The organism is Enterobacter sp. SA187, assembly GCF_001888805.2.
GTDB lineage: Bacteria > Pseudomonadota > Gammaproteobacteria > Enterobacterales > Enterobacteriaceae > Enterobacter_D.
The window spans coordinates 457686-569692 of sequence record NZ_CP019113.1 but is presented as its reverse complement, the minus strand read 5'-3'; the positions used below and the strand labels follow the sequence as shown (position 1 = coordinate 569692).

General features: G+C 55.1%; 117 protein-coding genes, 1 other RNA gene and 1 pseudogene (1 of these 119 only partly in view). 66 read left to right on the top strand and 53 right to left on the bottom strand.

What is annotated here, in order from left to right; all coding sequences use genetic code 11:
* Window positions 1-824, top strand: the 3' portion of a protein-coding gene (mtr, locus tag BMF08_RS02810) for a tryptophan permease (protein WP_072569599.1). 421 nt of this gene lie to the left of the window's left edge; only the last 824 of its 1245 coding nucleotides appear in the window; its start codon lies beyond the left edge, outside the window; it ends in the stop codon at window positions 822-824.
* Window positions 825-960: 136 nt separating this feature from the next.
* Here mtr and BMF08_RS02805 read toward each other — a convergent pair whose 3' ends face one another.
* From BMF08_RS02805 to ubiU, 3 genes are all read right to left on the bottom strand, one after another.
* Window positions 961-1968 (bottom strand): luciferase-like monooxygenase, encoded by a 1008-nt coding sequence (locus tag BMF08_RS02805; RefSeq protein ID WP_072569600.1) that lies wholly within the window; start codon window positions 1966-1968, stop codon window positions 961-963.
* A gap of 98 nt (window positions 1969-2066) precedes the next feature.
* Window positions 2067-2942, bottom strand: a complete 876-nt coding sequence (locus BMF08_RS02800) for a U32 family peptidase (RefSeq protein ID WP_072569601.1) — start codon at window positions 2940-2942, stop codon at window positions 2067-2069.
* 7 nt (window positions 2943-2949) lie between these two features.
* Window positions 2950-3945 (bottom strand): ubiquinone anaerobic biosynthesis protein UbiU, encoded by a 996-nt coding sequence (ubiU, locus tag BMF08_RS02795; protein ID WP_072569602.1) that lies wholly within the window; start codon window positions 3943-3945, stop codon window positions 2950-2952.
* 241 nt (window positions 3946-4186) lie between these two features.
* Between ubiU and ubiT the strand changes: the two genes are divergently transcribed.
* Window positions 4187-4711 (top strand): ubiquinone anaerobic biosynthesis accessory factor UbiT, encoded by a 525-nt coding sequence (ubiT, locus tag BMF08_RS02790; RefSeq protein ID WP_072570131.1) that lies wholly within the window; start codon window positions 4187-4189, stop codon window positions 4709-4711.
* A complete protein-coding gene (locus BMF08_RS02785) occupies window positions 4705-5208 on the top strand; it encodes a GNAT family N-acetyltransferase (protein WP_072569603.1) in 504 nt (167 codons plus the stop codon). The genes ubiT and BMF08_RS02785 overlap by 7 nt, the downstream gene beginning before the upstream one ends.
* Here BMF08_RS02785 and BMF08_RS02780 read toward each other — a convergent pair.
* Complete coding sequence (locus BMF08_RS02780) at window positions 5195-5536, bottom strand: GIY-YIG nuclease family protein (protein ID WP_321988113.1); 342 nt, start codon at window positions 5534-5536, stop codon at window positions 5195-5197. The genes BMF08_RS02785 and BMF08_RS02780 overlap by 14 nt on opposite strands.
* A gap of 14 nt (window positions 5537-5550) precedes the next feature.
* Between BMF08_RS02780 and BMF08_RS02775 the strand changes: the two genes are divergently transcribed.
* Entirely contained in the window at window positions 5551-5988 is a 438-nt protein-coding gene (locus tag BMF08_RS02775) for a YhbP family protein (protein WP_072569605.1), read from the top strand.
* On the opposite strand, the gene BMF08_RS02770 is transcribed toward BMF08_RS02775, so the two are convergent.
* Window positions 5974-6492 (bottom strand): type 1 glutamine amidotransferase domain-containing protein, encoded by a 519-nt coding sequence (locus tag BMF08_RS02770; protein ID WP_072569606.1) that lies wholly within the window; start codon window positions 6490-6492, stop codon window positions 5974-5976. The two genes, BMF08_RS02775 and BMF08_RS02770, sit on opposite strands and share 15 nt — an antisense overlap.
* 128 nt (window positions 6493-6620) lie before the next feature.
* Here BMF08_RS02770 and BMF08_RS02765 point away from each other — a divergent pair, with 128 nt between their 5' ends.
* Window positions 6621-7268 (top strand): NAD-dependent epimerase/dehydratase family protein, encoded by a 648-nt coding sequence (locus BMF08_RS02765; protein ID WP_072569607.1) that lies wholly within the window; start codon window positions 6621-6623, stop codon window positions 7266-7268.
* 69 nt (window positions 7269-7337) lie between these two features.
* On the top strand, window positions 7338-8375 hold the full coding sequence (locus BMF08_RS02760) for a permease (protein ID WP_072569608.1): 1038 nt from the start codon (window positions 7338-7340) through the stop codon (window positions 8373-8375).
* Between the two features lie 44 nt (window positions 8376-8419).
* Here the strand turns inward: BMF08_RS02760 and dolP are convergent, their stop codons facing one another.
* The 4 genes from dolP to BMF08_RS02740 are packed head-to-tail and all read right to left on the bottom strand — an operon-like array spanning window position 8420 to window position 12053.
* A complete protein-coding gene (gene dolP / locus BMF08_RS02755) occupies window positions 8420-8995 on the bottom strand; it encodes a division/outer membrane stress-associated lipid-binding lipoprotein (RefSeq protein ID WP_072569609.1) in 576 nt (191 codons plus the stop codon).
* 9 nt (window positions 8996-9004) lie between these two features.
* On the bottom strand, window positions 9005-9595 hold the full coding sequence (gene diaA / locus BMF08_RS02750; protein ID WP_072569610.1) for a DnaA initiator-associating protein DiaA: 591 nt from the start codon (window positions 9593-9595) through the stop codon (window positions 9005-9007).
* Between the two features lie 23 nt (window positions 9596-9618).
* Window positions 9619-10014, bottom strand: a complete 396-nt coding sequence (locus BMF08_RS02745; RefSeq protein WP_072569611.1) for a YraN family protein — start codon at window positions 10012-10014, stop codon at window positions 9619-9621.
* On the bottom strand, window positions 9972-12053 hold the full coding sequence (locus tag BMF08_RS02740; protein ID WP_072569612.1) for a penicillin-binding protein activator: 2082 nt from the start codon (window positions 12051-12053) through the stop codon (window positions 9972-9974). The genes BMF08_RS02745 and BMF08_RS02740 overlap by 43 nt, the downstream gene beginning before the upstream one ends.
* Before the next feature lie 62 nt (window positions 12054-12115).
* Between BMF08_RS02740 and rsmI the strand changes: the two genes are divergently transcribed.
* Window positions 12116-12979, top strand: coding sequence for a 16S rRNA (cytidine(1402)-2'-O)-methyltransferase (gene rsmI, locus BMF08_RS02735; protein ID WP_072569613.1), 864 nt, complete (start codon window positions 12116-12118; stop codon window positions 12977-12979).
* 32 nt (window positions 12980-13011) lie between these two features.
* Here rsmI and BMF08_RS02730 read toward each other — a convergent pair whose 3' ends face one another.
* The 9 genes from BMF08_RS02730 to garD form a co-directional block, all read right to left on the bottom strand.
* The gene (locus tag BMF08_RS02730) at window positions 13012-13413 is read right to left on the bottom strand and encodes a hypothetical protein (protein ID WP_072569614.1); all 402 of its coding nucleotides are present in this window, start codon (window positions 13411-13413) and stop codon (window positions 13012-13014) included.
* Window positions 13414-13682: 269 nt separating this feature from the next.
* Window positions 13683-14456, bottom strand: coding sequence for a DeoR/GlpR family DNA-binding transcription regulator (locus tag BMF08_RS02725; RefSeq protein ID WP_072569615.1), 774 nt, complete (start codon window positions 14454-14456; stop codon window positions 13683-13685).
* 110 nt (window positions 14457-14566) lie between these two features.
* The gene (gene gatD / locus BMF08_RS02720) at window positions 14567-15610 is read right to left on the bottom strand and encodes a galactitol-1-phosphate 5-dehydrogenase (RefSeq protein ID WP_072569616.1); all 1044 of its coding nucleotides are present in this window, start codon (window positions 15608-15610) and stop codon (window positions 14567-14569) included.
* A gap of 42 nt (window positions 15611-15652) precedes the next feature.
* Window positions 15653-17026, bottom strand: coding sequence for a galactitol-specific PTS transporter subunit IIC (locus tag BMF08_RS02715; RefSeq protein ID WP_072569617.1), 1374 nt, complete (start codon window positions 17024-17026; stop codon window positions 15653-15655).
* 4 nt (window positions 17027-17030) lie between these two features.
* A complete protein-coding gene (gene gatB, locus BMF08_RS02710) occupies window positions 17031-17315 on the bottom strand; it encodes a PTS galactitol transporter subunit IIB (RefSeq protein WP_072569618.1) in 285 nt (94 codons plus the stop codon).
* A gap of 35 nt (window positions 17316-17350) precedes the next feature.
* Entirely contained in the window at window positions 17351-17809 is a 459-nt protein-coding gene (gene gatA / locus BMF08_RS02705; RefSeq protein ID WP_072569619.1) for a PTS galactitol transporter subunit IIA, read from the bottom strand.
* Window positions 17810-17825: 16 nt separating this feature from the next.
* Window positions 17826-19097, bottom strand: a complete 1272-nt coding sequence (gene gatZ / locus BMF08_RS02700; RefSeq protein WP_072569620.1) for a tagatose-bisphosphate aldolase subunit GatZ — start codon at window positions 19095-19097, stop codon at window positions 17826-17828.
* A gap of 84 nt (window positions 19098-19181) precedes the next feature.
* Window positions 19182-20036, bottom strand: coding sequence for a tagatose bisphosphate family class II aldolase (locus tag BMF08_RS02695; protein WP_072569621.1), 855 nt, complete (start codon window positions 20034-20036; stop codon window positions 19182-19184).
* Between the two features lie 174 nt (window positions 20037-20210).
* Complete coding sequence (gene garD / locus BMF08_RS02690; RefSeq protein ID WP_072569622.1) at window positions 20211-21782, bottom strand: galactarate dehydratase; 1572 nt, start codon at window positions 21780-21782, stop codon at window positions 20211-20213.
* 428 nt (window positions 21783-22210) lie between these two features.
* On the opposite strand from garD, the gene garL reads away from it, so the two are divergent.
* From garL to rnpB, 4 genes are all read left to right on the top strand, one after another.
* Window positions 22211-22981 (top strand): 2-dehydro-3-deoxyglucarate aldolase, encoded by a 771-nt coding sequence (gene garL, locus BMF08_RS02685; RefSeq protein WP_072569623.1) that lies wholly within the window; start codon window positions 22211-22213, stop codon window positions 22979-22981.
* 25 nt (window positions 22982-23006) lie between these two features.
* The gene (gene garR / locus BMF08_RS02680) at window positions 23007-23897 is read left to right on the top strand and encodes a 2-hydroxy-3-oxopropionate reductase (RefSeq protein WP_072569624.1); all 891 of its coding nucleotides are present in this window, start codon (window positions 23007-23009) and stop codon (window positions 23895-23897) included.
* A 90-nt stretch (window positions 23898-23987) separates the two neighbouring features.
* The gene (gene garK, locus BMF08_RS02675) at window positions 23988-25133 is read left to right on the top strand and encodes a glycerate 2-kinase (protein WP_072569625.1); all 1146 of its coding nucleotides are present in this window, start codon (window positions 23988-23990) and stop codon (window positions 25131-25133) included.
* A 32-nt stretch (window positions 25134-25165) separates the two neighbouring features.
* Window positions 25166-25544, top strand: an RNA gene (rnpB, locus tag BMF08_RS02670) — RNase P RNA component class A.
* A 169-nt stretch (window positions 25545-25713) separates the two neighbouring features.
* Here the strand turns inward: rnpB and BMF08_RS02665 are convergent.
* Window positions 25714-26415 carry a pirin family protein gene (locus BMF08_RS02665; protein WP_072569626.1) on the bottom strand — a complete coding sequence of 234 codons (702 nt, stop codon included), beginning with the start codon at window positions 26413-26415 and terminating at the stop codon, window positions 25714-25716.
* A 105-nt stretch (window positions 26416-26520) separates the two neighbouring features.
* On the opposite strand from BMF08_RS02665, the gene BMF08_RS02660 reads away from it, so the two are divergent.
* Window positions 26521-27417, top strand: coding sequence for a LysR family transcriptional regulator (locus BMF08_RS02660; protein ID WP_072569627.1), 897 nt, complete (start codon window positions 26521-26523; stop codon window positions 27415-27417).
* Between the two features lie 31 nt (window positions 27418-27448).
* On the opposite strand, the gene BMF08_RS02655 is transcribed toward BMF08_RS02660, so the two are convergent.
* Both BMF08_RS02655 and BMF08_RS02650 read right to left on the bottom strand, forming a co-directional pair.
* Window positions 27449-27814, bottom strand: coding sequence for a DUF805 domain-containing protein (locus BMF08_RS02655; protein WP_072569628.1), 366 nt, complete (start codon window positions 27812-27814; stop codon window positions 27449-27451).
* A gap of 237 nt (window positions 27815-28051) precedes the next feature.
* Entirely contained in the window at window positions 28052-29692 is a 1641-nt protein-coding gene (locus BMF08_RS02650) for a hypothetical protein (RefSeq protein WP_158684873.1), read from the bottom strand.
* A 90-nt stretch (window positions 29693-29782) separates the two neighbouring features.
* Between BMF08_RS02650 and BMF08_RS02645 the strand changes: the two genes are divergently transcribed.
* Genes BMF08_RS02645 through BMF08_RS02635 form a run of 3 tightly spaced genes read left to right on the top strand, consistent with a single transcriptional unit; the run spans window position 29783 to window position 33071 of the window.
* Window positions 29783-30961, top strand: a complete 1179-nt coding sequence (locus BMF08_RS02645; protein ID WP_072569630.1) for an oligogalacturonate lyase family protein — start codon at window positions 29783-29785, stop codon at window positions 30959-30961.
* 11 nt (window positions 30962-30972) lie between these two features.
* Window positions 30973-32259 carry an ABC transporter substrate-binding protein gene (locus BMF08_RS02640; protein WP_072569631.1) on the top strand — a complete coding sequence of 429 codons (1287 nt, stop codon included), beginning with the start codon at window positions 30973-30975 and terminating at the stop codon, window positions 32257-32259.
* Window positions 32256-33071 (top strand): sugar phosphate isomerase/epimerase family protein, encoded by an 816-nt coding sequence (locus BMF08_RS02635; protein ID WP_072569632.1) that lies wholly within the window; start codon window positions 32256-32258, stop codon window positions 33069-33071. Before BMF08_RS02640 ends, BMF08_RS02635 begins: the two co-directional genes overlap by 4 nt.
* A gap of 23 nt (window positions 33072-33094) precedes the next feature.
* Here the strand turns inward: BMF08_RS02635 and BMF08_RS02630 are convergent, their stop codons facing one another.
* From BMF08_RS02630 to BMF08_RS02585, 10 genes are all read right to left on the bottom strand, one after another.
* Window positions 33095-34096, bottom strand: coding sequence for a glutathione S-transferase family protein (locus tag BMF08_RS02630; protein WP_072569633.1), 1002 nt, complete (start codon window positions 34094-34096; stop codon window positions 33095-33097).
* A gap of 142 nt (window positions 34097-34238) precedes the next feature.
* Window positions 34239-34631 (bottom strand): DoxX family protein, encoded by a 393-nt coding sequence (locus BMF08_RS02625; protein WP_072569634.1) that lies wholly within the window; start codon window positions 34629-34631, stop codon window positions 34239-34241.
* Between the two features lie 208 nt (window positions 34632-34839).
* On the bottom strand, window positions 34840-35136 hold the full coding sequence (locus BMF08_RS02620; protein WP_072570132.1) for a YqjK-like family protein: 297 nt from the start codon (window positions 35134-35136) through the stop codon (window positions 34840-34842).
* Between the two features lies 1 nt (window position 35137).
* Window positions 35138-35530 carry a phage holin family protein gene (locus BMF08_RS02615; RefSeq protein WP_072569635.1) on the bottom strand — a complete coding sequence of 131 codons (393 nt, stop codon included), beginning with the start codon at window positions 35528-35530 and terminating at the stop codon, window positions 35138-35140.
* A 2-nt stretch (window positions 35531-35532) separates the two neighbouring features.
* Entirely contained in the window at window positions 35533-35838 is a 306-nt protein-coding gene (locus tag BMF08_RS02610) for a DUF883 family protein (RefSeq protein ID WP_072569636.1), read from the bottom strand.
* Between the two features lie 32 nt (window positions 35839-35870).
* Window positions 35871-36239 (bottom strand): DUF1090 domain-containing protein, encoded by a 369-nt coding sequence (locus BMF08_RS02605; protein WP_072569637.1) that lies wholly within the window; start codon window positions 36237-36239, stop codon window positions 35871-35873.
* A gap of 151 nt (window positions 36240-36390) precedes the next feature.
* Entirely contained in the window at window positions 36391-36735 is a 345-nt protein-coding gene (gene mzrA / locus BMF08_RS02600; RefSeq protein ID WP_442778380.1) for an EnvZ/OmpR regulon moderator MzrA, read from the bottom strand.
* Between the two features lie 43 nt (window positions 36736-36778).
* Window positions 36779-37441: a DedA family general envelope maintenance protein YqjA gene (gene yqjA, locus BMF08_RS02595; protein WP_072569639.1), complete on the bottom strand. Its 663-nt coding sequence runs from the start codon at window positions 37439-37441 to the stop codon at window positions 36779-36781.
* A gap of 249 nt (window positions 37442-37690) precedes the next feature.
* Window positions 37691-38467 carry a transcriptional regulator ExuR gene (gene exuR, locus BMF08_RS02590; RefSeq protein WP_072569640.1) on the bottom strand — a complete coding sequence of 259 codons (777 nt, stop codon included), beginning with the start codon at window positions 38465-38467 and terminating at the stop codon, window positions 37691-37693.
* 131 nt (window positions 38468-38598) lie between these two features.
* Window positions 38599-39903 (bottom strand): MFS transporter, encoded by a 1305-nt coding sequence (locus tag BMF08_RS02585; protein ID WP_072569641.1) that lies wholly within the window; start codon window positions 39901-39903, stop codon window positions 38599-38601.
* A gap of 468 nt (window positions 39904-40371) precedes the next feature.
* On the opposite strand from BMF08_RS02585, the gene uxaC reads away from it, so the two are divergent.
* Window positions 40372-41784 (top strand): glucuronate isomerase, encoded by a 1413-nt coding sequence (gene uxaC / locus BMF08_RS02580; protein ID WP_072569642.1) that lies wholly within the window; start codon window positions 40372-40374, stop codon window positions 41782-41784.
* A 17-nt stretch (window positions 41785-41801) separates the two neighbouring features.
* Window positions 41802-43289, top strand: a complete 1488-nt coding sequence (locus BMF08_RS02575) for a UxaA family hydrolase (RefSeq protein ID WP_072569643.1) — start codon at window positions 41802-41804, stop codon at window positions 43287-43289.
* Between the two features lie 150 nt (window positions 43290-43439).
* Here BMF08_RS02575 and sstT read toward each other — a convergent pair whose 3' ends face one another.
* The 4 genes from sstT to BMF08_RS02555 all read right to left on the bottom strand — a co-directional run bounded on the left by sstT (window position 43440) and on the right by BMF08_RS02555 (window position 47711).
* The gene (sstT, locus tag BMF08_RS02570; RefSeq protein ID WP_072569644.1) at window positions 43440-44684 is read right to left on the bottom strand and encodes a serine/threonine transporter SstT; all 1245 of its coding nucleotides are present in this window, start codon (window positions 44682-44684) and stop codon (window positions 43440-43442) included.
* Window positions 44685-44913: 229 nt separating this feature from the next.
* Window positions 44914-45882, bottom strand: coding sequence for a TerC family protein (locus BMF08_RS02565; RefSeq protein WP_072569645.1), 969 nt, complete (start codon window positions 45880-45882; stop codon window positions 44914-44916).
* A 240-nt stretch (window positions 45883-46122) separates the two neighbouring features.
* Window positions 46123-47124 (bottom strand): Gfo/Idh/MocA family protein, encoded by a 1002-nt coding sequence (locus BMF08_RS02560; RefSeq protein ID WP_072569646.1) that lies wholly within the window; start codon window positions 47122-47124, stop codon window positions 46123-46125.
* 95 nt (window positions 47125-47219) lie between these two features.
* Window positions 47220-47711: a M48 metallopeptidase family protein gene (locus tag BMF08_RS02555; protein ID WP_072569647.1), complete on the bottom strand. Its 492-nt coding sequence runs from the start codon at window positions 47709-47711 to the stop codon at window positions 47220-47222.
* A gap of 86 nt (window positions 47712-47797) precedes the next feature.
* Between BMF08_RS02555 and rlmG the strand changes: the two genes are divergently transcribed.
* Window positions 47798-48934 (top strand): 23S rRNA (guanine(1835)-N(2))-methyltransferase RlmG, encoded by a 1137-nt coding sequence (gene rlmG, locus BMF08_RS02550; RefSeq protein ID WP_072569648.1) that lies wholly within the window; start codon window positions 47798-47800, stop codon window positions 48932-48934.
* An 87-nt stretch (window positions 48935-49021) separates the two neighbouring features.
* On the opposite strand, the gene BMF08_RS02545 is transcribed toward rlmG, so the two are convergent.
* The 3 genes from BMF08_RS02545 to lsrR all read right to left on the bottom strand — a co-directional run bounded on the left by BMF08_RS02545 (window position 49022) and on the right by lsrR (window position 53841).
* Complete coding sequence (locus BMF08_RS02545) at window positions 49022-51043, bottom strand: FAD-dependent oxidoreductase (RefSeq protein ID WP_072569649.1); 2022 nt, start codon at window positions 51041-51043, stop codon at window positions 49022-49024.
* A gap of 209 nt (window positions 51044-51252) precedes the next feature.
* Window positions 51253-52833, bottom strand: coding sequence for an autoinducer-2 kinase (gene lsrK / locus BMF08_RS02540; RefSeq protein ID WP_072569650.1), 1581 nt, complete (start codon window positions 52831-52833; stop codon window positions 51253-51255).
* 36 nt (window positions 52834-52869) lie between these two features.
* Window positions 52870-53841, bottom strand: a complete 972-nt coding sequence (gene lsrR, locus BMF08_RS02535) for a transcriptional regulator LsrR (RefSeq protein ID WP_072569651.1) — start codon at window positions 53839-53841, stop codon at window positions 52870-52872.
* Window positions 53842-54060: 219 nt separating this feature from the next.
* Between lsrR and lsrA the strand changes: the two genes are divergently transcribed.
* Genes lsrA through lsrG form a run of 6 tightly spaced genes read left to right on the top strand, consistent with a single transcriptional unit; the run spans window position 54061 to window position 59776 of the window.
* Window positions 54061-55548, top strand: coding sequence for an autoinducer 2 ABC transporter ATP-binding protein LsrA (gene lsrA / locus BMF08_RS02530; protein WP_072569652.1), 1488 nt, complete (start codon window positions 54061-54063; stop codon window positions 55546-55548).
* A complete protein-coding gene (gene lsrC / locus BMF08_RS02525) occupies window positions 55545-56579 on the top strand; it encodes an autoinducer 2 ABC transporter permease LsrC (RefSeq protein WP_072569653.1) in 1035 nt (344 codons plus the stop codon). The genes lsrA and lsrC overlap by 4 nt, the downstream gene beginning before the upstream one ends.
* Complete coding sequence (gene lsrD / locus BMF08_RS02520; protein ID WP_072569654.1) at window positions 56580-57572, top strand: autoinducer 2 ABC transporter permease LsrD; 993 nt, start codon at window positions 56580-56582, stop codon at window positions 57570-57572.
* 1 nt (window position 57573) lies between these two features.
* Window positions 57574-58587: an autoinducer 2 ABC transporter substrate-binding protein LsrB gene (lsrB, locus tag BMF08_RS02515; RefSeq protein ID WP_072569655.1), complete on the top strand. Its 1014-nt coding sequence runs from the start codon at window positions 57574-57576 to the stop codon at window positions 58585-58587.
* Window positions 58588-58598: 11 nt separating this feature from the next.
* Window positions 58599-59486 (top strand): 3-hydroxy-5-phosphonooxypentane-2,4-dione thiolase, encoded by an 888-nt coding sequence (gene lsrF, locus BMF08_RS02510; RefSeq protein WP_072569656.1) that lies wholly within the window; start codon window positions 58599-58601, stop codon window positions 59484-59486.
* Window positions 59483-59776: a (4S)-4-hydroxy-5-phosphonooxypentane-2,3-dione isomerase gene (gene lsrG, locus BMF08_RS02505; RefSeq protein WP_072569657.1), complete on the top strand. Its 294-nt coding sequence runs from the start codon at window positions 59483-59485 to the stop codon at window positions 59774-59776. Before lsrF ends, lsrG begins: the two co-directional genes overlap by 4 nt.
* On the opposite strand, the gene BMF08_RS02500 is transcribed toward lsrG, so the two are convergent.
* Window positions 59765-60838 (bottom strand): ABC transporter ATP-binding protein, encoded by a 1074-nt coding sequence (locus BMF08_RS02500; RefSeq protein ID WP_072569658.1) that lies wholly within the window; start codon window positions 60836-60838, stop codon window positions 59765-59767. The genes lsrG and BMF08_RS02500 overlap by 12 nt on opposite strands.
* A gap of 246 nt (window positions 60839-61084) precedes the next feature.
* Here BMF08_RS02500 and BMF08_RS02495 point away from each other — a divergent pair, with 246 nt between their 5' ends.
* Genes BMF08_RS02495 through BMF08_RS02475 form a run of 5 tightly spaced genes read left to right on the top strand, consistent with a single transcriptional unit; the run spans window position 61085 to window position 66617 of the window.
* Complete coding sequence (locus tag BMF08_RS02495) at window positions 61085-62371, top strand: ABC transporter substrate-binding protein (RefSeq protein ID WP_083580955.1); 1287 nt, start codon at window positions 61085-61087, stop codon at window positions 62369-62371.
* 9 nt (window positions 62372-62380) lie between these two features.
* On the top strand, window positions 62381-63247 hold the full coding sequence (locus BMF08_RS02490; protein WP_072569660.1) for a carbohydrate ABC transporter permease: 867 nt from the start codon (window positions 62381-62383) through the stop codon (window positions 63245-63247).
* Window positions 63247-64074: a carbohydrate ABC transporter permease gene (locus BMF08_RS02485; RefSeq protein ID WP_072569661.1), complete on the top strand. Its 828-nt coding sequence runs from the start codon at window positions 63247-63249 to the stop codon at window positions 64072-64074. Before BMF08_RS02490 ends, BMF08_RS02485 begins: the two co-directional genes overlap by 1 nt.
* Window positions 64075-64084: 10 nt before the next feature.
* On the top strand, window positions 64085-65578 hold the full coding sequence (locus tag BMF08_RS02480; RefSeq protein WP_072569662.1) for an alpha-amylase family glycosyl hydrolase: 1494 nt from the start codon (window positions 64085-64087) through the stop codon (window positions 65576-65578).
* Entirely contained in the window at window positions 65562-66617 is a 1056-nt protein-coding gene (locus tag BMF08_RS02475) for a glycoside hydrolase family 130 protein (protein WP_072569663.1), read from the top strand. The genes BMF08_RS02480 and BMF08_RS02475 overlap by 17 nt, the downstream gene beginning before the upstream one ends.
* Before the next feature lie 45 nt (window positions 66618-66662).
* Here BMF08_RS02475 and ygjG read toward each other — a convergent pair whose 3' ends face one another.
* Window positions 66663-68042 carry a putrescine aminotransferase gene (gene ygjG / locus BMF08_RS02470; RefSeq protein ID WP_199775944.1) on the bottom strand — a complete coding sequence of 460 codons (1380 nt, stop codon included), beginning with the start codon at window positions 68040-68042 and terminating at the stop codon, window positions 66663-66665.
* A 435-nt stretch (window positions 68043-68477) separates the two neighbouring features.
* On the opposite strand from ygjG, the gene BMF08_RS02465 reads away from it, so the two are divergent.
* Together BMF08_RS02465 and BMF08_RS02460 are read left to right on the top strand one after the other, a co-directional pair.
* Window positions 68478-69998 (top strand): methyl-accepting chemotaxis protein, encoded by a 1521-nt coding sequence (locus tag BMF08_RS02465; RefSeq protein WP_072569664.1) that lies wholly within the window; start codon window positions 68478-68480, stop codon window positions 69996-69998.
* Window positions 69999-70309: 311 nt separating this feature from the next.
* Window positions 70310-71869, top strand: coding sequence for a methyl-accepting chemotaxis protein (locus BMF08_RS02460; protein WP_072569665.1), 1560 nt, complete (start codon window positions 70310-70312; stop codon window positions 71867-71869).
* On the opposite strand, the gene BMF08_RS02455 is transcribed toward BMF08_RS02460, so the two are convergent.
* Window positions 71866-72372, bottom strand: coding sequence for a PadR family transcriptional regulator (locus BMF08_RS02455; protein ID WP_072569666.1), 507 nt, complete (start codon window positions 72370-72372; stop codon window positions 71866-71868). The two genes, BMF08_RS02460 and BMF08_RS02455, sit on opposite strands and share 4 nt — an antisense overlap.
* Before the next feature lie 118 nt (window positions 72373-72490).
* Between BMF08_RS02455 and BMF08_RS02450 the strand changes: the two genes are divergently transcribed.
* Entirely contained in the window at window positions 72491-73261 is a 771-nt protein-coding gene (locus BMF08_RS02450) for a siderophore-interacting protein (RefSeq protein ID WP_072569667.1), read from the top strand.
* Here BMF08_RS02450 and BMF08_RS02445 read toward each other — a convergent pair whose 3' ends face one another.
* Both BMF08_RS02445 and lysM read right to left on the bottom strand, forming a co-directional pair.
* Window positions 73262-74431, bottom strand: a complete 1170-nt coding sequence (locus BMF08_RS02445; protein ID WP_072569668.1) for a DNA repair protein — start codon at window positions 74429-74431, stop codon at window positions 73262-73264.
* 187 nt (window positions 74432-74618) lie between these two features.
* On the bottom strand, window positions 74619-75062 hold the full coding sequence (gene lysM, locus BMF08_RS02440; protein WP_072569669.1) for a peptidoglycan-binding protein LysM: 444 nt from the start codon (window positions 75060-75062) through the stop codon (window positions 74619-74621).
* Between the two features lie 210 nt (window positions 75063-75272).
* Between lysM and BMF08_RS02435 the strand changes: the two genes are divergently transcribed.
* The 8 genes from BMF08_RS02435 to BMF08_RS02400 all read left to right on the top strand — a co-directional run bounded on the left by BMF08_RS02435 (window position 75273) and on the right by BMF08_RS02400 (window position 84059).
* A complete protein-coding gene (locus BMF08_RS02435) occupies window positions 75273-76136 on the top strand; it encodes a MurR/RpiR family transcriptional regulator (protein WP_072569670.1) in 864 nt (287 codons plus the stop codon).
* A gap of 583 nt (window positions 76137-76719) precedes the next feature.
* The gene (locus tag BMF08_RS02430; RefSeq protein WP_158684872.1) at window positions 76720-77334 is read left to right on the top strand and encodes a fimbrial protein; all 615 of its coding nucleotides are present in this window, start codon (window positions 76720-76722) and stop codon (window positions 77332-77334) included.
* Window positions 77335-77400: 66 nt separating this feature from the next.
* The gene (locus tag BMF08_RS02425) at window positions 77401-78108 is read left to right on the top strand and encodes a fimbria/pilus periplasmic chaperone (protein WP_072569672.1); all 708 of its coding nucleotides are present in this window, start codon (window positions 77401-77403) and stop codon (window positions 78106-78108) included.
* A 35-nt stretch (window positions 78109-78143) separates the two neighbouring features.
* Window positions 78144-80777 (top strand): fimbria/pilus outer membrane usher protein, encoded by a 2634-nt coding sequence (locus BMF08_RS02420; RefSeq protein ID WP_083580956.1) that lies wholly within the window; start codon window positions 78144-78146, stop codon window positions 80775-80777.
* A 23-nt stretch (window positions 80778-80800) separates the two neighbouring features.
* Entirely contained in the window at window positions 80801-81382 is a 582-nt protein-coding gene (locus BMF08_RS02415; RefSeq protein WP_072569674.1) for a hypothetical protein, read from the top strand.
* Between the two features lie 12 nt (window positions 81383-81394).
* Entirely contained in the window at window positions 81395-82021 is a 627-nt protein-coding gene (locus tag BMF08_RS02410) for a fimbrial protein (RefSeq protein ID WP_105310572.1), read from the top strand.
* Between the two features lie 75 nt (window positions 82022-82096).
* Window positions 82097-82675: a fimbrial protein gene (locus tag BMF08_RS02405; protein ID WP_072569676.1), complete on the top strand. Its 579-nt coding sequence runs from the start codon at window positions 82097-82099 to the stop codon at window positions 82673-82675.
* A gap of 64 nt (window positions 82676-82739) precedes the next feature.
* Window positions 82740-84059: a fimbrial protein gene (locus BMF08_RS02400; protein ID WP_158684871.1), complete on the top strand. Its 1320-nt coding sequence runs from the start codon at window positions 82740-82742 to the stop codon at window positions 84057-84059.
* 94 nt (window positions 84060-84153) lie between these two features.
* On the opposite strand, the gene BMF08_RS02395 is transcribed toward BMF08_RS02400, so the two are convergent.
* Window positions 84154-84546, bottom strand: a complete 393-nt coding sequence (locus BMF08_RS02395; RefSeq protein ID WP_072569678.1) for a RidA family protein — start codon at window positions 84544-84546, stop codon at window positions 84154-84156.
* On the bottom strand, window positions 84543-85997 hold the full coding sequence (locus tag BMF08_RS02390) for an N-acyl-D-amino-acid deacylase family protein (protein WP_072569679.1): 1455 nt from the start codon (window positions 85995-85997) through the stop codon (window positions 84543-84545). The genes BMF08_RS02395 and BMF08_RS02390 overlap by 4 nt, the downstream gene beginning before the upstream one ends.
* Before the next feature lie 202 nt (window positions 85998-86199).
* Here BMF08_RS02390 and BMF08_RS02385 point away from each other — a divergent pair, with 202 nt between their 5' ends.
* Complete coding sequence (locus tag BMF08_RS02385; RefSeq protein WP_072569680.1) at window positions 86200-87420, top strand: amino acid deaminase; 1221 nt, start codon at window positions 86200-86202, stop codon at window positions 87418-87420.
* 39 nt (window positions 87421-87459) lie between these two features.
* On the opposite strand, the gene BMF08_RS02380 is transcribed toward BMF08_RS02385, so the two are convergent.
* The 6 genes from BMF08_RS02380 to BMF08_RS02360 all read right to left on the bottom strand — a co-directional run bounded on the left by BMF08_RS02380 (window position 87460) and on the right by BMF08_RS02360 (window position 93412).
* Window positions 87460-88788 carry a PTS sugar transporter subunit IIC gene (locus BMF08_RS02380; protein ID WP_072569681.1) on the bottom strand — a complete coding sequence of 443 codons (1329 nt, stop codon included), beginning with the start codon at window positions 88786-88788 and terminating at the stop codon, window positions 87460-87462.
* Window positions 88775-90178, bottom strand: a complete 1404-nt coding sequence (locus BMF08_RS02375; RefSeq protein ID WP_072569682.1) for a glycoside hydrolase family 1 protein — start codon at window positions 90176-90178, stop codon at window positions 88775-88777. The genes BMF08_RS02380 and BMF08_RS02375 overlap by 14 nt, the downstream gene beginning before the upstream one ends.
* A gap of 9 nt (window positions 90179-90187) precedes the next feature.
* Window positions 90188-90493: a PTS sugar transporter subunit IIB gene (locus BMF08_RS02370; protein ID WP_072569683.1), complete on the bottom strand. Its 306-nt coding sequence runs from the start codon at window positions 90491-90493 to the stop codon at window positions 90188-90190.
* Between the two features lie 424 nt (window positions 90494-90917).
* Window positions 90918-91823 (bottom strand): hypothetical protein, encoded by a 906-nt coding sequence (locus BMF08_RS21120; RefSeq protein WP_158684870.1) that lies wholly within the window; start codon window positions 91821-91823, stop codon window positions 90918-90920.
* Window positions 91824-92834 carry a phage integrase gene (locus tag BMF08_RS02365; RefSeq protein ID WP_072569685.1) on the bottom strand — a complete coding sequence of 337 codons (1011 nt, stop codon included), beginning with the start codon at window positions 92832-92834 and terminating at the stop codon, window positions 91824-91826.
* On the bottom strand, window positions 92834-93412 hold the full coding sequence (locus BMF08_RS02360) for a phage repressor protein CI (RefSeq protein ID WP_072569686.1): 579 nt from the start codon (window positions 93410-93412) through the stop codon (window positions 92834-92836). Before BMF08_RS02360 ends, BMF08_RS02365 begins: the two co-directional genes overlap by 1 nt.
* 129 nt (window positions 93413-93541) lie before the next feature.
* Between BMF08_RS02360 and BMF08_RS02355 the strand changes: the two genes are divergently transcribed.
* The 13 genes and pseudogenes from BMF08_RS02355 (at window position 93542) to BMF08_RS02295 (ending at window position 102381) form a co-directional block, all read left to right on the top strand.
* Complete coding sequence (locus BMF08_RS02355; RefSeq protein WP_001630878.1) at window positions 93542-93805, top strand: hypothetical protein; 264 nt, start codon at window positions 93542-93544, stop codon at window positions 93803-93805.
* 30 nt (window positions 93806-93835) lie between these two features.
* Window positions 93836-94345 carry a phage regulatory CII family protein gene (locus BMF08_RS02350; RefSeq protein ID WP_072569687.1) on the top strand — a complete coding sequence of 170 codons (510 nt, stop codon included), beginning with the start codon at window positions 93836-93838 and terminating at the stop codon, window positions 94343-94345.
* 7 nt (window positions 94346-94352) lie between these two features.
* Window positions 94353-94553, top strand: coding sequence for a phage filamentation protein Fil family protein (locus BMF08_RS02345; protein ID WP_072569688.1), 201 nt, complete (start codon window positions 94353-94355; stop codon window positions 94551-94553).
* Entirely contained in the window at window positions 94517-94855 is a 339-nt protein-coding gene (locus BMF08_RS02340) for a DUF5347 domain-containing protein (protein WP_000963463.1), read from the top strand. The genes BMF08_RS02345 and BMF08_RS02340 overlap by 37 nt, the downstream gene beginning before the upstream one ends.
* Before the next feature lie 67 nt (window positions 94856-94922).
* On the top strand, window positions 94923-95150 hold the full coding sequence (locus BMF08_RS02335; protein WP_072569689.1) for a DUF2732 domain-containing protein: 228 nt from the start codon (window positions 94923-94925) through the stop codon (window positions 95148-95150).
* Window positions 95150-95371 carry a TraR/DksA family transcriptional regulator gene (locus BMF08_RS02330; RefSeq protein ID WP_024523572.1) on the top strand — a complete coding sequence of 74 codons (222 nt, stop codon included), beginning with the start codon at window positions 95150-95152 and terminating at the stop codon, window positions 95369-95371. The genes BMF08_RS02335 and BMF08_RS02330 overlap by 1 nt, the downstream gene beginning before the upstream one ends.
* The gene (locus BMF08_RS02325; RefSeq protein ID WP_072569690.1) at window positions 95372-95644 is read left to right on the top strand and encodes a DUF5405 family protein; all 273 of its coding nucleotides are present in this window, start codon (window positions 95372-95374) and stop codon (window positions 95642-95644) included.
* Entirely contained in the window at window positions 95641-96885 is a 1245-nt protein-coding gene (locus tag BMF08_RS02320) for a phosphoadenosine phosphosulfate reductase family protein (RefSeq protein WP_072569691.1), read from the top strand. The genes BMF08_RS02325 and BMF08_RS02320 overlap by 4 nt, the downstream gene beginning before the upstream one ends.
* Window positions 96882-99101, top strand: a complete 2220-nt coding sequence (locus BMF08_RS02315) for a replication endonuclease (RefSeq protein WP_072569692.1) — start codon at window positions 96882-96884, stop codon at window positions 99099-99101. Before BMF08_RS02320 ends, BMF08_RS02315 begins: the two co-directional genes overlap by 4 nt.
* Window positions 99102-99218: 117 nt before the next feature.
* A pseudogene (locus BMF08_RS02310) lies at window positions 99219-99653 on the top strand (DinI-like family protein).
* Window positions 99654-99902: 249 nt separating this feature from the next.
* Window positions 99903-101039, top strand: coding sequence for an AAA family ATPase (locus BMF08_RS02305; protein ID WP_072569693.1), 1137 nt, complete (start codon window positions 99903-99905; stop codon window positions 101037-101039).
* A complete protein-coding gene (locus BMF08_RS02300) occupies window positions 101036-101746 on the top strand; it encodes a hypothetical protein (RefSeq protein WP_072569694.1) in 711 nt (236 codons plus the stop codon). Before BMF08_RS02305 ends, BMF08_RS02300 begins: the two co-directional genes overlap by 4 nt.
* A gap of 410 nt (window positions 101747-102156) precedes the next feature.
* Complete coding sequence (locus BMF08_RS02295; RefSeq protein ID WP_072569695.1) at window positions 102157-102381, top strand: DUF2188 domain-containing protein; 225 nt, start codon at window positions 102157-102159, stop codon at window positions 102379-102381.
* A gap of 37 nt (window positions 102382-102418) precedes the next feature.
* Here the strand turns inward: BMF08_RS02295 and BMF08_RS02290 are convergent, their stop codons facing one another.
* Both BMF08_RS02290 and BMF08_RS02285 read right to left on the bottom strand, forming a co-directional pair.
* Window positions 102419-103465, bottom strand: coding sequence for a phage portal protein (locus BMF08_RS02290; protein WP_072569696.1), 1047 nt, complete (start codon window positions 103463-103465; stop codon window positions 102419-102421).
* Window positions 103465-105234 (bottom strand): terminase ATPase subunit family protein, encoded by a 1770-nt coding sequence (locus tag BMF08_RS02285; RefSeq protein WP_072569697.1) that lies wholly within the window; start codon window positions 105232-105234, stop codon window positions 103465-103467. Before BMF08_RS02285 ends, BMF08_RS02290 begins: the two co-directional genes overlap by 1 nt.
* Before the next feature lie 165 nt (window positions 105235-105399).
* Here BMF08_RS02285 and BMF08_RS02280 point away from each other — a divergent pair, with 165 nt between their 5' ends.
* The 12 genes from BMF08_RS02280 to BMF08_RS02225 all read left to right on the top strand — a co-directional run bounded on the left by BMF08_RS02280 (window position 105400) and on the right by BMF08_RS02225 (window position 111994).
* Window positions 105400-106254 (top strand): GPO family capsid scaffolding protein, encoded by an 855-nt coding sequence (locus tag BMF08_RS02280; protein WP_072569698.1) that lies wholly within the window; start codon window positions 105400-105402, stop codon window positions 106252-106254.
* Between the two features lie 75 nt (window positions 106255-106329).
* Window positions 106330-107418, top strand: a complete 1089-nt coding sequence (locus BMF08_RS02275; protein ID WP_072569699.1) for a phage major capsid protein, P2 family — start codon at window positions 106330-106332, stop codon at window positions 107416-107418.
* Window positions 107419-107422: 4 nt separating this feature from the next.
* The gene (locus BMF08_RS02270) at window positions 107423-108172 is read left to right on the top strand and encodes a phage terminase small subunit (RefSeq protein WP_072569700.1); all 750 of its coding nucleotides are present in this window, start codon (window positions 107423-107425) and stop codon (window positions 108170-108172) included.
* Window positions 108173-108265: 93 nt separating this feature from the next.
* Window positions 108266-108775: a head completion/stabilization protein gene (locus tag BMF08_RS02265; protein WP_072569701.1), complete on the top strand. Its 510-nt coding sequence runs from the start codon at window positions 108266-108268 to the stop codon at window positions 108773-108775.
* On the top strand, window positions 108775-108978 hold the full coding sequence (locus BMF08_RS02260; protein ID WP_072569702.1) for a tail protein X: 204 nt from the start codon (window positions 108775-108777) through the stop codon (window positions 108976-108978). Before BMF08_RS02265 ends, BMF08_RS02260 begins: the two co-directional genes overlap by 1 nt.
* A complete protein-coding gene (locus tag BMF08_RS02255) occupies window positions 108969-109190 on the top strand; it encodes an HP1 family phage holin (protein WP_052921530.1) in 222 nt (73 codons plus the stop codon). Before BMF08_RS02260 ends, BMF08_RS02255 begins: the two co-directional genes overlap by 10 nt.
* Window positions 109174-109683 carry a lysozyme gene (locus BMF08_RS02250; protein WP_072569703.1) on the top strand — a complete coding sequence of 170 codons (510 nt, stop codon included), beginning with the start codon at window positions 109174-109176 and terminating at the stop codon, window positions 109681-109683. The genes BMF08_RS02255 and BMF08_RS02250 overlap by 17 nt, the downstream gene beginning before the upstream one ends.
* A complete protein-coding gene (lysB, locus tag BMF08_RS02245; RefSeq protein WP_072569704.1) occupies window positions 109680-110093 on the top strand; it encodes an Rz-like lysis system protein LysB in 414 nt (137 codons plus the stop codon). The genes BMF08_RS02250 and lysB overlap by 4 nt, the downstream gene beginning before the upstream one ends.
* A complete protein-coding gene (lysC, locus tag BMF08_RS21305; protein ID WP_234007207.1) occupies window positions 109993-110238 on the top strand; it encodes an Rz1-like lysis system protein LysC in 246 nt (81 codons plus the stop codon). Before lysB ends, lysC begins: the two co-directional genes overlap by 101 nt.
* A complete protein-coding gene (locus BMF08_RS02235; RefSeq protein ID WP_072569705.1) occupies window positions 110201-110668 on the top strand; it encodes a phage tail protein in 468 nt (155 codons plus the stop codon). The genes lysC and BMF08_RS02235 overlap by 38 nt, the downstream gene beginning before the upstream one ends.
* A complete protein-coding gene (locus tag BMF08_RS02230) occupies window positions 110661-111113 on the top strand; it encodes a phage virion morphogenesis protein (RefSeq protein ID WP_072569706.1) in 453 nt (150 codons plus the stop codon). The genes BMF08_RS02235 and BMF08_RS02230 overlap by 8 nt, the downstream gene beginning before the upstream one ends.
* A 5-nt stretch (window positions 111114-111118) precedes the next feature.
* The gene (locus tag BMF08_RS02225) at window positions 111119-111994 is read left to right on the top strand and encodes a DUF2971 domain-containing protein (protein WP_072569707.1); all 876 of its coding nucleotides are present in this window, start codon (window positions 111119-111121) and stop codon (window positions 111992-111994) included.
* Window positions 111995-112007: the final 13 nt, after the last annotated feature.

Genomic DNA, 112007 nt, shown 5'->3' with positions numbered 1-112007 from the left:
TTGTCTGGCTGTCGACCCGCGCGGTCAGCCGTATGACCGCCATTGTGCTGGGCGCCAAAGTCATCACCTTCTTTCTGACCTTCGGCAGCCTGCTGGGGCACGTCCAGCCCGCCACGCTGTTTAATGTGGCCGAAAGCAACGCCTCCTATACGCCTTATCTGCTGATGACGCTGCCGTTTTGCCTCGCCTCTTTTGGCTACCACGGTAACGTCCCCAGCCTGATGAAGTTTTACGGCAAAGATCCGCGCACCATCACCCGTTGTATCGTGCTGGGCTCGTTACTGGCGCTGGGGCTGTACGCGGTCTGGTTGCTGGGGACGATGGGCAATATTCCGCGCCCGGCCTTTATCGCCATTGCCGCGCAGGGCGGAAATATCGATGTGCTGGTGCAGGCGTTAAGCGGCGTGCTGAATAGCCGCAGCCTGGATTTGCTGCTGCTGGTGTTTTCTAACTTTGCCGTTGCCAGCTCGTTCCTGGGCGTAACGCTGGGGCTGTTTGATTATCTCGCGGATCTGTTTGGGTTTGACGACAGCGCGGCAGGGCGGCTTAAAACCGCGGCGCTGACCTTCCTGCCGCCGGTGGTGGGCGGTTTACTGTGGCCGAACGGTTTTCTGTATGCGATTGGCTATGCCGGACTGGCAGCAACGATCTGGGCGGCAATTGTTCCGGCGCTGCTGGCGCGCAAATCCCGCAAACGCTTTGGCAGCCCGCGGTTTCGCGTCTGGGGAGGCAAACCGATGATTGCCCTGATCCTGATTTTCGGCGTCGGCAACGCGGTGGTGCATCTGTTGTCGAGTTTTAATCTGTTGCCGGTGTATCAGTAGTCAATCTCTTGCCGGATGGCGGCTGCGCCTTATCCGGCCTACAAAATTAATGTTGTAGGCCCGGTAAGCGTAGCGCCACCGGGCAAAACCTGGAAATGTAGGCCCGGTAAGCGTAGCGCCACCGGGCAGGCCAGAACTATCCCAACAGCTCTTCTTTCACCTGCATCGCCAGGTCAAAAGAATGCAGCCGCGCCTGATGATCGAAAATCTGGCCGTTCACCATCATCTCATCCGCCTGGGTTTCTCGCAGGATCGACTCCAGCCCGTGGCGGACTTTCGCTTTATCCCCCACCAGCGACATGCTCAGCGCCTGCTGCACACCGTATTTTTCTGACGGCGACCAGAAGTGATCGATGTTATCAATCGGCGGCGGCAGCTGCGAGGTCTCGCCCCGGCGCAGCTTCACAAACGCCTGCTGCATGGAGGTGAACAGGAATTCTGCATCGCGGTTACTGTCGGCGGCCACGATATTGATGCACACCATCGCATACGGCTTCTCAAGGCGCGCCGACGGCTTAAAGTTGCTGCGGTACAGGTGCAGCGCCTGGAACAGCATATCCGGCGCAAAGTGCGACGCGAACGCAAAGGGCAGGCCAAGCTGGGCGGCGAGGTGGGCGCTGTAGAGACTGGAGCCGAGCAGCCAGACGGGAATTTTCTCGCCGTAGCCGGGCACCGGGCGCACATGCGGATTCGGATCGCGGGCGTCAAACCAGTCCACCAGCTCTGCCACATCGCGCAGGAAGTTATCGACATCGCCGCTCATATGACGGCGCAGCGCCATCATGGTGCGCTGATCGCTGCCCGGCGCACGCCCCAGACCCAGATCGATTCGGCCCGGATAGAGCGTATTGAGCGTACCGAACTGCTCGGCGATCACCAGCGGCGAGTGGTTCGGCAGCATCACGCCGCCGGAGCCGAGGTGCAGAGTGTTAGTATTTGCCGCCAGATAACCAATCAGCACGGACGTCGCCGCGCTGGCGATGCCGGTCATATTATGATGTTCAGCCAGCCAGAAGCGATGATAGCCACGTTTTTCAGCGAGACGGGCCAGATCCAGAGAGTGTTCGAAGGCGTCTTTCGCAGAAGCGCCCTGCGGGATCGGTGCGAGATCGAGCACCGAAAAAAGCGGGGATGTATCGGTCATAATGCGCTCACTTTGTTACAGGCTAATTCTTTAATACTGCATTAAAGCGTAGCTAAAGCTGTTAACAAAGTGAGCTATCTGTGTAATTGCGCGGCAGGCTACACCAGTTCCAGACCAGCTACCCGCTTCCAGTAACCATTGCAGTCACTGTGTGCCGCCAGCGGCAGCGGGGCGCCACCGTTAGCGTTGGCGCGAAAGGCCGCCAGCATATCCAGCGTTTCAGCGCCCATCGGCGACAGGCGCACAATGTCCACCAGCCCGTTCATCGAAGTCTGTTCGTTGCCGAGGTTATAGACATAGCCGCTCATCGTCTGAATACCGTTTAACACGAACACCTGCTGGTTTTCCTGCGACAGCACATTGCGCCCCGTCGGGTATTTGATGCAGCAGGTTTCGCACTCATCTTTGGGCCGGTCTTCCGAGCGGGCGGTAAAGCAGCGCGCTGAATAGGCCAGCGGCAGATGACCATAGCTCAGCACTTCCACTTCAAACTGATTGCGGATCCCCAGCTCATCGCACTGGTTCAGCAGATTAACCAGCCAGTCGCGGGACAGCTCCACCGGCATACACCAGCGCACCATGCCCTGTTTGTGCAACAGGCGCAGCGTCACGGCGTTATAGCAGTTCAGCGCATGACCGGCGACGAACGGCAGTTTTCGCTCGGCGCACATATTCACCACGCCGAGATCGCTGGCCTCCAGCATAAACTCGCCGTTCTCCACATAGCGCTTCAGTTCATTAAGTTCAGATGAGGCCTGCACCAGCGCCAGCGTCGACAGCACCACCTGCTTGCCGCTTTGCGCCAGCGCTTTCGCCATATCCAGCCAGTCACCTGATTTGGTGGCGCGGCGCTTGCTGCATACCGCCTCGCCAAGATAAATAATATCGGCTTCGCTTTCAGCGGCCTGCTGATAGAAATTTTCCAGCGTCTCTTTTGACCAGTAGTAGAGCACCGGTCCTAATGCATATTTCATTGGTTTCTCACTGCCATTTACGGTGATAGGCGCCCAGCGTCGTTTGCGTGCCTTCCGACATCGCCCCCAGCGTATCCATCCATGCCGCCTGCGGCGCGTAGGCGTCCGGTGCGGCCATGCATTTATCGATAGCCTGACGCCAGACCTTAGCCACCTGGCTGACGTACGCCGGGCTGCGCTGACGACCTTCAATTTTCACCGAGGCGATATTGGCCGCCAGCAGCTCCGGCAACAGCTCCAGCGTGTTCAGACTGGTCGGCTCTTCCAGCGCGTGATAGCGCTCGCCATCCACCAGATAGCGCCCCTTGCACAGCGTCGGATAACCGGCGTTTTCCCCTTCCTGATAGCGGTCGATCAGCACATCGTTCAGGCGTGATTCCAGCCCCTGCGGCGTCTGTTGCCAGCGCACAAAGCGCGCCGGTGAACAGGCGCCCACGGTATTGGGCGATTCGCCGGTCAGGTAAGAGGATAAATAGCAGCGTCCTTCCGCCATAATGCACAGGCTGCCGAAGGCGAACACCTCCAGCGGAACCGGCGTGGTGCGGGAGAGCTGTTTCACCTGATGGATCGACAGCACGCGCGGCAGCACCACGCGCGCCACGTCAAAATGGCGGTGATAAAAACGAATGGCTTCGTCATTGGTGGCCGAGGCCTGTACCGAGACATGGCGTTCAATATGGGGATAACGTTCCGCGGCGTATTCGAGCATCGCCAGATCGGCGAGGATCAGCGCATCCGCGCCGAGCTGCGCCGCCATGTCCACCGCCCGCTGCCAGCGCTGATAGCCGTCAGGGTGGGCGAAAGTGTTAATGGCGATGTGCAATTTTTTGCCGTGCTGGTGGACATAGCTCACTGCTTCCTGGAGCTTTTTCTCCGTAAAGTTAAGTCCGGCAAAATGGCGGGCGTTAGTATCATCTTTCAGGCCGATATAGACGGCGTCGGCTCCGTTCTCGATGGCCGCCTTTAGCGCCGGAAGATTTCCGGCCGGGCAGAGCAACTCCATAATATATCCTGCGGTTCAACGGGCCAGCCTGACCCGGACGCACCTGAGAGGTGCAAAAATTGTTAACGAACTGGGATTTTAGTTAACCCTTCGGCGACAATTTTTGATTTGAGGCAGTTAATCGCGTATTGATGACACCAATAATGCTGTATTTCTTCGTCGTAATTGTTGATTTGCGCCGCTATGTCGTTTGTATGATGTGGCAGAATAAGCGCACTAATCATTTCAGGGAGTAATGCTTGTGTTGGATAAACTGCGCTCACGTCTCGTTCTCGCGGGTCCGTCTTTACTGAGTGTGCCTGTGAAGCTCGCGCCTTTCGCCCTTAAACGCCAGGTACTGGAACAGGTCCTGCGCTGGCAGTTTCAGCAGGCGCTGGCGGATGGAGAACTTGAGTTTCTCGAAGGACGCTGGTTAAGTATCGAGGTGCGTGACATTGGCCTTCAGTGGTTCACCTCCGTTGAGAACGGTCAGTTAATCGTGCGCCAGTCTGCCAATGCCGACGTCAGCTTCAGCGCGGATGCCAGCGATCTGCTGATGATCGCGGCCCGCAAGCAGGATCCGGATACGCTGTTCTTCCAGCGCCGTCTGGTGATTGAAGGTGATACTGAACTGGGTCTGTACGTCAAAAACCTGATGGACGCCATTGAACCTGAGCAGATGCCGAAGCCGTTACGCGTTCTGCTCATGCAACTGGCGGAATTTGTTGAAGCGGGCCTGAAAACGCCCCCTGAAACTAAACCTCTTTCTGTAGGTGAACCATGCTGATTAGAGTTGAAATCCCCATTGATGCGCCAGGCATTGACGCATTACTTCGTCGCGCTTATCCGGGCGATGGCGAAGCGGGTCTGGTACATGATCTGCGTGAAGATGGTTTGATCACGCTGGGTCTGGTGGCGACAGATGACGAAGGGCAGGTGGTGGGTTATGTCGCCTTCAGCCCGGTCTCTGTGCAGGGTGAGGATTTGCAGTGGGTAGGGCTTGCGCCGCTGGCCATTAACGAAGATTACCGTGGGCAGGGTCTCGCGCGGCAACTGGTGTATGAAGGGCTGGATTCACTCAATGAATTTGGCTATGCCGCCGTGGTAGCCTTAGGAGATGCGGCATTCTATGACCGCCTCGGTTTTGAGCGGGCGGCGCATTACGATCTGCATTGCCGCTGGCCGGGTACGGAAACCGCCTTCCACGTCCATCGGCTGGCGGATGACGCCTTCAACGGCGTAACCGGGCTGGTGGAGTATCACGATCATTTCAATCGCTTTTAAGCGCAGGCATTTGCAGGCTGGCTAACAGCGCTTCAAATGAACCATCCCCGCTGACGAGGCGCTCTTTCTGGCGCTTCGTCAGTTGTTTGATCCGGTATTCGATCCGCAATGCAAGCGAGCGTTCACCAACCTGCGCCGTAAAGGCCAGCCGCAGCTCGCCTTTACCCCGCAGCGCCTTTGCGCCTTTGCCCGACTGATGCTGGCTGAAGCGGCGGGATACGTCCGTGGTAATGCCGGTATAGAGCGAATCATCAGCGGTGCGAATAAGATAAACAGACCAGGGCGTCATTACAGCGTTCACTATGTTAAGGTGAGCGCACCATAGCATGAGGAAGAAGTCAGATGGAATCACTCGCCGCCATTAATCGCTGGCTGGCCAGACAACATGTGCTGAGCTGGTGTGTCACCCGCGACGGGGAACTGTGGTGCGCAAACGCCTTCTATCTCTACGATCCCGTAAAAGTGGCGTTCTACGTGCTGAGTGAAGATCACACCCGCCATGCGCAGATGACCGGGCAAAACGCGCCGGTGGCGGGCACCATAAACGGGCAGCCGAAAACCGTCGCGCTGATCCGCGGCGTGCAGTTCAAAGGGAAGATCCGCCGACTGAGCGAGGAAGAAAGCGACGTACCGCGCGCGCAGTATAATCGCCGCTTTCCGGTGGCCAGAGCGTTATCGGCCCCCGTCTGGGAGATCCTCCCGGACGAGATCAAATTTACCGATAACACCCTGGGCTTCGGGAAAAAACTTCACTGGTTGCGCGACTCAGCTGCCGAGTAAGCGCAGGGCTTCGCGGTTAAAGGCGGGCAGATCGTCCGGGGTACGGCTGGTGACGATCTGGTTATTATCTATGACCACTTCCTGGTCATAGAAATCCGCACCGGCGTTTTTCAGATCGATAACAATAGGTTTCACCGTGGTGAGCTTACGTCCGCGTACCACTTCGGCGCTGATCAGCAGTTGCGGGCCGTGACAGATGGCAAACACGGGTTTACCGGAATCCACAAATTCACGGGTAAAGGTAACAAAGCGATCGTCGCCGCGCAGGGTGTCCGGCGAGTGACCGCCCGGCAGTAACAGCGCATCGAACTCGTCAGGTTTCACTTCATCGATAGCTTTATCGATAGTGATGCTGGCTTCCCCTTTCTTACCTTTGACCGTTTTCCCGGCTTCCATCTCAATGGTGATCACCTCATGGCCGGCTTTACGAAACGCTTCGGCAGGTGACGTAAATTCTGAATCTTCAAACTCGTCGGTTATCAAGACTGCAATCTTCTTGCCCATATTTCCTCCGCTGTTTTGGGTTCAGACAGGTGATTTCGCCATAAATCGTTAATAATGACGAAGAGTACTGTTAAGTCTGGTTCAGTGACGCGACATTGCAAGGCGGACTAATCTGCAAAGGAGATGAGATGACTCAGGTAATGATCACCGGCGCGACCGGCCTGGTAGGGGGACACCTGCTGCGTATGCTCAGGCAGACACCGGAAATCACCGCCATCGCCGCGCCCACGCGCCGCCCGTTAGCGGACGCTTACGACGTGTTTAATCCGCACGATCCGCAGCTCAGCGATGCGCTGGCGCAGGTAAAAGATCCGCTGGATATTGTGTTTTGCTGCCTGGGCACCACGCGCCGCGAGGCGGGCAGCAAAGAAGCCTTCATTCATGCTGATTATACGCTGGTGGTGGACACGGCCATTACCGGCCAGCGCCTGGGGGCGAAACATATGCTGGTGGTCAGCGCCACGGGCGCGAATCCTCATTCCCCCTTTTTCTATAATCGCGTTAAGGGCGAGATGGAAGAAGCGCTGAAGGCGCAGCACTGGCCCCGGCTGACCCTGGCCCGCCCGTCGATGCTGCTCGGCGACCGCAATAAAAAACGCTTCAATGAGTCGCTGATGGCGCCATTATTCCGTCTGCTGCCAGGAAACTGGAAATCCATTGAGGCGCGTGATGTGGCAAAAGCCATGCTGATCACCGCGCTTTCTCCGGCGCAGGAAGGCGTAACGGTACTGGATTCCGCGCAGTTACGGGAAATCGCCCAACGCGCACGGGATTAATCGTTTCCAAAAGCGGTTCGCAGGCGTAGTATTTTCCGGCTTAATAAAACATTACTCCTGGAAAATGCTATGACTGGTCAGTCTTCATCTCAGGCGGTTGCCCCTGTCCAATGGTGGAAACCCGCACTCTTTTTTCTCGTCGTTATTATCGGACTCTGGTATGTGAAATGGCAGCCGTACTACAGTAAAGCCTTCACTGCCGCCGAAACGCACAGCATCGGTAAATCTATTCTCGGCCAGGCGGCCAGCAGCCCGTTACAGGCGGCGCTGGATTACGCCATGGTCTATTTCCTTGCCGTCTGGAAAGCCGCCGTGCTTGGCGTACTGCTCGGTTCCCTGATTCAGGTGCTGATCCCGCGTGACTGGCTGCTGCGCACCCTCGGACAGCCGCGCTTTCGCGGCACGCTCCTCGGCACGCTGTTTTCCCTGCCGGGAATGATGTGCTCCTGCTGTGCTGCGCCAGTGACGGCGGGTATGCGTCGTCAGCAGGTTTCCATGGGCGGGGCGCTGGCATTCTGGATGGGAAACCCGTTACTTAATCCCGCGACCCTGGTATTTATGGGCTTTGTGCTCGGCTGGCACTTTGCGTTGATCCGTCTGGTGGCCGGGCTGGTCACGGTGATCGGGGTGGCGGCCGTGGTGCAGCATCTGGTGAAAGATCGCGCGCAGCCGGTTGAACCGGTGGAAGTGGCGGTCCCGCAGGCGCAGGGCGGTTTTATGACCCGCTGGGGTAAAGCGCTCTGGTCGCTGTTCTGGAGCACCATTCCGGTGTATATCCTTGCCGTGCTGGTGTTGGGAGCGGCGCGCGTCTGGCTGTTTCCTCATGCGGATGGCGCGATCGATAACTCAATACTGTGGATCGTCGCCATGGCGATCGTCGGCTGTCTGTTCGTTATCCCAACGGCTGCCGAGATCCCCATTGTGCAGACCATGATGCTGGCTGGCATGGGCACCGCGCCTGCGCTGGCGCTGCTCATCACCTTGCCGGCGGTCAGTCTGCCGTCGCTGATTATGCTGCGTAAGTCGTTCCCGGCGAAAGCTCTGTGGCTTACCGGTGCGCTGGTGGCATTGTGCGGGATGATTGTCGGCGCGCTCGCGCTGGTGTGAGATTTGACACCCTCTCCCGACGGGAGAGGGTTAACATGAGTGGATTATTTAATAAAGGTGAAGGCCGTTGTCACGTGCTTCACGCCGCTCACCCGGCTGGCGATATCCGCCGCAGCCTGCGCTTCACGTTCGGTCACCAGCCCTAACAGGAACACTTCGCCGTTCTCGGTGGTCACCTTCACGTTCGAAGATTTCACCTGATCGCTGCCTAACAGCTGCGAACGAACTTTGGTGGTGATCCAGGTATCCGATGATGCCGTGCCCAGCCCAATCGGCTGACCCTGACGGATCTCGTTATATACTTCGGTGGTGCCTTCCACGCCCATCGCGATCTGTTTGGCGCGTGCGGAGAGCGAACTGTCCGGAGACTGTCCCACCAGCAGGACTTTGCCCTGATAAGCGGTCACGTTAATGCGGGTGTTTTTCTTAATCTGTTCGTCTTTCGACAGCGCGCTGTTTACGCGTACCTCCAGCGTGCCGTCATCCACTTGCGTACCCACGGTACGCGGATCCGTTGCCGCTTTCGTGCCCACCGCTGCCGTTCCTACGACCGCAGCAGCTACACATCCCTGAAGCAATAATGCGGAAATAAGGACTGCGAGGGGCGAAAATGCCTTCATGTGTACTCCTTAATCATCCTGGTGTGGAAAAAGCGTGTTATCGATCAGATCGCACAGGCAGTTCACCGTCAACATATGCATTTCATGAATACGTGCACTTCGATGCGACGGTATACGAATTTCAACATCCTGAGGCCCCAGAAGCCCGGCCAGTTCCCCGCCGTCGTAGCCTGTCAGCGCGACAATGGTCATATCGCGTGTCACTGCCGCTTCCACCGCTTTCACAATGTCGCGGCTGTTGCCGCGGGTGGAGATAGCCAGCAGCACATCCCCCGCATGGCCCAGCGCCCGCACCTGTTTGGCATAAATTTCTTCATGCCGGCGATCGTTGGCGATCGCAGTTAAGACCACGTTATCGGTATTAAGTGCAATGGCGGGTAAACTGGGGCGGTCTGTTTCGTAACGATTGATCATGCTGGCAGCAAAATGCTGTGCATTGGCGGCAGAGGTGCCATTACCACAACAGAGGATTTTGTTGCCGTTGAGCAGGGACTGAACCAGCGTCATGGCAGCACGGGAAATCGCATCCGGCAACGCTTCCGCCGCCGCAATCTGGGTTTGAATGCTTTCCGTAAAGCAGACTTTAATTCTTTCGAGCACGATAATCCCTATTATTTCAGCAATTATGAGTGGTCGTTAAAGGCGTCTTGTATCCACTCAACATCATTTCCGGTGAAGGCTACCACATCGAACCGGCAATCCACAGTGTCAAAACTCCCATTGTGCCGGGCAAGCCACAAACGCGCGGTTTGCAGCAATCGCAACTGTTTTTGCCGGGTAACGCTGGCCGCAGCGCCGCCGAATGTCGCCGTTTTGCGGTAGCGAACTTCAATGAAGACCGTCGTCGGCCCGTGTTTCATTATCAGATCAATTTCGCCGCCACGCGCATGCACGTTGGCGGCGATAAAACGCAGTCCTTTGCCTTCCAGCCAGCGACGCGCGCGTACTTCCCACGCCTCGCCGGTCTGTTTACGCGTTAACCGGCCGGGACGATCTGCCCCTGTTGGTATTTCAGCCATGATAACTTCCTGTTAATCACACAATCCTGAGTGGCGGAAAGGTCGCCGGTGTTGCCGTTAATCTCAAAGCCCGGCACCTGGCGCATTTGCGAGAAATGATTAGCCAGCGCCCAGGCATCCACGCCCATGGCATACAGACGCGCCAGTGAATAATCGTTGTTCACGCTGCTGAGCGCCTGCTGCATCAGCGCCGGATTGCTGCCCGCCAGCATCGGGATCTCGCTGTATTGCAGGCCTTCCATCTCAAGACGGAAATCCGGACCGGCAATGCCTTTCGCACTGCGGGAACTGGCGTACAGCGTGGCATGGCTCTGGCTGCCGTTGCGCATGGCGATCATCGGTTTGATAAGCGCAATTTCATCCGGCGTTGCCAGAATATAGGCTGCATCAACATTACCGCCGCCGCTGATTTGCGCATCGCTGGGCGGCGCCGGAATGGTCAGGCCGCCGATAGTGACGCTCTGCTGCGCAGGCAGGCTGGCGGTCACCGGGCTGCCGGTGAGCGCGATACCGGAATTGCTGTTAATGCCCATCTTCAGTTCTGCTGTGGAACCAAATTTCTGTTGCAGCACCGTACCGCCGCCGAGTTTTTGCCACTCATCGGCAAAAGCGTTGGTGACGCGATCGCCAAGCGTACTGCGCGGCACCAGCATTAACGGCGCGCGGTGGCCCTGATCCCAGATGTGGTGCGCCGCATCGCGGGCTTCATCTTCCGGCGACAGGGCGAAGTAACAGATATTCGCCCGGCTCTCGACGGTTTCCGGCTGGTTAAGGGCCAGCACGTTAAGCGCCGTATTGCTCTTCATCAGCTCTTCGACGTTAGATTTCAGCAGCGGCCCCACCACAATGCTGGCGCCATCCTGCTGAACCTGGGTGAGGATCTGATCCAGCGGCTGCGTGGTGGTGTCATACACTTTTAGCTGCGCGCCAGGGTTAGCGGGCGTGCTGACCGCTGAAGGCGGAGCGGCTGCTGTTTCAGTGGCTGCCACTGGCGCATCAGCGGACGGCGCTGGCGTAGCAGCCTCTGTCGGTTGTGCTTCCGGCTGCGGCTGATCTTCACCGCTGATATCGCCAACCTGCGCCGCCGACGGGCTGACGACGTCCGCGGGCGCGCTGCTTTCTTCAGTGGTGGCGGCCTGCGCAACCTGGGCAGGCGTAGCCGGACCTGATACGGCAGCGACGCCGTTCTTCGCCGCTTCAAAACCCTGCTGGATGGTACGGCCAAATACCGCCGCCTGACCGTTCAACGGCAGCAGCAGGGCAATTTTGCTGGTGGAGGCCGGGGTAAAGTTCTGCACGTTCACCAGCTGCGACGGCAGCATTTTCGCGCCAGGGTTTTGCGGATAACGCACCTGCCAGTCGCTGATGCCCGCTTTCAGCATGTTGGGATCGTTACGGTTATCAAACCAGACGCGTTGCAGATCCAGCCAGCCCTGCAGCACGTTTTCATCGGCATTGATCACCAGCGCCTGCGCCTGTTCCGGCGTCATCTGCGACAGTGCCTGCCAGGTGGCGTCTATGTTGGCCTGCTTTTCTTTCGCCGCCAGCAGCGGCTCCTGCGCAATCAGCGCCCGCAACAGCGTCAGGGAAGGGCGACCCTGCTGGGCGGTAATGCCCGCCTGCCAGAATCGGCTTTGCTGATTTTTGTCGAGTTCTGCCGGATCCATTTTGCCGAGGAGCGCCTGCGCGCCCTGGAAATCTTTCTGCGCGACTTTCATTTCCGCCGCCAGCAACGCCTGCTCGCGACGCTGCGCGTCACTGAGTTCCTGCGGCAACCGGGCGAACAGCTCGCTCGCCTGCTGCGTTTTACCTTCTTTCAGCAGTGCACGAATGGCGAGTAATTGCCAGTTGGTCTTGCTATCATCGGAGCTTTGCTGCATCTGGTTCAGGTAATAACCCGAATCAGCCTGCTCTGCGCCCTGCATGTGCGCACTGCTCTGATCCGGTGATTGCGTTCCGCAGCCTGCAAAAAGCAGGGCGGCCAGCACCACAGGCAGACAACGCGTGGCTTTTGAACGAAGAAATGTTGACGGTACCATTCTGTATCCAGTGATATTTTTCAGGCAATGCTCAATATTAAATCGGCACTACGGACGAAACAATGAAACAACGCGAATCAGCTGAGAATTCTCAAGGTCAGCTTTATATTGTACCCACTCCTATCGGGAATTTGGCTGATATTACACAACGTGCTCTCACCGTGTTGCAAAGCGTTGATTTAATTGCGGCTGAAGACACGCGTCACACGGGATTACTGCTGCAACATTTCGCCATCAGCGCGCGGCTCTTCGCCCTGCACGATCATAATGAGCAGCAAAAAGCGGAAACCCTGGTGGCAAAGCTCAAAGAAGGCCAGAACATCGCGCTGGTTTCCGATGCGGGCACGCCGCTGATTAACGATCCCGGCTACCATCTGGTGCGCACCTGCCGCGAAGCCGGGATCCGCGTGGTGCCGCTGCCGGGGCCGTGCGCCGCCATCGCCGCGTTAAGCGCCGCCGGGCTGCCGTCGGATCGTTTCTGCTACGAAGGATTCCTGCCCGCCAAATCCAAAGGCCGCCGCGACACGCTGAAAGCGCTGGAAGCGGAGCCCCGCACGTTGATTTTCTACGAGTCCACGCATCGTCTGCTGGATAGCCTGGAAGATATTTGCGCCGTGCTGGGTGAATCGCGCTATGTGGTGCTGGCGCGTGAACTGACCAAAACCTGGGAGTCGATCCAGGGCGCGCCTGTCGGCGAGCTGCTGGCCTGGGTGAAAGAGGACGAAAACCGCCGCAAAGGTGAAATGGTGCTCATCGTCGAAGGGCATAAAGCGCAGGAAGAAGATCTGCCGGCGGATGCCCTGCGTACCCTGGCATTGTTACAGGCGGAACTGCCGCTGAAAAAAGCCGCAGCGCTGGCGGCTGAAATTCATGGCGTGAAGAAAAACGCGCTGTACAAATATGCCCTGGAGCAGCAGGGAGAGTAATTCTGCAAGCCGTTAACCACTTCCCTGCATTTTCAGGGCTGTGGAGGCGAAAACCGCAGGGCCGTCGGCGTACAGGGCGGCTCGCTGCTTTTAGGCTGGTACGGCTTAAGCCCGAAGGGACAGAGCGCGAAGCGGCACTTTTTATCTTTCGGACAGGGGGTGACAAAATCCCGTGTATTGCCCGGACAATCGGTCTTTTTTAACAGGTTTTGCCACAGTTTCGCGTTGTAGGGCGACGCGTGAATAACCGAGATGTTCCGCAATTTTCCATCGACGAACAGGCCCAGTTCCCCGGTCGAAAAGGCGTTCCCCTGCCGCAAAAAATAATCCCCTTTACACCACAGGATGAGCTTAAGATTTTTTGACGTCTGGGCTATCGAGAAGTAGGTCCCGGTATCCGGGCTCGCCAGAGAATCAATAATTTTCCAGGTCATAACACCCCTTGTTTTTTTAATTTAAGAAAGTCGCGAATGGCAAACGCGCAATCGTTTAGTGATGCGCTAATTCACCGCGCTATGCGGTATGATTTGCCTTAAGGCCATCAAGAAAATTCGCGTCTAAAATTAACTTAGTTTAGATTTACGAATTCATCAAAAAACTTACAAAAGGTGGTGTTTTATCCGGTAGGAAAAGGGGCTAACGCCCCTAAGATTTTGAAGGTTGCTAATGCCAGACTGCTTTAAAGGTGTCGGCGCACTTACTATCAGACGATAATCATCTCCATATTTTTCTGCCGAAACGCTTTGATTTCTTCGGCTTTAATACTTTCATCGGTGATAATGCAGTCGATCTGTTCAATCGGCAGCACCTGATTAAAACCGCGGCGATTGAATTTGGTGGCATCAAGGACGGCGACCACCTTATGCGCGGCGGCAGCCATCACGCCGCTGATGGAGTAGCCTTCGTTAAAGGTGGTGATGCCATTCTGCGTGTCGATGCCATCGGCCCCGACGAACATCAAATCAGCGCTGATGCCCTGTAATGAACGCTCCGCGATGGTGCCATGCATGGAGTGGGTTTTATGGCGCACGGTGCCGCCGCACACCACCAGCGTAATATCCTTGTTATCCGCCAGCATAAACGCAGCGGGCAGACTGTTGGTGATCACCGTAATATTGGCGTGTTTTGTCAACGCTTCGGCAATAAGCATGGTGGTGCTGCCGCTGTCCAGAATAAGGGTCATTCCTTCCTGGATCATGGCGACGGCGGCCTGGGCAATACGCTTTTTCGGATCGCTGGCAAGCTGGTAGCGATCCTCCAGCACCACTTCCTGATTATCGGGTTCCGTCAGATTGCTGCCGGGTCTTGCTGCACCGCCATGGAAGCGGGTCGCCAGCCCCTTTTTTTCCAGCAAACGCAAATCTGCGCGGATTGTCACTTCTGAAATACCAAAGGCTGACGCCAGATCTAATACCAGCACGCTGCCCTGCGCATTAATCAGATCAACGATTGCGTTCCTTCGTTCAAATGAGTTCATCTTTATCTGCCTGATTATTAACTGACCTTAGTGTAATCGAAGGGTTATGAAAGTTGAATGCCATTTTTCGAAAGGAAATGTGAGCCAGCTCAGGTTGCTGGCCCGAAAGTCTAACTGAACTGCAGCAGAATTTTGCCCTGCATCGGCGCGCCCTGAAGCGCTTCTACCGCCTGCGCAAAATGCGCCGCATCGCCACGGTGGGCGATAAGCGGCGTCAGACTGAGGCGTTTTTCCGTCAGCAGACGCGCGGCGATTTGCCACTCCTCGCCAGGCCAGGGTCCGGAATAGTTCATCCAGCTGCCGGTTATCGTCAGCTCCTTACGCAGGATCTGGCCAAAAACTGACGAGGGGAGCGTGAGATCCTGATGCAGCGTGCCTACCAGCGCCAGCTGCGCGCGCGATCCTGCGATGTCAATCGACAGAGCGACGGTTTGCGGCGTACCGGCGGTTTCCAGCAGCAGCTGATCAAACTGACAATCGGCCAGCGCCGCCTGGATCTGCGCCGCGCTCATCTCCCGGCTGTTAAAGGTTTGCGTCGCCCCAAGTGATTTTGCCAGCGCCAGTTTTTGCGGATTAATATCAATGGCGGTTATGCTTCGCGCGCCCAGCTCTCTGGCGCACTGCATGGCAAGTAAGCCGATAGTGCCAGCTCCCACAATGATGACATTTTTCCCGGCGCAGCCGCCCAGCAGATGGAACGCATGCAACCCAACGGTAATGGGCTCAATAAAAGCGCCGTCCTCAATCGGCATGTCAGCGGGCAGGGCGAAAAGGTTTGCGCGCTTCACCACCACATATTCCGCGTGGCCGCCATCGCTGCGCGAGCCCACGAACTGATAGTGTTTACAGAGCGAAAAGTATTCCCGCTCGCACTGCGGACACTGAAAGCAGGGCAGCAAAGGTACGCAGGCCACCGCGTCGCCTGGGTGCAAATCCGTGACGGCTGCGCCGCAGGAGACCACATAGCCGCTAAACTCATGCCCAAGGGTGATGGGGTAATAATGCGCACCGTGCGCGAAAATACGCGGAATGTCTGAGCCGCACAGACCCGAGCTGATGACCTTCACCAGCACCTCGTCTTCCGCATTAATCTGAGGCTGTGGACGTTCTTCAACGCGCACCTGTCCCTCAGCATGGATGACCACTGATTTCATACACTTCTCCGAAAATGTTATGGGGGCCTCAGCCCCCGGAGATTAGGAAACAGTTTGCGCCTGTTGCGCCGCCGCGGCTTTCTCCGCCATCACGAACTGGCGCGCGCGACGCCAGGTGAGAAACACCCCGGCCAGATAGATCACGCCAATCACGGCAAAGCCGACTATGTTCTGCCAGGTAAACAGCTGGATCAGCAGCCAGGTGACCGGCGAACCGCCCTGGTCCATGGAGGCCACCATACCGCCCGCCTTCAGCGCGCCTGCGTTCGCCGCCAGTTGCGTATGCAGACCGATAGTTTGCGTGGTGATCCACAGCGTAATGCCCATAATGATGACGCCGGAGATCAGCGTACGGAACAGGTTGCCCTGATGAACCGCCACTGCCATAGCCACAAAGAAGCCAATGGTGGCCAGATCGCCGAACGGCAGGACCTGGTTACCGGGAACCAGCACGGCAATCAGAATGGTCAGCGGAATAAAAATCAGGCTGGCGGAGACCACCGAGGTATGACCAAGCAGCAGCGCGGGATCCAGACCAATCAGGAATTCCTGACCGCCAAATTTCGCCTGTAAACGCTTACGGGCGTGCTTCGCGATAGGCGTCAGACCATCCATGATAGGCTTGATGACGCGGGGCATCAGCAGCATCACCGCCGCGGTTTTTACCGCCAGTTGCAGCACGTTTTTCGCGTCGTAGCCCGCCAGCAGCCCAATCACTAAGCCCATCACAAAGCCAACGGTCACCGGTTCGCCAAAGGGTCCGAAGCGCTTTTGCACATCATCGGCGCTGAAATGGATACGGTTAAGACCGGGGATTTTTTCGATAAGCGTGTCGACCAGAACCGCCACCGGACCGAGATAGGCCGATGAACCGTGGGGTATCGCAATACCCTCCAGGCCAAAGAAGTCGCGGGTATCTTTCGCAAACCAGTCGCCCAGCTTGTAAACAAAGGCCGCATGCGCCACCACGCCCAGCATGCCGATCCAGTAGGAGCCGGTCGCCAGATGCAGCATGGCGCCGGTAAAGGTCATGTGCCAGATGTTCCAGATATCGACGTTCACCACGCGGGTCATCCGCGTCACCAGCATCAGAATATTGACGCCAATGGCGACAGGAATGGCGATCAGCGCGATCTGCGAGGCCCAGGTCATGGGTGACGATCCCGGCCAGCCAATATCCACCACATGCAGGTTGATCTGGAACTGCTCCGCCATGGCCTTTGCCGCCGGGCCGATGGAATCAAGCATCAGGCCGATCACCAGCCCGATACCGACAAAGCCGATGCCGATATGTAGGCCGGACTTAAAGCAATCCCCGAGCTTCATCCCCAGCAATTTCGAAAAGAGGATGATCACCAGCGGCAGCATCACCGTCGGCCCAAGATCGAGGATATAACGCATGATTTCGCTAAACATAAGCTTACCCTCGCAGAATGGTCAGGATTTTTTGCTGCAACGGCTCGATGCCGACGCCGGAAACGAAAGGCATACCGTGAACGACAGGGATGCTGCCGAAGGTTCTGTCGACGCGGGCGGTGGTGCAGATCAGGTGCGCCCCGTCCATGTAAGTTTCGATTTCCGTTACCCGGCACTGCACCAGTTCGAGCGGGATGTTATTGGCCTCGCACAGCTCTTTGATCTCTTCTGCTGCCATAGTGGAGGTCGCCACAGCGCCGCCACAGGCGACGATTACTTTACGTTTCATAGGGTATTCCTTTTATTATCAGTATATTAATAAGGTCAGAGACAGGGTTCTTGCTCAAGCAGCCTTTGCCTGAATAGCGACGCCAGTTCAGCATCCGGCGCATGAAGCAGCGCCTCCAGGGTGGCCGGGTTTTGTAGCTCGCTGAATAACCGGCGCAGCAGTTTTAGCTGGGCGTCGGGGTTTTCAACGATCAGCGCGATGATCAGCGAAACGGCAATCTCATCGTCGTCATCGGCGCGCCGGAACAGCACCGGGCTGTCCGGGCGGATCAGGTAAATGGCGGGCGATTTGGCATGTAGCGCCTCGCAGTGAGGGATAGCGACGGCATGCTGTTCCAGCGCAATTCCCGTCGGGAAGGCGGCTTCCCGCTCCAGCAATGCCTGCGGGTAGGTGTCGTGCACCACACCATGGGCCAGCATCGTTTCGCCAATATGCTGCAACGCATGCTGGCAGGAGGGAAAGTCGATGCCGGTTCGGACAAAGAGTTGGCTCATAGATCCTCTTGCAGATTCAGACGATGTCAGGTGAACAGCCATAGCGGTAAGCGCGCAGCACATCCTGGATGCGGTCGAGGATCAGCGCGTGCGGTGTGGCGTTCAGTTCGTTGCGGGAAAGCCGTTCAAACTGCACCGGCATGTACTGGCTGATCAGGCCCAGCGGCAACGTGATTTCACCAAGACCTGCGATCAGTTTTTCGACGCTCTGGCGAATGCGCGGATGCGGCCAGTAGTAGCGAATGCGATCGGAAAGGCTGAAATGGATATCCACCATCGACTGGCTCCATGTCGGGCGGTAGTACTTTTTCCAGTAGCCAGGCTCGTCGAGCATTACCTCGTCGATCACCTCCAGCACATGGCTGCGGCGCTCCGGCGGAACCAGCGCGTTTTCCATCTGCGCCAGCGCAAATATCGCTTCGCGCAGGGCAAAGGTCAGCGCCGGGCCAACTTTCAGAATGGCAAAGTGATCTTCCACCAGCGCCCGGTAAGCTTCGCGGGTCTGGTAATCCGTGGAGTGCGCCTCATAGACCAGCGGCGTGGCGGCGATCCAGTCGGATAACTCACGCGCCGCCTGCGGCTGATAATGGATGATTTGCGTATGGTCGAATTCGACGCCCGGCTGCACCACCAGGGCGATGACGCGCTGCATGGCGTCCTCCAGGCCTGCGGCGCGGAAGGCCGCCTGATGGGTTTCCAGGGTGGCGGCGGCATCCCTTGCGCGGGTGACGTGGACGCTGCCAATGCTGCTGGCTTCGCCGCCGGGCACCGGTACTTCCGTGCCAATCACGTAGGTGAGCTGGCGTTTTTGTTCCGGTGTGGCCGTGGCTTCGGCGGCAGCGCACAGACGGGCGGCGCGGCTGGCGACGACGGCGGGATCGAGCGCAACAGGATCGTCTGCGCAGGACATGGAAGCATCAAGATGGATCTTGCTGAAGCCTGCCGCGACGTAGGCCCGGATAAGCTCGACGGATTTCTCCATCGCGTCAGCCGCGTTTTCGTTCTGCCAGCAGTTGGGGCCAAGGTGGTCGCCGCCCAGAATAATGCGCTCGCGGGGAAAGCCCACTCCGGCGGCGATGTTAAACACAAAGTCGCGAAAATCCGCGGGCGTCATTCCGGTATAGCCGCCATATTGATTGACCTGATTTGAGGTGGCCTCAATCGGTACCTTTTCCTGCGTATACAAATCAAAGCGCAGTGCCGCTTCGATCACCAGCGGGTGGGCGGAGCAGACCGAGCAAATGCCCAGTCGTTCGCCCGCTTTATGGCGCGAGATAATTTCTTTCATTTTGTAGGGTCCGTTTGGTTTTGTTTAGTTTCGTTATCTTCTGTGGCTGAGGCAAAAGTAATGTTCCGTTTCTGAAGCCTGCTCTCAAAGTTTGCCTTCGCAGCCGCACACGCCTATCACTTTGCGCACCACCTCTTTCATGGCGGCTTTCGCAGGTTGCAGATAGTGGCGGGGATCGCTGGCCTGCGGATGGGCCTGCAGGTAGTCTTTCAGGGCGGCGGAAAACGCCATTTTTAACTCAGTCGCCACGTTGACTTTGCAGACGCCAAGCGCGATGGCGCGGCGAATGTCGGCATCAGGCAAACCGGATGCGCCATGCAGCACCAGCGGCACATCCACGCACTGGCGGATGGCGGCAAGACGGTCAAAATCGAGTTCCGGCTCATGGTCATACAGGCCATGCGCGGTGCCGATGGCCACCGCAAGGGAGTCCACGCCGGTGAGTTCAACAAAGGTTTTTGCCTGCTCCGGGCTGGTGAAACGCGCATCCCGGCTGTCGACATGCAGATCGTCTTCCTGGCCGCCAAGCCGCCCCAGCTCCGCTTCCACGCTGGCGTCATAGCGATGGCAGAACTGCGTAACGCGCTGCGTCAGCGCCACGTTTTCACTAAAGGGCAGATGAGAGCCGTCGATCATCACCGAGCGAATGCCAGCCACGACTCTGGCTTCAATATCGGCAAGGGTTTCATGGTGATCGAGATGCATGGCGAGAGGATGATCAAGCGCGCGTGCCAGATCCGCGGCAATGGCGATCAGGTTGCCGGTGCCCGCATAGCTGAAGGTGCCCGGCGTACCGGCGACAATCAGCGGCGCGCGCAGTTCAGCGGCGGTTTCTGCCACCACCTGTAAAGTCTCAAGGTTATGGATATTGAAGGCCGGCACGGCATAGCCTTCCTGCTGCGCTTTGGTGAGCATGGTTCTGGTCGAGATAAGATACATACTTTCTCCGTTACCTTTCGAATGATTTCATTCGAAATAAAATAAAGGTATTTGAAAGTAATTTTTGTGATCCTGATCGAAGGGATGGATTTTCGAAACAAAGAAGTGAGGACAAAAAAAACCTCATCTCCGGATGAAGATGAGGTCGGGTACTACGCCGTTATGGCTATAGCATCAGGTGACCGGAGCGGGGTTGAACACCGCCAGCTGGTTATGCAGGCCCCACTGATCGGAGAAGGTTTTCTTACGCCCGCTGGCGACATCCAGAATAAAGTGGAACAGCCGCCAGCCTACTTCCTCGATGGTTTCTTCCCCGGTGGCGATAGTGCCCGCGTTGATGTCCATTAAGTCATACCAGCGAGTCGCCAGCTCGGTGCGGGTCGCCATTTTGATCACCGGTACGGCCATCAGACCGTAAGGCGTACCGCGCCCGGTGGTGAACACCTGCACGGTAATGCCGGAGGCGACCTGCTGGGTGCCGCAGACAAAATCGCTGGCGGGGGTGGCCGCGTAAATCAGGCCGCGTTTCGTCGGGCGCTGGCCAGGCGACAGCACTTCTGAAATGGCGCTCTGGCCGGATTTGGCGATAGAGCCGAGGGCCTTTTCCACCACGTTCGCCAGCCCGCCTTTTTTGTTGCCGGGGGACGGGTTGGCGCTGCGGTCAGTTTTGCCCATATCCAGATAGTTATCATACCAGGCCATCTCTTCGAGCAGGCGTTTACCCACTTCTTCATTGATGGCGCGCGGGGTGAGCAGATGGATGGCGTCGCGCACTTCGGTGACTTCAGAAAACATCACGGTCGCGCCGCAGCGCACCAGCAGATCCGAGGCGTAGCCCACCGCCGGATTCGCCGTGACGCCGGAAAAGGCATCGCTGCCGCCGCACTGGGTGCCGACCACCAGATCGGAAGCCGGGCAGGTTTCGCGCTGGCGCAGGTTAAGTTTTGCGAGATGGCGTTCCGCCACGGCGAGAATGTCATCCACCATGGATTTAAAGCCGACATGCTGCTCATCCTGCAAACGCACGATGCTGGCCCCGTCAGCCGGAATAGCCAGCACATCGCTGGTGCCTTCCAGCAGGCGTTCCGGTTGCAGTTTTTCACAGCCGAGGCCGACCACCATGACTTCGCCGCCAAAGTTCGGGTTGAGGGAAATATTGTGGATGGTGCGGATAGGCACCACCGCTGCCGGGGCGTTGATCGCCACGCCGCAGCCGTAAAGGTGATTCAGGCCGACCACGCCATCGACGTTCGGGTATTTCGGCAGTAAATCGCGTTCAATGATTTTCACCACGTAATCCACCACGCCCGCCACGCAGTGCACGCTGGTGGTGATGCCGAGCAGGTTTTTGGTGCCGACGCTGCCGTCCGCGTTGCGATAGCCTTCGAAGGTGTAACCTTCCAGCGGCGGCAAAGGTTCAGGTACGCGGGTCGCCAGTGGCAGGGTATTGAGCGGCGGGGCTTCCGGCAGTTCAACGGTCGATTCGTCAATCCAGCTGCCACGCGCGACATCACGCACCGCATAACCGATAACCTCGCCGTAACGGATGATTTCGCCATGAGCCGGAATATCGGTCAGCGCCACTTTATGCCCCTGCGGAATGTGCTCTGTGAGTTCAAGCCCGTCAGGGAAGCGGGTGCCGGCTTTCAGGCCATTGTCATTGACAATAATTGCGACGTTATCAGTGTCATGAACCTTAATATAAAAGGCTGCCGGCGAATATTGTCGGATTTCGATATCGGCCATTGTCCAGTATTCTCCAGTCAATTTATGGGGCAAAAATGAGTAATTTAAGCGTCGCTTTCTGGTTATTAATATTTAAAGGGAGCGGTAACGGAATAAAGCATGGCAGGTGTCACAGTTGAATAATGTGATCGCCATCACTCATCGTTACCCTCGCAAGCCCCACCGCGCAGACAAGATAAAATATGTGCATCAGCGCCCAGCACCTTGTGCAGATGCTCAATAACTTTGTTCTTTATGATGAGTAAATTGAGCATTGCAACAATGCGCAACCGGCGTACGTTATTTATACTTATTCTCGTTTTCTTTGTATTCTGGTGTTTTAAATAATGCCATCAGGAATTGCATTTAATCAGAAAATAATTAAGAGCGGGATTTTGCTGGCGACAGAAACGCATAATTTAAGTATCGGTTAATTCAAGGTATATACAATGAATAACACTGTTTTCCCGAACACATTTAAAGCTGCGCTGGCGGCGAATCAGGTGCAGATTGGCTGCTGGTCGGCGCTGGCAAACCCGTTTACCACAGAAGTGCTGGGCCTTGCCGGTTTTGACTGGATCCTGCTGGACGGTGAACACGCCCCTAACGACGTACTTTCTTTCGTGCCGCAGCTGATGGCGCTCAAAAGCAGCAGCAGCGCCTCTGTGGTTCGCGTACCGACCAACGATCCGGTGGTGATCAAGCGCCTGCTGGACATCGGATTTTATAACTTCCTGATCCCGTTCGTGGAAACCGAAGCCGAAGCCGCGCTGGCGGTAGCCGCCACCCGTTATCCGCCGGAAGGCATTCGCGGCGTATCGGTATCCCATCGCGCCAATATGTTCGGCACCGTACCGGATTACTTCGCGCAGTCGAACAAAAACATCTCAATCATGGTGCAGATCGAAAGCCAGGCCGGCGTGGATAACCTTGACGGCATTCTCACCACTGACGGCGTGGACGCGGTATTCGTTGGACCAAGCGACCTGGCGGCAAGTCTGGGCTATCTCGGCAACGCCGCGCACCCGGACGTGCAGCGTGTCATTCAACACATTTTTGCCCGCGCCAAAGCGCACGGCAAACCGGCAGGCATTCTGGCCCCGGTAGAGGTTGATGCCCGTCGTTATCTGGAATGGGGCGCGACCGTAGTTGCCGTCGGCAGCGATTTAGGCGTATTCCGCGCCGCCACGCAAAAATTAGCCGACGCCTTTAAAAAATAACCACGACGACAAGAGAGACATAATTATGACGATGAAAGTGGGTTTCATTGGCCTGGGTATCATGGGTAAACCGATGAGCAAGAACCTCATGAAAGCCGGTTACTCAGTGGTGGTGGTAGATCGCAATCATGATGCCGTGTCGGAAATGGTTGCCGCCGGTGCCGAAACCGCCGCAACGGCAAAAGAAGTGGCCGAACAGTGTGAGGTGATCATCACCATGCTGCCGAACTCCCCGCACGTAAAAGAAGTGGCGCTGGGGGACGGCGGCATTATCGAAGGCGCGAAACCGGGCACCGTGCTGATCGACATGAGTTCTATCGCACCGCTGGCGAGCCGCGAAATCAGCGAAGCCCTGAAAGCCAAAGGTATTGATATGCTCGATGCGCCGGTCAGCGGCGGCGAGCCGAAAGCTATCGACGGTACGCTGTCGGTGATGGTGGGCGGCGATAAAGCTATTTTTGATAAGTATTACGACCTGATGAAAACCATGGCGGGATCCGTGGTGCATACCGGCGATATTGGCGCAGGCAACGTTACCAAACTGGCCAACCAGGTGATAGTGGCGCTGAACATCGCGGCCATGTCGGAAGCCCTGACGCTGGCGACCAAAGCGGGCGTTAACCCGGATCTGGTCTTCCAGGCGATCCGCGGCGGTCTGGCGGGCAGCACCGTACTGGAGGCGAAAGCGCCGATGGTGATGGATCGCAACTTTAAGCCGGGCTTCCGTATTGATCTGCACATCAAAGACCTGTCTAACGCGCTGGATACCTCTCACGGCGTGGGCGCGCAGTTGCCGCTCACCGCGGCGGTCATGGAAATGATGCAGGCCCTGCGTGCCGATGGTCATGGCAACGACGATCACAGTGCGCTTGCCTGCTATTACGAAAAACTGGCGAAAGTGGAAGTCTCCCGCTGATCCCCGCGCCCGGTGGCGTCACGCTGCCGGGCCTGATAAGTAAGCCGAAAAGCTAATCCCTCCTGCGACATGCGGTAACAGGCTACAGATATGAAAATCGTCATCGCTCCTGATTCATATAAAGAAAGCCTGTCCGCTTCAGAAGTGGCGCAGGCAATAGAAAAAGGCTTTCGGGAAATTTTTCCCGCGGCCGAGTATGTCTGTGTCCCGGTCGCTGACGGCGGCGAAGGCACGGTAGAAGCCATGATTGCCGCCACCGGGGGCACGGCGTTCGTCGCCCCGGTCACCGGCCCGCTGGGGGAGGTGGTTGACGCACGCTGGGGCATCTCCGGCGACGGGCAGACCGCCTTTATCGAAATGGCGGCGGCCAGCGGCCTGGCGCTGGTGCCGTCCGCGTTACGCAATCCGCTGATCACCACCTCGCGCGGTACCGGCGAGCTTATTCTGCACGCGCTGGAACAGGGCGCGCACCATATCATTATCGGTATCGGCGGCAGCGCCACCAACGACGGCGGCGCAGGCATGGTACAGGCGCTGGGCGCGAAGCTGTGCGATGCCAATGGTACGGAGATCGGCAACGGCGGCGGCAGCCTGATGAGCCTGAATTCGATCGATATTACGGGGCTGGATCCACGCCTTGCCCGGTGCACCCTCCGTGTGGCCTGTGACGTCACTAACCCGCTGCTCGGCGACCAGGGCGCGTCGCGTATCTTCGGCCCGCAAAAAGGAGCGAGCGAGGCGTGCATTATTGAGCTGGACAAAAACCTCGCTCACTATGCGGACGTCATTAAAAAATCCCTGCATGTGGATGTGAAAAACGTACCGGGCGCAGGCGCGGCGGGCGGTATGGGGGCGGCGCTGATGGCGTTTCTCAATGCCGAGTTGCGCAGCGGCATTGAAATTGTGACCGACGCGCTGAACCTCGAAGAACATATTCACGATTGTACGCTGGTGGTGACCGGCGAAGGCCGCATCGACAGCCAGACCATTCATGGCAAAGTACCGGCGGGCATTGCCTCGGTGGCCAATAAATACCATAAGCCGGTGATCGGTATCGCCGGGAGTCTGTCCACCGATGTGGGCGTGGTGCACGATCACGGCATTGATGCCGTGTTCAGCGTATTAACCACGGTCTGCACGCTGGAAGAGGCGTTTCGCGGCGCGTCTGACAATATTTATCGCGCTTCGCGCAATATTGCCGCGACCTTGCAGGTCGGGATGTTGAGCGAAGGGTGACATCGCGGCGCAAACCCTCTATACTTCGCGCCGAAGCTGACCAGACAGTCGCCGCTTCGTCGTCGTCCCCCCTCGGGGGGAGACGGGCGGAGGGGAGGAAAGTCCGGGCTCCATAGGGCAGGGTGCCAGGTAACGCCTGGGGGGGAAACCCACGACCAGTGCAACAGAGAGCAAACCGCCGATGGCCCGCGCAAGCGGGATCAGGTAAGGGTGAAAGGGTGCGGTAAGAGCGCACCGCGCGGCTGGTAACAGTCCGTGGCACGGTAAACTCCACCCGGAGCAAGGCCAAATAGGGGTTCACAAGGTACGGCCCGTACTGAACCCGGGTAGGCTGCTTGAGCCAGTGAGCGATTGCTGGCCTAGATGAATGACTGTCCACGACAGAACCCGGCTTACCGGTCAGCTTCAACTTCTTACAGAACCCCGCTCCGGCGGGGTTTTTGCTTTCTGCTGTATGCGTTTTGATTTTGCCGGGTGGCGCTTCGCTTACCCGGCCTACAAACTGACGCTTACCCGGCATGGCGGTGTTGTGCCCCTGTAGGCCCGGCAAGCCTGCGCCGCCGGGCAGGGTAAAAACAACCTACATCGGTAAATCAATCAGCAATGCACGCAGCGGCGTATCGGCGACGAGGGTAATATTCGGCTCATCACGGATAAAGGCCCCGTCGCCGCAGGTCAGGGCCTGTTGCCCGGTCTGGTGCGTCACGGCGTGCACGCTGCCATGGATCGACTGCAAATAGGCGCGCGGGCCGTGGAGATGGAAACTCAGCTCTTCGCCTTTTTCCAGTTCGATATGATGAACCCACGCCTGCTGACGCAGTTGCAGGCTGCCCTGGCTGCCGTCAGGCGAGGCCAGCAGTTGCTGCGCATGATCTGCCAGCGAAATTTTCTGCACCAGCGAATTTTCCCGCTCGGGGCTGGCGTCCAGCCACAGCTGCATACGCGTCAGGGATTTATCTTTGCTCAGGTTGTGTTCGCTGTAGCTGATGCCCGGCTGCGTGGCGATCAGCAGCGCATCGCCTGCCTTCGCCTGGACATGATGACCTTCACTGTCGCGGTACTCGGCTTCGCCTTCCAGAATGAGATTTAAAATATCCACTTTTGGATAGGTACGCGGCTGGAATGATGCCCCCGGCGCCAGCACTTCCTGGTTCAGCACCCGCAACGAGGCATAGCCCAGCAGGTTCGGGTCAAAATAATGGCCAAAGGAGAAGGTGTAGCGGGCCTGCAACCATCCGAAGTCGGCCTTTCCGCACTGTTTGGCTGTTCTTGTCGTGATCATAATGTCTGCCCTCTCTTTACACTTAAACAATGGTAAAGGTATGGACGCTGCATTGTTAGCCAGATATTCTGCCCGGTATGTTCAAATTTCCTGAATGAAAACGACATGGCTAAAGAAAGAGCGTTAACCCTCGAAGCATTACGGGTAATGGATGCGATCGATCGACGCGGCAGTTTCGCGGCGGCGGCAGATGAACTGGGCCGTGTTCCTTCGGCGCTCAGCTACACCATGCAAAAGCTGGAAGAAGAACTGGATGTGGTGCTGTTCGACCGCTCCGGCCACCGTACAAAATTCACCAACGTGGGCCGTATGCTGCTGGAGCGCGGGCGTGTGTTGCTGGAAGCGGCAGATAAGCTGACCACCGATGCGGAAGCGCTGGCGCGCGGCTGGGAAACCCATCTGACGCTGGTGACCGAAGCGCTGGTGCCGACACCGTCGTTCTTCCCGCTGGTGGAAAAGCTGGCGACGAAAGCCAATACCCAGCTGTCGGTGATCACCGAAGTGCTTGCCGGGGCATGGGAGCGTCTGGAGCAGGGCCGGGCGGACATCGTCATCGGGCCGGATATGCATTTTCGTTCCTCGTCGGAAATTAACTCGCGCAAGCTGTATAAGATCATGAATGTGTACGTGGCGGCACCGGATCATCCCATTCACGATGAACCTGAACCGCTCTCGGAAGTGACGCGCGTGAAATATCGCGGCGTGGCGGTGGCGGATACGGCGCGGGAACGCCCGGTGCTCACCGTACAGCTGCTGGATAAACAGCCGCGTCTGACGGTAAGTTCTATTGAAGATAAGCGCCAGGCGCTGCTGGCGGGGCTGGGCGTGGCGACCATGCCCTATCCGCTGGTGGAGAAAGACATCGCTGAGGGGCGTCTGCGGGTGGTCAGCCCGGAATATTCCGCCGAAGTGGACATTATCATGGCCTGGCGGCGCGACAGTATGGGAGAAGCGAAAGCCTGGTGCCTGCGCGAGATCCCGAAGCTGTTTATCAATAAATAAGCGACTCCTCCGCCCGGAGGAGCCAGCAGGATCAGGGGACCTGTTTTGGATCCGGTCCAAAACGGTTTTCGCCTGGCGTACCGCTCTGGCAGTTAAAGGCGATGATCACCAGCCAGCCGATCACCGGGATCAGCAGCAATAACAACCACCACGCCGAGCGGTCAGTATCATGCAGACGACGGAACTGCACCGCCCACCACGGCAGAAAAATCAGCACACCATAAATTGTGGTCAGCACGCCTTCGCCGCTGCCCCGCTGAAACCCCAGGATATTATCCACAATCCCCAGCACCGCGGTCAGCACGATGTTGACCAGAATAAACATCCAGTACTCTTTGCGGCGCGCACGCCCGCGAAACCCAATGTAGTTCCTGAGAACTTTTAAATACCAGTCCATGTTAGCGCCTCAATCTGTGGTTAATTCACTGTTTTATCAGCAATCATATTAATAATAGCTATCAATATTTCGTCGGTAAATATCATGCGTCTGAATTAATCGAAGCGATCATTTTTACGCTGGCATTCCGGGGAGGATCACAAAACGCGTTGCGTCTGTTGTGATCCTCCTCACCTGAAATGATCCCGTTCTGTGAGGCTGCTCGCTTTTTAATCGCCGGAGTCGGTTTTCACGAATTCATTCACTGCCGCGCTGATTTACAGCCAGCGCGCGCGCCGCCATGCTGACGTCATCCGGCGCTTCCTGTTCAAGACTGCGGGCCAGGTCATTAAGCCGCGCCGGACTGAGCAGGTTCCGGAAGATGTAAGGATGCTTCTCACCTTCGCCGGTAAACCAGACGTCCAGCTCACGACTGATGCTGCGCAACGCCTGTAGCGCGTCGGTGAACTGCCGGGCCATACCGGACTGCGCGCCATATTTGCGTATCCAGATCCGCAGCACGATGGCCCGCGTCACGGCGCTGTAAGCGCGGGTATACCACAGGGCGCGGGTGGTGGTGTCGGTGAGGCGGCGAGTGAATGCCGGGCTGAGATGGTTATCGCTCTGCAACTGCTGGGCGAGGGTCTGCATATGACCGGCGAGGAACAGCGTCTGCTGCCGTTCCAGTTCAATAAGCTGAAACTGTTGCTGACCCAGTTCGGGATCGTCGGCGGGCATCAGCGGCTGAAACGCCTGCGCCCAGTTTGCGCTGCGGGTATCCAGATGCAGCAGGTGCAATGCCTGCTGGAAGGTGGCGGGCGGCTGGCTGTGAGATTGCAGCACGCGGCCAAGCAGCGTCGGGGTTTTGCAGCTCCATTCGTAGCTGGCGCTCAGCAGGTTGCTGAACAGCGTCTCAAGATGCAGCGGCAGGGGCGCTACCGCATGGGTTTGCAGCCAGGCGCGCAGAAGGGCTGCGGGCGTGCTGTCCGGCTCGCGCACCTGCCGGGCAAGGCCGTAGAGATTGATTTCATTAAGGGAGTCGGTCAGCTCCAGATCGGGGATCCACTCCCAGTTAAGGCGCAGGGTAACGGCTTCGGGCATCGCGCCCTCCTGACCGCTGAACCACTGCAAACGCTGGTGGAACTCCTCCAGTAAATAGCAGGGCAGCAGCGTCCAGCCGTATTCGATGCCCCACATATCAAACTCCAGCCATTTGGTGAAGCCCGTCAGGGTGGTCAGGTTGGGGTTGTTGGCAAAGCCGGGACGGTAATCCAGCTCGGTGGCTTTGACCGAGGCGCGCACATCGCCGGGCAGCGCCTCCAGCGCGGTTTTTAACATATGCCGCGGCCAGCTTTTGTCCCGGTAATCGCGCAGCACCAGCTGGCGACCCTGACGGCGCACTGACTGGTACAGCAGGTTTAATACGCCTTTCCACGCTTCGTTGCTCATGTCGGGGGTGGAAAGGGAGAGCCGTAATCCGCGTACCGACGGTAGCAGCCGGAGCAGTTCCGGAATGGCATGGCCGAACAGCCAGTCGGTAAAGCTGGCGTCATCGCCGCGCGATTCCGTGAGAAAGAACTCCGGGAATTTCGCTTTCTGTTCGCTGCAGTCGGGGGTGGCTTCCCCCTGTAACCAGAGTTGCAGATGGTGCTCATCGCAGTAGCGGCTGACCTTTTGCAGATACAAAAGCGCATGGTCGCGGCGATGGATCAAATGGCGAATGTCGCCGGGGCGGCAGCCGGGCGAGGGCGCGGCAAGATCGGCGATCAGCGACTGCTGATGAATGATAAGGCCATTGAAATGGTGCGCCTTCAGGATGGCGGCAATGTGCTGGAAATAGTGCCAGTCCCATATTTTCGGCGTGTTGACTTCCAGCAATAACAAGGGTGCAGCGGACATTATGACCTGTTTCCTGGGGAAGCGGTTCACTCACCATACGGGCAAGCGCCCGGACGATCGACAGTTATTTATCACGAACGGAGAAAAATGATGGCGAAAGGGGATAGGGTTCAGCTTCATTATTATGAATATACCGATGAGGATACCGGCGCACGGGTTATTCGCCTGACGCCGCCGGATATTATTTGTCATCGTAACTACTTCTATCAAAAGTGTTTCCTGGATGAGGGACGCCAGTTAATTTTCGCCGGCGAGTTCAGCGGCACGCGCAATTATTATTTACTCGATATCGCCAGCGGCGAAGCAAAACAGCTTACCGAAGGGCCGGGGGATAATACCTTTGGCGGTTTTCTTTCACCGGATGAGCAATATCTTTATTACGTGAAGGGCGAGCGCAATCTGATGCGCGTGACGCTGGCGACGCAGGAAGAAAGCGTGGTGTATCGCGTACCGGACGACTGGGTGGGTTACGGCACCTGGGTGGCGAATTCCGACTGCAACAAACTGGTGGGCGTGGAGATTCATCGCGACAGCTGGCGACCCATCAGCGACTGGACCGTCTTCCAGGAGTTTTATGCCGAGCAGCCGCGCTGCCGGGTGATCCGCATCTCGCTGGAAAATGGCGAGCGGGAAACCCTGCTGGAAGAAAATCAGTGGCTCGGGCACCCCATTTACCGTCCTTTCGACGACAACACGGTGGCTTTCTGCCACGAAGGGCCGCTGGATCAGGTGGATGCCCGCATGTGGCTGATGAACGAAGACGGCAGCCACATCCGCAAAGCCAAAGAGCCTGCGCCGGGGGAGAGCTATACCCATGAATTCTGGGTGCCGGACGGCTCGGCGCTGATGTACGTCACCTACGTCAAGGACAGCCCGGTGCGCTGGCTGTGCCGGGTAAATGGCGACAACGGTGAAGATGAGAAGCTGATCGCCATGCCGCCGTGCTCGCACGTGATGAGCAACGACAGCGGCACGCTGGTGGTGGGCGACGGCTCCGGTAAACCCATTGATATTGCCGATAACGCGGGCTATGGCGATGCCACCGATCCCTATCTTTACCTGTTCGATATTGCCCGCAAGCAGACGCACAAAGTGGCGCGCCACAGCTCGTCATGGCGCGTGCTGGACGGCGATCGGCAGGTGACGCATCCGCATCCGTCGTTCACGCCGGATGAAAAACAGGTGTTGTTCAGCTCCGATAAAGACGGCCTGCCGGCGCTGTATCTGGCGGATATTCCAGACCACGTATTACGCAGCATTCATTCCTGAGAGAGCGCGCTATGTTAAAGAAATTCTTGCCCGTCACGGCATCGTTGTTGCTGGTCTGCGCCTGTGCGGCGGTGGCCCAGCCTGCGGAAATTCGTATCTCCTGGTGGGGCGGCAACAGCCGTCATCAGGCGACGCTGAAAGCCATTGAGCTGTTTGAAAAGCAAAACCCGGATATTCAGGTGAAAGCGGAATATGCAGGCTGGGAGGGGTATCTCTCGCGTCTGACGGTGCAGATGGCGGGGGGAAATGAACCGGATGTCATTCAGACCAACTGGAACTGGTTGCCGCTGTTTTCCAAAGACGGCGACGGTTTTTATGACCTGCTGAAACTGAAAGAGAGCATCGATCTCAGCCAGTATGATCCGCAGTCGCTGCAAAGCGTCATGGTGAATAACAAGCTGAACGGTATTCCGGTGGCGATGACCGCGCGCAGTTTTTATTACAACCAGAAACTGTGGCAGGAAATGGGCGTCGCCTATCCGCAAAGCTGGGATGAATTAAAAGCCGCCGGGAAAGCCTTTAAAGCGAAGGACGAAAATAAATATCCGCTGGTGCTCGACTATATGGAGTCGATCACCCTGGTGCAGTCATGGATGGTACAAAAACATAATATCGCCGCCATCGACGAAAAAGCCGGGAAATTTAATTACACCCCGCAGCAGTGGGTGGAGTTTTTCCAGGTCTATAAAGATCTGGTGGACAGCCACGTCTTCCCGTCGACCCGCGTGCTGTCGTCATACGGTAAATCCAACACCTGGGAAATGAAGCCCTGGATCCAGGGGCAATGGGGCGGGATCTATATGTGGAACACCAATGCGGTGATGTACGAGAACAACCTCGCCGCGCCTTATAACAAGCTGGAGCTGGGGCCGTTCTTTATGCTGCCAGGCGCTAAGGACGCGGGGCTGTTCCTGAAACCGACCATGATGTTCAGCGTGGCGAAAACCAGTAAACATCCGCAGCAGGCGGCGAAGCTGATCGACTTCCTGATGAACGATCCGGCAGGCGTGGCGGCGATGGGGCTGGAGCGCGGTACGCCGCTGAGCAAAAAGGCCGTGGCGCAACTGTCATCGAGCGGCGTGTTAAAGGATGACAATATTACCGTTACGGGGATCAAGTCGTCGCTGGCGCTGCCGCATAAGATCCCGACTTCGCCTTACTTTGATAACCCGCAGCTGGTGGCGCTCTGGCATGACACCATTCAGAACATTGACCAGGGCAACCTGACGGTTGAACAGGCGGCGTCGCAGTTTGCCAAAAAAGCCGGGCGCATTTTACAGCGGGCCGTCAAAAAATGATCGCCTTCAGCGCCACCCTGGCCTGTCAGTACGACACGGCTTTTTCGCCCTTTCCGGCCGCGCAATTTGGTCACGGGCTGGCCTGGCTGTCGGCCAGCGGCTTTGATGCCGCCGAGCTGTGCATCAATGATTACGAGGGTGTGGAGGTGGCGGCGATCTGCGAGGCGTTAGGTCGTGCGGGTCTTGGTTGTACCACCATCGCCACCGGCCAGGCGCGTAAACGTGACGGGCTGACGCTGCTGTCGGCGGATAAAAGCGTAGTGCGCCGCACGCAGGCGCGACTATTTGAACATATTGACGCCGCCGCGCAGCTTGGCAGCCACGTCACCATTGGATCGTTGCGCGCCACGGATCTGCCGCTGGATAAAGGGCAGTATATGAGCGAGCTGGCGGCGGCGCTGTTTCCCTGCGTCGAGTACGCGCGGCGCAACGGCGTGGTGCTGATCCTGGAGGCGCTCAACCGCTATGAAGTCTGTCAGTTGCACAGCGCGCAGGAGATGATGGATTACCTGGCGTTCAGCGATGCGCCGGAAAACGTCGGCGTGCTCTGGGATCTGTTCCACGCCAGTATTGAAGATGCGGATTATGCGCAGGCCATCGCCACGCTCGGCCCGCGGCTGCGCCATGTGCATCTGGCGGATTCGAACCGGGGATTTCCGGGGTACGGACATTTACCGCTGGAGGAGGTCTACACCGCGCTCAGGCTGGCGGGCTATCAGGGGGCGGTATCGCTGGAGTGCTTGTGTAGGCCGTCGGCGCAAACCGTGATCGACGGGGCGGGGGAACTGGTGGCGCGGCTGCGGCGTCTGTAAACGCCGCCGCCGCGCGGGTCAGGTCATTCGCTGTCGCGGCTGCCGAAACGGCTATCGCGACCGTGCGGCTCATCAAGATCCTGCCACGGGCCGATGGAAATAATACCGGTCGGGTTAATGGTCTTGTGGCTGCAATAGTAGTGGGTGCGGATGTGCGCAAAATCCACCGTTTCTGCAATACCCGGCATCTGCCAGATATCACGCAGGAAGCCATGCAGATTCAGGTAATCGCTGATGCGGTGCTTATCGCATTTGAAATGCGTGACGTAGACCGGATCGAAGCGGATCAATGTGGTCCACAGACGGATATCGGCTTCAGTCAGACGATCGCCGGTGAGATAGCGGTGCTGGCCGAGGATCTGCTCCAGGCGCGACAGCGAATCAAACAGCGCGGTGACCGCCTCGTCGTAAGCGGCCTGGCTGGTGGCGAAGCCCGCTTTGTAGACGCCGTTGTTCACAGTGTCATAGATCCAGCCGTTCAGCTCATCAATCTGCGACTGCAACTCCGCCGGGTAGTAATCCCCCGCGCGGGCGCCCTGCGCATCGAACGCGGTATTGAACATGCGGATGATTTCCGCCGATTCATTACTGACGATGGTCTGGTTCTTTTTATCCCACAGCACCGGCACGGTGACGCGACCGCTGTAGTGCGGATCGGCATGCAGATAGAGCTGGTAGAGGAAGTCGTGCTGATAGAGGGTGTCGCCGGTCGCCGCCGGGAAATTGTCGTCAAAGGTCCAGCCGTTTTCCAGCATCAGCGGATTAACCACCGAGACATCAATAAACGGCTCCAGGCCTTTTAATTTACGCATGATCAGCGTGCGATGCGCCCACGGGCAGGCGAGGGAAACGTAGAGATGATAGCGGCCTTTTTCAGCGGCAAATCCACCTTCACCGCTCGGGCCTGGCGCGCCATCGGCGGTCAGCCAGTTACGAAAAGCGGAAACCGAACGCTTAAAACTGCCGCCCGTCGATTTGGTGTCGTACCAGGTGTCGTGCCAGACGCCGTCAATCAGTTGTCCCATCACGTTCTCCTTCAGGTTGGGCAGATGCGCAAAAAATCACAGGCCAGGTTAGCGAAGCGCCACCTGGCAAAGGTTGACAATGCCCGGCGGCGCTACGCTTGCGCTGGCCTGCATACTACGTCAGCAGTTTAGTATAGAAGCCTTACCATTTTTTATTCAGTACACGGTCGATGCTAAATGCACCCGGCCCGGTGATGCCCAGCAGCAGGAAGCCGCCAGCGATGGACAGATTTTTCATGAACATCAGCGCATTCACCCCTTCCGCAAAGTTATTGTGGAAAATGAAAGCGGTCAGCAGGGTAAAGCCTGCGGTGAACAGCGCGGTGGTACGGGTCAGGAAACCAAACAGGATCGCCAGACCGCCGCCGAACTCAAGCAGAATGGTCAGCGGCAGGAAAAAGCCCGGCACGCCCATCGCTTCCATGTACTGTTGTGTACCTGCATACCCGTTGATTTTTCCCCAGCCCGCATAGATAAACAGGATTGGCATCAGAATACGCGCTACCAGGAAACCAACATCTTGTAATTTTTTCATTTTACTCTCCAGAAATCTCATGCGGTATGCAAGTGTGATTGTTCAGGCAGTTACGGCGTCTGGCGCACGTTTGCCGTCGATGGAGAGGATAATAGGCGTAGCGTTAAGAGATTGTTAGCAAGGAAAACTGTCAATCTTTATCAAATATTCTGAGTAATAACAGGCGGGAGAAATATACCCGACGGCGATCCGCCGGGCAGGGGACAGGTTAACGCAGGTGTTGCTGACGTAACGTCGTTTGCACCAGGCGCCAGGCGCTCCACGCAGCAAAACCGCGCTTCCCCCAGCGTACCAGCATATTAGGATTGCGGATGGTGCGAATAGCCAGCAGGCTACTGCCCACCAACGCCCATGAGCGCAGGCTTAACAGCGTATTCCATCCGCGATCGTAAGATACGGTTCTCTCTTCCCAGTCGCGACGGCTGGCGGCGAGATCCAGGCGTTGCTGCTGGATCTGGCTCAGCAGCACGGCCTTACGCCTTTGGCGATCAATCTGACTGCTCATCTCAATCATCCTCCAGCAACGAACGATCGTTGGACAGCTCCTGACGGGTATGACGCAGCAGAGTAGACCGGCGCGCTTTACGCAGGGTCCATATAGCACCAATCAATGCGCCAATCAGCAGTACCGCCGTCGTGCCAATCATGACGTTCAGACGGTATTGCGGGTCAATGGCCCAGATGATCAGCACCATCAGACTCATCAGTCCGAAAGCGGCGAACAGCATGGTCAGACCTACCATCAGGAGCAGCTGGAAGAGATTCGCTTTCTCTTCTTCCAGCTCAACCACTGCCAGCCGCAGACGCGTTTCCACCATCTCAACGATGATGGTCACAATGCGCTGCCCGATGCCCAGAACGCTTTTACCGGGCCCGTTTGTGTGACGTGAACTATCCATAATCAACGACGCGAAATCAGGACGCCCAGCACTACGCCAATCGCAGCACCGATGCCAACGCCAGTCCATGGATTCTCACGTACATAATCTTCAGCCTTACCGGCCGCTTCGCGTGTCTGTTTAGCGATAATGTCACTGGTCTCGCCCAGACGGTAACGGCTTTCATGCAGCGCACGTTCAGCCTTGCTACGCAGTTTACTCAGCTCTTCTTTCGATTTTGACCCGGAGCTATTCAGCACTTCTTCCAGGGTGTCCGTCAGGGATTTCAACTCAGCGCGCAGATGTTCCGTATTGGTATCTTTTGACATAGTTCTCTCCAGTGAGTGAGTGTTAACTTCCTTTAATAATCCCGAGCCTCAAGCGCTTTCAGTTCTTCCTGAGCCTCTTTCAGCTTATGTTCTCTTTTGAACACCTTATCCGCATCGCCTTTTTGCTTCGCTTCCTGAAGATCCTGCTCGCGTTCGGCAATCTCTTCTTTCTGATCGGCGATCTTCTCCTGATGATCGGCGCGCAATTTGCTGTCCGTGCAATTGGCTCTGACTTCGCTAAGTGCTTTATTCAGGCCGTCGATACGGCTCTGATTATTGTGCTTCTCGGCGTAACGGATTTCTTTTTGAATATCCTGCTCCTTTTCCTGACAAAGGGAAGCAGCCTGTGAAGCGGCACTCAGTGAAAAAAGGGCTAACGCCAGTGCGGTGCGGTATTTCATTCTTGAAACCTTCCATTGTTGCTACGGGCCTCAACATGAGGCGCCGAAATCCAGTTGATTAAAAGAGTAAGATGGGTGCCCGTGTACTAAGCATAGTAACGAACGGGGAGAAAACCAAAATGCGGGCGAAGTTTCGGAATAATTGAAGTTTTCAACCCAGCCGATGTGGCGTATCGCGCAGTCGGGAAAGCCATACCGCGGCTTTATCATCGTCATCCTGTTGCGCGATGATATAGCCATGGGGCAGGGTGCGATCGAGCACCACTTTGGCGGCAGCGCTCTGCGCGCTGGAATCAAACTTAATTAACAGCGTGTCATTCTGCGGGGTAATGCTGTTAAAGCGAATGCCGTTAGCATCCAGATGATGCCAGATAGAAAAGCCGTCAGGCACGCTGACGCTCTGGCTGGCCGGGCGAATAGCCAGCGTTGACTCACGCTGTTGTAGCGTCGCCCAGGCAAAGAAAAAGATCGTGAACAGCATGACTGCTGCCACCATTAAAGCAACGCGCTTCATCGACGTGCGTTGAATAAGCATCCGGTTATTCCTGCTTTCCATATTTTTTCTTCCATAACACCACCAGCGTACCGATGAGTCCAAACACCAGCAGTACGACCGGCAGCAACATCAGGCAGGACATCAGCGCATCCTCATACTTGAGGAAAACCGGCGTCTTACCAAGAAGATAGCCCAGGGTCGTCAGGATCACCACCCAGAGCAGACCGCTCATCCAGTTGAAAAACTGGAAGCGCGCATTGTTCAGACCAGAGATCCCGGCAATAGTTGGTAACAGTGTGCGAACAAATGCAATAAATCGCCCTAACAGCAGCGCAGACAGGCCGTGTTTGTGGAACATATGGTGCGCGCGCTGGTGATAATGCGCGGGCAGATGCGACAGCCAGTTCTGCACAATGCGGGTGTTACCCAGCCAGCGGCCCTGGATGTAGCTCAGCCAGCAGCCGAGGCTGGCGGCGGTAGTCAGCAGCGCTATGGTGAGCGGATAGCTCATCGCGCCTTTGGCGATCAGTACGCCCACCAGCACTAACAGGCTGTCGCCGGGCAGAAAGGCGGCGGGCAGCAGGCCATTTTCCAGGAACAAAATCATAAACAGGACGAAATAAAGCATGCCGATCATGGAAGGATTCGCCAGCGTCTCGAAATCCTGACTCCACAATGCATTAAGTAGCTGAGTAAATAGTTCCATTCGTTATTCCTGGTACATCGGTTAACGTCACGCCAGATCGGATCCTGTGCACCTATACGTGCGGGCAAATTGCATCTAATTGTAACAAATGCCGGAGTTCTGCGTCTCAAAATTTATGAAATGTAAGAATTGATTTTGCTTGTGGCGTAGGGGGGAGACCAGAGTATTTACAAAGGCTGACACTCTATACCTTTTGTTACTGCGGGGAGCGCAGCAAGCGCAGGAGCGCCTGCTGTGGAGGATAAAAATTTATTTTACCGCGTTCGCGGCAGCATCAAGGTGAACCACAGGATTATCTGCAAAAAGATAGCGGTCAGCGTTGAATTCGAAATCATCGCTGGTTTCGTTAAACAGCATCTGTTTAGTGTTTTCCAGATGCTGCCACATCGCCAGCTTGGCGGCATGCGGGTCTTTACGGATCAGGGCTTTAAGGATCTGGTCATGATCGTCGCACCAGTTATCCACGGTGCGTAAATCGATATGATCGTGCAGCTTTTTCCAGTACGGGTTATGAATACGCTGCGTCCACATCTTTTCGACAATTGCCGCCAGCGCCGTATTCTGCGTGGCAAGGGCTACCTGCACGTGGAACTGCAAATCCCATTCGGAATCGCGGAAGCATTTCTCCTGGCGCGCCCGATCCTGGATTTCCATCAGCTTCATGATGTCCTGTTTCGTCACCTGGGTGGCGGCGAATTCGGCAATATTGCTTTCAATCAGCTGGCGGGCCTGTAGCAGTTCAAACGGGCCGTAGTTGGCGAACTCAAGCGTTTCGTCCGGCACCTGCTGGTATTTAGGCTGGTTCGACATCACGTGGATCCCGGAGCCTTTACGCACTTCAACGTAGCCTTCCACTTCCAGCATGATGATGGCCTCACGCACCACGGTACGGCTGACGTTTTTTTCATCCGCAATGAAGCGCTCGGCAGGCAGTTTATCACCAACGAGATACACGCCGTTTTCAATACGGCTTTTCAGCTCAGCAGCGAGCTGCTGATACAAACGACGCGTGTCAGTGATTTCCATATACACTCCAGGCAGGATAAGACAGATTAGATTTGTTATACCACTTTTACGCCATTCTCACCACCGCAGAAAAGTAAAAAGCCGCCCCGGACAACGGGGCGGCTCGTATGCAAATGGTTTAACAGCGCGTTTTAACTTTGTGTCGCAGGTCCGCCATAGGCGGCTTTTTCCGCTTCCAGCTCCGCGGCCGATTTACTTTTCAGCACCGTCCAGATCACCACAGCGCCCATGATGTCGAACACTGCCAGTACCGCGAACAGTGGGCTGAAGCCGATGGTATCCGCCAGCGCACCTACTACCAGCGCAAACATGGTGCTTGCCGTCCAGGCCGCCATGCCGGTCAGACCGTTTGCGGTTGCCACTTCGTTACGACCGAACACGTCAGAAGAGAGGGTGATCAGCGCGCCGGACAGGGACTGGTGAGCAAAACCACCGATGCACAGCAGGCCGATTGCCACATACGGGCTGGTGAACAGGCCGATCATGCCAGGGCCAATCATCAGTACCGCACCCATGGTCACCACCATTTTACGGGACACGATCAGGTTCACGCCAAACCAGCGCTGGAACAGCGGCGGCAGGTAACCCCCGACGATACAACCCAGGTCAGCAAACAGCATCGGCATCCAGGCAAACATCGCGATTTCTTTCAGGTTAAAGCCGTAGACTTTGAACATGAACAGCGGGATCCAGGCGTTAAAGGTACCCCAGGCCGGTTCTGCGAGGAAACGCGGCAGGGCGATGCCCCAGAACTGACGGGTGCCCAGAATCTGCCATACGGACATTTTTTTGCCGTTGTTGGTCTGGTGCTGCGCTTCCTGACCGCCAATGATGTAGCTACGTTCTTCTTCGGTCAGTTTTTTCTGATCGCGCGGATGTTTGTAGAAAATCAGCCATGCCATAGCCCAGGCGAAGCTCAGTACGCCGGAGATAATGAACGCCAGCTGCCAGCTGTGCATCACGATGGCCCAGACCACCAGCGGCGGGGCAATCATCGCGCCAATAGAGGAACCGACGTTGAAGTAGCCGACGGCGATAGAACGCTCTTTGGCCGGGAACCACTCGGAGGCGGCTTTCAGACCCGCCGGGATCATCGCGGCTTCAGCAGCACCTACCGCACCACGCGCCAGCGCCAGTCCACCCCAGCTTCCCGCCAGCGCTGTTGCGCCGCAGAAGATGGCCCAGGTCACGGCGAAGACCGCGTAGCCAACTTTGGTGCCGAGAATATCCAGCACATAACCCGCCACCGGCTGCATGATGGTGTAAGCCGCGGAGTAGGCCGCAATAATGTAGGAATATTGTTGCGTGGAAATATGCAGTTCTTCCATCAGCGTTGGTGCCGCCGCAGCGATGGTATTACGCGTCAAGTAACCCAGCACGGTACCGAGCGTCACCAGCGCTATCATGTACCAACGTAACCCTTTAATTTTACGCATGTAAACCTCATCGTTATGTTATTTCCGCCTCTGGCGGTTCACCTCCCGACCAGGTCGGGGGATGTTATGTAACGGGGGGAGCGAAATCGGGACTGATTCCCGGTACGGTCCAAACCTTGCCATTGTCATTCGTGCGAAATTCGGTATCCGTACCGTTAATCCGGGTGAGTAACTCACCTGTAATACATTCCGTCGGTCTATGTTTTGCGACGGCAGAAAGATAACTTGTCATACAACTTTAAAAGGTGAGTGACATCACAAAAGTGCGTTTCTTTGTGTGGTCTTTATTTTCGGTCAGCGAAGCCAGAGCTGGCGCGGCCTGCGGGGGTGTTTACCCCAATCGGGGTAGTTTATTTGTCAGGATTTATTGATCTAACTCACGAAAATATCTTCGGTCTGTAGAAATTGGTGTGATAACTTTGTCAGCATTAAGGCATACATCTACGCTCTTTTTAGAGGAAGACGATAATGACTCCGTTTATGACCGAAGATTTCCTGTTAGATACCGAATTTGCCCGCCGTCTGTATCACGATTACGCAAAAGATGAGCCGATTTTCGATTACCACTGCCATTTACCGCCGCAGCAGATCGCAGAAAACTACCGCTTTAAAAACCTGTATGACATCTGGCTGAAAGGCGACCACTACAAATGGCGCGCCATGCGTACCAACGGCGTGCCGGAGCGCCTGTGTACCGGCGATGCCTCTGACCGCGAAAAGTTTGATGCCTGGGCGGCCACGGTTCCGCATACCATCGGCAACCCGCTGTACCATTGGACTCACCTTGAACTGCGTCGCCCGTTCGGTATCAGCGGCAAACTGCTGTCGCCGTCCACCGCTGACGAGATCTGGCATCAGGGTAACGAACTGCTGGCGCAGGAGTCCTTCTCTGCCCGCGGTATCATGCAGCAGATGAATGTGAAAATGGTCGGCACCACCGACGATCCGATTGACTCGCTGGAGCATCACGCCACCGTCGCGAAAGACACTTCCTTCAGCATTAAAGTGCTGCCGAGCTGGCGTCCGGATAAAGCCTTCAATATTGAACAGGCGACCTTTAACGATTACATGGCGAAACTGGGTGAAGTCTCCGACACCGAGATCCGCCGTTTCAGCGATCTGCAAACTGCCCTGACCAAACGTCTGGATCACTTTGCGGCGCACGGTTGTAAAGTCTCCGACCACGCCCTGGACGTGGTGCTGTTTGCGGAAGCGAACGAGGCCGAGCTGGACAGCATCCTTGCGCGTCGTCTGGCAGGCGAAACCCTGAGCGAGCATGAAGTGGCGCAGTTCAAAACCGCCGTGCTGGTGTTCCTCGGCGCGGAATATGCACGCCGTGAATGGGTGCAGCAGTACCATATTGGCGCGCTGCGTAATAACAACCTGCGCCAGTTCAAACTGCTGGGGCCGGATGTGGGCTTTGACTCCATCAACGACCGTCCGATGGCGGAAGAGCTGTCGAAGCTGCTCAGCAAACAGAACGAAGAAAACCTGTTGCCGAAAACCATCCTTTACTGTCTGAACCCGCGCGATAACGAAGTGCTGGGCACCATGATCGGTAACTTCCAGGGGGAAGGCATGCCGGGCAAAATGCAGTTCGGCTCCGGCTGGTGGTTTAACGATCAGAAAGACGGCATGGAACGTCAGATGACACAGCTGGCGCAGTTGGGCCTGTTAAGCCGCTTTGTCGGTATGCTGACCGACAGCCGCAGCTTCCTGTCCTATACCCGTCATGAATATTTCCGTCGCATTCTGTGCCAGATGATTGGCCGCTGGGTCGAAGCGGGCGAAGCCCCTGCCGACATTCAGTTGCTGGGCGAGATGGTGAGAAATATCTGCTTTAACAATGCGCGTGACTACTTCGCGATTGAACTGAACTAAGGCCGTTTGAGGTTGATATGCAATACATCAAGATCCATTCGCTGGACAACGTCGCAGTCGCACTGGCTGACCTGGCGGAAGGCGCAGAAGTTACCGTAGATAACCAGACGGTGCGGCTGCGTCAGGCAGTAGGACGCGGGCATAAGTTCGCCCTGCGCACCATCCATCAGGGCGAAAACGTGGTGAAATACGGTTTGCCTATTGGTCACGCCACGGCAGACATTGCTGAGGGTGAATATATTCACTCTCATAATGCCCGCACCAACCTGAGCGATCTGGACGAGTATAGCTATCAACCTGAACCTCAGGCTGAAGCCGCGCAGGGTGCGGATCGCGACGTTGAGATCTACCGCCGGGCCAACGGCGAAGTCGGCATCCGCAATGAACTGTGGATCCTGCCGACCGTCGGCTGCGTGAACGGTATCGCCCGTCAGATCCAGACGCGCTTTCTGAAAGAAACCAACGATGCCGAAGGCACCGACGGCGTGTTCCTGTTCAGTCACACCTACGGCTGCTCGCAGCTGGGGGATGACCACATCAACACCCGCACCATGCTGCAAAACATGGTGCGCCACCCGAATGCGGGCGCGGTGCTGGTGATTGGCCTCGGCTGTGAAAACAACCAGGTCGACGCCTTCCGCGAAACCCTGGGCGACTTTGATCCGGAGCGCGTCCACTTTATGGTCTGTCAGCATCAGGACGACGAAGTGGAAGCGGGCCTTGAACATCTGCATCAGTTATATGAAGCGATGCGTCACGACCAACGCGAGCCGGGCAAACTGAGCGAGCTGAAGTTTGGGCTGGAGTGCGGCGGATCCGATGGCCTGTCCGGCATCACCGCTAACCCCATGCTCGGTCGTTTCTCCGACTACGTCATCGGTAACGGCGGCACCACCGTGCTGACCGAAGTGCCGGAGATGTTTGGTGCGGAACAGATCCTGATGAGCCATTGTGTCGATGAAACCACCTTTGAAAAAACCGTCACCATGGTGAACGATTTCAAACAGTATTTTATCGCCCACAACCAGCCGATTTACGAGAACCCATCGCCGGGCAACAAAGCCGGTGGCATCACTACGCTGGAAGAGAAATCCCTCGGCTGTACCCAGAAAGCGGGGGCCAGCCAGGTGGTGGACGTGCTGCGTTACGGCGAGCGTCTGCAAAAGCACGGTCTGAACCTGCTTTCCGCGCCGGGTAACGATGCCGTCGCCACCAGCGCGCTGGCCGGTGCCGGTTGCCATATGGTGCTGTTCTCCACCGGTCGCGGTACGCCGTACGGCGGTTTTGTACCGACGGTGAAAATCGCCACTAACAGCGAGCTGGCGGCGAAGAAAAAGCACTGGATCGATTTTGACGCGGGTCAGCTGATCCACGGCAAAATGATGCCGGAGCTGCTGAACGAATTCGTGGATGTGATTGCGGATATCGCCAGCGGCAAAAAGACCTGCAACGAACGTAATGATTTCCGCGAGCTGGCGATCTTTAAAAGCGGCGTAACGCTGTAAACCTGTTGTCGGGTTTGTCGGGTGGCGCTGCGCTTACCCGGCATACAGGTACTGTAAATGCCTTGCCGGGCGGCGACTGCGTCTTGCCCGGCCTACAGAACCTGCAAATCAACCCAGGCCCGGCAAGCTGGCGCCGCCGGGCAATAATTCTTAACTGCGCAGCGCGTTTTTCGCCAGACGTTCATCTTCCGCCTGGCATGCTGCCGCGGTGAACAGCACGTCGGTGGAAGAGTTAAGCGCGGTTTCGCAGGAATCCTGCAACACGCCGATGATAAAGCCCACCGCCACCACCTGCATGGCAATATCGTTCGGAATGCCGAACATATTACACGCCAGCGGGATCAACAGCAGCGAACCACCCGCCACGCCCGATGCCCCACAGGCACACAGCGAGGCCACCACGCTCAGCAGCAGCGCCGTCGGCAAATCAACCGGAATACCCAGCGTATGCACCGCCGCCATGGTCAGCACGGTAATGGTGATCGCCGCGCCCGCCATATTGACCGTCGCCCCCAGCGGAATGGAAACCGAGTAGGTATCGCGGTCCAGATTCAGTTTTTCCGCCAGCGCCATGTTGACCGGAATGTTCGCCGCCGAGCTGCGGGTAAAGAATGCCGTCACGCCGCTTTCACGCAGGCACAGCAGCACCAGCGGAAAAGGATTGCGGCGAATTTTCCAGAACACCAGCAGCGGGTTGATCACCAGCGCCACCAGGAACATACAGCCAATCAGCACCAGCAGCAGCTGCGCGTAGCCGTAGAGGGTGGCAAAACCGGTTTCCGCCAGCGTCGCCGACACCAGACCGAAAATACCGATAGGCGCAAAGCGGATCACCAGCTTCACCATAAAGGTCACCGCGTCCGACACATCGTTAATCAGGCTTTTGGTGGAGTCGCTGCCGTGACGCAGCGCAAAGCCCAGACCAATGGCCCACACCAGAATGCCGATATAGTTGGCTTCCAGCAACGCATGTACCGGGTTAGACACCATGCTCATCAGCAGGCCACGCAGCACTTCCGTAATGCCGGCGGGCGGCGTGATGTCCGTCGCGCCGGTCACCAGTTGCAGGGTGGATGGGAACAGGAAGCTGAATACCACGGCGGTTAAGGCAGCGGAAAAGGTGCCCACCAGATAGAGCACCAGAATAGGACGGATATTGGTTTTCTGACCGTGGCGGTGATTGGCGATGGATGCCATCACCAGCATCAGTACCAGCACCGGCGCCACCGCTTTCAGCGCGCCGACGAACAGCGTGCCCAGCAGACCGGCAGCAAGCGCGGCTGGTTTTGATACCCAGGCGAGCAGAATGCCCAGCACTAAGCCGATGAGGATTTGTTTTACCAGACTGCCGTGCACCAGACGGTGCAGCACACCTGTGAAGTGTTGCGTACTCATGAGGAATTCCTTAGATGGTGTTGTAGTGCCATCCCGGACATCCTCTTAAGGGATGTTCATGTCGGGATGTAACAAATGTTTGCAAAGAGGAGTATACGCATTCGCAGGCGGCGGGAAAGAACAAGAGGCTGGATTGGTGGCAAGTGTCGTGTTTTTTAACTGTCTGATAACATATTTGTGACATGGTCAACAATTAAACCTTCTCCGTTGCCGGAGAAGGTTCTGTTTGTCAGCCCTGGAGCTTTTTCTTGTCGTTCTGGTGATTCACCCAGGCGTTAAGCAGCAGGGTTATCGCCAGAATACCGCCCACCACGCCAAGGGAGATGGCAATCGGGATATGGTAGAAGTCGACGATCAGCATCTTGATACCGATAAACACCAGGATCACCGACAGGCCGTACTTCAGCAGCGCGAAGCGTTCCGCCACGCCCGCCAGCAGGAAGTACATGGCGCGCAGACCGAGGATCGCGAACAGGTTAGAGGTCAGCACGATAAAGGGATCGGTGGTCACCGCGAAAATAGCTGGAATACTGTCGACCGCGAAGATCACGTCGCTTAACTCAACCAGGATCAGCACCAGCAGCAGCGGCGTGGCGTACAGCAGACCGTTTTTACGCACAAAGAAGTGCTCGCTTTCGATCTTGTCCGTCATGCGCAGATGACCACGCAGCCAGCGCACCAGCGGTTTATCGCCAATACCCGCTTCGTCTTCTTTCGCCAGCGCCATTTTCACCCCGGTGAACAGCAGGAACGCGCCGAAGACGTACAGCAGCCATTCGAACTGGGAGATCAACCAGCTACCGGCGAAAATCATGATGGTACGCAGCACAATCGCCCCCAGCACGCCGTAGATCAATACACGACGTTGCAATGCAGGCGGCACGGCGAAGTAGCTGAACAGCATCAGCCAGACGAAGACGTTATCCACGGCCAGCGCTTTCTCAATCAGGTAACCGGTGAGGAAGGCGAGCGCCTGCGGATCGGCCACGGCACGGCCTTCGGTGCTGGCGAGGTACCACCAGAAGGCGGCGTTAAACAGCAAAGAGAGTGATACCCATACCAGTGACCAGACGGCCGCCTGCTTCATGGACATCGTATGAGCGCCGCGACGCCCCTGAAGCAGAAGGTCGATGGCGAGCATGATCACGACGACAACTGCGAATCCGCCCCAGAGCAGCGGTGTGCCGACAGTATTCATAGGAAATTCCTTACATAAAAAAAACGGCTGACGTCGAAAGACGATAGCCGTTTATTTTAGATGCACGGGTCCTCGCCTTTCGGCAAGGTCTCACTTACATCCTTAAGGATGCCCGGCGACCGGATGCTTGCGCATCGTAATGACGACCAACCGGCAATGAAGTTACTCCCCTTTGCTGGTAACAAAATATGACAGAGATCGCATTCCGTCAATGGGTCGTAACAACTGTTTTACATAGCTTTACGCCACCGGATCGGCAGCCGCTTCGCTGTCAGCCGGGAAAATCACGCCGGTCTGGCGGCGGATCTCCGTCAGCAAGTTCGCGGTAATACGGCTGATGGCGATGCCCGGATGGTTCACTTCGTTGTTTTCCACCAGATCGGCAAAGCGCTCTGCCTCATACAGCATGGTATTGATATGCTGCGGTTGGGAGAGATCCTGTGGCTTGCCGCCGCGCGGCACAAAAGATACTTTCTGGCATTCGGAGATTTTTTCTATCACCAGCGAGCCTTCTTCGCCCTGGATCTCGCTCGCCAGCACCGATTCACTCACTTTGGAATGTTGCAGGGTGACGCTGAAATCGCCGTAGTTAAGCACCACCACGCCGTGCGCGTCCACGCCGCTGTCCAGCAGACTGGCCGTGGCCTGTACGCTGTGCGGTTCGCCCCATAACGCCACCGCCGAGGCCAGGCAGTAAAAGCCGATATCCATAATCGAGCCGTTGGAAAACGCCGGATTAAAGGTGTTCGGATTTTCGCCGTCCAGATAGCGCTGATAGCGGGAAGAGTACTGGCAGTAATTAATAAAGGCTTTGCGCACCTTTCCCACTTTCGGCAGTGACTGTTGCAGCAGCAGGAAATTCGGCAGCGAGGCGGTTTTAAACGCTTCGAACAGCACCACGCCATTTTCCCGCGCGCAGGCAATGGCGGCTTCCACTTCACGCAGATTGGAGGCCAGCGGTTTTTCGCAGATCACATGCTTTTTATGGCGCAGGAACAGTTCGCTTTGCGAAAAGTGCAGGGAGTTCGGGCTGGCAATATACACCGCATCAATATCATGGCTCTGCGCCAGCGCCTCAAGGGAGGTAAACAGATGTTCGACCGGATAATCGCTGGCGAAATGCTGCGCCTGTTCAAGGCTGCGGGAGTAAACGGCGGTAAGGGTATATTTGCCGGTCTCATGGGCGGCATCGACGAACTGGCGGGTGATCCAGTTCGTCCCAATGACTGCGAAACGTATCATAAACGGCGTTGTGCTCCGTAAAAGGGGACCATTCGCCAATGTAGCACGTCAGTGTGACAAAACCAGTGCGCTGCGCCGCAGAAGTCAGGCGACGATCATGCCAGCGCCTGATGCGTCAGCCACAGACGAGTATCAAACTCCAGTTGATGATAGTGCGGCTCCATATGACAGCACAGCTGATAAAAAGCCTTGCTGTGATCCTTCTCTTTCAGGTGCGCCAGTTCATGCACCACTATCATGCGCAAAAAGGCTTCCGGCGCGTTGCGAAACACCGTCGCCACGCGGATTTCCGCTTTTGCCTTCAGCTTGCCCCCCTGCACGCGGGAAATGGCGGTATGCAGACCAAGGGCGTTATTCAGCACATGAATTTTATTGTCGTAGGCCACTTTGTTGATTGGCGGCGCATTGCGCAGAAACTGACTTTTCAGATCCTGGGTATATTGATAGAGAGCCTTGTCGGTGGTGACGTTGTGCGTATCGGGATAACGCTTTTGCAGCACCTCGCCGAGCCGGTTCTGCTCGATGAGCGTCGTAACCTGGGCCAGCAGATTTTCCGGATAGCCCTGGAGATAGAGAAGTTTGCTCATCATTGCCCCACGATAGCAGTCAAAAAAGGGTATACTCACGCCCCCATTCAGGGGATCACACCGAATTTTACCATCCAGGAGGGCCGATGAGCCATTCAGACAACGGTTTCCGTTCACTTAACTTAAAACGTTTTCCGGAGACGGACGACGTCAACCCACTGCAGGCGTGGGAAGCGGCAGACGAATACCTGCTGCAACAACTGGACGAAACTGAAATCAGTGGCCCGGTCCTGATTTTCAACGATACTTTTGGTGCGCTGGCCTGCGCGCTGGTGGAGCACAAGCCTTACAGCATTGGCGACTCCTACCTGAGCGAACTGGCGACCCGTGAAAATCTGCGCCATAACGATCTCAACGAAGGGGATGTCACCTTCCTCGACAGCACCGCGCCATACCCGGCCGCGCCGGGCGTCGTGCTGATTAAGATCCCGAAAACCCTGGCCCTGCTGGAGCAGCAACTTCGCACCCTGCGCACGGTAGTGACGCCGCAAACGCGCATCATCGCCGGGACCAAAGCGCGTGATATTCACAACTCGACCCTTGAGCTGTTTGAAAAAGTGCTGGGGCCGACCACCACTACCCTGGCCTGGAAAAAAGCGCGTCTGGTTAACTGCACTTTCAGCGCCCCGGCGCTTAACGATGCGCCGCAGACCCTGAGCTGGAAACTGGACGGCACCGACTGGACTATTCACAACCATGCCAACGTCTTTTCTCGTACCGGGCTGGACATCGGCGCGCGCTTCTTTATGCAGCATCTGCCGGATAACCTGGAAGGGGAGATTGTCGATCTCGGCTGCGGTAACGGCGTGATTGGTCTGACGCTGCTGGATAAGAATCCGCAGGCCAGCGTGGTATTCGTGGATGAGTCGCCGATGGCGGTGGCCTCCAGCCGTCTTAACGTCGAAACCAACCTGCCAGAGGCGCTGGATCGCTGCGAGTTTATGATCAACAACGCGCTGTCAGGCGTCGAGCCGTTCCGTTTTGACGCCGTGCTCTGTAACCCGCCGTTCCATCAAAAACATGCGCTGACGGATAATATCGCCTGGGAGATGTTCCACCACGCCCGCCGCTGCCTGAAAATCAACGGCGAGCTGCGCATCGTGGCGAACCGCCACCTGGATTATTTCCACAAGCTGAAGAAGATTTTCGGCAACTGCGAAACCATTGCCACCAATCAGAAATTCGTGGTGCTGAAAGCGGTTAAAACCGGACGCAGACGGTAAATTTCCCGCCCGGTGGCGCTGCGCTTACCGGGCCTACGCGGCTCATGTAGGCCGGTGCAAGCGCAGCGCCGCCCGGCAAAGGCATACTTATATCTCCAGCGCCAGCCGGGTACCCTGCGCAATCGCGCGACGGGCGTCCAGCTCCAGCGCCACATCGCAGCCGCCGATGAGATGCACGATTTTTCCCGCTTCGCGCAGTGGCTCCGCCAGTTCCCGGCGCGGCTCCTGTCCTGCGCAAATCACCACATGATCCACCGCGAAGAGTTGTGGATCGCCGTTGATCAGCACATGCAGACCGGCATCGTCGATTTTTTCGTAGCTCACCGCCGGGATCATTTTCACACCGCGCGCCAGCAGGGTCGCACGGTGGATCCAGCCGGTGGTTTTGCCAAGGCCTTCCCCCGGTTTGCTGACTTTACGTTGCAGCATCACGATCTGCCGCGGACTTTTCGGTAACTGCGCGCCTTCCGGCCGCAGGCCTCCGGGCTGATCCAGAGTGGTATCAATTCCCCATTCGGCGCAAAACTCCGCGATATTCTGGCTGGTGGACTCACCCGGCTGGCTTAAATACATCGCGGTGTCAAAACCGATGCCGCCGCTGCCGATGATCGCCACCCGCTCGCCCACCGGTTTTTTATCGCGCAGCACGTCCAGATAGTTCAGCACCTTCGGATGCTTGATCCCCTCGATCGGCGGGGTGCGCGGCTCGATCCCGCAGGCGAGGATCACCTCGTCAAAGTCTCCCAGCATGTCAGGCGTGACCCGCTGGTTCAGCCGCAGATCGACGCCGGTCACCGCGATCATGGTGCGGTAGTAGCGCAGCGTCTCGTAAAACTCTTCTTTACCGGGGATCTGTTTGGCGACGTTAAACTGTCCGCCCGGTTCTGCCTGGGCGTCGAACAAGGTCACGCTGTGGCCGCGCGCCGCCGCGTTAACCGCAAAAGACAACCCGGCGGGGCCTGCGCCAATCACCGCCAGCTTTTTGATCTTCACCGCCGGTACGATCGGCATTTTGGTTTCATGACAGGCACGGGGGTTGACCAGGCATGAGGTCACTTTCCCGGCGAAGATCTGATCCAGACAGGCCTGATTACAGCCGATACAGGTGTTAATTTCGTCCGCACGTCCGGCCTGCGCCTTGGAAAGGATCGCCGCATCGGCGAGGAAAGGCCGCGCCATCGATACCATATCCGCGTCGCCGCGCGCCAGAATCTCCTCCGCCACCTGCGGATCGTTAATGCGGTTAGTGGTGATTAAGGGCAGTGACACTTTGCCCTTCAGCTTACGGGTCGCCCAGGTAAAGGCCCCGCGCGGCACCGGCGTGGCGATGGTCGGAATGCGCGCCTCGTGCCAGCCGATGCCGGTATTGATAATGCTGGCCCCCGCCGCTTCAATGGCCTGCGCCAGCTGCACGGCCTCCTCAAAAGTGCCGCCGCCTTCCACCAGATCGAGCATCGACAGGCGATAGATAATAATGAAGTCGCTGCCGACCCGCTCCCGCACCGCGCGCACCACTTCGACGGCAAAACGCATCCGTCGCGGATAGTCACCGCCCCATTCATCGTCGCGCTGGTTGGTGCGGGCGGCGAGGAATTCGTTAATCAGATAGCCTTCCGATCCCATCACTTCCACGCCGTCATAGCCCGCTTCACGCGCCAGCGCAGCGCAACGGGCAAAGTCGTCGATAAGCGCGAGGATCTCCTCGTGCGTCAGGGCGTGGGGTTTAAAACGGTTGATCGGTGCCTGAATGGCGGAAGGCGCGACCGGGTGCGGCTGATAGCTGTAGCGCCCGGTGTGCAGAATTTGCAGGGCGATTTTGCCGCCCTCGCGGTGCACCGCCCCGGTGATGATCTGATGATGGGGCACCTGGCTGGCATCACAGAGCACCGCGCCGCCTTCCATGGTAACGCCGGAGAACGCCGGAGCCACGCCGCCGGTGACGATCAGCGCCACGCCGTGCCGGGCGCGTTCGGCATAAAAAGCGGCCAGTCGTTCGGCACCGTCAGGGCGCTCCTCAAGGCCGGTGTGCATGGAGCCCATCAGCACGCGGTTTTTCAGCGTGGTGAAACCCAGATCGAGCGGGGCGAAAAGCGACGGATAGCGGCTCATAATCTCTTCCAGTGTAAAATTATTGTTATGTGGTCGGATGAGTTACTAATTTAGCCAGCGCGGGGGCAAAGGTAAAAGCGGGATCGAATGATTGTGATAGAACTCAAAGAACTTCCCCGGTGGCGCTGCGCTTACCGGGGCTACGCTTACCGGGGCTACGAAACCGCAGAAACCCCAGGCCGAATAAGCGCAGCGCCATCCGGCATGATTTAAGGCGCCGTTGCGCGCACCAGTCCCGGCGCCTGCCACATCGAGGTGGTCAGCCCGCTGTCCACCAGCCCAAGCTGATCCGCATACACCGCCTGCCATTTCTGCATCATGCCGTCATACAGCTCCCGGTGTGCCGGGTTGGGCGTAAATTCCCGGCTCCAGCTCACCAGCCGCTCGCCGGTGGCGGCCATATCGTCGAACAGTCCGGCGCCGGTACCCGCGGCGATGGCGCAGCCGAGCGCGGTGGCTTCTTTCACGTCCGGCACACGCACCGGCAGGCCGGTCACGTCGCTTAAAATCTGGCTCCACAGTGCGCCTTTCGCGCCGCCGCCCGCAAATACCAGCCCATCAAAGGTGACACCGGAGAAGCGGGAGATCTGCGCCAGGTTGCAGGCGGAAACAATAGCTGCGTTCTCCTCCAGCGCGCGAAACAGCGTGGCTTTATTGCATTTTTCCGGATCGATGGAGAGGTTAATAAACGACGGCGCGGCGTGATACCAGTGCTTAAAATGCATGGCGTCCGAGAAAATCGGCATTACGCCGTGGGAGCCTGCAGGGACGCGGCCCGCCATCTCTTCCATCAGCGCATAGGCGTCCATCCCCATGCGTTCAGCGATCAGCTTCTCCTCGGCGCAAAACGCGTCCCGGAACCAGCGCATGGTCAGGCCGGTGAAAAAGCTGATCGACTCCGCCTGAACCATGCCGGGGATGACGTGCGGATTAACGCGGATATTCATATCGGGATCGGTGCGTACCTGCGGCAGATTGACCACCTGCTGCCAGAAGGTGCCGCCGAGCACCGCCGTCTGCCCGGCGCGCACCACGCCCAGTCCCAGACAGCCCAGCTGCACATCGCCGCCGCCCATCACCACCGGCGTGCCCTCGCGCAGGCCGCACTGCATGGCGGCAGAATGCGTCACCGCGCCCAGCACGGTGCCGGTCTCTTTTACGGGGGAGAGGATATCGGCGCGCAGCCCGGCCATATCCAGCAGCGCCGGACGCCAGTCGCGTGAGAAAAGATCCAGCATGCCGGTGGTCCCGGCGTTGGAAGGATCCACCGCCAGTTCGCCGGAGAGTTTTGCCGCCAGCCAGTCGCTGATCATAGTGATGGTCGCCGCCTGACGATAAATATCCGGCCGGTGATGCGCCAGCCACAACAGACGCGGCATGGCGCTCAGCGCCAGCGTCTGCCCGGAAACCTCGTACACTTCCGCTTCAAAGCGATCGTCATGGATCTCTTTTAATTCCGCCACTTCGCGGCTGGCACGGGCATCAACGTTGGCGCAGGCCCAGATCGCCTCGCCGTTGCGGTCATAAAGCACGATACCTTCGCGCATGGAGCAGCAGGCGACGGACTGAATATTAGCGCCGGTCAGCTGCGCCCGCGTCAGCGCCTGGTGAATGCACTGGCAGGCCAGCTGCCAGTTGGTGGTGAGATCGAACTCCATCGAGCCGGGCACGTTCTCCACGCTCAGGTGTTTCCACTCGGCCTGGCCTGCGGCGATCTGCCGCCCCTGTAAATCAAAAATTACCGCGCGAATGCTGCCGGTCCCGGCATCTAAGGCTAAAAGATAACTCATGAGCTTGCCTCGCTGTTGGCGCGCGGCAGGCCGGAATTACTCCGCCAGTGCCAGGATCGCGCGTGCTGTCGTCTCTTCCGTCACCAGGCCATTGATACGGCGACCTTTGAGTGCGGCATAAATCGCCTCTGCTTTTTCGATGCCACCGGCCGCGCCGACAATGGTCGGTAATTGCGCCAGTTCATCGAGGGTGACGCCGAGCAGTTCCCGGTGGATGTCGAGGTTTTCCACCCGCTCGCCGTCTGCCTGCAAGAAATACCCCAGAATATCCCCCACCGCGCCTTTGCGGGCATACATCAGCTGTTCGCCTTCGCTGATATAGCCGGAGCGCATAATGGTGGCGTCGCGTTTCTGGTTGACCGATCCAATGCCCACCACGGCGACGTCCGCGGCAGTGGCGGCGAGGATCACATCCCGCACGCTGGATTCGCGTTTTAAGATCTCCGCCACATCCGCCGACGACACCCGCAGGGGGGCCGGGATCATGCTGATGCTACAGGCCGCGTCCAGCTGGCCGATGCCGGTCATATACGGCCCGACGCCGCCGGACAGCGTCACCAGGCGGATCTGCTGTGAGCTGATAAAACCGCTCAGATGCTGGATACAGCTCATGGTGGTTTCGCCAAAGCCCACCGCCAGCAGCTGCCCCGGCGACAGCACGCCCATCAGCGACTGCGCCGCGCCAATCCCCAGCCGCACGCTCATGGCGGGGGTATTCAGCGCGGGCAGCACGCGGGTGATCTTCAGCCCAAACCGCTGTTGCAGTTCGGTTTCCAGCGCCAGACAGCCCTCATAACGGGAATTGATCTGCACGCGGATCACGCCGGACTGCCGCCCCTTTTCCAGCAGGCGGGAGATCTTCAGCCGGGGCAGCCCCAGCCGTTCGCCAATATCATTTTGCGTTAAGCCATCGTGGTAGTAGCACCAGGCCACCCGCGCCACCAGCTCTTCCTCCGATAACGTCAGCCCGGCAAAGCGGCTCTCATCCGTAATGCGTTTTTCGCTCATATGATGAACTCTTATAAAATTTTAGATCAAATGTTCTCATGCGCCGCTGAATAAAATGTGAGCGCGATGGCAAAAGCGATCTTTTGTCCCTGCGCAAAACAAAGCAACGATCCGAATGCAAAAAAGTGTGATCCGGGCACGGGTATTAATATAGCTCACCGTCTACGCTTTTTGAACATTGTGAATTTTTAAAATCATATGTTCATAACCGGAGCCAGAATGATCCCTCTCATTGAAGCCCGTGACGTCCGCAAACAGTTCTCCGGCGTGCCCGTTCTGAAAGGCATTGATTTTACGCTGCTTGCCGGTCAGGTGCATGCGCTGATGGGCGGCAACGGGGCGGGGAAATCCACGCTGATGAAGATCATCGCCGGGGTGGAAACCGCCGACAGCGGCACGCTGCACATCAACGGCAGTGCCTACCGCCGCCTGACGCCCGGCCAGGCGCATCAGCTGGGCATCTATCTGGTGCCGCAGGAGCCGATGCTGTTTCCCAATCTGACGGTGCGGGAAAACATTCTGTTCCGCCTGCCGCGCAGCGGGAATACCGATGACGTGCTGAATGAAAAATTACAGCAGCTCAACTGCCAGCTGAATTTGCAGGCCGCCGCCAGCACGCTGGAAGTGGCGGATCAGCAGATGGTGGAGATTCTGCGCGGGCTGATGCGTAACGCGCGCATTCTGATCCTTGATGAACCCACCGCCTCGCTGACGCCGGGGGAAACGGATCGGCTGTTCCGGCAGATCCGCGCCCTGCAAAGGCTCGGCGTCGGCATCGTGTTTATCTCCCACAAACTGCCGGAGATCCGCGCCCTGGCCGACAGCGTCTCGGTGATGCGCGACGGCGCGGTGGTGCTCAGCGGCGCGCTCAGTGAATTTGACGATCAGGCGTTGATAGGCGCGATGACCCCAGCCAGCCGCGCCCATCATTTAAGCGACTCGCAAAAGCTGTGGCTCGCATTGCCGGGCAATCGCCGCACCCAGCCGCAGGATTTTCCGGTGCTGCGCGTGGAAGACCTGACCGGCGAAGGCTTTATCGATCTGGATCTTGAGGTGTACGCCGGGGAGATCGTCGGCCTGGCCGGGCTGGTAGGATCCGGGCGCACCGAATTTGCCGAAACCCTCTACGGTCTGCGCCCGGTACGCGGCGGGCGCGTATGGCTGGAAAATCAGGAGATCACCAGCCGGGATACGGCCTCCCGGCTGGCGCGCGGACTGGTCTATCTGCCGGAAGACCGCCAGGTGTCCGGGCTGTTCCTCGATGCGCCGGTGCGCTGGAACACAGTAACGCTCAACGAACCCTCCGTCTGGCAGCAAAAAAGCCGCGAAGCGGCGGTGGTGGAGCGTTATCACCGGGCGCTGGGCATCAAACTTAACAACGCCGATCAGACGGTGCGTACTCTCTCTGGCGGTAATCAGCAAAAAGTGCTGCTTGCCCGCTGTCTGGAGGCCAATCCGCTGCTGCTGATTGTCGATGAGCCGACGCGCGGCGTCGACGTTTCCGCGCGGGCGGATATTTATCAGCTGCTGAAAAGCGTGGCGGCGCAGAACGTCGCGGTGCTGATGATCTCAAGCGATCTCGATGAATTCCCCGGTCTGGCCGATCGGGTGGTGGTGATGCATCAGGGGATGCGCAGCGGTGAACTGGCGCAGCAGGCGATCAATGTCGATCGCATGATGGCGCTGGCCTTCGGAGGACAGGCATGAAGACCTTACTTAAAAACCGCGAGCTGAGCGCTTTTCTGGCGATCCTTGCCCTCTTTGCCGTGCTGGTGGCCCTCGATCCGGCCTACCTCAGCCTGCAAACGCTGGGGATGATTTTTGCCAGCAGTCAGATCCTGATCCTGCTGGCGCTGGGGGCGACGCTGGTGATGCTGACGCGCAATATTGACGTCTCGGTTGGCTCGACGGTGGGCTTAAGCGCCATTGCCGTCGGGGTGGCGCTCAATAATGGCTACGGCCTGCCGCTCGCCATGCTGTTTGCCCTGAGCATCGGTGCGCTGGCGGGGGCGTTCAACGGCCTGCTGGTGGTCGGGTTGCGCATTCCGGCCATCGTCGCCACGCTCGGCACCCTCGGGTTATACCGTGGCGCGATGCTGCTGTGGACCGGCGGTAAGTGGATCGAAGGGCTGCCCACCAGCCTGAAATCACTGTCGGTGCCGGTGGCGGCGGGCGTGTCGCCCCTCGGTCTGCTGGTATTAGCCGTACTGGGCGCGGGGGCCTGGTGGCTGGCGCGCACGGCCTCCGGGCGGGATTTTTATGCGGTAGGGGATAACCTCGCGGCTGCACGGCAACTGGGCGTGGCGGTCAACCGCACCCGTATGCTGGCCTTCACCTTAAACGGCGTGCTGGCGGCCTGCGCCGGGATCGTCTTTGCCGCGCAGATCGGTTTTGTGCCTAACCAGACCGGCAGCGGGCTGGAAATGAAAGCCATCGCCGCCTGTGTGCTCGGCGGCATCTCGCTGCTCGGCGGCACCGGCACGCTGATCGGCGCGTTTCTGGGCGCGTTCTTCCTCACGCAAATCGATACCGTGCTGGTGCTGTTTAAGCTTCCGGCCTGGTGGAACGACTTTATCGCGGGGCTGGTGCTGCTGGGCGTGCTGGTGCTGGACGGGCGTCTGCGCCAGGCGCTGGCCCGTCATCAGCGCCAGCTCAAATACAGCCGTTTTCAGCCGGGCCACAAGGGGAGTAAGCACGTCGCCCGCTTTCCGCATCGCAAAAATAAAGAGGTGGCGTAAATGAAGCTCAACTGGGAGTGGTCGCTGCTCGGTCTGCTGGTGCTGGAGATCGCGCTGTTCGGCGCGATTAACCCGCGCATGCTGGACATCAACATGCTGCTGTTCAGCACCAGCGACTTTATCTGCATCGGTATCGTGGCGCTGCCGCTGACGCTGGTGATCATCAGCGGCGGTATCGACATTTCCCTCGGCTCCACCATTGGCCTGTGCGCCATCGCGTTAGGGGTGATGATGCAGGCGGGCTGGCCGATGGGCCTCGCCATCGTACTGACGCTGGCGCTGGGTCTGCTGTGCGGCCTGCTGAACGCTGCGCTAATTCACTATACCGGTATCAGCCCGCTGGTGATCACCCTCGGCACGCTCTATCTCTACGGCGGCGGGGCGCTGCTGCTCTCCGGCATGGCGGGAGCGACAGGTTACGAGGGCATCGGCGGTTTCCCGGACAGCTTTACCGCCTTCGCCAGCCTGACGCTGTTCGGGCTGCCGGTGCCGCTGGTGCTGTTCGGCGTGCTGACCTTTGCCTTCTGGCTGCTCGCCCATCGCGGGCGTTTCGGGCGGCATTTGTTTTTGATTGGTCAGAACCCACGGGCAGCACGTTATGCGGCGCTACCGGTGAACGGTATGCCCTACGTGCTGTACGGGCTGGTGGGGGTGGCGTCGGCGATTGCCGCGCTGGTGCTGGTCTCTTACTTCGGATCGGCGCGCTCGGATCTGGGGCGCGATTTGCTGATGCCGGCGCTGACGGCGGCGGTGCTGGGCGGCGCGAATATCTACGGCGGATCGGGGTCCATTCTGGGTACCGCGCTGGCAGCGTTGCTGGTGGGGTATCTGCAACAAGGGTTACAGATGGTCGGCATCCCCAACCAGGTGTCGAGCGCGTTGTCAGGTGCGCTGTTGGTTGTGGTGGTGATGGGGCGTTCGCTGAGCCTGCACCGGGAATGGGTGCGCACGGCCTGGCGTCGGCTTCTCTCGCGAAAAACAATCGGAGCATAAGATGAAAGCAAAACAGATAGTGCAGCTTAGCGCGCTGGCGCTGGCAACCTGTGTGGCAACGGCGCAGGCCGCCGACCGCATCGCCTTTATTCCCAAACTGGTGGGCGTCGGCTTCTTCACCAGCGGCGGCAACGGCGCGAAAGAGGCGGGGAAAGATCTTGGCGTCGACGTTACCTACGACGGCCCCACCGAGCCGAGCGTTTCCGGCCAGGTGCAGCTGGTGAATAACTTCGTCAACCAGGGCTATAACGCCATTATCGTGTCGGCGGTGTCGCCGGACGGTCTCTGCCCGGCGCTGAAGCGGGCGATGCAGCGCGGCGTGAAAGTGCTCACCTGGGATTCCGACACCAAACCGGAATGCCGCAGCATCTATATCAACCAGGGCACGCCGGAACAGCTGGGCGGCCTGCTGGTGGAGATGACCGAAAAACAGGTGACGAAGCCTGATGCGAAGGTGGCGTTTTTCTACTCCAGCCCGACGGTGACCGATCAAAACCAGTGGGTGAATGCGGCGAAAGCGAAGATCGCCAAAGATCATCCGCAGTGGAAAATCGTCACCACCCAGTTTGGTTATAACGACGCCACCAAATCCCTGCAAACCGCCGAGGGGATCTTAAAAGCGTATCCGGATCTGGATGCGATCATCGCCCCGGACGCCAACGCCTTACCGGCAGCGGCGCAGGCGGCGGAAAACCTCAAGCGTACCAACGTGGCGATCACCGGCTTCAGCACGCCGAACGTTATGCGCCCGTATGTGGAGCGCGGCACGGTGAAAGCCTTCGGCCTGTGGGACGTGGTGCAGCAGGGGAAAATCTCCGTCAACGTCGCCAGCCAGTTACTGAAGAAAGGCGATCTGAACGTCGGCGACACGGTGGAAGTGAAGGGGCTTGGCCCCCTCAAAGTGGAGCCGAACAGCGTACAGGGCTACCAGTATGAAGCGAAGGGCAACGGCATTGTGCTGCTGCCGGAGCGCGTGGTGTTCACCAAAGATAACATCGGCAAATACGATTTCTGACGGGGGAGAGCATGGCAGATTTAGACGACATCAGAGAAGGTAAAAACTTTGGCCTTGAAACGCCACAACAGAATACGCTGTTCGCCCTGAAGGGCTGCGGCGCGCTGGACTGGGGGATGCAGTCGCGGCTGGCGCGTATTTTTAACCCGGCAAGTAACCGCACCGTGATGCTGGCGTTTGACCACGGCTATTTTCAGGGGCCGACCACCGGGCTTGAGCGTATCGATCTGTCGATTGCGCCGCTGTTCGGCGAAACCGATGTGCTGATGTGTACCCGCGGCGTGCTCAGAAGCGTGGTGCCGCCCGCCACCAACAAACCGGTGGTGCTGCGCGCCTCCGGCGGCAATTCCATACTTTCGGAGCTCTCGAATGAATGCGTGGCGGTGGCGATGGAAGACGCGCTGCGCCTCAACGCCTGCGCGGTGGCAGCGCAGGTGTATATCGGCAGCGAACATGAACATCAGTCCATCAATAACATCATCAAGCTGGTGGATGCCGGTAACCGCTACGGTATTCCGACGCTGGCGGTGACCGGCGTCGGCAAAGAGATGGCCCGCGATGCCCGCTATTTTTCCCTCGCCAGTCGTATTGCCGCCGAGATGGGGGCGCAGTTCGTGAAGACCTATTATGTTGAGGAGGGCTTCGAAAAAGTGACCGCCAGTTGTCCGGTGCCCATCGTCATCGCGGGCGGTAAAAAACTGCCGGAGCGCGAGGCGCTGGAGATGTGTTTCCGCGCTATCGATCAGGGCGCGTCCGGCGTCGATATGGGACGTAATATTTTCCAGTCCAGCGCGCCCCTCGCCATGCTGAAAGCGGTGAAAAAAGTGGTGCATGACAATATGAGCGCCCACGAGGCGTTCGAATTCTGGCAGGAAGAAAAACAGGGAGAGGCGCGATGAACGTGACGCTGGTGGAGATCAATATCAAACCGGAGCGGGTCGATGAGTTTCTGGCGGTGTTTCGCGCCAATCACGAAGGGGCGATCCAGGAACCGGGCAACTTACGCTTCGACGTGTTGCAGGACCCCGAAGTGAATACGCGTTTTTATATCTATGAGGCGTACCAGGATGAGGCGGCGGTGCTGGCGCACAAGCAAACGCCGCACTATCTGGCGTGCGTGGAGAAGCTGGACGACATGATGTCGGAGCCGCGTAAAAAGCGCAGTTTTATCGGGTTGTTACCGGAGTAAGGCGACCCTGTTCCCGGCGCTGTCAAACAGATGTAAATGCCGCGCATCCGTGCTCATGGTCAGCGGATGACGCGGCGGGTAGTTCAGCTGCTGGAATGACTTCAGGCAGCACGCCTGCCCGGCCAGCGTAAACCATACCAGCGTGGCATCCCCCTGTAATTCACACAGCCGGGTGGTGGCGCTGAAGGTGAGTTCGCCGCTGCTCTCGGGGCGGATATGTTCCGGGCGGATGGCGACGAAAAGCGCATCACCCTCAAGCACGCCATCAGGCTGGCGTGACAGCGGAAAATGCAGCTCGTCGCTGATACTCAGGCCGCCATCGCGCCATTCGGCCTGCAAAACGTTAATTTTTGGCGTGCCGATAAACTCCGCGACAAACAGGTTCGCCGGGGTGTTGTAGAGTTCCAGCGGCGTCCCCGTCTGTTCAATATTGCCCTTGTTGAGCACCACAATTCTGTCCGCCAGCGTCATGGCCTCCACCTGATCGTGGGTGACGTAAATCATGGTGTTGCCAAGCCTGTTGTGCAGCTCCTGGATCTCCTGGCGCATCTCCACGCGCAGCGCCGCATCCAGATTCGACAGCGGCTCGTCGAACAGAAAAACCTCCGGCTGCTGAACAATAGAGCGCCCAATCGCCACGCGCTGGCGCTGGCCGCCGGAGAGATGTTGCGGCAGGCGATCCAGCAATGCTTCAAGCTTGAGCATTTTCGCAGCTCCGGCGATGCGTTGCGTAATTTCTGCGGGCGGCGTGTTCATGTTTTTCAGCCCAAAGCTGAGGTTCTGCCGCACGGTCATGTGCGGGTAAAGCGCGTAGGACTGAAATACCATCGACAGGCTGCGTCTGCCCGCAGGCTGGTGGGTGACGTCCTCATCGCCCATCGCTATCGTTCCGCCATCGGGCGTTTCCAGCCCGGCAATAATACGCAGCAGCGTCGATTTACCACAGCCGGACGGGCCGACCAGCACGATGAATTCGCCGGAGGCAATATCCAGCGACAGGTTTTCAATAATGGTGTTTTTGTTGTACTGCTTGTGAATATTTCTCAGGGTGAGGGCGGTCATGTGAAATCCTTTTTAATGGCCTATCTGTATAAGATATTAATCGCCGTTGAGCTTGTTAAAAATAATCAGATGTATTTGTCTTGATTATATTTTTGCATTTACTTTTCGCCGCAAAGTTTAGCGATAAATAAAAACCGAAATGTGACTGAATTATCGTTAAACATAAATCACTCTTGTTAACTTACAGGCCGTTTGCCGCGTGCGATGTTTTATTTAACACGCGTCAGGAATAACATGGAGATCAGGATGAAAAGTACAACACTTGCCACATGGACCGCATCACTCTTATTAAGTGTTTGTCTTACTGGCTGCGGCCCTGATGAGCAGCCCGCCGACACCGCGGCGAAAACGCCGATTAAATTATGGGTGACGCCAGTCGAGAACGAAGAAGCCTTCTGGAAGAAAATGGTCACCGAGTGGAATAGCGATCCCACTCATACGCCGGTGGAATTTACCCCTATTCCCGTTGCCAGCAGTTCCGAAGAAGCCATTATGAACGCGATTGCCTCCGGCACTGAACCGGATATCACCAGTAATATATTTATTGGCTTCGCCTCACAGCTTAATGAAATTAATCAGCTGGAAGATCTCTCTAAAATGCCGGGCTTTGCCGATCTTATTAAGCAGCGCCAGATGGATGACGTGATGCCCGCCTGGGAAATTAACGGCCAGCAAAACGTGCTGCCGATTTATATCAATCCCACGGTCTGGTGGTGGCGCGCCGATCTGTTAAAACAGTATGGTTTCGACCAGGTGCCACGACGTTATGACGAGCTGTACCGGCTGGCTGAGGCCCGCCATGCGGATAACAACGGCTACGTGATGCAGCTCACCGCCGGAAAAAACTGGTGGGAGCGCTGGTACGATTTTATTCCGCTGCTGTACGCGCAAAACGGCGGCAAGCCCTATATCGCGGAGAATCAGGCGCAGTTTAATAACGCCGACGGTCAGGCGGTACTGAGCTTTATGGGCAAGGTGTTCAACAGCGGCTGGAGCAGCTACGACTTTACCTCAGCGGAAGATCCGCTGGCGAGCGGTCAGGTGCTGGTGTCGGCGCGCGGCCCCTGGGACATCGCCCGCTACCGCAAACAGTTTCCCGAGATCTTAAAGCAGATCCAGATTGGCCCCATGCTGACGCAAAACGGCAGCGAAAAACCCTATACCTTTGGCGACAGCAAAGGCGTGGCGATGTTCAGCACCAGCAAACACAAGGCCGAGGCCTGGGCGTTTTTGCAGTGGGTGTTTGGCAAGGCAGAGCACGATCTGCTGTGGCTGGAAATGGTCGGTATGCCGCCCGCCCGCGCCGATCTGCTCACTAATCCGCTGTTTGTCGGCTACTTCGCGAATAACCCGCTGGAAAAACAGATCGCCTCTTATGTGAATGTCGCGCTGCCCGCGGCGGCGACCACCAAAACCAGCGACATTCAGCGCAGCATGACGCAGATGATCGAGCGGGTCATTTTCCGCAACGACGATCCGTCGGCGGCGCTCAGTGATTCCGCTCAGGAAATTAACGGCATTCTCAAACCTTAAGAGGCGGCGATGGCTGGACATGACGCACGTACCGGAGGCTGGCTGGCCTCCGCATGGCTCGGGTATTCGCTGCTGTTCTGGTTTTATCCGCTGGCCTGGCTGGCGCTGTTAAGCGTGACGCAGTGGCAGTTCACCGGTACGCCGGTTTTCACGGGGCTGAGCAATCTGTTCAGCGTGATGCAGGATGAGCTGTTCTGGACCTCGATGCTCAATGTACTGCGCTTTCTGCTGTGGTACATCCCGATTGTGTTTCTCAGCGCGCTGCTGTTCGCCGCCGGGTTAAAGCGCATCACCTTTGGCCGGGGGTTTATCGCGCTGAGTTTCCTGCTGGCGAACATTTCCTCCGGCGTGGCCTACTCCATTGTGTTTTCAAAACTGTTCAGCGAGTTCGGCCCGGTGAACGCCTTTTTACGCGATCTGTTCGGCATTTCCGTCCCCTGGTTTACCAACCCGGACTGCGCGATGCTCTCCATTGCGCTGATCGTCACCTGGAAATTCGTCGGCTATTACGGGCTGATCCTTTACTCCGGCATGCTTGCGATCCCGCAGGACATTTACAGCGCCGCGCGGCTGGATAAAACCGGCCGCCTGCGCCAGGCGTACGCCATCACATTGCCAATGATGAACCCGCAAATCGTTATGGTGATGGTGCTGGCGATCACCGTGGCGTTCAGCATCTTTACCGAGCCGTATCTCATCACCGGCGGCGGCCCGCTCAACAGCACCACCAGCCCGATGGTGGTGATGTACGAAGTGGCGTTTCAGAAGATGAAACCGAGCTGGGCGGCGACCATGTCGATTATCGTCGCCGCGTGCAGTTTTCTGCTGATCTGGCTGTTCCGCAAACTCTTTGAAAAGCACATTGAGATCGTCTGATGAAAAAACTTACCCCCGCGAGCCTGCTTCTCCACGCCGCCATGTTGATCCTCGCGCTCACCTGGCTGTATCCCTTTATCTGGATGGTGATGGCCTCCCTGAAACCAACGGCGCAGATCTACACCACCAGCCTGTTTGCCGGTGACGTTTCGCTGGCGAACTACCAGTTTCTGTTTGATAACAGCAACCGCGCCGATAAGCCCTTTATGCGCACGCTGTTTAACTCGCTGTTCGTGTCGCTGACCATCACCTTTTGCGTCACTGTCACCGCCATGCTGGTGGGCTATGCGGTGGCGAAGACGGATTTTCGCGGCAAAAACGCCTTCAAAAATCTGCTTATCGTGCAGATGGTGTTTCCGGCGTTTATGTTCATCATTCCGCAGTTTATTTTGATGCGCGAGCTGGGGCTGATTAACAGCTACAGCGCGATGATCCTGCCCTACGCCATGAGCGCCTGGGGGATCTTTATGGTCTCCCAGAGCTTTAAAGGCACGCCGAACGACTATATCCATGCGGCCAAACTCGATCGCGCCAGCCTGTGGAGCATTCTGCGCCACGTGATGATGCCGCTGAACAAATCGATCCTCGCCATTGTGGCGCTGTTCACCTTTTCCACTGCCTGGGACAACTTTCTCTGGCCGCTGATCGTGATGCGCGATGCCGACAAAATGCCGTTCTCGGTGCTGCTTGCCACCTTCAGCAAATCCTGGGGCATTCACCTCGGCCCGGTACTGGCGGGATCCGTGGTGCAGATGCTGCCGGTGATGCTGCTGTTTATTATGTTCCGCAAATATTTCCTGCAGGGGATGTCATTGTCACTCAAATAAGGAGGGCCGGATGGAACCGGTGCGCTGGTGGCAGGAGTGCGTGTTTTATCAAATTTATCTGCCCGCGTTTTGCGACGGCAACGGCGACGGGCGGGGGGATTTTATCGGCCTTGCGCAGAAGATCGACTATCTGCATGAGTTAGGGATCGGCGGGATCTGGATCACGCCGTTCTACCCGTCGCCGCTGGTGGATAACGGCTATGACATCAGCGACTACTGCGCGGTGGATCCGCGCTTCGGGCAGTTTGAGGATTTCAGGAACGTTGTGGCGGCCTGTCATGGGCGGGGGATGCGCGTGGTGATCGATCTGGTGCTCAACCATGTCTCCTCACAGCACCCGTGGTTTGTCGATGCCTGGAATAATCCCGCCAGCCGTTACCGGGATTATTTTATTTTTACCGACCAGCCCAACAACTGGCAGTCGTTTTTTTCCGGCAGCGCCTGGATGCCGGAGCCGGATACCGGGCAGTTTTATTACCATAAATTCGCCCCGCAGCAGGTGGATCTCAACTGGCAGAATCCGCAGGTGGAGCAGGAGATCTACCGGGTGATGGATTTCTGGCTGGCAGCTGGCGTGGATGGTTTTCGCTTCGATGTGATCAACTTTCTCACTACCGACGGCATCGGCGCGGATAACCTGGAAAGCGCAGGCGAACAGGAACACCGGCACGATGTGAACCAGCCGGGACTCATGGCCGTGCTGCGCCGCCTGATGGCGTATGCCCGCGCCAGAGGCGATCTGTTTCTGATCGGCGAAATCGGCAGCGAGGATCTGGCGGTGCTGCGCCGCTATCAGGCCGCGGATCTGCTGGACGTGGTGTTTAACTTCAATCTCGGCAGCCAGAAAACCTTCAGCGCGGCGGCGATTTTCGCCGCCTTAACCGCCATGAATGAGCAGCAGCCGGGCCTGCCGACGCTGTTTTTTTCCAGCCACGATATGTCGCGCATGATCAGCCGCTTTGGGGAAAACGAACGCGATACTGACCGCGCCCGCGCCGTGCTGGCGCTGCAACTCACCGCCCGCGGCGTGCCCTTTATCTACCAGGGAGAAGAGTTCGGCCTGACCGATTATCGGCCGCAATGCCTTGCAGACATCAGCGACGTGCAGGGCAGAACGCATTACCAGACCGCGCTGGCGGCGGGCAAAACCGCAGACGAGGCGCTGGCAATCGCACTGACGCACACCCGCGACGCCTCCCGTGCGCCGCTGCCCTGGGGCGAAAAAGACGCGCTGTGGAAGGATTATCGCGAGCTGATAGCCCTGCGTAACCACATCCCGGTACTGCGCCACGGTGCGTATACCCGCCTGGCGTTAACGGATGCCTGCATCTGGTTTTCCCGCATCACGGCGGACGAGCAGGTGTGGGTGGCGATTAATTTTGGCGCGCCGGTGCGTAATCCGTGGCACGCGGTGGCAGGCGAGGTGCTCTACGGCGATAACGCCCCCTGGCTTGGGAAAAATCAGTTTGTGATCAAAAGGAGAGGTTATGGAAAGGCACAGTAAAAATCCGCTTATCACGCCGGCTGACGTGGTGCCGTCTTCACCGGAGATGAAAGTCGAGTGCGTATTTAACGCCGGGGTGACGGAGTATCACGGCGAAGTGTTGCTGCTGGTGCGCGTGGCGGAGAGCGTGAAATGTAACGATGCAAACAAGATCGTCGTGCCGCTGCTTGAGCAGCAGGGCGGGGCGTGGGTGGCGGCGACGCGGGCGTTCGATCGCGCGGATCCGCGCTACGACTTCAGCGATCCACGGCTGATCGTACAAAAAAGCGATCCGTCGCAGATCTGGCTCACCTCCATGTCCCATTTACGGCTGGCGCGCAGCCGCGACGGCGTGAATTTTAGCGTCGGCCCTCAGCCGTTTATCCTCGCCGACAGCCAGTGCGAACAGTTTGGCTGCGAAGATGCGCGCATCACCCGCATCGACGACGTCTGGTATATCAACTATTCGGCGATTTCACCGCTCGGCATCACCACGGCGCTGGCAATCACCCGCGATTTTGTGACGGTGGAGAAAAAAGGGCTGATTTTCTGCCCGGACAACCGCGACGTCTGTTTCTTTCCGGAAAAGGTGGGCGGCAAGTACATGGCGCTGACCCGCCCGGCGCCCTGTCATTTTGGCCTGCCGGAGATCTGGATCTGCGAATCGCCGGATATGCTGCACTGGGGCAACCACCGGCATCTGCTCGGGCGTTCCGGCGATGCGTGGGACGCGCGCAAATCCGGCGGCGGCGCGCCGCTGCTGAAAACCGATCGCGGCTGGCTGGAAATTTATCACGGCGTGGATGAAAACCAGCGCTACTGCCTGGGGGCGTTACTGCTGGATACGGACGATCCGCTGAAGATCCTCGCCAAATCCCCGGTGCCGCTGCTGGAGCCGGTGGCCCCCTATGAGCGGGAAGGATTTTTCGGCAACGTGGTCTTTACCTGCGGGGCGTTGATCAGAGATGAGACGCTGCACATCTGGTACGGCGCAGCCGATGAGTGTATTGCGCTGGCGACGCTGCCGCTGGATGCGCTGTGGCAGCATCTGGGGGTGTGAATGTTTCCCTCACCCCGCTGGTATAGCCGGGTGAGGGGGCAAATCTCACGCCTCCGCCACGCCTACCCGCAGCGCAGCCAGCGCCGCACCGGCGGCTTTCAGCACCTGCTCGCACTGATCAATCTGTAGCGTCAGCGGTGGTTCAATACGAATGGTTTTCGAATTGTTCAGCGTCCCGGCCACCAGTACATGCTGGCGGAACATCTCGCTGGCAAAGTTATAGCCCGTCTCGTTATCCACAAACTCAATGGCCATCAGCATGCCTTTGCCGCGCACGTCCTGCACCAGATCCGGGTATTCACGCGCCAGCAGACGGAAGCCGTCCAGCAGCATGTCGCCTTTCTGCTCTGCCTGCGCCGGTAAGTTCTCTTCCAGCAGCACGTTAATGGTCGCCAGCGCCGCGGCACAGGCCAGCGGGTTGCCGCCGAAGGTGGTGGTGTGCAGGAAGGGATTATCAAACAGCACGGAGAAGACTTCTTCGGTGGCGATGGTGGCGCCAATCGGCATCACGCCGCCGCCCAGCGCTTTGGCGAGACAGAGAATATCCGGATGGACATTTTCGTGCTCGCAGGCAAACATTTTGCCCGTGCGTCCCATACCGGTCTGCACTTCGTCGAAGATCAGCAGCGCGCCGAACTCATCGCACAGCTTACGCACCGCAGGCAGATAGCCGACCGGCGGCAGGATCACACCCCCTTCGCCCTGGATGGGTTCAAGGATCACCGCCGCCACGTCATCGCCGGTTTTGTGGCATTCCGACAGCAGCGTGCGCATGGCCTCGATGTCGCCGAACGGCACGTGGCGGAAGCCCGGCAGCAGCGGCATAAAGGGTTTGCGGAAGGCGGATTTCGCCGTGGCCGACAGCGCGCCCAGCGATTTACCGTGGAACGCGCCGCTGGTGGCGACAAAGGTAAATTTACCGCGCGGGGACTGATACGCTTTCGCCAGTTTCAGCGCCGCCTCAACGGATTCGGTGCCGCTGTTACAGAAGAAGCTGTATTTCAGTTTTCCCGGCGCCAGCGCGGCGAGGGTTTTGGCGAGCATCGCCCGCAGTGGATCAAGTAATTCCTGGCTGTGAAGGGGTTGTTTGGCGAGCTGATGCTGTACGGCGGAAACAACGACTGGATTACGGTGCCCCACGTTAAAAATACCAAAGCCACCCAGGCAATCTAAAAACTCCTGTCCCTGGGTGTCGACAAGCGTATTCAGACTTCCCGCTTGCCACTCTACGGCTCCGTAATCCCCGCCTGCGGTGACAGATTTTCGATACTCTAAAAACCCCGGATTGACGTGCTCTTTAAAATATTCAATCACCTCGCGATTCAGATCTTTCATTTCGTCATGAGAAAGCGTGGCCTTCTCAATAATGTTAAGGGCATGTGCGCTACAGGCAAGAGCCGATGCGCTGGAAGGTAACCTGTTCAAAATGAGCTCCTGGGAGTGGCGTATCACGCGATACACAAAATAATTATTGCAGGGATTACGCCACTTCAGCAGGTGCGCTGAAAATCGGGATAAACACCAGGTGGAACCGCGATCGCGCAAAATTTAATCGTCCGGCGGGGCGATTAAACTCTTTTCCTGCGGCGGTAAAAAGCGGTCTTTGGCTGTACTTTCGCCGATATTGCGCAGATATAGTGCAGATTTTGCCTCTTTATAGGGCACAGGCAAAAAGGGAGTAGAAGTAGTTTCTTGATGAAAATATTAGAAAATCAATGACCTGCATGGCATGAAATTAACAGGGTTTTAGTGCGATTTGCGATCTAAATCAAATTTAACAACTAAAGATAAACTCATTAGCGCCGAAATAACATTTGCCAGAAAAATTAACAGCCAGATAACTCTGCAAAGGACGCTTTCATGCCTGCTCAACCCTGGGTCAGTCAGCACGAGTATTTACTCGATGATGACACCACCCTGATGTCCACCACCGATCTTAACAGTTACATCACTCATGCGAATGACACCTTTGTGCAGGTCAGCGGCTATGAGTTAGATGAGCTGATCGGCCAGCCACATAATCTTGTTCGTCACCCGGATATGCCAAAAGCCGCGTTTGCGGATATGTGGGCCACCCTGAAACGCGGCGAGCCCTGGAGCGGCATCGTGAAAAACCGCCGCAAAAACGGCGATCACTACTGGGTGCGCGCCAACGCCGTGCCGATGGTGCGCAACGGCAAAGTCACCGGCTATATGTCGATCCGCTCCCGCGCCACGCCGGAGGAGATCGCCGCCGTCACGCCGCTGTACAAGGCGCTGAACGAAGGGCGCTGCAACAAGCGTGTGGATACCGGTCTGGTGGTACGCAAAGGCTGGCTGGGGCGTCTGCCCGCGATGCCGCTGCGCTGGCGGGTGCGCAGCGTGATGGCCGGGCTGTGGCTGGTGCTGGCGGCGGCCATGGCCTTGCTGCATGCCGGCTGGGCGGTGCAGCTGGCGGCCGCGCTGATCTTGCTCATCGGCTGCGGCATTTTTGAGGCGCAGATTGTGCGTCCGGTGGAAAAGGTTGCGCAGCAGGCGCTGAAGGTGGCAACCGGCGAGCGCAACAGCGTGCAGCACCTTAACCGCAGCGACGAGCTGGGGCTGATCCTGCGATCCGTTGGCCAGCTTGGCCTGATGTGCCGCTGGCTGATTAACGACGTGGCGCACCAGGCGACAGAAGTGCGCGACGGCAGCGAAACCCTGGCGAAAGGTAATGACGATCTTAATGAACGTACGCGCCAGACGGTAGTAAACGTACAGCAGACGGTGACCACCATGGGGCAGATGGCCGCCTCGGTGCAGAATAACTCCGCCACCGCAGCGGCGGCGGATAAGCTCTCCATCGAAGCCAGTAACGCCGCCAGCCACGGCGGGCGGGCAATGGACACGGTGGTGAAAACCATGGATGAGATCGCCGACAGCACCCAGCGTATCGGCTCTATCACCTCGCTGATTAACGACATCGCCTTCCAGACCAATATCCTGGCGCTGAACGCCGCCGTGGAGGCAGCGCGCGCAGGGGAGCAGGGCAAAGGTTTTGCCGTGGTGGCCGGGGAGGTGCGTCACCTTGCCAGCCGCAGCGCCAGCGCCGCCAACGATATTCGCAAGCTGATTGATGCCAGCGCCAGTAAGGTGCAGTCCGGCTCGCAGCAGGTACACGCCGCAGGCGCCACCATGGATAACATTGTCGAACAGGTGCAGAACGTCACGCAGCTGATTGCGCAGATCAGCCACTCCACCTCTGAGCAGGCGGCCGGGCTGTCGGATCTGACGCGCGCCGTGGCGGAGCTGGATACCATCACGCAGAAAAATGCCGGGCTGGTGGAAGTGAGCGCCCAGGTATCAGCGATGGTCAAACAGCGCGCCAGCCGTCTGGAAGAGGCCGTCACCGTCCTTCATTAAGTCATTCCCCTCACCGCTTTTCTGCCCGCAGAGAAGCGGTTTTTTATCCCCTGATGGTCTTCCCTCCTGTTAGCCTCATGTAAATTATATATTTAAATATTGTTAATTTTATATTAAAAGCCGAATGCTTTTTGATCGAAATATATCTTATTTACGGATCTTCATTAGGCTATTTTTCGAATAACAGCAACCTGTCGGAGAATATTCTTTTCGTGCGGTGATAAATAAAAAACCGATCAAACTCATAAAGTTAGCGAAGCCGTTACCGATAACGTTTCCTGTGCGTAGCCATTTACAACCAGGGAAAAAATATGTTCTTACATGATGTTAAGATCGGCACAAAATTATTTCTGGCGTTCGGAATTTTTATTGTGTTGATGGTGGTGAGTTCCGGTCTGTCGCTGTTCAGTCTGAATCGTGCCAACAATGGGATGCAGGACATTGTTAATCGTGACTATCCCACGACCGTGAAGGCCAATCAGTTGATTGAGAATTTTCAGGAGTTTGTCAGCACCCAGCAGCTGATGGTGCTGGATACGGACGGGAAGTGGAGCGCCGAATCGCAGAAGCATCTGACCGCCATTAGCGGCAACATTACCGTGTTGCTCGACGACCTCAGCAGCGCCCTGCGCGATCGCGAGTCGCAGCGCATCCTGAGTGAACTGCGCCAGATACGCCAGCAGTATCTGGATTCGCGTTTCCGTATTCTCGAGGCGGTGAAAAATAAAGATACTCACGCGGCGGTGGAAGAGATGATGAACAACACTCTGCCGGTACAGCGTGCCTACAAAGCCAAAGTGCAGGAGTTGATTGCCGTTCAGGACAACAATATGCGCAGCGCCGGAAAGCTGGTGGAGCATGATTTTAAATCCAACCGCACCCTGCTGATCCTGCTGGCGTTGATCAGTATTGGCGCTGGCAGCCTGATGGGGCTGTTTATTGTACGCGCCATCACCCGTCCGCTGGTACAGGCGGTGCAGTTTGCCGAAGCCATTGCTGGCGGCGATCTGACTCAGCATATTGACGTAAAACACCGGGATGAAACCGGCGTGCTGCTCAGCGCGCTGGTGGCGATGAAAACACGCCTGTATGAGATTGTGCAGGAAGTGCAGAACGGCTCGGAGAACATCTCCAGCGCCGCCGCGCAGATTGTGGCCGGTAACCAGGATCTGGCTGCCCGCACCGAAGAGCAGGCCAGTTCCGTTGAACAGACCGCCGCCTCTATGGAGCAGATCACTGCCACGGTGAAAAACACCAGCGAACACACCACCGAAGCGACGCAGCTCTCTGCCGAAGCGGCGACGGTGGTGAAAAACAACGGCCAGATGATGAAGCAGGTGACCGAGAAAATGCGCGTCATCAACGACACTTCTGACCGCATGTCCGACATCATCAACCTGATCGATTCCATCGCCTTCCAGACCAATATTCTGGCGCTCAATGCGGCGGTGGAAGCGGCGCGCGCCGGTGAGCACGGACGTGGCTTTGCCGTAGTGGCAGGGGAAGTACGCCAGCTGGCGGGCAAAACGGCGTCTTCCGCCAGTGAGATCCGCCATCTGATCGAAAGCTCCACCGCCCAGGCCCGCGACGGCATGGCGCTGGTGGAAAAAGCGGGTGGGCTGATTAACGGTATGGTCAGCAATGTGGAAGAGATGGACACCATTCTGCGCCAGATTGGCCACGCCAGCCGTGAACAGACGGAAGGCATTTCGCAGATCAACAGCGCCATTGGCCTGATTGACTCCACCACCCAGCAGAACGCCAGCCTGGTGGAAGAGTCTGTGGCCGCCGCCGCGTCGCTCAGCGATCAGGCGTCGCACCTGAAAGGTCTGGTCAGCGTGTTCCGCGTGCGCCGGGAGGCGACGGCTTAATCCAGCTGTGAAATCTCCAGCGCCGCACGGTCGATCACCGCGATGATCTGTTCCCGCTGTGCGGCGCTGACGTTTTCCTGATTCACTTTCCGATCCAGCACGGCTTTAAAGTTATCCAGCGCGCGTTTCATCTGCGGATCCTGACGCAGCAGATAGCCGACGCTGCGGGCTTTGATCCGCGCCTGGATCTGACCGAGCTGTTCAGCGTTTTCCGCCAGCCACTGCGTTCCGGCTGCGGTGATAGCAATCTTTTTCCGTCCGCCGTCTTCCCCGATCGCGATAAGCGCCTGTTCCTGTAAAAAATCCAGCGTCGGATAGATCACCCCGGGGCTTGGCGTGTAATGCCCGAGGGTAAGCTGTTCAATGGCCTTGATCAGCTCGTAACCGTGGCTGGCGTTGCGGGACAGCAGATCCAGAATGACCAGCCGCAGATCGCCATGCCCGAAAAAGCGCGGACGGCGGCTGCCGTGCTCGTGATGACCGTGATCCTGTGGATGCCTCATCGCATAATCCCTCTGAATTAGATATATCTAATTTTGCTTGCGTTCCTGCTAATTAGCAATCATTATCATTTAAAAACCAAATCAGATATATCGTTTTTAACGTGACGAAGGCTAAATAATGACCACATCACATCAGCGTTACCCGCAGCGCGTGCGCAATGAACTGCGCTTTCGTGAACTGACAGTATTACGAGTTGAACGTATCAGCGCAGGTTTTCAGCGCATTGTGCTGGGCGGCGACGAACTGGCGGGCTTCAGTTCGCAGGGGTTTGACGATCACACCAAAGTCTTTTTCCCGCAGCCGGGGCAAAAAGTGGTGCCGCCCACGGTCACCGAAGACGGTATCGTCTGGCCGGACGGCCCACGCCCGGCGGCCCGTGACTATACGCCGCTGTATGACGCAGAACGTCACGAACTGGCGCTGGATTTCTTTATCCATGACGGCGGCGTGGCCAGCAGCTGGGCGCTGGAGGCGCGGGAAGGCGACACCCTGACCATCGGCGGCCCGCGCGGTTCGCTGGTGGTGCCGGAGGATTACGCCTGGCAGCTTTACGTCTGCGATGAGTCCGGGATGCCCGCGCTGCGCCGCCGTCTGGAAGCCATCAGCAAAACCCCGGCGCGTCCGGAAGTCACCGCCATCGTGACTATTGGCGATGAGGCGTATAAGGATTATCTGGCGCATCTGGACGGCTTCAATATCGAATGGATTATCGGTCATAACGAGGACGTACTGGCGCAACGGCTGGCGCAGGTGCGCGTCCCGGCGCAGGACTATTACCTGTGGATCACCGGGGAAGGGAAGGTGGTGAAAAACGTCAGCCAGCCGTTCGAAGGCGGCGGGGTTGATCCGCAACTGATGCGGGCGGCAGCCTACTGGCACGCCAAATAATCAGGCGACCGCGTCGAGCTGCGCTTCGCTCACCTGGCGCTCCAGCGCGGCGCGGACTTCGCTGAGCGCTTTTTCCTGCTGGGTAAAATAAGCGTCCATATTGCTGAGTGATGACACCAGCAGCCAGGACTCCTCTTTTTCCAGCTCCGCCAGCTCGGCGACCAGGGTGTCGATTTGTTCACGTACCTGCGCCATCTTTTTGCGGATACGTTCCAGATCGTTCAGCCGGTCGCTGGCCATCATCGGCTCAAAGCCCTGATGCAGACGCGCCACCAGCGAGCGAATGGCTTTGACGTCGCCGCGGTGTTTCGCCTGATTAAGCTGCACCATCATGGCGTTGGCTTCATCTTTCAGTTCATCTGCCACCAGATCCGGGTGACAGAGTTTACTGGCCTGACGCCACAGCCGTTTCAGTTCGCTTTGATCTTCTTCTGACAGCTGGCGGCCTTTTCGGAAACGGATCTCGGCGTCGTGCTGCTGCTCGCGGTATTTTTCGTACTCGTCGTTTGCCTCGTCACAGGCCTGACGCGCGGGCTCTTCTTCCCGCGTTAAGCCGGTTTCCAGCTCCTGCGCTTCCGCCAGCAGATTGGCGATCAGATCGCTTTGCTGCTGGAGCTGTTTGCGCGCCTCGACAGATTGCACCGAATCGGCGGGCAGCTCGCGCCAGCGTTTTGTGAGCATCGCCAGCACGTCCAGCGCCTGCGCCATATACTGCTGGCAGCGGCGGTAGTCCTCTTCCCGACGCTGCCGCTCCGCCAGCTGGCGGCGCAGGTTCAGTTCCGCCAGATTTTTACGCAGCTGAAGGATCTGCGTCATCAGCGGCCCGAGACGGTTCAGATAAAGGTCATTAAATTCATCTAACTGCTGAACGCGGGCATTGCGGCGGTCGATCAGATCGCGCAGCCGCTCCTCCAGCGCTTTGAGTTCCAGCTTGCTGGCCGCCACCTGCGGATCCCGCCACTGGGTCACCGCGCGCTGGCTTTGCAACCAGGCGGTGATCGCCGTCATGGCGGCGGTGTAATTCTTTTCCTCAAGCGCCGCGACAATCGCCAGCAGCTCATCATTGAACGCTTCATTTTTCAGCCGTGCGAGCTGACTGACAATGATGTCGTCATCTTCCAGTTCTATGGCATTTTTGATGATTTCAAGTCGTTTGATGGGTGTGCTCATGATGCCTTTCGCTTTAGCGCTTAAGTATTTGAGTTAAGGTTAGTTATCAGCAGAGCTACCGGAAATCATACACAGGTCTGATAAATGGTGCGAGGGGCATTAGGCGGGTTTGCGGCGGGTGACAGGCCTGGCGGGGAGTTTTCCTGCAGAAAACAAAACCCACCGCAGTGGGTTTTGCTGACAACCCTTATTGCTTCGGAATAATGAGCACCTGGCCCGGATAAATTTTGTCCGGATGGCTCAGCATCGGTTTGTTCGCTTCGAAGATTTGGTTGTACTTGTTAGGATCGCCATACACCTGTTTGGAAATGGCGCTCAGGGTGTCGCCGGATTTCACGGTGTAGTAGGTGGCTTCGGCGGCGGAGTCGGTCACTGAGACGTTATTCTCCACGCTGCCAATCCCCGCCACGTTACCTACGGCGACCTGGATTTTTTCTTTCTGCTCCTGGGTCAGGCCATCACCGGTGACCACGGCCTTGCCGTTTTCCACCTTGACGCTGACTTTATCGGCCCCGGGAACACCTGTTTTTTTGAGATGCTCTTCAAGCTTAGTGCCGTGATCGCTGTCGTTGCCTTTCAGTGAATCCCATAACTTTTCGCCTGCATCTTTCACAAAATCAAATAAACCCATGGTTTCTCTCCAGTTCAAAAGACCTTTTAATCCTGGCAAAGGCGGCAGAAAGTGCCAGTTTTGGTTAAAGAAAGCAGACTTGCGACCTGGGGCGCGCTAAAAAATAGTGCGCCGTCGTGCGGCTATGATACAAAGTACCCATCATTTTATGTGCAAGTACCAGAACGGATGGCGGCGTCTGTCCCGATGGCTCATATTCAGGAACACGCTATGGGTTATTCCATCGACATCATCTCTTGTATCACCGACCGCTTCGTGGAACTCACCACCACTGAAAAGCGTATCGCGCAGTTTATTCTGGATGACGTACAGTCTGCCGCCACGCTGCCGATCGCGGAGATGGCGCGTCTGACCAGTACCAGCCAGGCGTCGATCACCCGTTTCGCCCGCGCTATTGGCTGCAAAGATGTGCGTGAACTGAAGGTGAAACTGGCGCAGTCGCTGGCGGTCGGCCAGCGTTTTATTATCGACGTGCCGGATCTGGAAGGCGTGCAGGGAATTTACGGCACCATCATTAACGTGCTGGAGATGAACCGTCGCGCGCTGGATGCGGCCTCGCTGAATAAAGCGGTGGGCTGGCTGAGCGGGGCGCGGCAGATCCTGGCGTTCGGTATGGGGGGCGGCTCCACCATCTGCGCGCAGGAACTCCAGTTCCGTCTGTTTCGCCTTGGCCTGCCGGTGGTGAGTCAGAATGACGGGCTGCTGGTGCGCATGATGGCGGCCTCGGTGTCGCCTGGTGACGTGGTGATCGCGCTGTCGCTGGGCGGCTTTACGCCGGAGGTGGTGGAAAGCGCGGGCATCGCCAGACAGTATGGCGCGAAGGTAATCGCCATCACGCCGGAAGCGACGCCGCTGGCGCAGCTGGCGGACCTGGTGCTGCCGCTGATTGTGCGTGAAAACGACTACATCTTTAAGCCGAGCACATCGCGCTACGCCATGCTGGCGATGATCGACGTGCTGGCGACAGAATTAGCGATGGCTAACAAAAGCCAGGCGAAAGACCGCTTGCGCAGAATTAAGCTGGCGCTGGACAGCCATCGCGGCGGCGCGGATCGGCAACCGCTGGGGGATTAACCCACCAGCCGATTGTGTAATATTCCACCAAGTAATGGTGGGACATTGATGCGGTGCAGCAGTCTTCCTGAAAGGCCTGATCGTCTTTGGACTATTACTTTCCTGTATAAAACGGGTTGTGGCAGCACGTCAAAATAAATAATGCAATTAATAACTAATGCAAATGAATATTAACTGTCAGGATAATAAATACAGCGATGGTATTTGTTTTATGAATATATTAACGGAAGTAATGATTACCTAAATATATTCCTAAAAACACGCGGCTGGCTCTTTTTGTAGAGAACTTTTAATTTCATCAATTTTTCTAATCTTTTGTTTTAATATGTTGTTTTTCCAGCATTTTTGCGGCCATTGCTTGTGTTGATTTGAACTAAAATAAACTATATCATATAAATAATATCACTCGTCCTATCGAGCAATCATCATTTCTAATATTGCAATAACGATAGCTTCATCTAATAATCCCCTCCAGGCACAATAAGCATCTCATTTTATCAGTGCAGTGAAGCGTTGTGCTTTTGTATACCCGACATAATGCACGGAAGTGTATGTGAACTAACATATAATGGAGTTATGAATTATGCGACATTCAGTTATTAAGATGGCTCAGATTGCTGTGCTGGTTGCTGGTGGTTTGGGGACAGTAAATGCGATGGCTGCTGATGGCCAAATTCGTATTACCGGTGAAGTCATTAATAAAACTTGCACAGTAGCAATCAACGGCGCGCCGTCTTCTACATTGTTGAATATCGATCCGGTTGCTGCCGTCGATCTGAATAAAGATGTTAAGTCCGCTAAAGGCACGACTTATAAAGCATCTCGTGATATGCGTACCGTAAATATTACTCTGGAAAGCTGCGTCCTGCCTCAGGGGAAAACTAAAGTTGCGGTCAGTTTTGATTCTACTGGCTATGCGGATGCGGGCACCAGCACCTATACAAATAGCCTGCTGAATTCTGTGAATACCATGGATGTTGCCGCGAAAGGCATCCAGATCGGTTTCACTAAAATTAATGGCAGCGATCTGATGATGGATTTGAACGGCCTGGATGATACTGCAGATTATAAAGACACCAATTCAGGTGCGCAGACCTACAGTTTCGAAACTCGCTACGTTCAGACGGCTGCTAAAGCAGAAGATGTCACCGCCGGTGATATCGAAACGGTAGCCACTTTCAGCGTCGTTTATTTGTAATTATTTACTAAATCTAAGGCGGTAAGTCTTATTGCCGCCTTGTTTTTTCAGAGAGCAATAAATTAAATGTCAGTTAAATATTTAGCTACAATTGTGGCAGCGATGCTGGCCGTGAGCGCATCAGCATGGGCAGATGTTGTCATTAATACCACTCGAGTGGTCTATAAAGAAGCGGCCAAAGAAGTTAACGTTCGCCTGACTAACGAGGGCACGCGTCCGCTACTGGTGCAGTCATGGCTGGATGATGGCCGTGCGACCGAATCGCCGGAAAATATTGATCTGCCTTTTATGATCACACCGCCGGTCTCACGCATTGATGCGAAAAAAGGGCAGACGTTACGTATTTCCAAAATGGCCGCCAATTTTCCCAAAGATCGTGAAAGCATCTACTATTTAAACGTGCTGGAAGTTCCGCCAAAAGCAAAAGGCGAGGCACAAGCGAGCAACAAATTACAGCTGGCATTCCGTACCCGTATTAAGATGTTCTATCGTCCAGAGGCGTTAACCGTCAAACCACAAGACGCGGCGGCGAAAGTTGAATGGCGTGCTGAAAATGGTGCGTTAATTGCAAAAAACAACTCCCCTTATTATGTGACGTTCAACATGATGAAAGTCGGTAATAATATGGCGAAGTCAGGAATGGTTGCGCCTTTTGCAACGGAAAAATTCGAGTTTGATAACAAAGCATTTAAACCTTCTGCGGGAGCCAGCCTGGCCTATAGCTATATTTCTGATTATGGTAATGATGTAGAGGGTACTGCTGTTATCAAATAATATTTCAATTACAATGGATTGTTCAGGTTTTTTCTATGGATATGTTAGTTAGCGAACGTTTTCGTTTATCACGTATTGCTGGCGCATTCATTTTAATGAATGTTGCCGGAGGAGTTTTCGCTGCGGAAACGGAAACAGTTGAGCAAAATAGTCTCTCACCTGCATCATCAGTAGAAAATTCGAATGCGCAGCAAGAGGGTGAAAGTAAAGAAAGTGAAATAGCGGGAACTGAAGATGAAGAGGTGGAATTCAATAACATCTTTTTATCAAATTCCCCAATTGATGTAAGCCGTTTTTCCAAAGGAAACCCTGTCACTGCCGGGAAGTATAATGTTTCGGTTGTACTTAACGAGCGGGAAATGGGGAAATTTGAAATTCAATTTGATGATAACCCGCAAGATCCGTTAAGAGCGCTGCCCTGCTTTCGCCTGAAAGAACTGGCTAAGCTTGGCATTGATATTGGCGCAATTAATGTCTCTGGCATGGAAGAAGAAAACTGCGTTTCGCTGAAGACGCTGATACCACAAGCCAGCTGGAAAATGGATATTAACGATCAGCGTTTTATTCTGACTATTCCACAAGCGATGGAACGGGCAACCCGCCCTGATGAAGTGCCGGATACGCTCTGGGACGATGGCATCAACGCGGCCTTTGTCAGCTATAACACCAGTTATTATCGCTCGAGCTATAGCGGCGTTGAGTCCGACAGCGGTTGGATGGGCCTGGATGGCGGTCTGAATTTACTGGGGTGGCGTGTCCGTGTCCGTGGCGATGCGAACTACGCAAAAGAGAGTGGCACCACGTTTGACAGTTCAAACCTGTACGCGGAGCATGATGTTGCACCGCTTAAATCTCAGTTGCGGGTAGGTGAGATATACAGCAGCAGCACATTTTTTGATGCGTTTCCATTACGCGGCGTGACGCTGAGCAGCGACACGCGCATGTTGCCCGACTCTCTGAACAGCTTCCGCCCGGTTATTCGTGGGGTCGCGGAGTCGAATGCGAAAATTATCGTCAGTCAGGCAGGCACTAAAATATTAGAAACTACCGTGCCGCCCGGGGCGTTTTCGATCGATAACTATAATCCGATCAGCTCCAGCGAACAGCTTGACGTCACGATCCAGGAAGCGGATGGCCGGACGCGTCAGCTAATTATCCCATACAACGGCGGTGGGCAATTGCTTTACCCGGGCGTCAGCCTGTACACGCTGGCGGTGGGGGAATATGACGGCGCGAGCAGTAGCGATAAACCGGTGGTCGGCCAGGGTACCTGGCAATACGGTCTGAATAACTATCTGTCATTGTATACTGGTGCTGAATATATGTCGGACTACTACTCCGTTATTGGCGGGGTGGCGCTGAATACGCCGGTTGGCGCAGTTTCTTTAGATTTGACTCAGTCGCATTTGTCAGCAGAAGACGGCAGCCGGAAAGGGCAGAGTCTGGGGATTAAATACAACAGCTATATTACTCCGACGAATACCAGTTTTAATATCGCGGCTTATCGTTATTCGACAAAAGATTTCTTCACGCTGGGTGAGGCGGCAGATTATCTGTCGAATACCGACTGGCAGGACATGGACGATCGGCTTAAATCACAGGTGCAGATTAACGTTAGCCAGACCCTCGAAGCGGGATGGGGCTCGTTTTATTCTTCAGCAATGTTATCGGAGTACTGGCGTTCAGGGCGTAAAGAGAAAAGCTATCAACTGGGATACAGCAACTCCCTGGGCCGGGTCAGCTATAGCGTTTCCGTTAACCGCTATTACACCGGCGATAACGAGAAGGACGATCAGCTCTATCTGTCGTTATCTGTACCGCTCGGCGATCGCGCCGAGGATAAATCGCCGCTGTTTGATTATCTGAACACCAGTTATACCCGTAGCAGTAAGGGAGACCGCAATTTATCGGCTTCGACTTCAGGTTATAACCAGGACGCGGGTCTGAACTACGGCGTCAATGCGAATTATCGTCAGAACGGCTATGACGGGAATAAGATTGAGAATATCGGGGCGAATGCTTCGTGGGATACCCGTTATGGTAGCTGGGGGGCCAGTCTTTCTGCCGATACAGAGAACAGCCGCCAGATGTCGGTGAGCGGCAGCGGTGGCGTTTTACTCCACAAGGGAGGAATAACCCTCGGGCGCACCATCAATGGTGACACGCCTGTTGCATTAATCGAGGCGAAAGGTGCGAAGGGCGCGCGTGCAATGGGGGATAACGCGTCGCGAATTAATAGTGCCGGCTATGCCTATGTCTCTAACCTGTCGCCCTATCGTTTTAATGATGTGAGTATCGATCCCTCGAAAATGGAACAGGATACGGAATTAAAAGAGACGTCCACCCGGGTGGTGCCGCGTGCCGGAGCAGTTATTTATGTCCCCTTTGCCACGGACGATCGTCGCTCGGTATTTTTCCACCTGAAGTTGAAAAATGGCAAAAATATTCCGCTGGGGGCAGAGGTGGTCGATGATTCGAATAATCAGTTAGGTATCGCTGGACAAAATAGTCGAATATTCACCCGTGGCATTGCTGAAAAAGGGCGTTTAACTGTCAAATGGGGTGAAGATATGAGTGAACAGTGTTCTTTTAATTACCAGTTACCTACCAGGGACGATATTAAGTTACGAACAGATACGTTATCAGTCGATAATATTAATTGTGATTAGTTATTATAGAAAAGGAGAGCTATATGTTTTTAAACAATAAACAGACAGTAAGGGTGCTTACTGTTATGGCTGGAGTTATGGGGTTCGGACATCAGGCGATGGCCGCAACGAGTACGCTGGATGTAACTGCTCAGGCATATATTGAAAAAGGTACCTGTACGTTTAAAGTGGATAATCAGTCCGCCACGAGCGTTCCTTTTGCCTTTAATACCGTCACACCAGCAGAGATTGAAGCGCAAAATAAATCAGTTGAAAAGAAAATTGTCATCTCAGATTGTGTGGGAACGTCGGGAATGAACATTTCCCTGTCGTCATCAAATAAAGTTAAAATCAATGGCGATACCACACATGACTACCTCCGCCCAGCTAATGTGGCGGTGAAGGTAGCATATAAAACGGAAGTTAAAACCGAGGGTGGTAACTATGTTCCGCTCTATGTTGGGGCACCATCAATCAGATTGGGTGGCAATTTCGAGCCATTTGGACAAGGTAAAACGGGTAACCTGTATATTAAAGCCACGCTGATCCCTGCAGTGGCTGATATTATGACAATTGGTTCTGGAACACTGGACTCAACAGCAACGCTTAACATGGACTTTTTATAATTAAGGATGATTATGATGAAAAAAGTACTGGTACCTTTAATTTTTTTGGCACCTTTTGCCGCCCATGCTCTTAATGACGCTAGCCTGACACTTAATTTTACCGGAACGTTAACTTTACCAACCTGCACAGCGAAATTTGATACTAATGCGACCAGCTTTAATATCGACTTTGGTAACGTAAAGAGTAGTGACGTCCTGGCTTCGGCAAGCCATGGGGGTTATCTGGTACCCAATACAGTCTATAAACCAGTTAAAGTAAAATTTACCGCATGTGGTGCATCAACAAAGTTTGTTGTGGGTCTGTCCTCCGCTAAAAATAACACTGACGGTACAAATTATAAGAATAAGTCGCTTAAAATGTTCACTTCTGCGGCGACACCAGCTGCGACCGGGTTAGGCGTGGCCTTCTTTAAAACTAATCAAGACACCTCGGAAACGAATACCCTGCCAACCAACGGCTCGACCGTGAGTATGGCTTTCTCTGGTAACACGACGGGCGATGCCACCAACGGTTATGTATGGACAACCTATGCAGGATTAGTGGCAATTGATAGTGCTAAGCTGACGTCAGCGGCCATTTCTGGGTATGCTGGCACCACGCTGAAAACGGATGGCGCAATAAATATCGACTATCTGTAATTAAGATACGCGGAGCCTGTTTAAAGCTCCGCGTATTGATAGCATGGACAGCGTTATAAGTTGATGGAGGAACCCATGACAAAAAATGCATCATTATTATACTTGTTGATTTGTGGAATGAGCATGTGCGGTTTTCCTCATTCAGCCATGGCGGATGATAAGGTTGATGCAGCCAATATGGGGCTGCAGTTTAGTGGGGAGCTAATTAACACTTCCTGCACAGTAACGTTTCCCAGGGATACGCTAATAATGGAGGCCGTGGGGATCGATAAATTTACGCAGCCCGGAATGACCTCAGCCTATAAGCAAAATTTTCAGCTCATCATTAATAATTGCAATCTGTCACCTGCCGTTGTCAGTGATATACGACTTTCCTTTAGTACCCTCGATGGTCAGGGCCGTGTTGCCCCCGGAGCGTTTAGTAATCAACTTCCGGGTGGGGCCAAAGGCATTGGGTTTGCGGTCTATGACCAGCGTGATAATCAAAATGTATTAACGGTTTCGGGAGAAAGCAGAGTGTTAAACTATCCGGTTAATAGTAGCGCTCCGCTGGATATTCCGCGTGATTTTTACATTAAATATATACAATCCGGGGCCGATGTCACCGCTGGGCAGATCTCTGCAACATTGTTAGTGAGTGCATTTTATGACTAGTCAAATTTATGACAATAACGGCCTAAAAAAGCACATCATATTTATTCTAATGGCTAGGATGAAAATGAAACTCAAATGGTTTTTACCTGTTTTACTTTATCTGTTTACCGGGCATTGTCTGGCTGCTTTGCAGACGACATATATAATGGATGCCTCTTTTGCTGGTCAATCCGATTTATCAATAGCGGCAACGTTCAATGTCGATAGCGCTTCCATCCCGAATATGGGCGGGGGGGTGAAAGTTATGCAGGAGAAACAACTTCCTCCTCCTACCACGGGAATTGAATATAATCAACGCTCTTTATGGGGTGACCGCGGTAATGGAACCTGGCGCTGGGCAAGCAGTTCCCCACTTTTGACTGCGTCCTATGACAGTAACAATGTTGATACCACTCAAACCAGGACTGTTGATGGTAAAACTTATTATAAATTAAGAATGGCTGACAGCGAGAGATTTCCTGTTTACGTACGGCTTGAACAGAAAGTCTTCTTGCCTGTAAAGAACGCTTATTCTTATGTCGATCTGAAGGACGTAGAGAATCAATCTAGACAACATCGGGGCTCTTTCTTTTTTAACACCATTTTCCAGAATAGTTATCTTAGTGGATGTAATAACGCGCAGGGAAACTTCAGTGTCACTCTTATTTGTGTACGAGATTTGTATTACGAATTAAGTTCGCAATTCGCGAACCGCGATGTGAAAATGTATTTTTACATGCCCAAAACCCCGTTATATCCCATTAATTTTGACAATATTTTCGTAGGTTCTGTCAGTTTTAGTCGCGTATGTATGGTTGCTACTGGTGGAGACGAAAGCGCTGCTTTTATAGCGGCCAATAATTGTACAATGAATTCCAAAAAAGCCGTCGTATCCAGATTTTATCTGAATGGTTCATTAATATTCAGAAACACCTGTAAAGTGACTGAAACCACTAAGAACGTTGTGTTAGCGGATATTACCGAAGCTAAGCTGGCGGGCAAAGCACAAGGTGCTTTACCCGAAGGGTATGCGCCTAAAGAAACAAAGGTGTCAATGAAGTGTTCTGGCAATATCAATAATTCTTTTCCTGATGGGGCGGGTATTGTGCAGGCGACAATGATGGGGGCAGGGTACAGTTTTGACGCTGACCTCGCATCGAAGGGCATTTTGCTGGCGAAGGGGGTGGGGACCATCATTAACGACCTGGGCGTTAAAATTACTCAGGATGCCGCAGGCCAGTCTCTGGTGAAACTGGATGGTGTCTCCCCCCTGAGGGCGACAATTAACAACGATATGGCTACGGTGACATTTTATTCTTATCCCACCCCTGCCCGGACAGGGGTCAATCCAACAGGTGCAGGAGGCTATGAAGCATCGGCTACGATGACCTTTGAGATGCCTTGATAGCGCAGTCAGTCCCGGCTCCAGCCGGGGCTGACGTTTATGAAGGGATCTGCTCCGGATTAATCTAAAAAAGACCTGCAACGGAGCAGAACCTTTAGCCCCGGTCAGCCCGGTAGCAGGTCACATCCACTTCGACTTTGCAATCCACCACCAGATCCGCCACGCAGCACACGCGGGCGGGCGGGTGTTCGCCGAAGAATTCGCGGAACACTTTGTTAAATGACTGGAAGTAGCGGGCATCCGTCAGGAAAACCTTCACATGCACCACGTCGGCCAGGGTGTAACCGGCTTCGGTCATGATGTCCACGCAGTTCTGGATCGCCAGACGGGACTGCTCAATGATGCCGCCTTCCACCACTTCGCCGTCTTTCATCGGCGTCTGGCCGGAAACATACAGCCAGCCCGCCGCTTCCACCGCTTTGGCAAACGGCAAATGCTGCCCGCCCGTGCCGGTGCTGCCACCGACGCCATAACGTCTAATACTCATTTTTGCTCCTTATTTGGTTTTTCCCGGCGCAGAAAACGCCCTGCGCGGCCAGTGACCTGCTGGTCCTGACCATAACTCATTACCCCATTCACCATCACCGCTTCAATACCGGCGGCGGGCTGTTTGGGATCGCTGAAACTGGCCACATCCCGCACGGTGGCCGGATCGAACAATACCAGATCCGCATAATAGCCGCGTTTGACCAGCCCACGTTCGGGCAGCCGGAAACGGGCCGCCGACAGGCCGGTCATCTTGTGCACCGCCACGGTGAGCGGGAACAGCTTTTCGTCGCGGCTGTAATGGCCGAGCACGCGGGGGAAGGCGCCCCATAAACGCGGATGCGGCATCGGATCGTTCGGCAGACCGTCAGAGCCTATCATGGTCACCGGATAGCGCAGCACGCGGCGCACATCCTGCTCGTCCATGTTGTAGTAAATGGCCCCGGCAGGCATCAGTAATTTGCCCGCGTCATGCAGCGACATCGACCAGCTTTCGGCGATCTGCTTAAGCGACTGCCCGGCCACCTCCGGATGCGGTTCAGACCAGGTGATGATGATGTCGAACTCGTCGGTGATCTGCTTCATGTCCAGCGTGGACGAGGAGGCGGAGTAGGGGTAGCAGTCACAGGCAACCTCCTGCTGCTGGCGCACGGTGTCGAACAGCTTCAGCGTCTCCACAGTGCGCCCCCAGTTTTTTGCCCCGGCGCATTTATGGTGCGACACCACCACCGGCACCCTGCCGTGGCGACCGATACGAAACGCCTCGTCCAGCGCCTCCAGAATGGGTTCAAATTCCGAACGCAGATGAGTGGTATAGATGCCGTTTTCCGCCGCCAGCTCCTCCGCCAGCGCCATCACTTCTTCAGTGGTGGACTGGAAGGCGCTGGCGTAGGCCAGCCCGGTGCTGAGGCCCAGCGCGCCCTGCGACAGCGCCTCTTTGAGCTGCGCGCGCATACCGGCGATTTCCTCCGCCGTGGCCGCGCGGAACAGATCGTCCATATGATTGTTGCGCAGGGCGGTGTGGCCGATCAGCGTGCCGACGTTAATCGCCGGGCGCGCCTGCGCAATCGCCTGCGCGTAGGCGTCCACCGTCGGGAAGACAAACTGCTGCGCCTCGCCGAGCAGGTTCATTGGATCGGGTACTTCGCCGTGCATGGTCGCGCAGGCGGCGCTGATCCCGCAGTTGCCGACGATCACCGTGGTCACGCCCTGGCTGATTTTCGGTAAATAAGCAGGCATGCGGATAACATTGATGTCGTCATGGGTGTGGACATCGATAAATCCCGGCGCCAGTACGCGCTCGCTGCCGTCGATTTCCCGCACGGCGTGGCCTTCGATAGCCGGCGCAATCTCTGCGATGCGATCGCCTTTGATCGCCACATCCGCCCGGTACTCTGCGCCGCCTGATCCATCGATAACCGTGACATTCCTGAACAGATAGTCGAACTTCATGTGATCCTCACCCCCCTTTTGGTCTGCGCTGAAGTTAACCATTTACAAGGGATAAAAACAGTGGAAAATGACACAAAACGCATATGAATTTATGATACTTTTATTCACTATCGGTGGTTTTAAATTAATACTTGTTTAAATTACAGTAAGTTATAAAAGATACCCGATCTGAAAGATACTGATTCCCCTGAGGAGCGTTGTTATGAAATACCAGAATGAACACCTCGTACCCCATAAAGCCGCCCTGATGTTTACCCCGGCCAACGTCCTGAATGAGGATGTCTGCCTGCCCGCAGCGCTGATCAAAAAAACCGCCCTGGAGAACAATATTCAGTGGATGCAGGATTACGCCGACGCGCGCGGCGTTTCTCTTGCGCCTCACGGTAAAACCACCATGACGCCGTGGATCTTTCAGCGGCAACAACAGGCGGGCGCCTGGGCGATTGGCGTCGGCAGTGCGTGGCAGGCCAGCATCGCCATGGCGAGCGGCATCAGGCGCGTGCTGATGGTGAATCAACTGGTGGGGAAGGCGAACATGACGCTGATCTCACAGTTGAAGAACACCTATCCGGATGTGGACTATCTGTGTTGTGTGGACAGCGCGGCCAATGCGCAGGTGCTTTCCGCGTTTTTCAGCGCGCAGCAGCAGACGCTGGACGTACTGATTGAGCTGGGCGTGCCGGGGGGCCGCTGCGGCTGCCGTACCGCGGATGAAGCGCTGGCGTTGGCCGCTACGGTGGCGGATCTGCCGGGGCTGCGCTTGCGCGGGCTGGAGCTGTATGAAGGCGTGGTGCACGGCGATAATCCACAGCCGCAGGTGGAAGCTTTCCTGCGCGAGGCGGCGGCGCTGGCCTGCCAGCTGGAGCGCTATGTCGACGGTGAATTCCTGCTCACCGGCGCGGGCTCGGTGTGGTACGACGTGGTCTGTAACGTCTGGCTGGCGGCAAAAAAACCGGCGGACTGCCGCATCGCCATTCGGCCCGGCTGCTATATCACCCATGATGGTGGAATTTATCACAAGGCGCAGCATGCGCTGATGGCGCGCGACTGCGTTGCCTGCGATCTGGGCGGCGATCTGACCTGTGCGATGGAGCTGGCGGCCATGGTGCAGTCGGTACCGGAAGCAGGGCGGGCTATCGTCAACTTCGGCAAGCGCGACAGCGCCTTTGACGCCGGACTGCCGCAGCCGATCGCCCATTACCGGCAGGGTAAAGCGCTGGCTGATCCTTCAGCATTGATCGAAACCACCGGCATAATGGATCAGCACGCCATGCTGACACTCCGGCCCGGCGCAGAGGTGCAGGTGGGGGATATTCTGCTGTTCAGTACCTCGCACCCGTGCCTGACGTTCGATAAATGGAAAACGCTGCTGCTGGTGGACGATGAGTACAACGTGCTGGAAGAACTGGATACCGAATTCTGACAGGCGTTCCCTCTCCCGTCCGGGAGAGGGGAAATGCGCTTAGCTGCTGGCCTGCGCCGCTTCTCTGGCTTTTTCTTCCGCCTGTTGATGGCGCTCGGTTTCCAGCATCTTTTTCTCGTACACCTTAAAGAACGGGTAGTAGATGGCAAGGGAGATAAAGAAGCAGACAAACACCAGTCCGCAGGCGATTAAATTCCAGTTCGTGGTGATCAGCGCCCCGAGCGGGGCCGGAACGGTAAAGGGCGGTTTAACCATCATGCGCGGGATCAGGCCGCTGATGGTGCAGAGATAGACCACCAGCGTGTTTGCCATCGGCGCCAGGATAAAGGGAATGGCCAGCAGAGGGTTCATCACAATGGGCGCGCCAAAAATCATCGGTTCATTGATATTAAACAAGCCGGGAATGAAGGAAATTTTTCCCAGCTGTTTCAGGTAAATTACCCGCGAGCGGATAAATAACACCACCAGCGCCAGCGTCGAACCGGTGCCGCCCATCTGCGCATACCACTGGAAGAACTGCTCGGTGAAAATATTCGGCAGGTCATAAGCACTGACGCCGGACTGGAACAGCTCCATATTCTGCACAATGGCCTGATCCCACAGCGGGCGGATCAGCGGCCCCATCACCGCATGACCATGAATACCCAGCACCCAGAACAGGTCGATCATAAACTGCGTGACGATGCCGCCAAACAGATTCGTGCCGGTCATAAAGCCTTTCAGCGGCATAATGAGATAGCTGATGATGGCGTTAATATCGATATTAAAAAAGTGCCGTGGGATCCAGAATACCAGCACCACGGCAAGCGTCGGGAATAGTGCAGAGAATGAACTCGCCACCACCGGCGGCACCCCGGCGGGCATTTTGATTTCGATATTGCGCACTTTAATAAAACGGTAAATCTCAATGGCGATCAGCGATGAGATAATCGCCCCGAACAGCCCCTGAGAGCTGAGCGAACTTAATGGAATATACCGTCCGGTAACCGCATCCCCGGCGACGGTGACCCCCTGTTTAATATTGACCGGCACGATCATCAGGATGGTCGCCAGCATCGCCAGCAGACCGCTGGTAATATCGTTGAGCTTATAACTTTTTCCCAGGAAAGAGCCGATGGTAAAGGCGGCATAGAGCGACATCAGCCCGACGGTAAAACGAAACGGAACATCCAGCATATCGCGCCAGGGCGCGACAAAATCCATATAGCCCTTGATGGGGATATTCAGCAAAATCACAAAGAATGAGCCGACAATGGTCAGCGGCAGAATGGAAATAAGCCCGTTGCGGATCGCCTGCATATGCCGCTGATTACCAATGGCGTTCGCCAGCGGTAATAACTTTTCTGCCAGAGTATCAAAAGCCGACATGGTCACTCTCCTCAAAGCCATTATTTTCAATTACCGTGCGGAACCAGCGGCCTGACTTTTTCAGCGAGCGCTGCCCGCTGGCTAAATCCAGACGATAAAAGCCGTAGCGGTTTTTATAGGCATTCTGCCAGGACCAGCAGTCGATAAAGGTCCACATGTGATAGCCGAGACACTGGCTTCCGTCGGCAATGGCCTTATGCAGCCAGGTAAGATGTTCCTCAAGAAAGGCAATGCGGTAATCGTCCTGCACTTCGCCATTCACCATAAACTGCTCTTCGTCCATGATGCCGATTCCATTTTCCGAGACGAACCACGGAATATTGCCGTAGCGATCCTTTATCAGCATTGCGATGTCATACAGCGCGGGAGGATAGATTTCGATGCCGCGGGAAGTATTCATCCGGCGGCCTGGCATGATGTATTCCTCAAAGAAGCGTTCAGGGACAAAATCCTGCGCTTCGGCAAGGGGCGTTTCGCGGGCTTTTACCCGACGCGGGCGATAATAATTAATTCCCAGCAGATCGATACGCGTCGCCGCAATTAATTCGCTATCGCCCGGTAAAGCCACGGGGAGCTGATTGTGTTCGTTGAGGATGGCGAGCAATTCCGGCGGATAGCGGCCCAGTAATATCGGCTCGTTAATACTGCGGGTATAAAACAGATCCGCCATCACCGCCGCCTGCCGATCGTCCGGGCTGTCGCTGCGGGGATACACCGGAATGACATCCATAATAATGCCAATTTTTCCCGGCAGATTTCTTTTACGCCAGGCCGCCACCGCTTTGCAGTGGGCAATAACGATATGGTGCAGCACCTGGGCTGCGCGACGAAAATCGCTGACGTAAGGATAATGGCGGGGATGAAGATAACCCGCTTCTGCCGGAATAAGGGGCTCATTAAAAGTAAACCAGTAGCGCACCCGATCGCCAAACAGCTGATAGCAGATGTCGGCGTAACGGGCGAAGGCCTCCACTACATCACGATTTTCAAAACCGCCTTTTTCCTGCAATGCCATTGGCATATCGAAGTGATAAAGATTAATAAAGGGCTCAATGCCCTGGTCAATGAGTTCATTAATAACCTGGTTATAGAACTCAACCGCGAGGGGATTAATGTCGCCATCCCCGTCAGGTATTAATCGTGACCAGGAAATAGAGGTGCGAAAGGAGTTGAGGCCAATATCTTTCGCGCGCTGAATATCGTCCCGCCAGTGCTGATAAAACCCGGAGGTATCGTCGGCGGTGACGCCGTTATAAAAACGCTCGTTATAGTAATGCGAGGCATAATCCCAGATATTGTCGCCTTTGCGGTCGCCGGGTAAGCGCCCTTCGGACTGGGTGGCGCTGGTCGCCGTGCCCCACCAGAATTTATCAGGAAAGCGGTATTTCATGGGCGATCCTTATTTTACCAGTGACAGGGCGTGATCGAGGACTTTATCCCCCTGCATCGATCCATATTGCATCATATCGATAGCATCCACCGGCACGCCGTGCGTGGCGGCGGCAGCCCGTAAACTCTGCAACTGGAACTTCACCTGCGGCCCCAGCAAAATCACGTCGGCTTCCGTGACGATCTGTTCAAAGTCCGAAACGGGAACCGCGGTAATTTCCACTTCTACGTTACGACTGCTGGCGGACTGTTTCATTTTTTCCACTAACATGCTGGTAGACATACCGGCAGCACAGCATAAGAAGATCTTTTTCATTGCTTTTCCCTCAGTGAATAAACGCCAGAATGCGCGACGCGCGGTGGAAGGTATTCTGGGTAGTGACCAAAAAACCCACAAGTGAGGGGGGACACAAATCAGGAGTTATAGTCTGATACTTTTTGGGGGATTGGTGGGTGTTTGGGGGGATAGCCGTTTAAAATCAGGGGGGTAGGGGTGTTACTTATATGAACGGTAAAACTTTATCGTCTGAAAACAAAAAGGAGTCAGATGATTTTCATCTAACTCCTTGTTTAACCTGGTGGCCCCTGCTGGACTTGAACCAGCGACCAAGCGATTATGAGTTCCTGCCGGAACAACCGAAAATCAATGTTTTGCGTTATTTATCATTGACATAGATTGCCGTTGTTTGCCAGTAACTGCCTTCTTCCGCCATCTTTATCGCCATTTTATCGCCATTTGATTAGTAACTTGAGTCGATGAATCGGTAGTATCCGAAACCAGATTTAAGATGCAGCTCAGAGAGCAAAGCTGACAAATCAGCAGGTTCTGATACTTCTACTGACTCTGTACACTCGTTTCTGATATCCTTGGATTCAAGCCAATATATATAGCCAACTCTTTCATAATATTCTTCCATATCAAAATCATTTCCGTACTTTGATAAAAAAGCCTGAATATACAGAAGGATGGTTCTTGTTGCTCGTTGAATCAAAAAATATAATGTTTTCCAGTTATCACCTGTAAAACCATACTCTGGGTTAAGATTTATAGGGATTACCCCATGTGCGATGTCATTTCTTATATTTCGAATAATATTGAGGGCATAGCAACGGTGTTCTTTAGGGTAACTTAATTTATTATTCACTTTTTTGTTATAAAGCGAGGTGTATCGTTCGAATAAAGTGCATAAGTTTTGATTGTAATGTTCGAAATGTTTTGGTAAATGCTTTTCCTCAATTTTATCAAATAAAATCAGAGATTTCATACTGTTGTCTCTGACAGGGTTCTTGAAGGATGTATTTAGCTCATTAGTAAAGAAGGTTGATACAAACCTATAGACTTCTTCTAAAGCATTGCAAACGAAGAAAAGTCTAGTTAACTCTGTGGTATAGGCACTAAAGTATTTCCTGTCAGACTCTAATGCTTCGTAATGCGGACGGCACATTATTGATAATGAACTTCTATCATGCAAATAAGGATTTATTTCTACATTATCAAGAGTTGAAGATAGAGTTAACCACTGATTCATTGCAAGAAAGTTTGATCTATGATCTCCGTAGAAGCATTCCGTCAAAATAGCTAATTCATGCAGGTGGCTTTTTATTTCCGTTAAGGAATGACATAAAGAGCAATTTTTATCTTTCATCTAAAGTCCCTGATTCAAAGAGCTTAAAGGATTTAGTTTTACTGCATCTTCGAGATGGTCGGGGGCAAAGTGCGCATATCGCATTGTCATTTTTATGTCGGTATGACCGAGTACGCGCTGCAAGACCAAAATATTACCACCATTCATCATAAAGTGGCTGGCGAAGGTATGGCGCAAAACATGGGTAAGTTGTCCTGCCGGTAGTTCGATGCCTGTTCTTTCCAGAGCAGACCGGAACGCGCCATAACAATCACTAAACAACCGGCCTTTTTTATCATCAGGTAGAGACTCATAGAGCTCTTTGCTGATTGGGACGGTGCGGTTTTTTCTGCCTTTAGTGTTGGTGTATGTGATTTTGTATTTCGCGAGTTGGCTTTTTCTCAGACTCTCAGCCTCAGACCACCGTGCGCCAGTGGCGAGACAGATTCTTACCACGGTTTCTAAATCAGGGTGGTCATGCCGTTTACACTCACCGAGCAGTTGCGCAATCTGGTCGTGAGTTAGCCAGGCCATTTCCATTTCTTCTGTGCGGAATGGGCGCATATTTTTCAGTGGGTTTTCACCCTTCCATTCTCCGAGACGGTTTAGCTCATTGAACACCGCCCGGAAGTAGGCCAGCTCAAGATTAAGTGTGCGAGGCGATACCTCTTTCACTCTGTTTGAACGAGCATACTCACCTTTTAACCGTTTTTCTCGGTAGCGGGAAAACATCTGCGCATCGAAATCGCGTGCGGGTGGTTCGCCCATACACTCAAAAGCATGGTGCATGGCTAACTGGCGTTTCAAGCCGTCTTTCAGGGTAATGCCATGAGCGCTATACCATGAATCAACCAGCTCTTTTAACGTGCGCCTGTCTTCCTTTTCTTCCTGCCACGGGTTTTGAACGGTGTATTGCTCAAACGCCAGAGCCTCGCCCTTAGTAGCGAATTTCTTTCTGATACGTTTGCCTTTTGCGCCGTTTGGGTAGAGTTCACAAATCCAACCGCCAGCCGGATTTTTACGGACGGTCATCAGTTAACCTCGCTGTATACACCCACCACACGCCCCAACGCTTTAATATCATCAATGCCGCATTCGAAAGGAACCTTCCCGCCTGCAACATGTAGTTTTCTGCCCGGTAGTTTTGTTAACTCTCGAATGCTTATTGCTCCCTCAATGTCGACTAGCCATAGGCCGTCAGACAATGACGCTTGCTTGTCCACAAAATAAATTTTCCCCTCGGAACGGATAGCCATCCCATCTGTGAGTGGTTTTGTGAAAAATTGGGCATCAATGCTCAGTTGCTTATCGGATTTGAGGATTTCTTCACTTAATGTGAACCCCTCAATCCTTTTAGCGTCGCTAGATTCTCTGTTATTTACAAACGCTTCCCCTTCTCCGGTAAGTAACCACCGAAGATTAGCACCTGTTTCAAGGGCGCAGTGAGCCGCAAAGTCATAGGAGATAGCGCCTCGGGTGTACCTATTTGACAATGAACTGGATGCGATATCGAAGTGGTTAGCTAATTGAATTTTCTGTGAAAATCCATACGCCTCGCAGATGCGGTCAAGTACATCTACGTTGCTCCATCCTAAAGAATCTATTCTCATTTCGATAAAACCTATTTACTATCTCTCAATTGGGAGATATATTTTGGCTAAACCCACGCAATTGATGGCAAGTGTTGGCAAACAGAGTCAAATCAATTGCAAACTTTGGCTAATAGGGAATCATGCAATATGGCTTCTGAAATCGCAATCATCAAAGTGCCTGCACCTATCGTTACTCTGCAGCAATTCGCAGAGCTTGAGGGTGTATCTGAACGTACCGCTTACCGCTGGACAACCGGCGACAACCCTTGTGTACCAATCGAACCCCGCACCATCCGTAAAGGCTGCAAGAAAGCAGGTGGCCCGATTCGCATTTATTACGCACGCTGGAAAGAAGAGCAGTTGCGTAAAGCGTTGGGTCATTCCCGTTTTCAACTCGTCATCGGCGCTTAATTCACTTTATGTGAATTTTAAGGATGCAACATGTTTGATTTTCAGGTTTCCAAACATCCCCACTATGACGAAGCGTGCCGGGCTTTTGCGCAGCGTCACAACATGGCGAAGCTGGCCGAGCGTGCGGGTATGAACGTTCAAACGTTACGTAACAAGCTAAACCCGGAACAGCCGCACCAGTTCACGCCGCCTGAATTGTGGCTACTGACTGACCTGACCGAAGACTCAACTCTCGTTGATGGCTTTCTGGCTCAGATTCATTGCCTGCCATGTGTGCCGGTTAATGAACTGGCTAAAGACAAATTGCAGGCCTATGTCATGCGCGCAATGCGTGAGCTCGGCGAACTGGCGAGCGGCGCGGTATCTGATGAACGTCTGACCTCTGCCCGTAAGCACAACATGATTGAAAGCGTTAATGCTGGCATTCGCATGTTGTCATTGTCGGCACTGGCGCTGCATGCGCGTCTGCAGACTAATCCCGCTATGACAAGCGTGGTCGATACCATGAGCGGTATTGGCGCGTCATTCGGTCTGATTTGAGGTGCTTATGCTGAAAAGTGAACCGTCATTCGCGTCGCTGCTAGTAAAGCAAAGTCACGGCATGCACTACGGTCACGGCTGGATCGCAGGTAAGGACGGCAAGCGCTGGCACCCGAGCCGCTCACAGGCTGATTTACTGGCTGGCCTCTCCACTCAAAAGCAGGGGGAATCATGGCTATCGAAGCTGTTTCCGCGACTGTTCCGCTGAAAGCGGGTGAACGTCTGGCCGGTCTCAATCATGTAGCTGAATTGCGCGCGAGATATTGGGGCGATAGCTGGAAAGAGGTCGAGCGTTTTGTCGATGATATGCGCGATAAACGCGATCCACAATTTGAAGAAAATAATCGGGCGCTGGCCGCTATTTTCTTTCTGGCAAAAATACCGGCGGCTCGTCATGAGCTCGAATTAAGTGAGCTGACTACTGACGAGAAAAAAGCGCTTATTACAGCGATGAATCATTTTCGTGCAGTAGTGAGCTTATTTCCAAAACGGCTAACCATGCCGAATTAATACAAACAGAAATTTAATGGCGTAAACCCGCCGGGCTTCTTATTGCCCGAAATCAGGAGAGTCAATTATGAGTAATACCGAAACCCGTAGTTTTAACACTGATAGTGATGCGCTGGCCGTATTGCTGACCGATGCCAAAAAAGAAGAGCGCAAAGACCGCGCGCTCGCTGTTTCCATCCGCCTTGAGGCGCTGGCTATCCATATCACCAAAGAGGGTATGAGCGGCACCGAAGCCGCTGAACTGCTGCGCCGTGAAGCCACACGCTTTGAGAACGAATCACAGGAGCTGCACTAATGGCCGACGCAATGGATTTAGCACAACTGCGCGAGCAGGAAGACCGAGAACGCCATATCAGCAACGCGCGCAGCCGTATCGCTGCACCTTCCCGTTTTCTTTGCGAGGAATGTGACGCACCAATCCCGGAAGCTCGCCGCATTGCGATTCCGGGTGTGGCCTTTTGCGTGACCTGCCAGCAAATCGCCGAACTCAAATCAAAACACTATAGGGGCGTGTAAATGAGCATTCGAATCGAAATAGGTGATAAATGGATTATTACCAGCGACCAATATCAATTCATCCTGAATGAAAAGAAAGTCGTTAAGTCAGGTAAAAAAGCTGGCGAGGAATGGCTTGATACTATCGGCTATTACCCAAAGATTAACCAACTTATTTCCGGTCTGGTTCATCACCATATTCAAAATGCAACGATTAATTCTATTAGTGAAATGGCTGCGGAAATAGAGAGAGTTGGCGCTATCTGCTCTGCGGAATTTAAGGGGGAAAAATGAGCCAGTCAGCTACTGTAATTTCTGTTTCTGATATTTCGGAGAAGGTCAGGGAAATCGAAATAGCATACCACCGCTATTTGAATTTATTCCGTATACCCGATGACCATAAAATAGTCGTGAATTATTCTGCCGGTAAAGACAGCACTGCGACTCTTGCTGTCGCTAATGCACTGTTCGGAAACCGTGTACAAGCTGTAATGGCGGACACTGATAACGAGCATGAGTTGACTGTTGAATTTGCTCGCAACGTCCATCAGCAAATTGGCTGCAACCCAGTGCAGGTAGTTAAGCGGGTTTACACAGAGGCTGACTTTGCTAAACGCCGTGCATATATGGAGAAAAACTGGCGAAAGCGTCAGGCAATCCGTATGGGAGTGTATCGTGGAATTGTGATGCCGTCCCTTGCTCGCGCGGACACTAAATTCGGTCAGGCGTGGTTACGTACCGCTGAACGGTGGGGAATTGAATTTGAAACACCTCTCGACGCGGCACTTTCAGTTTTACATCCATCAGGAAACAGCTTCTTGGACTGCGCATTGCTTCACGGCAAGTTTCCAATGCTGCGCGACCGTTTCTGCACTGATGAACTGAAAATTCAAATCGCTTATGAAAAAGCAATGCTGCCAATGCTGGACGATGGTGATGTTGTTGTTCAATGGTCTGGTGTGCGAGCCGATGAGTCATCAAAGCGAGCTGGTTATGAGCGTTTCGCTCCCGACCGACGAGACCCAGAATTTTTATATAACTTTCTACCTATCCATCAGTGGACAGCAGCCGATGTTTTTGCGCTGCATAAATATTTTGGTATTAAGCCAAACCCACTATACATGCAGGGAGCTTCGCGTGTTGGCTGCATGAACTGTGTTCTTAGCAATAAAGAAGAAATTGCCGAGACAGCGGCGCGCTGGCCAGAACACATCGAGAAGCACAAGCAATGGGAACTAAAAGTTCGCCTGACCAGCCGCTGGGTACACTGGATGAGTGTTGGAGAAGTTAGCCAGCGCTGGATGAAGCAGTTTGATTTACCTCTTGGCCTCAATGTTCAGATGTTAGGTATTACACCAGAAGTCCAGAACATCGATTGGTCGGGATTCTATGGCCCGCGCGGGGGGCTTAATTCACCTAGCGTTGGCGATGTTGTTGAATGGGCTAAAACTGGCCGCGGCGGAAAGGTTTATGACCTCGTTAAAGCCAGTCTTGATACGGCTACTTGCTCCTCGCGCTACGGCCTGTGCGAATGAGCTCCATTTCTTATGCCTACCCGTGGAACACTCCACGGTCGGCAATAGCCAGCCCATATATTACCTATGAGCAACAGTATCGCCGCGACCGTATGTTCGCGGCTTTGCTGCATGCGAGAAAGGTGCTTTCTCTCCAGCCCGAGTGCGTGCGTTTTGACGTTTATCGCACCGCTGCTGTGCTGGAGCAAAATCATGGCAGTCAACGAGCCAATGCCTTTTTAATCAGCTTCTGCAAAAAGGCATTGCCACGTCTCGAGCTGGTCGCAAAAAAATACGAGTGTGCAGGTATCAAAAGCAACGTATCAGTCGCTGTTTTTGGCGGTCATTTTGATACCGAGCTTATGCAGTATCTGGCGTCACGCATGGTCAATATGGTTGCCAGATATAACCGCCTCCCTGATATGTCGCGCGCCGATATCGACCTTTTGGCCGCTGATATCGCAAATTTCATTCGTGCTGAACTGGCCGACATTGATGACACCGGATTTAGCGAGCTCAAAACGCTGTACACCTGGTACATGCGAGCCGGTTTCATTTCCCTGCAATTCAATGTTACCCCGCCGCATTGGGAGCGGGTGACAAAGAAATATGTCGGTGAGGATGAAATCGCCCCTGCTATCACCCGCATGTTTAATGAGGTTTGGTGGCGTGGCCGCTTGCGACGCATTGCGGCTGCATGGCGCGAACATCTGCAGATCGCAGTCGGCAATGTCAGCAAAAAACGACACGCATATGCGAGTAAAAACTGCGTGACCGACTGGCGCGAGCAGAAGCGCCGCACGCGAGAATTTCTCAAGGGGCTGGATCTCGAAGACGAAGACGGCAACCGCATCAGCCTGATTGAAAAATATGATGGCTCGGTCGCCAACCCTGCGGTACGTCGCTGCGAGCTGATGACCCGCATCCGTGGGTTTGAAAATATCTGCAATGACCTCGGATACGTTGGGGAGTTTTACACCCTGACTGCTCCGTCTAAATATCACGCCACGACTAAAGCGGGATACCGTAACAGCAAATGGAACGGAGCCAGCCCATCGGATACGCAAAGTTATCTAACCGGCCTTTGGGCGCGCATTCGCGCCAAGCTACACCGGGAAGAAATCCGCATCTTCGGCATACGTGTTGCCGAGCCTCATCACGACGGAACGCCGCATTGGCACATGCTTATGTTCATGTTGCCGGAAGACGTCGAGCGCGTGCGCCTCATCATCCGTGATTATGCGTGGGAGGAAGACCTCTACGAACTGAGAAGCGATAAAGCTAAAAAAGCGCGCTTTCATGCCGAGGCCATTGACCCGGAAAAGGGGAGTGCTACCGGCTATGTTGCTAAATACATTTCCAAAAACATCGACGGCTATGCTCTTGATGGTGAAACCGATGACGAAAGCGGCGAGCTGCTGAAAGAGACAGCCCCTGCCGTTTCGGCATGGGCGGCACGCTGGCACATTCGTCAGTTTCAGTTTATCGGCGGTGCGCCAGTGACGGTCTATCGTGAATTGCGCCGCCTCGCTGACACCGAGACCGCACATGGTCTGAGCGTTGAGTTTGCTGCCGTCCATGATGCCGCCGACGCTGGTGACTGGGCTGGTTACGTTAATGCGCAGGGTGGGCCGTTTGTCCGTCGTGCTGATTTGCAGGTGCGCACACTGTATGAACCGCGCGCCGAGTTTAATCAGTATGGCGAGGAAACCGTCTGCATCCGTGGTGTCTACGACTCTATTGTCGGCGCTGGCACCCCGATTTTAACCCGGCTAACGCAGTGGAAAATTGTGCCGAAGCGTGCCGTTGATTTGGCCGTTGACGTTAAGGGCGCTCCTGCGCCCTCTCGGAGTTCTGTCAATAACTGTACGGCAAGCGAAAGCGATCCACCGTTACTGGATTTAACAAAACCGCTGAGTCGGCGTGAAAGACGAGAGCTGACGAACCGACTAAGGAAGCAAAGGCCAGCAATACGGCGAAGATTCTTCCACGGCACGGATGAGCAGAACGCAGCTATAAAGAAAACTATCGATGAGATACATCTGACAACCGGCATTAATATCAGTCGGGGCGAAGCCCTGCACCTGATGGCCGGTGGTAAAAGTTGTCTTGATGGCAAATGGCTACGCGGAACGGGTAAAGGAGAGATTTTTTCCGCAGCACCATCCCATCAGGCTAAAGCTAGGAAAGTTCTCGATCGTGTAGCGGCTTTAGCGGAAATGGCAACGAAAGAGTAAGCGGCAATGTTCATCCATATCATGTACATACAGTATATTCCTATGCGATTTTTTCTTCACAACATTTGTCGATCCGTGGTACTGTATGTTTATACAGTATCTCGTTGTGGAGGTTGTGTGGATAGAGAGTTGATAGAACACGTCATGATCGAACGTGTCGAAATGATTGCGCGTCTGACGGCTGATGGTAGTTGTCAGGAAAGAGATCGTGAAATTGCATTGAATTTAATTGCGGAGATAGCAAGAGGGAACTTGATGAAAAATAATAATTTCTCTGTAGTTTTCGCAGAGCCGCCTGTTGATAAGCCTTTTGCAAGGGAGGGCAAAGTGAAAGTTAATATCACTTTAGATAAAGACCAACAAATCGGCCAGCTGATTTTAGATGCTTTTCAGCGTGAGTAATCCATGCGGATACAATCTGTTTTTCCGTCAACACGTGTTACGGTAAAAAAGGGATCCATAACCGGTATTGAGCTGATGGGTTTCGATACAGATTCTGACCGCGCAGCAGTTGATAGTATTCTTCAGGAGGTATGGGAAGATGAGAGTTAGCGGTGATCTTGTAAGAATTAAGCAATAATAGAAAAAGATTAATATTTATTTTAAAATGAGTCGAGTGAATAACTCATTCGATTTATTTGCAGAGGACAAGCGATTGTTTATTTATATTTCAATCTTTTCTTTTTTAGCTAAATGTAATCTAATTAAAAGCTAATATATTTGATTTAATGTGATTGTTGTGTTTCTTCCTCTCCTGTGGCATAATCGCGCGTATACATCGAAGGAGCGTATGAAAAAAATATGAGAATAAAATCACTGGAAACATACAATTCTCACAGCAAGTTGAGAATAAATAGAATTGAATTCGACTCGTTGACTTTAATGGTTGGCGCATCCGGTGTAGGTAAAACCCAGATACTTCGATCAATTAATAAAATAAAGTCTATTGCGAACGGCGATTCAGTTAGTGGTTTTGAATGGATTGTTGAATTCAATGCTGAAGGAAACGACTATTATTGGTCAGGTGAATTTGAAGCATTAACTGATTATGATGAATTTACTTATGGCATGTTTAATTTTGATGATGATGATAAAATTGAACCAAAGATTCGAGCCGAAGAAGTAAAAATTAACGGGGTGGTTGTAGTATCTAGAAATGGCGATGATATAGTTTATAAAGACAGTAAAACAGTTAAGCTAGCTTCAACAGTTAGTATAGTTCATCACCTTCGCGAAGAAGATGATATTTCAGCCATACATAATTCTTTTTCTCGAGTTGTTGAAGTAGATGCAGATGAATTGCAACGTGTCTTCCCTAGAAAAAATAAAGACATGTCTGAGAGTGAAGATTTGACGATTACTGAAATCAGGGAGAAGTCGTTTTCATTAAGCGCGAAACTTTATTTGTGTCAGGAAAAGCAACCTGAATACTTTCAACAAATAAAAAATTCATTTGTTGAGATTTTTCCATATATTGAAGATGTTAAAGTTGTTAAGGTTGACACCAGCAGTTTTCCGTTCTTTGTGCACTCAGTCTATGCTCTCAAAGTAAAAGAGCGTGGTATTGAAGAATGGATTTCTCATAACTCAATGTCCACTGGTATGCTTAAAACATTAGTTCAATTAGCTTATCTGCATTTAAGCCCTACTGGAACCGTATTCTTAATTGACGAGTTTGAGAATGGTTTTGGTGTTAATTGTATTAATGATATTACTGATGTTTTAATTCATCATGGTAATGATGTGCAATTTATTCTGACTAGCCATCACCCTTATATAATCAACAACATCCCTTTGGGTAATTGGAAGATCGTATCAAGAAAAGCTGGTGTAGTGGATAACTACTCGGCGGATCATTTTAATTTACAAGAATCTAATCACGAAGCATTCACTAAGTTAATTAATTTAAGTGTTTATTTTGATGGTGCTGATAGATGAATTTATATATTTTAGCCGAAGGCAAACAAACTGAAAGACGTCTATATCCAGCATGGATGGACGTCTTGTCTCCGTCTGTAACTAAGGTGGATTATTTGTCGGCCATTGATAATAATAACTATTATTTTATCAGTGGTGAGGGTTACCCTCGGATGCTAGATGTGACCTTGGTTAATGCTCTAAAGGATCTTACTGAAAATAAAAAGATAACCGATTTTTGGGTTGCATTAGATTCTGAAGGCGAAGATGTTGAGTCTAGAGTGAAGTTGGTGATGGAAAAAATAGCTACTTCTGGCATGGATATCTCTCATTGTAACGTTCATGTTATTGTGCAAAACCCTTGCATAGAAACTTGGGGCTTAGGTAATAAAGTTATAATTTCACCCAATAAACTCAATCCAACATTCTTGGGCTTCCTTAATCATTATGATGTTCAATCGAATGATCCTGAGGAAATGCAGAAACCATCTTTCTATGAAGGGTCTATTGCGAAGTACCATGAGAGCTATCTAAAAAGTATGTTGGCGTTAAGGAATGCCACATATACTAAGAAAAACCCTGCTGCACTAATGGAACCCTCGTATCTTCAACAGCTTATCAACAGAGCTTATGAAGATGAGGGGCATATACAGAGCTTTAGGCTTTTTCATACGTTAGCTACGCAGCTCGAAGCCCGGGCACAAGCCATGAATGCTGTAGGTGCGTGAAAATTTATGTATTCGGTTTATCAGCATATTTGTGAATGATGAATTGCATTTAGTTGCATCATTTTGCATTAGTTGCTTAATGCCACCCTAATGGGTCTCATAGCAGATGGCATATGACTTTATTGCTAAGGGGCAATTGCATTAAAACCGACCCATCAAGCGGGCAGGCGTGGCGGGGAAAGCATTGCGCGCCAGCGGTGGTGCGTATATTAAAAAATACTGTCTGAGTGCGTCATGATGGGCTTAACGAGATCGTTTCTGGTTCGTGGGTGGTTCTGTGCGAACGTGGGGCTATGGCTTGTCTGTGGAGCGATGCGAGAGGGTGAGATCAGTAGCACAATTCTACGGTTGCGCTTCCGTTAATATCCTCATCGGCATGTCATGTTCCCCACCAACAGCTGGAGGCTTTAATGGATAACTATCACATTACAAAAGATGGCGATAAGTGGAAGTTTCAAAAGGAAGGAAACGAGCGGCCTAGCAAGACGGCATCTACTAAGGCTGAAATCATGCAGGAAATGCAGGATTACATGTCTGATAAGACTGGCTCAGTGAAAATTCATACAGAAGACGGGAAAATTCAAGAGGAGCGGACTTATCCTCGCAAGGCCGATCCTAAAAAAACTAAAGGCTAATTATATTGAAGCCGCCATCATGGCGGCTTGAGAAAAATTATTCCGGGTTGTCTAGAGTGTACTCTTTGAACCTGATGACCTCCATGCCGAGCCACTCGTTTACCTCCCTGAACCTGTCCTGCAGGGGCGACAGCTCGTTACGAACGAATACCTTTGCCACCTTCTCAACGTCGCCGGTTGAGCCGATATTCTCGGGCTTGCCGCCCATGAGCTGGAACGGTACGCGGTGCGCGTCCATCAGGTCGGCGGCACTGGCCTTCTTGATGTTGAAAAAATCATCCTTTGTGGCGACCTCGCTCAGTGGAACGATTTTGATGCCGTCCGGTTTTCCGCCGGGGGCGTAGAAAAACAGGTTCTTAAAGTTGCCGAGCCCCTTCGAGTTGCGCATCGCCTCGCGCAGCGATTCAACGTCGGTCGCGCTCTGCGCCGGGTCGGTTACGTACATGATGTACCCCGCATGCGCACCGTTCTGGTAATACTTGCGGCGGAACAGCGTTGCGGCTTCATTCAGCCAGGCGGAATTAAGCGCGCTGAGATATTCCGGCAGACCGTAAATTTCCTGATTAATGTCAGGCTCCAGCAGATGAAACACAGTATCAGGCGCGAACTCATGCGGCAGCGTGAAGTTTTCCACAAACCAGAAAATCGAATCATCGACCCCACGTCGGGTGTACTTGGCCGGTGAGGCCAGTAGCTTGATTAGCTGGCCGGTGACGCTGTGGCGCTTCTCAAGAAAGGCGTTGCCAAAGACCAGATAGTCGAGCGCAAAGCGGCTGAAATCCTGACGGGATAATAACGGGTGCGGAATGTAGGTGCTCGCGAGCACGTTGCGCTTAACGTAAATCGGTGAGCTGTGATGCACGGCAGAGCGCAGGCTTTTCGCCAGGCCGGAAAAACTGACCGGCGGCTCGTACCATTTGCCGTTACTGATGCACTCGACATAATCCAGAATATCGCGTTTATCGAGCACCGGCACAGGCTCACCGAAGGTGAATGCCTCCATTTTTTGCGGGGCGCTGGCGGTCAGTTGCTGTGGTGCGCGGGCTTTCTGTGCGGCGGCTTTGCGGGATTTTTGCTTACCCATCAGTTGAACTCCAGAATAGATTTAGGCTGCATGCCGCTACCGGCGGAAAGCGGTTCGTTTAACAGGGCGTGCATGGTCGCCCATGCGATATCGGCGTGACTGGCTTCCTCGGTGCGGCTGGCCTCATAAGTGGCGCTGCGCCCACTGCTGGTCATGGTTTTGCGAATCGACATGAAAGACTGTGTTACGTCGGTAGCCCCGGCGTCGTACTCCAGACAGCCACGGCGAATAGTGTCTTTTGCCTTGAGCACCATCGCGGTTTTCATCTCAGGCGTGTAACGGATGCCTCGTGCCGCCGGGTAGAATGAGCGCACCAACTGGAACACGCCGAGGCCGAGGCCGGTCGCGTCAATGCCGATGTATTCGACGTTATATTTTTCTGTCAGCTTGCGGATCCCTTCTGCCTGAGCGGCAAAATCCATGCCCTTCCACTGGTGGCGCTCCAGCATGCGGAACTTGCCACCCGAGACCACCGGCGGCGCGAGCACGACGCATCCGGCGCTGTCGCCGGTGTGCGACGGGTCGTAGCCAATCCAGACCGGGCGCATGCCAAACGGATGGTCGGCGAAGGGGGCAAAATCATCCCATTGCTCCATCACATCAACCATGCAGCGCTGCAGCTCCTCGAACGGGAATACCGACGCTTTATCGTCGACAAACTCGCACATAAACAGGTTCTTAAAGTCCTCATCACTGTTTTCGCGTTTGAGCTGGTCGAGGTCAAACAGGGTGCAGCCACCGGCAAGCGCATCCTCAATGGTGACAATCTGCCGCCACTGGCCATCGTCGCAGAGCTGGCCACCGGCGAGCGCACTGTGGCTGATGTCGATTTCGATGCGGTCGGCGATACGGCTGCGCCCCTTATTGAACAACTCGCCAGACCAGAAGGGGTAAGCACCGTGCGCCAGTGTGGAGGGTGTTGAAAAGTAGGTTGAGCGCAGGTGCTTCTGCGAGGCCATGCCCGACGCGACTTTGCGCAGCTTCTGAAAATTCGGGATCCAGAATATTTCATCGACATACAGGTCGCCGTTATGGCTCTGCGCGGTGTTCGAATTGGTACCGAGAAAAATCAGCTTTGCGCCGTTATTGCCGATGACAATCGGGTCTCCGGAAAGGTCGACGTCAACCAGTCGCGCAAACTGAATGATGTATTCCCGGAACACGTAAGCCTGCGTTTTACTGGCCGACAGAAAGATTTGGTTATGGCCGGTCTTGAGCGCGCGCAGCAACGCCTCGCGGGAGAAATAGAACGTCGCGCCAATCTGGCGAGATTTGAGAATGTCGCGAATACGGTGCTCCAGCCCCGCGCGGTACCACTGCAACTGGTATTCGAAAGACTGGTCGAAGAATAATTCTTCCAGTCTCTCGATAGCCTCGTCACTGAAAAAATTCTTTTTCGGTTTTTTGCGCTCACCCTTGTTGCGGTTGGCGACGTTGGGGTTTAGGTCGGCCTCGTTGCCGGTCTGGCTGTAGCGATTAACGCGCGCCAGTCGTTCAATCTGGCGACCGAGCAGGTCAATCTCTTTGAAGTCGCCGCCTGACTTTTGCGGCTTGGCGATGAGCTGAATCAGGCGTGCCTCAAGGCTGCTTTCGACGCGGGAAATCGGTGCAATGCCGTCCCAGCCGTCGCGCTGCTTCCAGCTCTGCACGGTCGGGCGCTTGACCTGCAGCATTTCGGCAATCTGTGGTACGGAAAAACCCTGCCAGTAAAGCAGTGATGCCTGCCGTCGCGGGTCATGCAACAAGGTTGTATCGGTGGAAATGGTCATTGATGCCTCGCCGTTGTGGATTCAGGGCAAGGCTACTTAATGGTCGTCAGTGATTCGCTAAGGTGCTGTTGTGCAGGCGGTTATCCAGTCGCCATTGGTGGTCTGGTGTGGTCTGAGTCTGGAAACTGGCGGTGACCAGTAACCACAACCTCAGGATTCCTGACAATGGCAAAAAAAGTCTCAAATTTCTTTCGCATCGGCGTCGAGGGTGATACCTGCGACGGGCGCATTATCAGCGCCAGTGATATTCAGGAAATGGCCGAAACCTACGACCCGCGTGTCTATGGTTGCCGTATCAACCTCGAACATCTTCGCGGCATCCTGCCTGATGGCTTATTCAAGCGTTATGGCGATGTGACCGAACTGAAAGCCGAGAAGATTGACGACGATTCTGCGCTTAACGGCAAATGGGCGTTATTCGCCAAAATCACCCCGACCGATGACCTGATTGCGATGAATAAAGCCGCGCAGAAGGTCTACACCTCTATGGAAATTCAGCCGAATTTTGCCAATACCGGCAAATGCTACCTCGTCGGCCTTGCGGTTACCGATGACCCGGCGAGCCTCGGCACTGAATACCTCGAATTCTGCCGTAACGCGAAGCACAACCCGCTGCAGCGCTTCAAGGCCAATCCTGAAAACGTCTTTTCCGCTGCCACGCTGGCCGAACTGGAATTTGAAGCCGTTCCCGACACGGTGTTCAACAGCTTGGCCGATAAGGTGAAAGCCATTTTCAGCCGTAAGCAGGTCAGCGACGATGCACGCCTGAATGATGTGCATGAAGCGGTGACCACCGTCAGTGAGCATGTGCAGACAAACCTCACCAAACAGGATGAGCGCCTTTCCGCTATGGAAACCGCGTTTGCCACCTTCAGGCAGGAACTGACCGGCAAGATTGAAGAAACCAGCCAGGCATTTTCAACCCTGAAAACCACCCTTGATAAAACCGAAAGTTTCAGCCAGCCGCGACGCACGAAAGCCAGCGGCGGTGGTGGCGACGAGCTGCTGACCGACTGCTGATAAAACGCAGACCAAAACCGGGCGGTAACCCCGCCCGATGCTGTGACTAACCGATTAATTCAAACAGGAAATACTATGCGTCAGGAAACCCGTTTTAAGTTCAATGCTTATCTGACCCAGCTCGCCAAACTGAACGGCATCAGCGTTGATGACGTCAGCAAAAAATTCACCGTCGAGCCGTCTGTCACGCAAACGCTGATGAACACCGTGCAGGCGTCGTCCGCATTTCTGCAGATGATTAACATTTTTCCGGTTGATGAGCTGAAGGGTGAAAAAATCGGTGTGGGTGTAGATGGCACTATTGCCAGCACGACCGACACCTCAGGCGACGATGAGCGTGAAACTGCTGACTTTGTCGCGCTTGAGTCCAATTTGTACGAGTGCAATCAGGTCAACTTTGACTTCCACCTGCGCTACAAAACGCTCGACTTGTGGGCGCGTTTTCAGGACTTTCAGCGCCGCATCCGTGACGCGATTATCCAGCGTCAGGCGCTTGATTTCATCATGGCCGGTTTTAACGGTACTCATCGAGCGCCGACCTCGAATCGGAAAACTAACCCATTGCTGCAGGATGTAGCGGTCGGCTGGCTGCAGAAGTACCGTAACGAAGCCCCGGCGCGTGTGATGAGTAAAATCACCGACGCTGACGGCAAGGTCGTTTCCGATGTGATTCGCGTCGGTAAAAACGGCGATTATGAGAACCTCGACGCGCTGGTAATGGATGCGACAGGCACCCTGATTGATGAGGTTTATCAGGACTCAACTAAACTGGTTGCCATCGTTGGCCGTAAGCTGCTGGCCGATAAATATTTTCCGCTGGTTAACAAGCAACAGGAAAACAGCGAGTCGCTCGCGGCGGATACCATCATCAGCCAGAAACGCATCGGCAACCTGCCTGCCGTGCGTGTGCCGTACTTCCCGGCGAATGCGGTTCTTGTGACCACGCTGGAAAATCTCTCAATCTATTTCATGGATGAGAGCCATCGCCGTTCAATCATCGAAAACCCTAAACGCGATCGCGTGGAAAATTACGAGTCGATGAACATCGACTATGTGATCGAAGCGTATGCCGCCGGGTGTCTGCTGGAAAACATCACCCTGGGCGATTTCACTGCGCCGGAAGCTGAGGCGCAAGCCGCCGAAGCACCGGAAGGCGGAGAGTAAGCCCATGACGAGCCCCGCACAGCGTCACATGATGCGGGTCTCGGCCTCTCAAGCCGCGCAGCGGGAACAAGCCCCGCTGCGCCACGCATCCGCCTACGAGCAGATGCTGGTAAAGCTGGCCGAAGACCGCCGCATGTTAAAAAACATCCGTTCAAACGAGCGCAAAGCCGAGAAAAAGCGCGAGCTGCTGCCGTTCTATGCGCCGTGGGTCGCCGGTGTGCTGGCTGATGGCCGTGGTGCGCAGGATGACATTGTCATGACCGTCATGCTGTGGCGTCTCGATGCCGGTGACATTGCTGGCGCGCTGGAAATCGCCCCCTACGCGCTGAAATACGGCCTCACCTCTGACCATCGCCGCACCACGCCTTACATGCTGGTTGAGGAGGTGGCACTTGCCGCGCAGCGCCTGCGCGATACCGGTGAGCCTGTCGACCTCGCATTACTGCTGACCACCCTCAGCCTGACTGACGGTGCTGACGTTCCCGATATGGTGCGCGCCCGTCTGCACAAGGTGACCGGCCTGACCCTTCGTGATGCAGGTCAGAACGCCGACGCGCTGGCGCAGTTTCAGCGCGCGATGCAGCTCGACCGTAACGCCGGTGTGCGCAAAGAAATTGAGCGGCTGGAACGGGCATTAAAGCCGAAAGCGGAAGCGCTACCCCGTAAAACGACTAAACCGCGCACGCGCAAAACTGCCACCAAACCGGCAGCGAAGCGCGGACGCCCACCAAAGGCGGTAAAAACCGCCGGTTAACTGAACGCTCCCCGAGCCGGGCGGCACGCCGGTCAAAGCGGGTATTAACCCTGACGGCGACCGGCGTCCACCGCCCAACCTAATGAGGTTGTCATGACGACAGTAATACTGAATCAGCCCGACGAACCGCAGGGCGTACCGGGCGTGGTGATTCCCGCACCGGAGACGGGCGACGCAGTGATTAAAAACACGTTCTTTTTTCCTGATGTGGATCCGAAGCGCGTGCGTGAGCTGATGCGCCTTGAGCAGACGGTTTCCGATGCGCGTCTGCGTAACGCCATCAAGATCGGCATGGCGGAAACCAATGCGGAGCTTTACGACTACCGGCTGCACCAGATTGCCGCAGGCTTTAAAGAACTGGCCGACGTGCCTGGCGCCGAGGAAATCGACGGCGAGAATGTGCGAATTTTCCACTACCTGAGCGCCGTGACGGCGATGGCGACCGCCACGCTGTATGAGCGTTATCGCGGGGTTGAGGCCACCGGCAAGGGCGATAAAAAAGCCGACAGCGTCGAAACCACCATTGATGACCTGTGGCGGGATATGCGCTGGTCGGTCGCACGCCTGCAGGATAAGCCGCGCTGCATCGTGGGTCAGCTCTGATGAAAGTCTATGCGATGCAGGGCGACACCCTCGACGCACTTTGCGCCCGCTATTACGGGCGCACTGAGGGAGTGGTCGAGAAGGTGCTGCAGGCTAATCCCGGCCTGTCTGAGCTGGGCGTCATTCTGCCGCATGGCACGGCGATTGACCTACCCGACGTTGAAACATCACCCACGGCGGAGACCCTGAACCTATGGGACTGAGTATGGAAAAAATCACCACGTTTATCGCCTACTGGCTGGCCGTGGGGGTGGCGTATTTCGGGGCAATGTCGCCCGAAAAGCTGGCGCTGTATGTGGGTAGTCTGTGCGCCATTTTTACGGCGGCGGTGAATTTCTGGTACCGGCGCAAAACCTTTCGCTATCTGACCGAAATGGGAATCGACAAAGGGGTGACCCGTGAGCTCAATCGTTAAACGTTGCAGTGTGGCCGCAGTGCTGGCGCTGGCGGCACTGATGCCTGATTTTCGTCTGCTGAATACCTCGCCTGATGGTCTGGCACTGATTGCCGACCTCGAAGGGTGTCGCCTGACACCTTACCAGTGCAGCGCGGGCGTGTGGACATCAGGCATCGGCCACACTGCCGGGGTGGTACCGAAACGCGATATCACCGAGCGCGAAGCGGCGGCAAATCTGGTCGCCGATGTACTGAACACCGAGCGCCGTCTCGCGGTCTGCGTGCCGGTCACCATGCCGAAACAGGTTTACGACGCGCTGGTCAGTTTCTCTTTTAACGTCGGCACAGGCGCGGCCTGTCGCTCGACGCTGGTCTCTTACATCAAGCGTCATCAGTGGTGGCAGGCATGCGACCAGCTTACCCGCTGGGTGTACGTCAACGGGCAGCGTAATACCGGCCTCGAAAATCGCCGTCAGCGTGAGCGCGCTTACTGTCTGCCGGGGGTGAAATGAAAGTTGTAGTCATGCTGCTGGTACTGGCCGTACTCGGCCTGCTGTGGTTGCGTCATGAGAACGGCAATTTATCCCGCTCCTTTGAGACGGCAAACCGGGTCGCGAGCGCACAAAAGACGACGATTGGCATGCTGAAAAATCAGCTCAATGTCGCGGGTACGCTCGCCCGACGTAATGAATCCGCGCAGGTGGCACTGCGTGAACAGCTCGCAAAGGCAAGCGCAGAGGCCAGCCGCCGTGAGCAGACGATAACGAGGTTACTCAATGAAAATGAAGCCTTTCGCCGCTGGTATAACGCTCCTTTGCCTGATGTTGTGCGTCGGGTGCACTTCCGCCCCGCCTGCGCCAGCGCCGGTGATTGTGGTCAGTGGATGCCCGAGGGTGAGCCTTTGCCCGATGCCGGAAAGTGATCCGAAAACTAATGGTGACCTGAGCGCGGATATCCGCCGCCTTGAGGGCGCGCTGACCGCCTGCGCGCTGCAGGTCAAAACCGTCAAACACTGTCAGGATGAACTCGATGCAGAAGCACAAAAGCCTGCGCACAGCACTGATTAACGCCGTGCCGCAGCTCCGAAATAACCCCGAGATGCTGCGCCTTTTTGCTGACAACGGGCATACCGATTCCCGACTGGCGAACTCGCTGTCGTTTGAAAAGGTGTACGTGCTTAACGTGGTGGTTACTGACTTCACCGGCGATCTTGATTTGATATTCGTGCCGGTGCAGGCATGGCTGCGCGAACATCAGCCGGACATTATGACCACCGACGACGGTCGGGAAAAAGGATTCACCTGGATGATTGATGTCAATAACGACGATTCACTCGATATCAGTATCAGCCTGAGGCTCACCGAGCGCACGCTCGTCAAAGAGGTCGATGGCGCGCTGCATGTCAGCTATGCCCCGGAGCCGCCACTGCCTGAGCCGGTGACGCGCCCGGTGGAGTTGTACGTTAATGGCGAACTGGTGAGTAAGTGGGATGAGTGACTTAACCGTCCTGCAGGAACGCCTTGCAGGTCTGATTGCCAGTTTGTCACCGGCGGCGCGGCGACAAATGGCGGCTGAGATTGCGAAAAAGCTGCGCGCCAGCCAACAACAGCGCATTAAGCGTCAACAGGTACCCGACGGCACCCCGTATGCCGCGAGAAAGCGCCAGCCGGTGCGGAGTAAAAAAGGCCGGATTAAGCGCGAAATGTTCGCGAAACTGCGCACCAGTCGCTTTATGAAAGCCAAAGGCAGCGACAATGCGGCGGTGGTTGAGTTTACCGGCAAGGTGCAGCGCATGGCGCGGGTACATCAGTACGGCCTCAAAGACCGGCCAAACCGCAACAGCCGGGATGTGCAGTACGAGGAACGCCCGTTGCTCGGTTTTACACAAGAGGATAATATATTAATTCAGGACGCAATGATTTCCATTTTAGGAAAAGGGTAATATCTATGAATCAGCCTAATACTTTATATAAATATGTAAGGCCGGGGTCTTTAAAGTTAATTCTAGAAAATCAATCGTTGAGATTTCCAACCCCTAAGGAATTTAACGATCCCTTTGATTGTAATTTCCCTAGTTACTTGGGTTCGATTAATATGGAAAAAATATTTATTAAGAGCTTTCCTAGAAGTATGGGGGAGGACAAGAAAAAACTACTAGCACATATTAAAAGAGAAAATGTATTTTCAGGCTTTCACGAAATGATACTTTCTAATATTGAGGATGTTCGCAAAAGTTGGGATGAATACATAGAAAACTACAGAGTATTATGCTTAGCTAAAGAAAAAGATAACATTCTGATGTGGTCGCATTATGCGGTCAACCACTCTGGAACAGTTGTCGGCTTTGATACCTCGGCCGAAAAATTCACATCGGAAGCTCGTCCGGTGAGCTACCCAAATAAAAACAATACTCTAGATGAACAGATGAAAGTTCACCTTGCTGAAGTGTTTAAATACATAATCAATCATAAAGATGGAATTGATGCCGCCTTTAGTGAAGGTAATGCATTCTTAAATCATCCGAATAAGTCACTCCTCCTTGCAAAATATGTCATAAACAAGTTAAGCCCATTTTTCTATGTTAAAAAAACAATATGGGAATATGAAAATGAGTTTAGATTCATTAGGCAAAAAAGGAATCCTGACTCGGAATGGTTGAAATTTGACATCTCCTCAGTAAGTGATGTGACTTTTGGCATTAAAACCTCTGCATCTGAGAAGGAACAAGTCATAGCATTACTCAAAGAATATAAAGCCACGCCCTCAGTTTATCAAGCTGTCAAAAAAAATGCAGAAATGGTGTTTGCACCGATGAGGTTGTAGTTACATAAACAGC

Excerpts from the sequence above, each read along its gene's own strand:
- BMF08_RS02805 (WP_072569600.1), bottom strand. The coding sequence starts at position 1,968 with ATGACCGATACATCCCCGCTTTTTTCGGTGCTCGATCTCGCACCGATC.
- BMF08_RS02800 (WP_072569601.1), bottom strand. The coding sequence starts at position 2,942 with ATGAAATATGCATTAGGACCGGTGCTCTACTACTGGTCAAAAGAGACG.
- ubiU (WP_072569602.1), bottom strand. The coding sequence starts at position 3,945 with ATGGAGTTGCTCTGCCCGGCCGGAAATCTTCCGGCGCTAAAGGCGGCC.
- BMF08_RS02785 (WP_072569603.1), top strand. The coding sequence starts at position 4,705 with ATGCTGATTAGAGTTGAAATCCCCATTGATGCGCCAGGCATTGACGCA.
- BMF08_RS02780 (WP_321988113.1), bottom strand. The coding sequence starts at position 5,536 with ATGCTATGGTGCGCTCACCTTAACATAGTGAACGCTGTAATGACGCCC.
- BMF08_RS02775 (WP_072569605.1), top strand. The coding sequence starts at position 5,551 with ATGGAATCACTCGCCGCCATTAATCGCTGGCTGGCCAGACAACATGTG.
- BMF08_RS02770 (WP_072569606.1), bottom strand. The coding sequence starts at position 6,492 with ATGGGCAAGAAGATTGCAGTCTTGATAACCGACGAGTTTGAAGATTCA.
- BMF08_RS02765 (WP_072569607.1), top strand. The coding sequence starts at position 6,621 with ATGACTCAGGTAATGATCACCGGCGCGACCGGCCTGGTAGGGGGACAC.
- BMF08_RS02760 (WP_072569608.1), top strand. The coding sequence starts at position 7,338 with ATGACTGGTCAGTCTTCATCTCAGGCGGTTGCCCCTGTCCAATGGTGG.
- dolP (WP_072569609.1), bottom strand. The coding sequence starts at position 8,995 with ATGAAGGCATTTTCGCCCCTCGCAGTCCTTATTTCCGCATTATTGCTT.
- BMF08_RS02745 (WP_072569611.1), bottom strand. The coding sequence starts at position 10,014 with ATGGCTGAAATACCAACAGGGGCAGATCGTCCCGGCCGGTTAACGCGT.
- BMF08_RS02740 (WP_072569612.1), bottom strand. The coding sequence starts at position 12,053 with ATGGTACCGTCAACATTTCTTCGTTCAAAAGCCACGCGTTGTCTGCCT.
- rsmI (WP_072569613.1), top strand. The coding sequence starts at position 12,116 with ATGAAACAACGCGAATCAGCTGAGAATTCTCAAGGTCAGCTTTATATT.
- BMF08_RS02730 (WP_072569614.1), bottom strand. The coding sequence starts at position 13,413 with ATGACCTGGAAAATTATTGATTCTCTGGCGAGCCCGGATACCGGGACC.
- BMF08_RS02725 (WP_072569615.1), bottom strand. The coding sequence starts at position 14,456 with ATGAACTCATTTGAACGAAGGAACGCAATCGTTGATCTGATTAATGCG.
- gatD (WP_072569616.1), bottom strand. The coding sequence starts at position 15,610 with ATGAAATCAGTGGTCATCCATGCTGAGGGACAGGTGCGCGTTGAAGAA.
- BMF08_RS02715 (WP_072569617.1), bottom strand. The coding sequence starts at position 17,026 with ATGTTTAGCGAAATCATGCGTTATATCCTCGATCTTGGGCCGACGGTG.
- gatB (WP_072569618.1), bottom strand. The coding sequence starts at position 17,315 with ATGAAACGTAAAGTAATCGTCGCCTGTGGCGGCGCTGTGGCGACCTCC.
- gatA (WP_072569619.1), bottom strand. The coding sequence starts at position 17,809 with ATGAGCCAACTCTTTGTCCGAACCGGCATCGACTTTCCCTCCTGCCAG.
- gatZ (WP_072569620.1), bottom strand. The coding sequence starts at position 19,097 with ATGAAAGAAATTATCTCGCGCCATAAAGCGGGCGAACGACTGGGCATT.
- BMF08_RS02695 (WP_072569621.1), bottom strand. The coding sequence starts at position 20,036 with ATGTATCTTATCTCGACCAGAACCATGCTCACCAAAGCGCAGCAGGAA.
- garD (WP_072569622.1), bottom strand. The coding sequence starts at position 21,782 with ATGGCCGATATCGAAATCCGACAATATTCGCCGGCAGCCTTTTATATT.
- garL (WP_072569623.1), top strand. The coding sequence starts at position 22,211 with ATGAATAACACTGTTTTCCCGAACACATTTAAAGCTGCGCTGGCGGCG.
- garR (WP_072569624.1), top strand. The coding sequence starts at position 23,007 with ATGACGATGAAAGTGGGTTTCATTGGCCTGGGTATCATGGGTAAACCG.
- garK (WP_072569625.1), top strand. The coding sequence starts at position 23,988 with ATGAAAATCGTCATCGCTCCTGATTCATATAAAGAAAGCCTGTCCGCT.
- BMF08_RS02665 (WP_072569626.1), bottom strand. The coding sequence starts at position 26,415 with ATGATCACGACAAGAACAGCCAAACAGTGCGGAAAGGCCGACTTCGGA.
- BMF08_RS02660 (WP_072569627.1), top strand. The coding sequence starts at position 26,521 with ATGGCTAAAGAAAGAGCGTTAACCCTCGAAGCATTACGGGTAATGGAT.
- BMF08_RS02655 (WP_072569628.1), bottom strand. The coding sequence starts at position 27,814 with ATGGACTGGTATTTAAAAGTTCTCAGGAACTACATTGGGTTTCGCGGG.
- BMF08_RS02650 (WP_158684873.1), bottom strand. The coding sequence starts at position 29,692 with ATGTCCGCTGCACCCTTGTTATTGCTGGAAGTCAACACGCCGAAAATA.
- BMF08_RS02645 (WP_072569630.1), top strand. The coding sequence starts at position 29,783 with ATGGCGAAAGGGGATAGGGTTCAGCTTCATTATTATGAATATACCGAT.
- BMF08_RS02640 (WP_072569631.1), top strand. The coding sequence starts at position 30,973 with ATGTTAAAGAAATTCTTGCCCGTCACGGCATCGTTGTTGCTGGTCTGC.
- BMF08_RS02635 (WP_072569632.1), top strand. The coding sequence starts at position 32,256 with ATGATCGCCTTCAGCGCCACCCTGGCCTGTCAGTACGACACGGCTTTT.
- BMF08_RS02630 (WP_072569633.1), bottom strand. The coding sequence starts at position 34,096 with ATGGGACAACTGATTGACGGCGTCTGGCACGACACCTGGTACGACACC.
- BMF08_RS02625 (WP_072569634.1), bottom strand. The coding sequence starts at position 34,631 with ATGAAAAAATTACAAGATGTTGGTTTCCTGGTAGCGCGTATTCTGATG.
- BMF08_RS02620 (WP_072570132.1), bottom strand. The coding sequence starts at position 35,136 with ATGAGCAGTCAGATTGATCGCCAAAGGCGTAAGGCCGTGCTGCTGAGC.
- BMF08_RS02615 (WP_072569635.1), bottom strand. The coding sequence starts at position 35,530 with ATGGATAGTTCACGTCACACAAACGGGCCCGGTAAAAGCGTTCTGGGC.
- BMF08_RS02610 (WP_072569636.1), bottom strand. The coding sequence starts at position 35,838 with ATGTCAAAAGATACCAATACGGAACATCTGCGCGCTGAGTTGAAATCC.
- BMF08_RS02605 (WP_072569637.1), bottom strand. The coding sequence starts at position 36,239 with ATGAAATACCGCACCGCACTGGCGTTAGCCCTTTTTTCACTGAGTGCC.
- mzrA (WP_442778380.1), bottom strand. The coding sequence starts at position 36,735 with ATGGTGGCAGCAGTCATGCTGTTCACGATCTTTTTCTTTGCCTGGGCG.
- yqjA (WP_072569639.1), bottom strand. The coding sequence starts at position 37,441 with ATGGAACTATTTACTCAGCTACTTAATGCATTGTGGAGTCAGGATTTC.
- exuR (WP_072569640.1), bottom strand. The coding sequence starts at position 38,467 with ATGGAAATCACTGACACGCGTCGTTTGTATCAGCAGCTCGCTGCTGAG.
- BMF08_RS02585 (WP_072569641.1), bottom strand. The coding sequence starts at position 39,903 with ATGCGTAAAATTAAAGGGTTACGTTGGTACATGATAGCGCTGGTGACG.
- uxaC (WP_072569642.1), top strand. The coding sequence starts at position 40,372 with ATGACTCCGTTTATGACCGAAGATTTCCTGTTAGATACCGAATTTGCC.
- BMF08_RS02575 (WP_072569643.1), top strand. The coding sequence starts at position 41,802 with ATGCAATACATCAAGATCCATTCGCTGGACAACGTCGCAGTCGCACTG.
- sstT (WP_072569644.1), bottom strand. The coding sequence starts at position 44,684 with ATGAGTACGCAACACTTCACAGGTGTGCTGCACCGTCTGGTGCACGGC.
- BMF08_RS02565 (WP_072569645.1), bottom strand. The coding sequence starts at position 45,882 with ATGAATACTGTCGGCACACCGCTGCTCTGGGGCGGATTCGCAGTTGTC.
- BMF08_RS02560 (WP_072569646.1), bottom strand. The coding sequence starts at position 47,124 with ATGATACGTTTCGCAGTCATTGGGACGAACTGGATCACCCGCCAGTTC.
- BMF08_RS02555 (WP_072569647.1), bottom strand. The coding sequence starts at position 47,711 with ATGAGCAAACTTCTCTATCTCCAGGGCTATCCGGAAAATCTGCTGGCC.
- rlmG (WP_072569648.1), top strand. The coding sequence starts at position 47,798 with ATGAGCCATTCAGACAACGGTTTCCGTTCACTTAACTTAAAACGTTTT.
- BMF08_RS02545 (WP_072569649.1), bottom strand. The coding sequence starts at position 51,043 with ATGAGCCGCTATCCGTCGCTTTTCGCCCCGCTCGATCTGGGTTTCACC.
- lsrK (WP_072569650.1), bottom strand. The coding sequence starts at position 52,833 with ATGAGTTATCTTTTAGCCTTAGATGCCGGGACCGGCAGCATTCGCGCG.
- lsrR (WP_072569651.1), bottom strand. The coding sequence starts at position 53,841 with ATGAGCGAAAAACGCATTACGGATGAGAGCCGCTTTGCCGGGCTGACG.
- lsrA (WP_072569652.1), top strand. The coding sequence starts at position 54,061 with ATGATCCCTCTCATTGAAGCCCGTGACGTCCGCAAACAGTTCTCCGGC.
- lsrC (WP_072569653.1), top strand. The coding sequence starts at position 55,545 with ATGAAGACCTTACTTAAAAACCGCGAGCTGAGCGCTTTTCTGGCGATC.
- lsrD (WP_072569654.1), top strand. The coding sequence starts at position 56,580 with ATGAAGCTCAACTGGGAGTGGTCGCTGCTCGGTCTGCTGGTGCTGGAG.
- lsrB (WP_072569655.1), top strand. The coding sequence starts at position 57,574 with ATGAAAGCAAAACAGATAGTGCAGCTTAGCGCGCTGGCGCTGGCAACC.
- lsrF (WP_072569656.1), top strand. The coding sequence starts at position 58,599 with ATGGCAGATTTAGACGACATCAGAGAAGGTAAAAACTTTGGCCTTGAA.
- lsrG (WP_072569657.1), top strand. The coding sequence starts at position 59,483 with ATGAACGTGACGCTGGTGGAGATCAATATCAAACCGGAGCGGGTCGAT.
- BMF08_RS02500 (WP_072569658.1), bottom strand. The coding sequence starts at position 60,838 with ATGACCGCCCTCACCCTGAGAAATATTCACAAGCAGTACAACAAAAAC.
- BMF08_RS02495 (WP_083580955.1), top strand. The coding sequence starts at position 61,085 with ATGAAAAGTACAACACTTGCCACATGGACCGCATCACTCTTATTAAGT.
- BMF08_RS02490 (WP_072569660.1), top strand. The coding sequence starts at position 62,381 with ATGGCTGGACATGACGCACGTACCGGAGGCTGGCTGGCCTCCGCATGG.
- BMF08_RS02485 (WP_072569661.1), top strand. The coding sequence starts at position 63,247 with ATGAAAAAACTTACCCCCGCGAGCCTGCTTCTCCACGCCGCCATGTTG.
- BMF08_RS02480 (WP_072569662.1), top strand. The coding sequence starts at position 64,085 with ATGGAACCGGTGCGCTGGTGGCAGGAGTGCGTGTTTTATCAAATTTAT.
- BMF08_RS02475 (WP_072569663.1), top strand. The coding sequence starts at position 65,562 with ATGGAAAGGCACAGTAAAAATCCGCTTATCACGCCGGCTGACGTGGTG.
- BMF08_RS02465 (WP_072569664.1), top strand. The coding sequence starts at position 68,478 with ATGCCTGCTCAACCCTGGGTCAGTCAGCACGAGTATTTACTCGATGAT.
- BMF08_RS02460 (WP_072569665.1), top strand. The coding sequence starts at position 70,310 with ATGTTCTTACATGATGTTAAGATCGGCACAAAATTATTTCTGGCGTTC.
- BMF08_RS02455 (WP_072569666.1), bottom strand. The coding sequence starts at position 72,372 with ATGAGGCATCCACAGGATCACGGTCATCACGAGCACGGCAGCCGCCGT.
- BMF08_RS02450 (WP_072569667.1), top strand. The coding sequence starts at position 72,491 with ATGACCACATCACATCAGCGTTACCCGCAGCGCGTGCGCAATGAACTG.
- BMF08_RS02445 (WP_072569668.1), bottom strand. The coding sequence starts at position 74,431 with ATGAGCACACCCATCAAACGACTTGAAATCATCAAAAATGCCATAGAA.
- lysM (WP_072569669.1), bottom strand. The coding sequence starts at position 75,062 with ATGGGTTTATTTGATTTTGTGAAAGATGCAGGCGAAAAGTTATGGGAT.
- BMF08_RS02435 (WP_072569670.1), top strand. The coding sequence starts at position 75,273 with ATGGGTTATTCCATCGACATCATCTCTTGTATCACCGACCGCTTCGTG.
- BMF08_RS02430 (WP_158684872.1), top strand. The coding sequence starts at position 76,720 with ATGCGACATTCAGTTATTAAGATGGCTCAGATTGCTGTGCTGGTTGCT.
- BMF08_RS02425 (WP_072569672.1), top strand. The coding sequence starts at position 77,401 with ATGTCAGTTAAATATTTAGCTACAATTGTGGCAGCGATGCTGGCCGTG.
- BMF08_RS02420 (WP_083580956.1), top strand. The coding sequence starts at position 78,144 with ATGGATATGTTAGTTAGCGAACGTTTTCGTTTATCACGTATTGCTGGC.
- BMF08_RS02415 (WP_072569674.1), top strand. The coding sequence starts at position 80,801 with ATGTTTTTAAACAATAAACAGACAGTAAGGGTGCTTACTGTTATGGCT.
- BMF08_RS02410 (WP_105310572.1), top strand. The coding sequence starts at position 81,395 with ATGATGAAAAAAGTACTGGTACCTTTAATTTTTTTGGCACCTTTTGCC.
- BMF08_RS02405 (WP_072569676.1), top strand. The coding sequence starts at position 82,097 with ATGACAAAAAATGCATCATTATTATACTTGTTGATTTGTGGAATGAGC.
- BMF08_RS02400 (WP_158684871.1), top strand. The coding sequence starts at position 82,740 with ATGAAACTCAAATGGTTTTTACCTGTTTTACTTTATCTGTTTACCGGG.
- BMF08_RS02395 (WP_072569678.1), bottom strand. The coding sequence starts at position 84,546 with ATGAGTATTAGACGTTATGGCGTCGGTGGCAGCACCGGCACGGGCGGG.
- BMF08_RS02390 (WP_072569679.1), bottom strand. The coding sequence starts at position 85,997 with ATGAAGTTCGACTATCTGTTCAGGAATGTCACGGTTATCGATGGATCA.
- BMF08_RS02385 (WP_072569680.1), top strand. The coding sequence starts at position 86,200 with ATGAAATACCAGAATGAACACCTCGTACCCCATAAAGCCGCCCTGATG.
- BMF08_RS02380 (WP_072569681.1), bottom strand. The coding sequence starts at position 88,788 with ATGTCGGCTTTTGATACTCTGGCAGAAAAGTTATTACCGCTGGCGAAC.
- BMF08_RS02375 (WP_072569682.1), bottom strand. The coding sequence starts at position 90,178 with ATGAAATACCGCTTTCCTGATAAATTCTGGTGGGGCACGGCGACCAGC.
- BMF08_RS02370 (WP_072569683.1), bottom strand. The coding sequence starts at position 90,493 with ATGAAAAAGATCTTCTTATGCTGTGCTGCCGGTATGTCTACCAGCATG.
- BMF08_RS21120 (WP_158684870.1), bottom strand. The coding sequence starts at position 91,823 with ATGAAAGATAAAAATTGCTCTTTATGTCATTCCTTAACGGAAATAAAA.
- BMF08_RS02365 (WP_072569685.1), bottom strand. The coding sequence starts at position 92,834 with ATGACCGTCCGTAAAAATCCGGCTGGCGGTTGGATTTGTGAACTCTAC.
- BMF08_RS02360 (WP_072569686.1), bottom strand. The coding sequence starts at position 93,412 with ATGAGAATAGATTCTTTAGGATGGAGCAACGTAGATGTACTTGACCGC.
- BMF08_RS02355 (WP_001630878.1), top strand. The coding sequence starts at position 93,542 with ATGGCTTCTGAAATCGCAATCATCAAAGTGCCTGCACCTATCGTTACT.
- BMF08_RS02350 (WP_072569687.1), top strand. The coding sequence starts at position 93,836 with ATGTTTGATTTTCAGGTTTCCAAACATCCCCACTATGACGAAGCGTGC.
- BMF08_RS02345 (WP_072569688.1), top strand. The coding sequence starts at position 94,353 with ATGCTGAAAAGTGAACCGTCATTCGCGTCGCTGCTAGTAAAGCAAAGT.
- BMF08_RS02340 (WP_000963463.1), top strand. The coding sequence starts at position 94,517 with ATGGCTATCGAAGCTGTTTCCGCGACTGTTCCGCTGAAAGCGGGTGAA.
- BMF08_RS02335 (WP_072569689.1), top strand. The coding sequence starts at position 94,923 with ATGAGTAATACCGAAACCCGTAGTTTTAACACTGATAGTGATGCGCTG.
- BMF08_RS02330 (WP_024523572.1), top strand. The coding sequence starts at position 95,150 with ATGGCCGACGCAATGGATTTAGCACAACTGCGCGAGCAGGAAGACCGA.
- BMF08_RS02325 (WP_072569690.1), top strand. The coding sequence starts at position 95,372 with ATGAGCATTCGAATCGAAATAGGTGATAAATGGATTATTACCAGCGAC.
- BMF08_RS02320 (WP_072569691.1), top strand. The coding sequence starts at position 95,641 with ATGAGCCAGTCAGCTACTGTAATTTCTGTTTCTGATATTTCGGAGAAG.
- BMF08_RS02315 (WP_072569692.1), top strand. The coding sequence starts at position 96,882 with ATGAGCTCCATTTCTTATGCCTACCCGTGGAACACTCCACGGTCGGCA.
- BMF08_RS02305 (WP_072569693.1), top strand. The coding sequence starts at position 99,903 with ATGAGAATAAAATCACTGGAAACATACAATTCTCACAGCAAGTTGAGA.
- BMF08_RS02300 (WP_072569694.1), top strand. The coding sequence starts at position 101,036 with ATGAATTTATATATTTTAGCCGAAGGCAAACAAACTGAAAGACGTCTA.
- BMF08_RS02295 (WP_072569695.1), top strand. The coding sequence starts at position 102,157 with ATGGATAACTATCACATTACAAAAGATGGCGATAAGTGGAAGTTTCAA.
- BMF08_RS02290 (WP_072569696.1), bottom strand. The coding sequence starts at position 103,465 with ATGGGTAAGCAAAAATCCCGCAAAGCCGCCGCACAGAAAGCCCGCGCA.
- BMF08_RS02285 (WP_072569697.1), bottom strand. The coding sequence starts at position 105,234 with ATGACCATTTCCACCGATACAACCTTGTTGCATGACCCGCGACGGCAG.
- BMF08_RS02280 (WP_072569698.1), top strand. The coding sequence starts at position 105,400 with ATGGCAAAAAAAGTCTCAAATTTCTTTCGCATCGGCGTCGAGGGTGAT.
- BMF08_RS02275 (WP_072569699.1), top strand. The coding sequence starts at position 106,330 with ATGCGTCAGGAAACCCGTTTTAAGTTCAATGCTTATCTGACCCAGCTC.
- BMF08_RS02270 (WP_072569700.1), top strand. The coding sequence starts at position 107,423 with ATGACGAGCCCCGCACAGCGTCACATGATGCGGGTCTCGGCCTCTCAA.
- BMF08_RS02265 (WP_072569701.1), top strand. The coding sequence starts at position 108,266 with ATGACGACAGTAATACTGAATCAGCCCGACGAACCGCAGGGCGTACCG.
- BMF08_RS02260 (WP_072569702.1), top strand. The coding sequence starts at position 108,775 with ATGAAAGTCTATGCGATGCAGGGCGACACCCTCGACGCACTTTGCGCC.
- BMF08_RS02255 (WP_052921530.1), top strand. The coding sequence starts at position 108,969 with ATGGGACTGAGTATGGAAAAAATCACCACGTTTATCGCCTACTGGCTG.
- lysB (WP_072569704.1), top strand. The coding sequence starts at position 109,680 with ATGAAAGTTGTAGTCATGCTGCTGGTACTGGCCGTACTCGGCCTGCTG.
- lysC (WP_234007207.1), top strand. The coding sequence starts at position 109,993 with ATGTTGTGCGTCGGGTGCACTTCCGCCCCGCCTGCGCCAGCGCCGGTG.
- BMF08_RS02235 (WP_072569705.1), top strand. The coding sequence starts at position 110,201 with ATGCAGAAGCACAAAAGCCTGCGCACAGCACTGATTAACGCCGTGCCG.
- BMF08_RS02230 (WP_072569706.1), top strand. The coding sequence starts at position 110,661 with ATGAGTGACTTAACCGTCCTGCAGGAACGCCTTGCAGGTCTGATTGCC.
- BMF08_RS02225 (WP_072569707.1), top strand. The coding sequence starts at position 111,119 with ATGAATCAGCCTAATACTTTATATAAATATGTAAGGCCGGGGTCTTTA.